Origin of the sequence: Methylobacter marinus A45 (genome assembly GCF_000383855.1) — a bacterium.
Lineage (GTDB): Bacteria > Pseudomonadota > Gammaproteobacteria > Methylococcales > Methylomonadaceae > Methylobacter > Methylobacter marinus.
This window is the reverse complement of the sequence record NZ_KB912877.1, coordinates 1,301,847-1,417,189: the sequence shown is the minus strand read 5'-3', so window position 1 is coordinate 1,417,189 and position 115,343 is coordinate 1,301,847. Positions and strand designations below refer to the sequence as shown.

Genomic DNA, 115,343 nt, shown 5'->3' with positions numbered 1-115,343 from the left:
TCGACGGTCAATCTGCAACTGGCGTCTTTAGAAGTATTGCAGGTGATGCCGGACATGGACGAGGCGGTGAAGGAAGAGTATCTGCAAGCGAGGCGGGAGCGAGCAATCAGCGCCTTAACGCCGGAGTCGCCTCTTAATGAGACAAATCGCCCCGCGGCTCCTGCCGGAGAAAGCGGCGCGGTGACCATAATCTCCGAAGCGCTGCTGGACGACGGCTCAACCGCTATGATAAATGCAATAATAAAAAAAGCGGATGCCGGCCAGCAATTCCCTGGCCAACAGTCCTCACCTTTTCAGATTTTGAAATGGCAGCGCAATTATGCAAGCAATATCTCATTATTTAATGATGAAATGAGCGAATTATTAGTAACAGAATATGCTGAATCTCAATTCGACAATTGATCTGGATTTCAAGAAGTTTTTCCGCTGGTGGGCGCGGGAGCTCGACTTCCTGGTGCCGGAAAAAATCAAGCGGCTCGTTCACGAAAAGCAGGGCGTTATTCTGATCCGGCCAGATAACAACCATCTGGAAATGACTTATATCCTCAACGGAAAGGTGGAGCCAATAGCAACGCTGGAACGGAATGAATCAGACATAGCCGATGTTAAGGCACTGTTGGCCAAGGATGAACGGTTTGCCAAGACGGATGTCGTCCTCAGATTGACCCGGGAGCAGGCCATCCAAAAAACGCTGGTTCTGCCGCTGGCCGCAAGAGAGAATCTGGCTCAGGTCGTCTCGTATGAGTTGGACCGATATACCCCATTCAAGCCTGAACAGGTTTATTTCGCCGTCAAGCCGCTGACGGACCCTCATGAGCCCGGGCAAATGAATGTCATGCTGGTGCTGACTCCCCGGGAAGTGCTTGAGGCGCTCTATACGGATATAAAAGCGCTGGGTCTGTCGCCGAAATTCGCCGATTACGAGGATGCGCCCAACGATCTCGAGCAAAACTATGATTATTACAATCTGCTGCCGGACCGGTTCAGGGAAAAAATCGATAAAAACGCCGCCTTGTTTCATTCGGCGCTGATAGTTTCGGTGTTCGCGTTGCTGCTGGCCGTAATCGCCTTGCCGGTCTGGTTCGAGTATCAAGCGGTCGATGCCTTGAACGAGCAACTCGACGGCATAGAAAAAGAGGCGCGGAAAATTGATGCCCTGCAGTCGGAAATCGATGCGCTGGTGGAAGAGTCGCGCCGGCTGGTCGATGTGAAAAGCTCAGCGCCATCGGTTGTCATCATGCTGAATGCATTAAGTTCCTTAATCAAGGATGATACCTGGCTGACGTATGCCCAGTATTCGGACGGCCACCTGCAGATACAGGGGGAGTCGCCGTCCGCATCCGCCTTGATTGCCGTTCTGGAAGCATCCCCATTATTTGACAATGTCCGGTTCGTATCGCCGGTTACGCAAGATCGAATCAGCGGGCTTGAGCGATTCCAGATTACCGTCGATGTGAATAAGGCAGGAGGCATCAGTGCCGGTCTATAACAAAATGCAGCGCTGGATCGCGATAGGCCTGCTGGTGGCTGTTATAGTGATTTTCAGCATGGTCGTTATTGCGCCTATTGTCAGCAAGGGCATGGAGCTGCATGACACGAAAGAAACACTGGTTTTCAAGCTCCAGAAATATGAGCGGATTCTGGCCAGGAAGGCTGCCGTCACCGAGGGCATGGATAAAATAAAAGCCCAGCATCTGTCTCAAGGCTATTTCAATACCCAGGGGACCGGCGCCCTGGCGTCCGCGGATGTGCAGGAGTTTATTAAAAAAGCGATTGTCGATGCAGGCGGGCAGTTGACCAGTACGCAGGCGCTTCCGGTCAGCAATAAAGACGGCTTCAGCCGCATCATGGTCAAAGTCCGGATGACCGGCAATATTGAAGTGTTGCGCGCGGTATTGTACAAAATGGAAACATCAGTGCCGCTGATCATTGTTGATCAGATCGATATAAGGCCGATGCGCGGTATAAGAAACAGAAAAACCCGCCAGATTGAACCGAGTAATGATCTGAATGTGAATTTTCAGGCCGTTAGTTTCATGAGAATACCACCAGGATGAATGTTAAATTAATCAAATTATTGGCCTCGGTTTGCATCGTTTTATTGTTGATTATTACCGCCGAGTGGTTATATGCGAAGCACGCAAGAAAACAATTGCAGAAAGCGATCACCGCCGTTGAAATCCAACCCTATAAAGTAGATGAATTGCCAAGCCTGGAGCTGACAAAACAGCCGGAAGAAAAGTATGTCGACCTGGTCACCCGGCCATTATTCATAAAAGGCCGCAAGCCAATGGAGACCGTCGATATCACGGAAGATACCGCGGCCGGGGGGAGCGAGACATTTGACTGGCAATTGAACGGGGTTTACACGAAAGGGAAGCAATTATTTGCTTTATTCAGCAGAGCTAAAATATCAGCTACGGAGAAAAATTATTTTAAAATAGCTGAAGGCGATGATATCGACGGCTGGACGCTGGCCGAGATTCACAAAGACAGAGCGCTAATCAAGCAGGGAAGTCATCAGAAAGAACTTATGTTAAGAAAGCCGAAATTGAAAGAATTACCCAAGCAAAAACGCGTGCCCAATGCATCCACTTCCAAAGCCAAGGCAGATACGTCAGGAAATAGCGATAATGAATAACCTAAGAAAAATAACAACAGCTTCCTGTGCTGTCATTTTAGGGTTAACGCTGTCAAGTTGCGAGCTTTTAGGTCCGCAGTTAGCCACTAAACGAGCTCTGCCAACAGTACCTCCAGAGCAACCGGACGAGCAGTCCGATGTCGTCTTTAAAGAATTGCAAAACAAGCCGCATGCGGCAGAAAAAGAGCGGCCAGAGGCGGAACTCTATCCCGGAACAGACCGGTTTGTAGCGGGCGCGGCAACGCGGCCAAGCAGAGGCAAGGCGCGAGGCGAAGGTGCGTACAGCCTGAATTTTGATGAGGCCGACTTAGGTGAAGTCGCAAAAGTGATCCTGAGTGACATACTCGGGCAAAATTATGTGCTGAGCCCCAAGGTGGCCGGCAAGGTGACGCTGCAGACCACCCAAGCCTTGACGAAAGAAGAATTACTGCCGACCCTGGAAATGCTATTGCGCATGAACAATGCGGCGCTGGTCAAGGATGGCCGGGTATATCATATCGAGCCCGCGGCGGATGCATTATACAGCACCGACTTTTCAAGAACAGGCGCTGCCGGTTATCAGGTGAAAGTTATACCGATCAGAAATGTCGCCGTTCAAGACCTCGCCGAGGTGATGAAACCGCTGGTACAGGAGAAAACCATCCTGCAAGTCGATGGCATGCGCAATCTGTTGGTCGTTTCCGGTACGGCCGACGAACTGGCGCGCATCATGGATATGGTCGCGACTTTCGATATCGATCTTCTGAAAGGCCGTTCATTCGGTATTTTTCCATTAGTGCATGCCGAGCCGGCACAAGTGATCGAAGAACTGGAAGCCGTGTTTAATAAGAACGGCAAGGAAGAGAATAGCTTTTTCCGGTTTCTGGAGATCGAACGGCTGAATGCTATCCTGGCCATTACGCATCAGGCTACCTACCTGAGAGATATTGAAAGCTGGGTAATCCGGTTGGACCGGTCGAATACGGCCACCGGCGGCGGCGTCAATGTTTACCGGGCCCAGCATGTCGATGCCGTGGAATTGGCGGCGACGCTGAGTGAAATTTTTACCGGCACCGCAACAAGAAGAGATAAACCCGCAAAGGTTGCGCCGGGGCGGCAGGCCGCTGAAATCAGTAATAGGCAGGAAACGGCCAGGCCGACTGCTAATAACAGATCTTCGGAGGGCGGCAATGTCGCCAATGTGGGTCGTGATGTCAGAATTATTGCCGATGAAATCAATAATTCGGTCGTCATCGTGGCAACGCCGCAGGAATATGAAGCGATCCGCACCGTTATCAATCAGCTCGATGTCATGCCGCTGCAGGTGTTGATCGATGCAACGATCGTCTCGGTTTCCCTGACCGATGACTTAAAATACGGCATTCAATGGTTTTTTAGCCATAACAATGGCGGCGAGAACAATATTAGCGGAGGCGGACAAACTCTAAGCGCATCGAATATTGCCTTAGGAGCGGTCACAGGCGGATTTGGCTATTCGTTTCTCAGTAATTCAGGTGATATCAGGGCCGTATTAAGTGCGGAAGCCCAAAAGGACAATCTCAATGTGATTTCGTCGCCGTCATTGATGGTTCTGAATAATCAGGAAGCCTCGATACAGGTCGGCGATGAAATTCCGTTAAGAACGTCTCAGTCATCCGCTATTCCCACGTCAGGTACTGCCGTCGATGTCGATACACTTCTGCAAACCAGTTCCATTCAACAGCGCAAAACAGGCGTTAAATTGAAGGTCAAGCCCAGGGTCAATGCCAGCGGCCTTGTGATTATGGATATCGAGCAAAGTGTTGAAACGCCAAGACAAACTCAAGACAGTAGTATCGATTCGCCTACGATACAAACCAAGGAAATCACCAGTAATGTGGCTGTGCACAGCGGAGAGACGGTTGTGCTGGGCGGCTTGATCGACGAAAACGATACCTATAATAAAACAGGTGTTCCTTTTTTACATGAGTTGCCCTTAATAGGGCCTTTATTCGGCAGCACCACGAAAAATAAACTTAAGACAGAGCTGGTCGTGCTGATTACGCCGCGCGTCGTCAAAAGCAAGCAGGATGGCCGGTTGATCACTGATGAATTCAGACGCAAATTAACCGGTATTTACATGGATAGTACGGTAGATGCCTCAGAGGTAGAGTAGCGGCCCGCCGTCCATGGCAACGCGGCTTAAACCGAATAATGTGTGATAATAGGCGAAACAGCAAAAATACCTCAGCTAATGGGTAAACATGTCAACAAAATACATAGAAAAAATATTACGCGCCAAAGTTTATGATGTCGCCATAGAAACGCCTTTGGATTTTGCCTCCTCATTATCGGAGCGCCTGAGCAATAACGTCTATTTGAAACGCGAAGACATGCAGCCGGTGTTTTCGTTTAAGCTGCGTGGCGCCTATAACAAAATGTCCATGCTAAATGAGCAGGAAAGAACGCACGGCGTAATTGCCGCCTCTGCCGGCAACCATGCCCAAGGCGTTGCCTTGTCGGCAAAAAGACTGGGTGTCAAGGCCTTGATCGTAATGCCGAAAACCACGCCCGAAATTAAAGTGCAATCGGTAAAGGCCTGGGGCGCCAAGACGGTGCTGTTCGGCGATTCCTATGATGAGGCTTATACACATGCCAGGGAACTGGCCGAGCAAAAGGACATGGTTTTTATCCATCCCTATGACGATCCCGATGTCATCGCCGGACAGGGCACAGTGGCCATGGAAATTCTCCGGCAGCAGACCGACGATCTGGATGCGATCTTTGTGCCGGTCGGTGGCGGCGGTTTGATTGCCGGTGTCGCGGCCTATGTCAAATTCGTTCGCCCCGAGATCAAGATCATTGGTGTTGAGCCCGACGATTCCGACTGCCTGAATCGGGCCTTGAAAGCAAAGCGCCGGGTCGCCATTAAACAGGTGGGATTGTTTGCCGATGGCGTCGCGGTCAAGCAGATCGGGGAGGAGCCTTTCCGTCTGGCGCTGAATTATGTCGATGAAGTCATTACCGTCAATACCGATGAAATCTGCGCGGCGATCAAGGATATTTTCGATGATACGCGCTCGGTTGCCGAGCCGGCCGGTGCATTAGGCATTGCCGGCGTGAAGAAATATGTCGAACGCGAGCAGATAACAGGTAAAACGCTGGTCGCCATCGACAGCGGCGCCAATATGAATTTCGACCGGCTGCGCTATGTGGCGGAGCGCGCCCAGGTCGGCGAGCACCGTGAAATCCTGCTGGCTGTCAGCATCCCTGAAACACCTGGCAGTTTTTTGCGCTTCTGCAGCATGCTCGGCGGGCGCAGCATTACCGAATTCAATTACCGTTATTTTGATCCCCAGCTGGCTCAGGTTTTTGTCGGTATTTCCAGTAGCGGTCTGGAGTCGGATCGGGCCGATTTAATCATGGCGCTGCGGGAGCAGGGCTTTCCGGTCACCGACATGACCACTAATGACCTGGCTAAGGAGCATGTGCGTTATATGGTGGGAGGCCATGCGCCGCGAGAATTGAATGAAGTTATTTACAGCTTGCAGTTTCCGGAAAGGCCCGGCGCGTTATTAAACTTTCTGACGGCATTGGGCGGGCGCTGGAATATCAGCCTGTTTCATTACCGCAATCATGGGGCGGCATTCGGTAAAGTGCTGATGGGCGTGCAGATGCCCAAGGAGGAGCGCAAAGCGTTTCAGCAATGTCTGGAGACGCAGGGTTTTGCCTACCAGGAGGAAACCGAAAATCCGGCTTATTGCCTGTTTTCAGGCGGCAGCGAAATAAAAAATAAGCGCTCTACTGATCGCGTTATCGAGGTCTAGAAGGAAGCGGCGGCTAACTCGCCGTCCTTTGACAATCGCGTTAATCATTCCAGCGACAGGATAAAGTCCCATTGCTGTTTGGAAACCGGCATAATCGATAAGCGATTGCCGCGTCTTACCAGTGCGAGATCGGCCAGTTCTTCCTTTTGTTTTAATTCTTGCAGGGTAATAGTGCGGGACAGTGTTTTGACATGCCTAACGTCAACCATAAACCAGCGTGGCTGGTTCGGATCGCTTTTAGGGTCGAAATGTTTGTCGTCGGGATCGAAGGCGGTAAAGTCCGGATAGCCTTCGCGGACCACTTCCATCGTGCCGACGATGCCGGGTACATCACAATTGGAGTGGTAGAAGAAAACCCGATCGCCGAGTTTCATCTCATCACGCATCATATTTCTGGCCTGATAATTACGCACGCCGTCCCAGTGCTCGGTCCGGTCCGGTTTGTTGTACAGGTCATCGATGCCGAACGCATCCGGTTCGGATTTCATTAGCCAATAGTTCATGGGGATTTTTTTAAGGAAGGGGCACCTCCCACCTGCGCCGTAATGCACTTTCGTCCTTGAACCGAAGGTTCAAGTGGGGACTCGATCGATAAATCAGGCTTCCCGTATAAAACGGGCATGCACACCATTAACGGAATGCGCCCCCGGGGTAAAAATAGGTTCAGGAAACACCCAGTACATCCTCGAACGCTGCAGGAGATGCAGAGTTTTATTTTACCGTGTTTCAGGATTTTCTAAAACGTTTTCTATTTTCTGAGCCATATTAGCCAGACTTTCATTGAGGCTCTGCGTCAGTATGGCATTCTGATTTTTTACCAGGCGCAACTCATGGGCCAGATTAAGCGCCGCCATAACGGCGATCCTGTCCGGACTGCTGACCCGACCGGAGTCTCTGATTTTGCGCATTTTCTGGTCCAGTTCCTCCGCTGAATCGATCAGTTCGTCCCGTTCATCAGGATCACAGGCAATCTTATAGTCTTTGCCCATAATGGTAAGCGATACCGGCTGGGGGTTTTTTTTCATGAGCCTTGCTCCATTGCTTTCAGGCGAGTAATCATGGCTTCAACCCGGGTTCTGGCCAGCGTGGTTTTTTCCAGCAATTTGGCTTTTTCCCGAACCAGGGATTCCTGCTTGGTCTTAAGGGAACTGTTTTCGTTTTTTACAGAATTATATTGTTCGATAAGCTTGTCCAGCTTCTCTTCGAGTTCTTTTAATTCCAAAGATTGAGTTGTTTCTGAATTCGTCATGGTAGTAACTATATGATTGCGAATAATCAGCTGCGTGTTTTTGCAAGGATTGTCCCTAATAGCAGGCGATATGTTCTAATATTGCTCATAGTCAATTGTCCGAGAACCAAGAAGAACAAATATTATCCAAGTCGGGGATCAATGGTAGCATAAGCGGTATTTTTTTTTTAGCGGTAGTTTATTATATGGGCATCATGGTTTATCAGGGAATTAATATAATATTTGAACGCAACAATGCGGATATTTCAGCCGCCGAGGCTCACGGCATGGCGACAGGCATGTTATGCGTCAATGGTCAGGCGGAAAGCGCTCATTGGTTGGAAGAACTGTTTAAGGACTCCGTCGATTTGAGCGATGAAGACAGGGCGGTACTGGTGAAATTGTTCGAGCGGACCAGGGAATTGCTGGCCAGTGAAGCCTTTGAGTTTGACTTGATGCTGCCTGATGATGAAGTCTTGCTGGGCGAACGGGTCCAGGCGTTGAGCCGTTGGTGCGAGGGATTTCTGTTTGGGGTCGGCTCTGTGTATACCTCATCAGGCTGGCCAGGCGATGTCACTGAAATATTGAAGGATATAACAGAATTTACCAAATTGGACGAAGAGGCCGAGGGGGAGGAGGATGAGAGTGCTTTTATGGAAGTCACCGAGTATCTAAGATCCGCTGTTTTACTACTGAGGGATGAGTTGAACATCAATACCGACGGCACGGTTCATTAAACAGCGAAACAAGCAAATGAAACAAAGCGAATTCAAGAAAAGACGTAAGCAATTAATGCAGCGTATCGGTAAAGGCAATATCGCGCTGATAGGCAGTGCCGCGGTTCGGACGCGAAACCGCGATGTCGATTATCCGTTCCGGCAGGATAGCGATTTTTATTATTTAACCGGTTTTAACGAGCCGGAGTCGCTGGCCGTTTTTATCCCCGGCCGCGAGAAAGGCGAATATATTCTGTTCTGCCGCGAATTCGACGAAACCAAGGCTTTGTGGGAAGGCGCCCATGCCGGTCTGGAAGGCGCTACCCAGCACTTTGAGGCCGATGATTCCTTTCCGATTGACGATCTGGATGAGATTTTGCCGGGCATGCTGGAAGACAAGGGCAAGGTCTATTATCCTATGGGCCGGGATTTGGACCTGGACCACCGCTTGCTGGAATGGATCAATCATATCCGCGGTCAGTCGAGATCCGGTGTTACCGCGCCGGGCGAGTTGATTTCGCTGGAGCATATCCTGCATGAGATGCGCCTGTTCAAAAGCCCCGAGGAACTGAAACTGATGCGCCGCGCCGCTGAGGTATCCGCCTTTGCCCATGCTGAAGCCATGCGGAAATGCAAGCCCGGCCTGTATGAATATCAGATAGAAGCCGAGCTCATTTATCATTTCATTCAGGGTGGCCTGCGCGCGGTGGCCTACCCCTCGATCGTCGCCGGCGGCAAAAACGCCTGCGTACTGCACTACACCGAAAACGCGGACAAATTAAGAAGCGGCGATCTGCTGCTGATCGATGCCGGTGCCGAGTGCGATCATTACGCGGCCGATATCACGCGCACGTTTCCGGTCTCGGGGCGCTTCAGCGTGCCGCAGAAGCAGCTTTACGAGTTGGTACTTGATGCGCAGGCGGCCGCTATCGAGCAGATCAAACCGGGCGTACCCTGGCATCTGGCGCACGAAGCCTCGGTCGAGGTGCTGACCAAAGGGCTGGTGTCGCTGGGATTGCTCAAAGGCCGCGTATCCACGCTGATCAAGAAGGAAAAATACAAGCAGTTCTATATGCACCGGATTGGCCACTGGCTGGGCATGGATGTGCATGATGTCGGCGACTATAAGGTCGACAAGGAATGGCGGTTGCTGGAGCCGGGTATGGTATTGACCATCGAGCCGGGCTTGTACATACCGGCGGATTGTGAAACCGTCGATGAAAAATGGCGCGGCATAGGCATACGCATTGAGGACGATCTTGTGGTCACGGAGCAGGGACATGAAATTCTGACAGCCGGCGTGCCGAAAACCATAGCAGAAATTGAAACGTTGATGCAGGCGACCTGATGCAGCGGGATTACGATTTACTTATCGCGGGCGGCGGCCTGGCCGGCAACTGCCTGGCACTGGCGCTGAAAGACACTGGCCTGCGCGTGGCCATAGTCGAAGCCAACACGCGCGAACAGCTGTATGCCTCCCCGGCCGGGGACAGAGCGCTGGCCTTGGCTGGCGGCACGGTAAAAATGCTTGAGGCATTAGGCATCTGGCAGGGCATACGTCAGGCAGCCACCGCGATAAAAAATATCCATATCTCCGATCGCGGCCATTTCGGTAAAACACGGTTGTCCGCGCAAAAGGAAAATGTCGAGGCACTGGGATATGTCATTTCGGCTCGCGACATTGAAGCGCACGTGGCCCGGCTTGCCAGCGACGCCAATATCGAGCTGATTTGCCCCGCCCGCGTCGCCGGTCTGATGTCCGGCGACAATGCCGTCCATGTCAGCTTGAAACGCGGCGATGAACCGTTCGGTCTGTCGGCTCGATTGCTGGTAGGCGCCGATGGCGGCCAGTCATCGGTACGCAAATTATTGGACATCAAGCAGAAGGTCACCGAGTACGGACAGACCGCATTGGTCACTACCGTCAAAACCTCCGTTCCGCATAACAATACCGCCTATGAGCGATTTACGGCTTCAGGGCCCCTTGCCCTGTTGCCTGTCGGTCAGCACGAGTGCGCCGTGGTCTGGACGCGGGCCGATGAGGATGCGAAAGCGTTGATGACGGGCAGCGAGACGGATTTTCTAGGCGCGCTCCAGGACTGTTTCGGTTACAGGCTGGGCGAGCTCAGCTTGGCGGCGCCCAGGCGAGTCTTCCCGTTGTCGCTGATACGCGCCGAGAAAATGGTTTCAGGGCGGGCCGTCATCATCGGCAATGCCTCGCACCAACTGCATCCGGTGGCGGGGCAGGGATTTAATCTGGGCTTGCGTGATGTCGTGGTGCTGGCCGAAATGCTGATCCAGCAATATGAGGACGGCCAAGATATCGGGGCGGCTGATTTTTTAAGCCGCTATGCCAGGGCCAGGCAAAAAGACCATGACCTCGTCGTCGGCTTTACCGACAATGTCGTGCGGATTTTTTCCAATGACTGGCTGGCGCCGGCCCTGGCTCGAAACATCGGCCTGACGCTGCTCGATCATATTCCGGCCGCCAAGGCTCTGCTGACCCGGCAGGCCATGGGGCTGGCCGGGCGCATGCCGCGGCTGGGCAGCAGGAGGTGACTATGACTGAACGCTATGAAGTAATCGTCGTCGGCGGCGGCATGGTGGGCGCGGCGGCAGCCTGTGCCCTGGCGCACGGCGGCGTCAGCGTGGCGCTGCTGGATCGGCATAACCCGGAAAGACAGTGGTCGAGGGAGCCGATCGACAACCGCGTTTCGGCGTTGACGAAGGCTTCGCAAAATATTCTGGAAATGCTCGGCGCCTGGCCGGGCATGGTGCGGCGCGGCGTATGCGCCTACCGCGATATGCGCGTATGGGACGCGCGCGGCGACGGCGAATTGCATTTTGACTGCGCCGATACCGAGTTCAACGAATTGGGTCATCTGGTCGAAAACCGGGTGACGGTCGCGGCTTTATGGGATGTGCTGGATACCTTGTCCTCGGCCCATTGCATAACGCCGGCCAAGGTCGCCGGCATGCAGTTAACCGATCACGGCCGACTGGTCAGCCTGGAAGACGGCCGTTGCCTTGAAGCCGAACTGGTGATTGCCGCTGACGGGCGCGAATCGGCATTGCGGAATATGGCCGGCATAGACGTGACCGGCTGGGATTATGATCAGGACGGCCTGGTTGCCACGGTCACGACCGAAAAGAGCCATCAGGCGACGGCCTGGCAGCGTTTTCTGGAAGAAGGGCCGTTGGCCTTTCTGCCGCTGGATAACGGCCAAAGCTCGATTGTCTGGACCTTGAGCACGAAAACGGCAAAAAGCTACCTGGCCCTGAACGACGTCGATTTCCTCCAGGCGCTGGAGCAGGCCTCGGGCGGCATTTTGGGCAAAATGCTGGCAGTCGGTCCCAGGGCGGCGTTTCCTTTGCGGTTCCAATACGCCAATCGCTATACCGATCGGCATCTGGCGCTGGTCGGCGATGCCGCTCATGCCATGCACCCATTGGCAGGGCAGGGCGCCAATGCCGGCCTGCTGGATGCCGCGGCGATAGCCGAGTTAGTGATAGAAGCGAAAAGGCAAAGGCGGCCATTAGCCGGTTCCGGGTATTTGCGCCGTTACGAGCGCTGGCGTAAAGGCGATAATCTGATGATGATGGCGAGCATGGATGTGCTCAACAAGACGTATGGCGTGTCATTGCAACCTTTTATCAGCCTGCGTTCCGCCGGCATGAACTGGATCAATCACACGGCCATCGTGAAGGCGTATTTTAATCATTACGCCATGGGCTTGCGCGAGGATTTGCCGAGGCTGGCAAAAGCACAGCCGTGCTGGTAGGATTCTCGGATTTGCTGCGAGTACCAAAAAGCCCGCGTTTTGCGCATTTAGTATTTACCCTGCTTGTCGGCTTCTGGTATATTCGGGAACTGGCGATTTAGTATGCCCACTGGCCGGTTGCGCTTGTTTTCAGGGCGATAATAATAAAAATTAATTTTAATGAGGTGGAGAGGTGTTATGACTGAAGGGTTGTTTATATTAACTACTATTTTCGTGGCTTATGTTGTTTATGTGGTCGTAAACGATCAGCGAGCTACGGCTAAAACAGCAATGCCGCAGGTGAAACCTGAAAAACAGGAAGCGGCGGCCGTGCAGTCGCTGACCGAGGCGGCGCCTAAAAAAGAAGCGCCGGCGACGACGGCGAGACGGACAGCGGCCAAACCGACAACCCCCAGAAAAGCAGCCACCCCAACTCCCGCGCCAAAAGTAGAGGAGGCCAGCAAAGGCGAACTGCGCAATCCGGCGACGGGAGAGGTCACTTCGGCCCACAGCAATTACCGGTTTACCAAGCGCTGGGTAAAAGAAGCGCTGGTCGCGGAAGGCCTGCTGGAAAAAATTTACAAGAATAACGAGCTGGATGCGACTGCCGAAGCAAAAATAAAAGAGGCCGTGGCAAAGCTTCAGGCCATGGACAAGTACCGGGCTTAATGTTGATGTTGCAGAAACTAACCGGCAGTGCTCCAGTTGCCGGTTAATTGTCCAGATCGAGTTTTTTCAAGCGGTAGCGCAAGGATCGAAAGGACAGCCCCAGCTGTTTGGCGGCAGCCGTTTTATTCCATTTGTTTTCTTCCAGGGCGATGACGATCGCCTTTCTCTCAATCTGCTCCAGATAATCTTCCAGTGATCCCCGGGCCGGATCGTAGGCCGGCGAGTCGGCGATAGCCTGCGCGCCTACCGGCAGATTCAGGTCATCGATTTCAATACTGGTACCGTCATATAAAGCCAGAGCCCGTTCCAGGATATTTTCAAGTTCACGCACGTTACCGGGGAAATGATACTGTTGCAGTGCCGATAAGGCCGAGGCCGCCAGCGTCGGTTTGTTGAGCCCGCCGGCCTGGGTCAGCTTGGTCAAGATATGGTCGGTGAGATCGGGGATATCCGAGCTTCGTTCCCGTAAAGGCGGCACATACAAGTCGATCACGTTGATGCGGTAATACAAGTCCTGCCTGAACGTGCCTGCCTGGACCATATCGGCCAGATTACGATAGGTAGCGCTGAGCAGGCGGATATCGACCGGGACCTCCTGTTGCTCGCCGACTGGGCGAATTCTTTTTTCCTGAATGGCGCGCAGCAGCTTTACCTGCAGGGACTGAGGCAGTTCCGCGATTTCATCGAGAAACAAAGTGCCGCCTTCGGCAGCCTGGAACAAGCCTTTTTTATCACTGACCGCGCCGGTAAAGCTGCCCTTTTTATGGCCGAAGAACTCGCTTTCCATCAGTTCCTGAGGAATGGCGCCGCAGTTGATGGCGATAAAGGGCTTGTCGCTGCGCGAACTTTGTTGGTGAATGAGGCGGGCGACCAGTTCCTTACCCGAGCCGGATTCGCCGCTGATATAAACCGGTGCCTGGCTGAGCGCCAGTTTGGCTATTTTTCCGCGGATGCTTCGCATGACGGGGGACTCGCCCAGCAGTATATGGCGGGTGCGCCGGTCTTTGGCGGGAAACGTCGCCTTGGAAAGCTTCAGCGCGCCGCTGACCATTTGCCTGAGAGCCGGTAAGTCAACCGGTTTCGAAACAAAATCGAAAGCACCTTTCTTCATTGCCAGAATGGCGGTATCCATATTGCCGTGCGCGGTAATAACGGCAACCGGTATTGAGGCGGAGGCCGATTGAACATAATCCAGCAGTTCCAGGCCATTGCCATCGGGCAGTTTCATATCGGTCAGGCAAAGATTGAACGAATGCTGTTGCAGCAAGGCTTTCGCCTGGCCGATGTTCTCGGCGCAGTGAGTCTGAATATCCATGCGGTTAAGGGTGATTTCCAGTAATTCACGGATATCGGGTTCATCATCGACAATTAATGCCAGTGGTTTTTTCATATTTCAATTAGTTTATTTTCCGCATTGGGCAGGCAGAGTTTGAAGCAACTCCTGTTATCATCCATTAAATAATAGCTCAATTTAGCCTGGTTGAGTTCGGCTAATTCCCTGGAAATATAAAGTCCCAGCCCCGTACCGCTGGGCGAGGTCGTGAAAAAGGGTTCAAAAAGATGGGCGATTTGTTCGGGGCCGATGCCGGAACCATTGTCGATCACTTCTATGCACGGCATCTGTTGGCTGATGCGGGCCTGCAGCGTGATTTTTCCCAGTTCCGGCTTTCCGTATCTGAGGGCATTCTGGCACAGGTTGTCCAGAATTTGCTTTAGATGTCCGGGGTCCATCAGGGCATGCAACGGCTCAACGCATAGCAGGAGCTTGAAGGTGTCGGGGTCGATCGCCTGTTCAAGCATGAAGCTTTCCAGGTAATCGATCAGCCAGATCTTCAATTGGATTTTTTCCCGCCTCGACGCATTTCTTCTGGACAGCTGCAGGATATCCTCAATGATGCGGTTAACGCGGCCGGCGTGGCTTTGAATGATCTCGGTCAGGCGTTTGTCCTGGTCCGATAACTGGGGGTTTTCCGACAGTAATTGTCCGGCATGGCTGATGGCGCCCAGCGGATTGCGAATTTCATGGGCGATGCTGGCGGTAAGACGGCCCAAAGACGCCAGCTTGCTTTGCTGCAGGCGCTGATTATAAAGCGCAATGTCTTCAAGCGTGATCAGGTACAGGCATTCCTGCTGCGTCGGCAGCGCCATGAACCGAATATGAATTTCCGACTGGTTAGGCAACTGCAGTTGTGCCGCCGCCTGATCCGGCTCATTGAGCCAGATCTGAAAAGCCAGCCATAATTGTTCCGAAATATCGACAAGCGTGGCCGGAAGTCTCGGTAAATTGGTCAGCCGCAATACCGCTTCATTGGCCATCTGAATCACCTGTTTCTTGTTGGTGATGATGATGCCCGATTGCAGGTGTTGAATAATGTAATGATTCAGCTCTTCCAGTTGGGTGATGGTCTGTTTTTGCTGATGGGCCAGTTGTACGCTTTGCTCGCTGCGTGTTGCCAGCACGTAGGACAGCAGGGCGATGGTAAAGAATGAAGCGCCCAGCATGCCGGCGGACATGTAGGAGGTCTTGTCAAAAAGGTCGGCCTGATCGGCATAGATCTGTTCGGCCAGGACGGCCAGACTGGCCAGCGCGGCGAAAAACATCGCGCAACGCCCGCCGATCAGCAGTCCGCCGTAGGCGATGGAGACGGCAAGCAATATGCCTATGCCACTGCTAACGCCGCCGCAGGCATGCATCAGCAGCGTAAGAATGACGATGTCGGTAAGAATGAGCCATTGCGCCTGTGGTGTGTAACTGGTCAGCCGCCAGGCGATGCAGATGCCGGATACGATGGACAACAGTAAATAGCCCTGGCTGCTGTAATTATAGAGCTGGCTATCGTAAGACCCCAGTGAGGAGGGGCCTACCTGACCGTGATACAGCCCGATGAATAAACCGGCCAGGATAAAACGATAAGTTAAAAAAACCTTCAGCAGCATCCAGGCCTGGCCGGCGGGAATGCCGTAGCCTCGGGAGAAAGGGCAGGGAAAGATAGTCTCAGGGATATTTTTGGACATGTGTGTTTTTAACAATAGCGTTTTGCCGGGACTTGGTTAGAATAGCTAATTGCCCCCGTTTAACCGGTGGAGCGGATTAAATAATCATAGCATCGATGCAAAGGCTCGGGTAAAACACCCTCCGGCCGTTGCCGGTCGACTCAGGAGCGATAGATGAATATTCACGAATACCAGGCGAAAAGGTTATTTAGGGATTACGGTATTGCCGTCCCGGAAGGCCATCAGGCCGATACGCCCGAGCATGCCGGGCAGGTCGCCAGAGAACTGGGCGGCAACGGCTGGGTGGTCAAGGCGCAGGTGCATGCGGGCGGCCGCGGCAAGGCCGGCGGCGTCAGATTGGCCCATAGCCATCAGGAAGTCTTGGATTTCAGCCGCGATATGCTGGACAAGCGCCTGGTGACCGCGCAGACCGACAGCGCCGGCTTGCCGGTCGAGAAACTGCTCATCGAGAAAATCTATCCGATCCAAAGCGAGTTCTACCTGAGCGTGCTGGTCGACCGCGCCAGCAGCCGCCTCCTGTTTATCGCTTCGGCCGCCGGCGGCATGGACATCGAAGCCGTCGCCAGAGACACGCCGGAATGGATCGTCTCGCTGCAGATTCATCCGGCGGCGGGTCTGCAAAGCTATCAGTGCCGCAAGATCGCCTTCGCCCTCGGGTTAGCCGGCGATCAGATCAAGGCGCTGGAAACGATCATGCGCGGCATGTACCGGCTGCTGCTTGACAAAGACGCCAGCCAGATCGAAATCAATCCCTTGATACTGACCGAGCAGGGCCAGCTGCTGGCGCTGGACGCCAAGATCAATTTCGATGACAACGCCGTCGCCATGCATCCCGATATTCTGGATCTGCGCGATCCGGGCCAGGAAGACCGGAAAGAGAACAAGGCGCAGCAATACGGGCTCAATTACATTACCCTGGACGGCACTATCGGCTGCATGGTCAACGGCGCCGGCCTGGCCATGGCGACGATGGACATGGTGAAGCTGAACGGTGGCGCGCCGGCCAATTTTCTCGATGTCGGCGGCGGCACGACGCCGGAAAAAGTCGCCGAAGCGTTCAAGCTGATCCTGTCCGATGCCAAGGTGAAAGCCGTGTTGATCAATATCTTCGGCGGCATCGTCCAGTGCGATATCATCGCGCGCGGCATTCTGGCGGCCGTCGAGGAAGTGCATGTGACGGTGCCGGTCGTGGTCCGGCTGGAAGGCACCAATGCCGAAGCGGGGCGCCAGCTTTTGGCCGATTCCGGCCTGAATTTGATTGCAGAAACAGATCTGGCGACAGCCGCCGCGCAAGTCGTCGCCTTAGCGGAGGCCGCATGAGCATCTTGATCGACCGTAACACCAAAGTGATTTGCCAGGGCTTTACCGGCAAGCAGGGCACGTTTCATTCCGAACAGACATTGACCTACGGCACGCAGCTGGTCGGCGGCGTGACGCCGGGCCGCGGCGGCGACACACATCTGGGCCTGCCGGTCTTCAATACCGTCGAGGACGCAGTCAGGCAGACCGGCGCCGATGCGACCATGATCTATGTGCCGCCTTTTTACGCGGCGGACGCCATCCTGGAAGCCGTCGATGCCGGCATCAAAATCATCGTCTGCATCACCGAAGGCATTCCGGTGCTGCATATGCTGCGCGTCAAGGCCGCGATGGCCGGCACCGGCTCTTTGCTGATCGGGCCGAACTGCCCGGGCGTGATTACGCCGGGCCAGTGCAAGATCGGCATCATGCCGGGCCATATCCACCTGCCGGGCTCCATCGGCATCGTCTCGCGCTCCGGCACCCTGACCTACGAGGCCGTCAACCAAACCACCCGACAGGGGCTGGGGCAGAGCACCTGCGTCGGCATCGGCGGCGATCCTATCCACGGCATGAACTTTATCGACGTGCTCAGCCGTTTCCAACAGGACGACCAGACCCGCGGCATCGTCATGGTCGGCGAGATCGGCGGCGGCGAGGAAGAGGATGCGGCCGACTATATCAAGGCGCATGTCACCAAGCCGGTGGTGTCCTATATCGCAGGGCAGACGGCCCCGCCCGGCAAGCGCATGGGCCATGCCGGCGCCATCATCACCGGCGGCAAGGGCACGGCGGCAGGCAAAATCGCCGCGCTCAGGGCGGCCGGCATCGAAGTCGTCAATTCGCCGGCCGATATCGGCGTGGCGATGCAGGGGTGTTTGTAGTCCGGGTAGCCAGTCGTTTATATATGTCATCTGTTCATAGAAAATATAATGCCAAAACCCAATCAATCAGAAAAAGTGCCACAGGCAATGCAGCCTGTTTTCAACGCTGTTATTAAATTAACTGATGAATTTTCGGCTGCTTATCTTAACGATGAATATGCCCAACTGATTCGGTATGCAACGGCCGCGCTGTGCAGGAAGCGGCAGTCGCCTTTGTCAACAGGGAAGATAAACACCTGGGCCTGTGGAATTACCTATGCCATAGGCTCCGTTAACTTCCTATTCGATAAAAGTCAGGAGCCGTATATCAGTGCGGCAGATTTGTGCGAGCAATTTGCCGTCAGCAAGAGTGCCGGCGCTGCGAAGGCAAAAGTCGTTAAAGATACATTAAAAATGGGGCCGCTAGATCCGAATTGGTACCTCCCCAGCCGATTAAACGATAACCCGTTGGCCTGGAAGATAATAGTGAACGGCATGATAGTCGATGCGCGTCAGTTGCCAAGAGAAATACAGGAAATAGCCTTCCAGAAAGGGCTTATTCCGTTTATTCCGGAAGCTAAAATTGAAAAATGAGGTATGGGCATTCCATGCTAAAGCGACATCAGGATTTAATGAAGAGTTGGTATAACCGTGAATAAATCAATCCTCATTTTTATCGCTTTATTTTCTATTGTTGCCTCAATTGCGGTTTTTACGCTGGTGCCGAAGATCCCGCAGGACCTGAGTTATCATTACTTTGGCGATCAAAAACAGATCTTAGGCATTCCCAACTTCTGGAATGTCATGACCAACCTGCCTTTTCTGGTTGTCGGTTTCATGGGAATACAGCAAATTATCAACAACCGGCTTGACGGCGGCTTGCCGCAGTTGCGCCCGGCTTATCTGACGTTTTTCATAGGTGTTTTTTTAGTCGGATTGGGATCGGGGTATTACCACTTAGATCCTGACAATGAGTCGCTGATCTGGGATCGGCTGCCGATGACGATAGCCTTTATGGCGCTGTTCTCAGCCGTGGTCGGCGAATTCCTGTCAGTTGAATGGGGCAGACGACTGCTCTATCCGCTGGTTCTGGCCGGTATGCTATCGGTCATTTATTGGCATTGGAGCGAACAGCAAGGGCACGGTGATCTGCGTTTCTATGGCCTGGTTCAGTTCCTGCCCATGGTGCTGATTCCGGTCATGCTGATTTACTGCCAGTCCCGGTTTTCCGGTAACGGCTATCTGTGGGGATTGGTTGGTATCTATGCCGCGGCTAAACTGGCGGAATCGGGCGATGTCGTCATTTACGAACACCTGCGCTTCTTAAGCGGACACTCGCTCAAGCATCTGCTTGCCGCAGGCGGAGCCTGGCTGTATCTGAGCGCATTGCAAAAGCGGGTCCCGGTGCCTCAGTCGATAAACCCGACAAGCGGTGTCGTTCCTGAATAAGGATTTGCTATGATCAGCCTGTAGGTTAGGTTTCGTACCGCACTACAGTTTTTTTGTCGTCCTTGCAGTCAAATCTTCAACATCAGTCATTGTTAATTTACATGTCTCTCAAAATAGCGTTAGCTCAAATCAATTTATTGGTCGGCGGCATCGACGCCAACGCCGCCAGGATTATCGATACCACCCTTCATGCCCGGGACCGGTTGCAGGCCGATCTGATCGTCTTTCCCGAACTGTCCGTGACCGGCTATCCGCCCGAGGATTTGCTGTTGCGGCCGGATTTTATCGCGCATGCGGCACGCGCTGTCGCGCACATCGCCGCACAGGTGTCCGGCATCGATGTGGTACTGGGCTTTCCCGACCGCTATCAGGGCAAACTATACAACAGTGCGGCGCTGCTGCGCGATGGCGCCGTGCTGGCCCGCTACAGAAAGAACGCCCTGCCCAACTACGGCGTATTCGACGAAAAGCGCTACTTCTGCGAAGGCGGGCAGACCTCGCTGTTTACCTTAAAAGGCGTCACGATCGGCATCACGATTTGCGAGGACATCTGGCAGACCGGCATCGTGGCCAGGAACAAGGAGGCGGGTGCAGAGCTGATCCTGACCCTGAACGCCTCGCCTTTCCATGCCGGCAAGATCCATGAACGCGAGGACATCGTCGTCAATCAGGTCAAGGCGTTGCAGCTGCCGCTGGTTTATGTCAACCAGGTCGGCGGTCAGGATGAGCTGATCTTCGACGGCGCCTCGTTTGTGGTCGACCGTGACGGCGAAGTCGTGTTCCGGGCCGAGGAATTCTGCGAGCAGGTCAGCGTGGTCGAATTTGACGGCAACAGGCCGCGGAAAAGCATCTGTGCCCCCTTGTACAACGAGATCTCCAGCGAATACCGGGCTTTGGTGCTGGGCATCAGGGATTATGTCGCCAAGAATGGTTTTCAAGGCGCCATCCTGGGCCTGTCCGGCGGCATCGATTCGGCCCTCGTGCTGGCGCTGGCCGTTGATGCGCTAGGGGCCGACAAAGTGGAAGCCGTGCTGATGCCGTCACGCTATACGCAGCCCATGAGTCTCGAAGATGCGATGCTGGAAGCCGAAGCCCTGGGCGTCAAATACCACACGATACCGATAGAGCCGGCCGTCAACGCTTTCGCGGACATGCTGGCCGGTGTATTCGCCGGCACGGCCAGGGACACGACCGAAGAGAACATCCAGGCGCGCTGCCGCGGCGTGATCCTGATGGCGATATCCAACAAACAGGGCAAGCTGCTGCTGACGACCGGCAACAAAAGCGAGATGAGCGTCGGCTATGCGACGTTATACGGCGACATGGCCGGCGGTTTCGCGCCGATCAAGGATGTGCCGAAACTGCTGGTTTACGCGCTGGCGCACTATCGCAATTCACTGTCACAGGTGATACCGGACCGCGTGCTGGTGAGACCGCCTTCGGCCGAACTGGCGCCCGATCAAGTCGATCAGGACTCTTTGCCGCCGTACAGCGTGCTGGACCCGATACTGGAGCGTTATGTGGAACTGGATCAGTCGGCCGAAGAGATTATCGCAGCCGGCTTCAGGCGCGAGGATGTCGAACGGGCCATACGCCTGGTCGACAGGAATGAGTACAAACGCCGGCAATCGCCGCCCGGCATCCGGATCACGCCCCGGGCCTTCGGCCGCGACCGGCGTTATCCGATCACGTCGGGATATCGCGGGATTTAAACCGAACCTACAGCAAAGATGCCAAGCCACTCGGCGCGGCCATTGATTGGGAGATTGATTTACCGATGGTTTGGCGTCTGTAATGGTTAACTTAGGATTTGGTTAAAAATAATTTCCCGGTTTGTGGATGAAACCGGCGCTTATGTATGGGCGAATTTATTCGCCCATACACAGGTGTTGATTCATATCAAGCCAGGGGAGTTATTAATTGCCGCATCCTTAATTAAGGCCAAATTAAGCCCTATGGCAGGAAAACACCATGAAACTTTCCGAAAACATCAAACCGATCAGCTAGCTTAAAGCTAACGTGGCTGACGTCATTGAAAATTTAAAGACGACTCATCAGCCGATGGTTATCACCCGAAACGGCGAAGCCGCTATGGTGATTCAGTCGGTGGCCGATTATGAGCAAACCTTGGAAACGTTGGCGTTGCTAAAAATATTGGGCAAAGCCAGCAAGCGGTTAGCAATGGCAAAACGGTAACAAGTGCCGAGGCTTGCTCCCGACTTAGGCAACGACGCGGTTTGAAATGAAACGTCCGGTGGTCATTGCCGAACCGGCATTGCTTGATTTACTGGACATCAATGAGTATTACCTGGTTGAAGTGGATAACAAAACAGCGGCAAAAATCATAGATCGCCTGGAAGTCGCCGTGAACAGCCTTGCCGACTTTACTGAGCTCTGCAGTATTCCCACGGAATTATTGACGTTGGGCATTCGGCAATATCGGCAAGTCATCGTCAAACCTTATCGTATTATCTGCGAACAGTTACCGGAAACCACCATTGTTCACGCCATTCTGGACGGGCGATGGGATATGGAAACCTTGTTGACACAACGCCTTGTCAGGTTTGGACTGCAATCACCTTAGACATCGAAGTTAACGCCTTTACAGATTACCTGTTGGGGTCCCATGATATCGGAATATCCATGAAAACCTTGGCGTCATAATGCTATGAGCGTTGAACCTCTTGTGATGGCAATAATATGAAGATAGCAAGAAAGCCGGATGCCGGAAATTGAGTAAGTACGTTATTATCGGCATTATAGGTTTGCCGCTTGCCAGAATTTATTATTTCAAAATTTATGGCTATGAAAATGCATGACGAAGTTCATACGAACCTTGGTTCGCATAATAAGGAGGAATTCTTCTCTTTGATTCTATCCGCCAAGGCGGGCCTCGCTCTCGACCTGGCGGATAGAATCTCGACGCCTTTCTTATTTGCCTGTTCCTCGGCTTTGTAATTTTATCTTTGTAATTCAGAGAAATATCTCGAAAATGATCGATCAACCCTTTATACAGCTACTCTGGCTGCTTGGTTCTTCCGTGGCTGTCGTCGTGGCCTTTCAGAAGCTGCATATTCCGTCTAGCATCGGCTACCTGTTGGTCGGGGTGCTGTTCGGCGCGCATACGCCCGGCCCCGTTATTGACGTTCAACAGATCCGGGAAGTCGCCGAATTCGGCATCGTTTTTCTGCTGTTCACAATTGGCTTGAGTTTTTCACTGCCGCAGATTCATGCGTTGCGAAGCCAGGTATTGGGGTTGGGAACAGGACAGGTTTTGCTGACAACGGCCGTGATCGGCGCGGCTAGCTGGCTGATGGGATTGCCGCCGGCGACGGCTTTTGTCATCGGCGCGGTGTTCGCGCAATCCTCCACGACGATTATCAGCAAACAGCTCGCCGAGCAAGGCGAGGAGCACAGCCATCATGGCCGCTTGGGTGTGGCGATGTCGGTGTTTCAGGATGTGACTGCGGTGCCTTTCGTGGTCATTATCCCGGTGCTGAGTGTCATCGACGACGATGTCGGGGCCTTGTTTGAGGCGCTGGGTTGGGCCTTGGCCAAGGCTGTCCTGGCTTTTCTGCTGGTGTTCGTGCTCGGGCGGTGGCTGTTGCGGCCTTTGTTTCACGCCGTTGCCGCAAGACGTTCCGCCGAACTTTTTACGCTGACTGTGCTCTTTGTTTCATTGTTGGCTGCCTGGACCACCAGTAGCTTGGGGCTTTCGATGGCGTTCGGCGCGTTTTTGGTCGGTATGATGCTTGGCGAAACCGAGTTTCGGCATCAGGTGGAGTCCACGATCAGACCGTTTCGCGATGTGCTGATCGGCTTGTTTTTCGTCAGTATCGGGATGCTGTTCGACCCTTCCGAGATACCGCGGAATTGGCCGTGGGCTTTAGCCGGCGTCGCCGCAATGTTGACGTCGAAAACGCTGCTGGTGGCTTTGATCGTGCGCTTGTCGGGACTCGACGGTCTGACGGCATGGCGTACCGGATTCCTGTTGGCGGTAGGCGGCGAATTCGGTTTCGCCTTGCTGGCCATCGCGCTGGATGTGAATGCGATAACCGATAGGCATGCGCAGATTGTCTTTACCTCGGTGTTGTTTTCCATGATTGTCGCCCCTTTTCTAATTCGTTATAACCATGCCCTGGCCGGACTGTTCGTGCGGCGGGCGGCGCTACAGGCTGATCCTGAAACCTATCCGGTCAGCGCGGATATTGCCAAACATCTGAGCGGCCACACGATTATTTGCGGCTATGGACGCATCGGGCAGAGCGTGGGGCATTTTCTGGAAGAAGAACAGATCCCTTATGTTGCGCTCGATCTGGATTCATCCCGGGTCAAAGAAGCGCACATTGCCGGCGAGCCGGTTTATTACGGCGATTCGGCGGAGCGGGACATTCTCGAGGCGGTGGGGCTTGATGCCGCAAAGCTGATTGTTATCAGCTATGACGATGTTGTATCGGCAAAGAAGGTGCTTCATCATGCGCGCGCTTTACGGCCGGACTTACCGGTTATGGTGCGCACCCGCGACGAAACTCACGCGGACGAACTGCGCCAGGCCGGTGCAACGGAGGTGGTGCCGGAAGCACTGGAGGCGGGCATGATGATCGCTTCTCATGCCTTATTGCTCCTGAATGTGCCGTTTAATCGCGTCGTGCGGCGCATGCAGCAGCAACGCGCCGGCCGTTATCGTTTGCTGCGGGAGCTATACCGTGGCGAGGATGTGTATTCGGACAATTCGGATGCGCTTGCCGCCGATGCGCTGCGGTCAGTATTGATTTCATCGGGCAGTCATGCCGTGGGGAAAAAACTGGCGGAACTGGTGCCGGAAGGCGTCACCGTGGCTTCGCTGGTCAGGCAAGGTAATCGAGCGCCCGAGCCGTTTGACACTTTGATTAAAGAAGATGATGTCGTCGTGCTTTTTGGCGCGGCCGACGATCTGGATCATGCCGAAAGGCGCTTGCTGGGCTAAAGTACCATCCCGGGCATAATCGGAACCTCATGATTATTGCGCCGGCCTAATACAGGAAAAATCCGTTGCGCCTGCAAAACCGCTGCTTTGCCGGTTTGGCTAATGCGTCAGGCTTTCTTCAGTAAAAACACGCTGGCCAGGCCAAGAAAGATAAAAAAGCCCATGGCATCGGTGATAAAGGTCAGCATGACGCTGGTGCCGACTGCCGGGTCCTTGTTGAATTTATGGCGCAGCAAAGGGATGCCTAGACCGACCAGGGCGGCGACTTGTAGGTTGAAAAACATGGCGATGGCCATGACCAGGGCAAGGTCTCGGTCCTGATAAAGCAGCCAGACCAGCAGGCCGACAACGCTGCCCAAGAGCGTCCCGTTCAGGATGGCAAGGCTCAACTCCTTTGTGATCAGGCGGCGGATATTGGCCTTGGTAATCTGTCCCAGCGCCAGCGAGCGGATGATCAGCATGCTGGTCTGATTGCCGGTATTGCCGCCCGTCGACGCGATGATCGGCATGAGCGAAGCCAACGCCACCAGATGCAGGATCGCATCCTCAAACACGCCGATAATGCGGGTCGCGGCAAAGGCCGTGGTGATATTGATCAATAGCCAGCCCCAACGGTTCTGAGCGCTTTTCCAGACGCTGGAAAACAAGTCTTCCTCTTCCTCGACGCCGGCTTGAATCAGCAGGTCTTCGTCTGTTTCGTCGCGGATGAAATCGACGATACTGTCGATGCAAAGCCGGCCCAGCAGCCGGCCGCCATGATCGACAACCGGCGCCGATATAAGATCGTAACGCTCAAAAGCGCGCGAAGCCTCGGTGAGATCCTCGTCGACCGGGAAGACGACAAAATCGGTCACCATGGCTTCCGCCACTTGCCGGGAAGGCGGATGGGTCAACAGCCGTTGCACCGGCAAAACGCCTTTGATTTTGTTGCTGCGGTCCACGACGAACAATTTATCGGTGTGATCGGGTAACTTGCCGCGTTTGCGAATGTAGTCGGATATGGCTTTCAAGGTCAGATCGTCCCTGATCTTGATCATGCCGAAATCCATGCGCGCGCCCACCTGATCTTCGTTGCAAGCCAGAACCGCGGTGAGATCCCGGCGTTTTTTGCGGTTGAGCGATTTGAGAATCCGCTGCATGGCGTTTTTCGGCAGATCGGCCACAAGGTCCGCTATCTCATCAGTGTCCAGTTGGCCGGCAACGCTCGCCAATTCCTCGGTTTCCATGCCTGAAATCAGCGTTTGCCGCACCGCATCGGATACTTCCATCAGCACTTGGCCGTCATGGCCCGTTCTGATCGCGCTCCAGGCGATACGGCGCTGATCCAGCGGCAGCGATTCGAGGATATAGGCGATATCGGCAGGGTGAAGCTGGGCAAATTTTTCCTGCAGGCGGGTTTGCTGCTGCTTGTGCAGGATAGTTTCAACCAATTCCCGATGGGGTGTCGTCCCTTTTTGCACCAGCGATTCTTCCAGCCGCTGTTTTTCCAGCAATGTGATGACCTGCTGCAGGTGTTGCTGCAGGAATTGCTCGGAATGGCGTTTATCGGTGGATTCCATAATTAAAAAACAGTGAATTGGCGTTTATTTCGTAATGTAAAAAGCGGGTTCTTGCCATTATGTCAGCTTTTGATAGAGGCGCTAAGTCCGATTAAAATTCCCTGTTCAATACGAGGCCGCGGAAGGGAAGCGACGCGCCGGCGTGAGCGCATTATGTCAATGCAATACCGTTGCATTATTTAACCGCGATAAAATAATATCTTAATTTAACACCGGTTATAATCGGCGTTTAACCCCTCCATCTGTCTATTAGCGCTATAAATAAATGATGAATAAATTCAGTTTGATAATACGTTTTTTATCAGTTGTATTACTGGCGATGTCGTTGGTCGCCTGTGCGGGAAGTAAAAGGCATGAAAGCACCGGCGAGTATCTTGATGATGCCGTGCTGACAACCAAGGTGAAGACGGCCATATTTAATGATCCGGGCCTTAAAGTACTGCAGATTAACGTGAAAACGTTCAAGGGGATTGTACAGCTGAGCGGTTTCGTCGATTCCGCCAGTGCCGCCGATAAGGCTGTCGAACTGGCGAGAACCGTGGGAGGCGTCAAAATGGTCAATAACAGCCTGATTGTCAAATAACCGGGAAAATCCAGGCCAGGCGGGGTCACTCCAAATGGGTCTGAGAGACTTCCACGCTGCTCCATATGGCGTGGACGAAATTCCTGTCCATTTCCGGCATGCCGTCCTGAAGCCATTGAACCAATAACCTGGCGGTATTGGGATAAGTGACCCGGACGGCATGTTCGTCATGCAGCCAGCATTCGATCACCGCCGGGTCCATATCCGTCATGACATGGCCATAACCCAGTTGCTGTAAGGCGGCGGCATTGGAGATTTGTTCCATTTGGGCATGCAGGGGTTTGGCCAGGATCTTTTTGCCCAGTTGCAGCGATTCGCTGGCAAGTTCAAAACCGGCATTGCTGATAATGCCGGCGCAGTCGTATAAGTTCTTCTGAAAACCTTCGCGGGAGAGCGGATGGCAGAGGATATGTTCGAACTCGGAGCGTACCGTTTCCGGCGCATAGACGTGGAAGCTGAAGTTGTTGAAAGGCGATAACAGCCTGATGACTTCTCGCTGATCCTCGAAAGGCAGGTAAACGATAATTTTATTTTTGATGGTATTCGCGGCGGTTTTGCTCGTGTCGATAATGGGCGGCAGAATCGGCTGGTCGAAATGGTGCCAGTGCAGGCCGATGCCGATATCGGCCGGCGCGAAGTATTTCATGACCCGTCTGGCGACCGGGTCCGAGCCGGCCTTGGGGATGCGATGGTTGAACGCGTATTGATGGCCGATGCCCAAAACGGTTTTTTTCTGTTTCTTTGCCGCCCAGGCCGTCACGGGTTCAAAATCGCTGATGACCAGATCGTAAGGGCTTAAATCCAGCGACGCGACATCTTTGATGAAGGTAAGCGGTCTGGCATCCAAAGCGGTCTTCAGGTAGCTGACCTGGCCTTTGTCGGTGCTGAAAGTCAGGCCGGTGCGTAACTGGTAGCCGTTAAAGACCTCCATATCGAAATATTTATCGACCGGGCGGCCGGTAAACTGAAAGGTAACGTCCAGGCCGGCATCATGGAGTTCTTTCGCCATGACGCGCGCGCGAGTGATGTGGCCGTTACCGGTGCCCTGTACGCCATAAAAAATTCTCATTAAATACTGTATCCCAAACTGAAAAGTGCCGTACTGATGCCCAGTATGACGCCGACTAAGATATCGGTCGGAAAATGCACGCCCAGCACGACGCGCGAGAAGCCGATCATCGCCGCCCAGCCATAAAGCGGAAGCATTAAAACAGGAAAGAAATAACCGATCAGCGTCGCCATCATGAACGCCGCGGAAGTATGGCCGGATGGGAAGCTGAATTGATCGGAGGGTGTGATAACGCTGCGGAAATTTTGCAGCGCCGCCGCCGGCCGGTTGCGTTTCAGGCTGTTTTTCAAAACGAAGTAAATCGGCCTTTCGACCAGAAAGCCCAGCAAAATAGCCTGCAGCAGCGGACTGTGAAGGCCTTGCTGCCAGTACAGCAGACCGATGATCAACAGATACAGCTGGCCGTCGCCGGTTCTTGACACGTATCGGCTAAACTTGGCCAGTGAGCCGTGCATTTTGACATTAAGCAGCCAGATGGTCATGAACACATCGTACTTATGTATCGAATAAAGCAGTTTCATTTTTTGGTCCTCTCGGCAGTTTTGCAAAAGTCGGCCGCGATCGGGTGCAGAGCTGAAAAACGTGGATTTTCCTATTGATTTAATCCCAGCCTTCATGGCAAAGACTAAAACTCTTTTGTGACAAGGAAATGAAGGTTTGTTGAAAGTTTGATGACAAGGGCCTTAGCAGGCCTTGGCTGTGGCTTATAAAACCGCGAGGGGTGATCCAGCCGCGAAGGGCCTCGCGGCTGCCTGTTGCATTGCCGGGCGCATAAGGAGATGCGCCGGCAGGCATCTGTTAAATCTTACGGACGCTTGATTTTGAACAGGCGATCGTTGTAGCTGACGATGAGGCTGTCGGACCGTATTTCCTTGAGCTCCAGCAGGTCCTTGATTCGCTGGCCGGGCGTATATTTAACCATGTCGATCATGACAAAACGTTCGGCAGGCTTCGGCGAATATACAAAGACATTGATAGGCAAGCTTGGCAATTCGCGGCGGAATTCGGCAGGCAGTTCATTGAGGAAAGGCAGGTGATTTTTTGCCGGCAATGAGGCCGGTTGCTCGAGAGCGGTCATGACCGGCCCGGTTTTTTTGCCAGGCAATGATGCCGGTTTGTCAACCGCGTTATCAGCCGGTCCAGAGGCTTCAACCGGTCCGGCTTTTAGGCGAACCGGCTGCGGCGGCGCGGGCGCCGGTTTAACGGGCTCTGTCAGCGGTTTTTTAATGGCAGTTGCGGTTTTGGCCGGTATAACCCGGGCTTCGACGATTTCGGCAATGGACGGGAGTTTCGGTTCCGGCGGTCTTGCCTCGGGCTCAGGCGGCGGCCTTATGTCAACCGGCGGCGCTAACGACGGCTTAACGGCAGACGCGTCGGGCTGCTTGCCGGCTGGCGTCGGAGCGTCGGGCTGGGGCTTTTGGGTAAACCAGAGAAAATAAGCCAGGATAAGCAGGTTGCTGATAATCAATGCGGCAATAAGCCGGGTAGCGCGTTGGGGCTGCCGCGGCTGCTGAGCGAGAATCCTGTTGGTGACCTTGTCAGGCTCGACGGCCTGCCGGTCCTGTTCTGATTTGCGCAGTGCATTTAAAATATAAGACATAACTTAGTCCTTGAATGTTAGGTGCGGCGAGTCTCCGGCGCCTGTGCTGTTGTCCAGGTGAATCAGGGTGCGGGCTCCCGCTATGCCGTCAGCGGTTAAATGATGCCGGCGTTGAAAATTAATCACTTGCGTTTTAAGCGTCTCGTCAAAGAACAGCGGTTCGTTTACGTTGATGCCGGTTCCTGTTATGGCGCTAAGCTGCTGGCGTAGCCAGAGCACGTCGGTCGATGTCTGCCGCGGAATAATTTCCGTCATGTCCGGGCGCGGCGGTTGCCAAAGGATCAGGTAATAACCATCCCATAAATCCAGCACATCGGCTAGCGGGAACGTTAAATCATCGTTGAAACGGATGACGGGGTGCCCGCCTTGAATGCCGGTCAGCAACGCATAGCGCTTTTCCTCGTTGGCTGATGAAAACTCCAAAATAGCGGGACGGTCAAGTTCCAGCATGTCTTTCCAGTTGGTCTTGTCGAACAGACAACGAAGGCCCACCGTTTTCATGTAATTACAGTCGGCCCGGTTATCGGCCGGCAAGGCTTTTTTCCAGGTTTTGAGCGCCTGAAGCATGGCGGTGTTCAGCGTCCGCGCCGGATCGTCAAGCCAGTCGCCAAGGGTTTTGACCGCCTCGGCTTTCGGCGCGGCAACTTCCGGTGCGGGAAGCGGTTGCGGGGAAGTCTCGAGCGGTTTTGCATCTGCTTCCGGAAATTGGCCCGACAATATGAGCTTGGCTTGATGGCCGGCCGGCTGATGCTGGATCAAAAAATAAATGCCGGCGGCGAAGCCGCCGAGCAACATCGCAGCCATCGCTGTGTTAAGTCGGCGGCGGGAACTGTCCAGCCCCAATGTTTCCCGAGCCGCCTGGGTGATGATGCCGGGGGAAATGACGTGGGCATTCGTCGCATAGGCGCCGAGCAAGGCGCGATCGCAAAGAATATTGATGAGTCTGGGGATGCCCAGGGAAAATTGATAAATCTTGCGAATGGCACGGTCATTAAAGAGACCGAGGTTGCCATTACAGACCGTCAGGCGATGGTGAATATAGGCCCGTGTTTCCTCAAGGGACAGCGGCAGCAGATGATAACGGGCGGTTATCCGCTGATTGAGCTGACGCAAGTCCTGACGGTTCAGCAACTGTTTCAGCTCAGGCTGGCCGACCAGAATGATTTGCAGCAGCTTTGCCTTGCTGGTTTCCAGATTGGTCAGCAGCCGGATTTGTTCCAGCACTTCCATGCTCAGGTTCTGGGCTTCATCGATCAGTAGCACGGTGCGCCTGCCGTTGGCATAGGCCGTGAGCAGATATTGGTTTATCCTGTCGATGAACGTCTTCAGCGATTGCTGCTTTCTGTCATAAACAATGCTTAACTCATCACAGAGTGTAGCCAATAATTCGACGGCATTGAGCTTTGGGTTTAATATCAAGGCAATATCGACATTGACGGGCAATTGCTGCAGCAGGCAGCGGCACAGCGTGGTCTTGCCGGTGCCGACTTCGCCGGTCAGGGCAACGAAGCCGCCGCCCACGTTAATGCCGTATAGCAGATGCGCCAAGCCCTCCTGATGGCGGGCACTCATATACATGAAGTGCGGATCAGGCGCTATCGAAAACGGTAATTCGCTGAAATGAAAATATTGCTGATACAAGGTTCTGACTTCTTAGGCAGTATAAAAAATATTTTAAGTTATTCTAACCCACAACTGAAAGAAGGTCTTAAACATGGGGCGATACGAGCAAACTAAAAGTAGAAGTAGCGGCATCATGATTTGGCTGGCGATTGCCTTGCTCATTGCGGCAGCCATGGGCTGGTTTTATTTCGAACTACAGGAAAGTGCTGAGCCCGATGGGCCGCAGCCGTTGGCACTGCCGCCCATTGCCGAGAAAACGGCGGAAACGCAAAGCGCGCCGGCAGATGAGGCGGATACGCCCGCGCCCGGTGCGGAAATCGCACCGGAGATCATCGAGGAGCCTCAGCAGGAAGAAGGGTTTATCCTGCCTGATCTCGCTAATAGCGACGGGCGCATACGCGAGGAAATGATCAGGATTTCGCCGGGGCTTGCCGAATGGCTCAAGACCGACGGGCTGATCAAAAAATACGTCGTGATCGCCAATGATTTTTCGCAAGGCTTGCGGCTCGAGAAGCATATGCGTTTCCTTAAGCCGGCCCAGCGCTTTACCGCCGATGAGAATCTGTTTATGAGCCGGCAAAGTTATCAGCGCTATGACAAACTGGCGGCGGCCATCAATGCCATGGATGTGGAGGCGACACTGGCTGTTTACAAGAAATTCAGACCGCTGTTCGTGCAGGTCTTTACCGAGTTCGGCTATCCTGAAGGATACGACCTGGAAGATGTATTGGCCAAAGCAGGCGCGGAAATCCTGGCGGCGCCGGTCATAGAAGAGCCCATCGCTCTGGTAAAGCCGTCGGTACTTTATAAGTACGCCGATAGTGAGCTGGAAAACGCCAGCCCCGTGCACAAACAAATGCTGCGCATGGGACCGGACAACACGCGCCTGATTCAACAGAAAGTGCGCCAACTGGTCGAGGGGCTGGTTAATCTGAAAGACTGACTGCCACTAATATAGCGCTCAGTTATCCATGGATGATGGCATGGAACGCGGCCCTGCGTACCAGGTTTCACTTTGGTTGTTTTTCGTGGATTTATTCCATGCCTATTACTTAGTCCCGTGCGCGGCGCGGAATTCACTCCATTGCTCCTCATCGGTCGCTAACGGTTCCCGGGAGGTGTCATGATTAGGGGAGATGAGGCTGAGACGTATCGGCTCCGGTTCGTAGTCCTGAAGCCGAAACTGGCCGGTCAAATAATCCAGCGTACCGGCTATTTGCCCGAGTTGGTCGGCCAGCGCCGCGTTTTCCTCGACCAGCGCCGCGTTTTGCTGCAGGGTGCGGTCTATTTCCATGATCGCCCTGGATGATTCCTCGATGCCCTGGGCTTGCTCACCGGCGTTTGACGCAATCTCTTCCACCAGGGTCCCCACCTGTCCGATTTGCCCGCTGATGCGAATCATGGCTTCACCGGTGTGTTCGACTTTGTGCGTGCCTTCCAGAATTTTTAGGGTGCTTTGATCGATCAACAGCTTGATATCGGTGGCAGCCTCGGCGGATTGTTGCGCCAGCGCGCGCACCTCGCTGGCTACGACCGCAAAAGCCCGGCCTTGTTCGCCGGCGCGCGCGGCTTCCACGGCTGCATTCAACGCCAGCAGGTTGGATTGGAAGGCAATGCCATCGATTAAATCGGTAATGCCGGTAATTTGATTGCTGACGTCACGAATGGTGTGCATGGCGGCGATGGCATCCCGCATCGACTCGGCGCCGGCCTGGACCTCGTCACGGGCATCGAGTGTGATGACTTTCGACTGTTCAGCGCGGTCGGCCGCATCGCGCACCTGCGCGGTCAGTTCTTCCATTGCGGCCGTGGTTTGCTCCAGTGCGGAGGCCTGTTCCTGAATGCGTTGCGACAGGTCCTGATTGGCCGCGGCCACTTGTTGCGAGGACAGCGACACATCCGTGGAGCGTTCCTGCACTTGATGAAATGATGCCGACAGAGAGGCCAGCGCATGATTCAACGCATGCTTCAATTTCTCCAGATCACCCTGATGGTTGCCGGTAACCCGTTCGGTCAGGTCGCCAGCCGACAATGCCATCGTACAGTGCATGACATCATCGATGGCGGCATTGAGATTGCTCATGGCGGCATTGATGGCGTCCTTTAATTCCAGATAGATACCGGATACCGATGTTGTTACTCGCAGGTCGAACCGGCCTGCGGAAGCGCCTTGAAGCACCTCGTTGATTTGGGCGAACATGTGCTGCAGTGTCCGCATGGCGTCGGTTGCCTGCTCGACCGCCCGCTGCCATTCGCCCTGGAGTGTATGGGGCCGTATGGTCTGCAGGTCCAGCGATTTGCCTGCCTTCATGGCTTGCACGACTTGCGACAAGGTTTGAACGGACTGTTCGGCCTGCGCGAAAGAGGCATTCAAGCCGGTCGCCAGCTTGCCAATGTCGCCTGGCAAATCGGTCGCCATGCGCTGGCCGAACTGGCCGGCGGCAAAGCAATGCGCGACCCGATGCGTTTCCAGGAAGGTCTTATGCAACTGATCCAGAAAACTGTTCAGCAGGCCGATGGCCTGACTGATCTCATCCCGCCCCTGAGCCTGCGCGCGGCTCGTGAAATCGCCAAACAGCGCATGTTGCAGGGCGGCGGTCATTTGCGCGGTGCTGCGAGTGATGCCGCGGATAATAATGAACGCCAGCAGGCTTGTGGCCAGCAGGCCAAACAGAACAATGGCTATGAACCAGTTACGCATGTTTTGGTAATTCCGCACCATGCTGTCGTAAGTGATTTTTGCCGCATCCAGCTGTGCCTCGATCAATTCGGCATATTTTTCGGTAACGGGATTGATGCTCGGCAGCAGGCGATAGTTGAGAAAGCCGGGTACGGCATCCCTGTCGCCGGTATCCAGGGTAGCCTTGAGCCTGTCCATTTCCTGCTGATTTTTGGCCAGTATCGGTTTGAGTTCGTTTATCAGTCGTTCTTCTTCGGCCACATGCCGCGTGCTTAGATAGGCTTGCCATTTCTCGGCAATGATTTGTTCGGCGTCGCGCACAGCCTGGCTGGCTTCCGGCAAGGATATGGCGCCCTTGCTGGCCTTGCGCGTCGTTTCCAGGATATTGATCGCATACAGATCGGCGATGACTTTCAGGTCACGCAGCGGCACTATGCGGTCGTTGTAGAGGCTGTTCACGATCGCGACATTCCGCGCCATGCCGTGCAAGCCTTTCAGGGCAATAGCGGATGTCAGGATCAGAAAAAGGCTGACCAGCCAAATCAGGCGTGTGCCTATGCGGGCGTTGTTTAGCATGAGGCTGTTGTCTCCAGGGCGTTATTGTTATTTTGGCGGGAGTTTGCGTATGAGGCACGCATGACTGTCGGTTTTTGCGCAAGAAGTAAGTTGGACCGGACTGATCAATCCCGGCCGGATTCCCTGCGGCTCTCCGGACAGAGTAATCCAGTCAAATCAGGGGCGTCCGCCTGCAGGGCAACCTCCGCTGTTCCTCGCAAGTATAAGAGCCTTCTATGACAAAAAGATGATGATTGCGTTACGGTTTTATGACAAAACGGTTTTGCAGCCAGGATAATGCACAGTCTGTGTATAATGTTGGGGATTCCTGATCGGCATAAATTCCCATGTTCATCCTGCACAGTTCCAATAAAACCGAGAATCTGGTCGCGCATCTGACCGCCGTGATCGAAAACGCGCCGTTGGCATCGCCTTTTGCCAGGGAAGTTTTTCTGATTCAAAGCCAGGGCATGGAGCGCTGGCTGTCGCAGCTGCTGGCGACTGAGTTCAAGGTCTGGGGCAATTTCGATTTTTTGTTTCCGAACCGTTTTTTCAGCTCGCTGGCGCAAAAGATCAACCTGTCGCTCAGCGATGCGGTATTCGAGCGTAACGTCATGCTCTGGCGGTTTGAAGCTCTGCTGCGACGGTTGGACGATGAGACTTACGGGCATGAATTCAAGGCGTTAAAACAGTACCTGACTGGGGACAACCTCGCCGTCAAGCGCTATCAGCTGGCGCAGCAGTTGGCGCAGATTTTCGACCAGTACCAGATGATGCGGCCCGATATGCTGGAGCTCTGGCATCAGGGAAAACTGCTTTATCAATCCGAAACGGAGCGCTGGCAACGGGCGCTCTGGCTGCTTGTGACCGAGCAGACCGGCGTCAGGCACCGCGGCTCGCTGTGGCTGGACGTGATCGAGCGTTTGAACAACGCCGGGGAAGGCGCTTTCGGCGATGCCGTACCCGAGCGCGTGTTCGTGTTCGGGGTCAACACCATGCCGCCTTTGTTCCTGAATTATCTGCAGGCATTGTCCAGGCAGTGCGACGTGCATTTTTTCCTGCTGAATCCGGCGCGGGAGTATTGGGCCGATATCGAAAGCAGGCGCCAGCGCGTGACCCTGGAAACATTCACAGGTCACCCGTTATTGTCGGCGATGGGCCAGCAGGGCCGCGAGTTTCAGGACATGATTCTGGAACAGGTGCAGTTCGATTTCGAGCCGGCCAGTTTTGAGCCTAACGAGGCACGCACCAATCTGCAGCAGTTGCAGAACGATATTTTGAACAACGCCCTGGAGAAGCGGGCGCTGCAGAAAGACGATTCGATCCGCATCCATGCCTGCCATTCACGCATGCGCGAGGTCGAGGTCCTGAGAAACGAGCTTTTGCTGGCGCTGGAGCAGGACCCGACGCTGGAACTGCGCGATATCGTGGTCATGGCGCCCGACATTCAAACTTATGAGCCGTTTATCGCGGCCGTCTTCGACGACATCCAGCACGCCATCGCCGACCGCAGCCTGCGCGTAAGCAATAATGCGCTGGAAGCCTTTATCCGCTTCCTGAGTCTCAGCCAGAGCCGTTTCGGCTGGCAAAGCGTGCTGGACCTGCTGGAACAGCCGGTGGTCTATCCGGGCTTCGGCCTGTCCGAGACCGATCTGGAGCTGGTCAAGCATTGGGTGCGCGCCACGGAAGTGCGCTGGGGCAAGTCGGCCGGGCACCGGCGGGAACTGGGGCTGCCCGGGCTGGGCGGCAATACCTGGCAGGCGGCGCTGGACCGGTTGCTGATGGGCTATGCGGTCGGCAGCGATGAAGACTTTATCGATGACGTGCTGCCTTACAGCGATATCGAGGGCTCATCGGCGCAGGCATTGGGCGGCCTGTGCGAATTCATGCAGCTGGCGTTCCAGGCCAGCACCGAACTGAAGCAGGCCAAAACGTTGAAAGCCTGGAGTTCGCAGCTTTATTACTATGCCGACCAGCTGCTGCAGGGCGCCGATCCGCTCGAGCGCCAGCAGCTTAACGAACTGCTGGTCGAATTGTCGGCCGACGCGGCGGCCGTCCACAATGACGATGTCGAGCTGCAAGTCATCATCAGCTGGCTGGAAGGCACGATTTCCGAGCGCAAATCCTCGCACGGTTTTTTGCGCGGCCAGTTGACGTTCTGCTCGATGCTGCCGATGCGCTCGATCCCTTTCAAGGTCATTGCGCTGCTGGGCATGAATGACGGCGAATTCCCCAAAGTCGACCGGGTTCCGACTTTCGACCTGCTCGGCCGGCATTTTCGCAAGGGCGACCGCTCGCGCCGGGCGGACGACCGCTATCAGTTTCTGGAAATCCTGCTGTCGACGCGCCAGCGCCTGATCATGACCTATATCGGCCAGTCGATCAGCCAGAATGATGCCATTCCGCCGTCCGTGATCATCAGCGAGCTGCTCGACGTGCTCGAGGACGGTTACGGCTTGTCCGGGCTGGTAACGAAGCATCCCTTGCAGCCCTTCAGTCCGCGCTATTTCGACGGCGCATCGGGGCTGTTCAGCTTTTCGGCGGCCGACTGCGCGACGGCCAAAGCCTTGTCGGCGACCCGACAGGAGCCGCAATTATGGTGGCAGGGCACTATTGAAGCCGAAGCCGGCGAGGTGATCGATCTAGGCGATCTGTTTGCCTTCTTCCAGCATCCGCAGCGCCATTTCCTGCGGCGGCAGCTGGATCTGCGCTTTGGCGGCATGGAAGCCAAGGCCGAAGAGCGCGAGCCGTTTGAGATCGACAGGATGGACGGCTACACCATCCACCATGACTGGATACAGCAACAGTTAAGCGGCGCTTCCGTGTCGCTGAAAAAACTGCAGGCCCAGGGGCGCTGGCTGGCCGGCAGTCCGGGCGAGCTCGAGTTTGAACGGCAGCAGAAATTGATCGCCGAGTTCGTCAGACGTATCGAGCAGAAAAATCTGGGTCCGACGCTGGACGATCTGCCCGTCGACATCAAAGTCGGCAATTATCGGCTGATCGGCAAGCTGGGCAACCGCTATCAGAACGGCAGCCTGTTCTATCGCTACGCCGATCTGAAAGGCAAGGATTTCATCAACGCCTGGCTGCACCATCTGATTATCAACCGTCTGGAGCCGCAGGCGACCTGTCTGCTCAGTAAAGACGAGGATCTGCTGTTTCTGCCCGGGCACTGCCAGCCCGAATACTTGCCCGAGCTGATAGAGATCTATCGTCTGGGCCAGCAGCAGCCCGATGCGTTCTTTGTCGAGCCGGCCCTGGCTTATGTCAGGCAGGCGCACAAGCTCAATACCGGCAGCCGCTCGGCCAAATCGGCGCTCGATATCGCCATGGAGCAGTTGGCAAGAGCCGTCGAGCAGCCGTATGAGCCGGAACTCAGGCGGCTTTACCGCAATGCCGAGGATATCGCGCAGGCATTGGGCGAGTCGTTCGAGCGGCAATGTCAGGCATTGCTGCAGGATGTCTGGGCATCGACACACGGCAACTGATTATTCAGGACAATGAACATGCATGATTTCAATCCGGTGCAAACCGAACTGCTCAAAGGCGTCAATCTGATAGAAGCCAGCGCCGGGACCGGCAAGACCTATGCCATCGCCATGTTGGTGCTGCGCTTTGTCGTCGAGCGGGACATGAAGATCGAAGAGTTGCTGGTCGTGACTTTTACCAAAGCGGCGACCGAAGAGCTCAAAGCCCGTGTGCGGACCAGGCTGGCCGAAGCCAAACGGGTGCTGGACGGGCGTTTCGATGATGTGGACAGCAATGTGACGGCGTGGCTGGATGCTTTAGACATAGAGCCCGAGCTGGTCAGGCAGCGCCTGGAGCTGGCGCTGCTGAACATCGATCAGGCCGGCATCTTCACGATCCACGGTTTCTGCCAGCGTATCCTGAAAGAGCATGCGCTGGAAAGCGGGCAGTTGTTCGACGCCGAATTGACCAGCGATCTGGCCGACATCAAGCAAGCCTGCGCGGATGATTTCTGGCGCCGGCAGATCTACAACCGTTCCGCCTGGGAAGTCTCGGTACTGACCGCGGACTATAAAACGCCGCATGACCTGCTGGCCAGCGTCGATTTCATTCCGGCCCACGTTGACGTTTATCCGTCAAGCGTTTGTCTGGATAATCAATTGGCCGAATTGAAGCAATTGACCGCGTCGGCCGGGGACGCGCTGGATGCCTGTGCGATATCGCTGAGAAACCGCTTTGCCGACGGCAAGTTCAAACCGAGTTACTGCGATGGCTTTGAACAGCATATCCAGGCGCTCGGCGATTGGCTGTACGGCAGGACGGCGCAGCTGCCCGATGCCGAGGCTCTGACGGTTTTGACCGAGGACGGGCTCATGGAAGGGCTGGACGGCCGCAGGCTAAGGGGTGATAAGAAAGCCGCCTATCTGGCCGAGCTGGCGATCGACACGGCGCCTTTCGATGCGCTGGCCGAGGCGCAGGGCGTCATCACCCTGACCTTGCGCAGGACCCTGCTGGAAACCTTGCACCTGGAACTGGACAAGCGGCTGAAACAGATGAACGTCATGTCCTTCGACGATCTGATTACGCGCCTGTCGGACGCCCTGCACGGCGACAAAGGCGAGCTGCTGATCGCCGAACTTCAGCAGCGCTTTAAAGTCGCGTTGATCGACGAGTTCCAGGATACCGATCAGAGCCAGTGGTTTATCTTCTCGTCGCTGTTCGCGTCACCTGATCATTACCTGTATCTGATCGGTGATCCCAAACAGGCGATTTACAAGTTCCGCGGCGCCGATATTTATTCCTATCTGGCGGCGCAAAAACAGGCCCGGCATCAATTCACGCTGGGCAAGAACTGGCGTTCGCATCCCGAGCTGGTCGACGCCGTGAATACCTTGTTCAGGCGCGAGCGGGCATTTCTGCTCGAAGATCTGGCGTTTAATGCCGTCGAGGCGGCCGTTCCGGCGGCTGAGCGGACGTTATGTCTGGCCGACCACGCGCTCGCGCCGATGGTGTTGTGGCAGTTGCCGCCCAGCGAGGCCAAGTCAGGTTACTGGAGCGCCGGCAAGGCCGCCGACGAGATCAGAATCGCGGTCATCAATGAAATTCTGCAATTGCTGAGCGGCGATTATACGCTGGCCAGAAAGATCAATGACGATGTGGTAGCCGGCAAGCTTGAACCCAGGGATATCGCGATTCTGGTGCGGACCAATACCCAGGCCCGCGACTATCAGACAGCATTGCGTAATGCGGGCGTGCCGTCGGTACTGAACAGCACCGAGTCGGTTTTTGCCTCGCAGGAAGCCCTGGATTTGTATGTGTTGCTGCAGGCCGTGGCGCATCCGGGCGAAATCGGCCTGCTGAAACAGACGCTGGCCCTGAGCTGGTTCGGTCTGGACGGCCGGGTGCTTTACGAGCTGATCAACAGCGAGACGGAGCTGGATGCGCGCATGGCGCGGTTTCTGGGCTATTACCAGGACTGGCAGCAAAAAGGGCTGATGGTCATGATGCAGCACTTGCTGGCGCAGGAGGGCATCCGGACGCATCTGTCCGCCACGGTCATGGCCGAAAGACGCCTGACCAATCTGCATCATCTGATCGAGCTGGTGCAGCAGGCCGCCGTCGACGAGCATCTGGGCATCAATAAAACCCTGGACTGGCTACAGGCGGCCGTTATCAGGGCCGAGCAGGATAAAAGCAGCGCCGACGACCAGCAGTTGCGGCTCGAAAGCGACGAGGAGGCGGTCAAGATCATTACGATGCACCGCTCCAAGGGGCTGGAGTACTCGGTCATTTTCTGCCCCTATCTGTGGCAGCGCAGCGGCCGGTTGAACAGCGAAAAGCAGCTGATCAAATGCCATGACGACGGCCGGGTGATCGTCGATCTGGGCTCGAAGGATTTCGAACGTCGCAGGAAGCTGGCGCAGGCCGAAGAGTTGGCCGAGGATCTGCGCGTATTTTACGTGGCCGTGACGCGGGCCAAATCGCGCTGTTATATCGCCTGGGCCGATGTCAGGAGCGAGAAGGCCGCCAATGATTCGGCCATGGCCTGGCTGCTAGGTTTTGGCGATGCCGATTTTGCCGCGCAGCAAGCGATATTCGAGGCGCTATGCCAATCGGACTCGTTTGAATACCGGTTGCTGGAGTTGCCATGCCTGGTAAGCGGCAGTTATCAGCACCAGCTGGCGCCGCACGATCTGCTCCCCAAAAAGCGCAAACGGTCGCTATACACGAACTGGCAGATGAGCAGCTACACGGCCTTATCCAGCTTAAGCCTGCACGATGCGCCCGAGTTGCCCGAAGACAAGGCCGGCGAGATGCTGCGGCAGGAGCCCGAACAGGAAAAGCTGACGCTGCCGCGCGGCGCGCATACCGGCAATGTCGTACACGAACTGCTGGAGCTTGTGGCGTTTGCCGACCTGGCCCGGGGCAAGGATATCTCGAAACTGCGCAATCAGGCCTGTCAGCGCTATGGTCTCAGGCTGGAAACGCCGGAGCTTATTGACGAGTTGTTACAAACTGTTGTTATGACGCCGCTGTCCGATACGGATCGGTCTTTCCGCCTGATGAACCTGAAAGAAAGCCGCTGCCTGAAGGAGATGCCGTTCTACCTGGCGATGCGGCTGATCGATGCCAGCCAGATCAACAGGATTCTACTCGATACGCCGGTTTTTCAGCCATTGAGCGGCAAGCAGATGTGCGGCTATCTGACCGGTTTTATCGACCTGGTCTGCGAGCATGACGGCCTTTATTACATCATGGATTATAAGACCAACAGCCTTGCCGATTATGAAAATGAAACCCTGGCCCAGGCCATGCGCGAGCATAACTACGGCTTGCAATACTGGATTTATACCGTGGTGTTGCACCGCTATCTGCAAAAACGCCTGCCGGATTACCGCTATGAGCGCCATTTCGGCGGCGTGCGCTACCTGTTCGTGCGTGGCATGCAGCAGGATCTGGCCTTGAGCGGGGTTTACCAGGACCGGCCGGATCTGGCCAAGGTCGAAGCATTGGCCGCGTTATTCGGAGGATAAGATGCAGGATCAGGAAAGAGTCTATAGCCGGCTGGATGTTGCGTTTGCCCGTTTTCTGGGGCAGCGTTGCAATCTCAGCGCCGAGGAAAAGCCGCTGTTTGAAAGCCTGGTCAAGCTGTTGTCCCATGAGCAAAACCAGGGCCACAGCTGCATTCAGCTGGCAGAGAAAGACTGCGCATTGGTGCTGGCTTCGGGGTTGGCGGCTATACCAGGCCAGATTTTCGGGCTGTTGCCTCTGGTGCTTGAGCAGAACCGCCTGTATCTGCACCGTTATTGGGATTATGAGAGTCGTTTGGCGAGGCAGATCCAGGCGATGATACAGGTAAATCCCTCTGTAGAAGGGCTTGAGGCCGCGTTGGACCGTTATTTTCCGCCACTATCCGATGAGATCGACTGGCAACGAGAGGCCGCCAGGATGGCGCTTACGCGGGGATTGAGCATTATTACCGGCGGTCCCGGTACGGGCAAGACGACGACGGTGGTCAGGATTCTGGCATTGATGCAGGAACTGGCCTCAGAGCCGCTGCATATCGCCCTGGCGGCGCCGACCGGCAAGGCGGCCATGCGTCTGCAGGAGTCAATAGGCAGTAACAAAGCATCGCTGCCATGTGCAGATTCCATAAAGCAGCTCATCCCGGAAAAAGTGACAACGCTGCACCGCCTGCTGGGCGCCATGCCGCCGTCGCCGTATTTTCGCCATAATGCCGACAAGCCCTTGGTTCACGATCTGGTCGTGGTCGATGAGGCGTCTATGGTCGATCTGGCGCTGATGAGCAAACTGGTCGATGCTTTGAAACCCGGCGCCGGCCTGATTCTGCTTGGCGACAAGGATCAGCTCGCTTCGGTCGAATCGGGGGCCGTGTTGGCCGATTTGACGACGATTTTGCCGGACTGCACGCTGGAGTTGAAGAAATCGCACCGGTTTGATGAGAATATAAAGAAGCTGGCGGTCGCCGTGAATCGGCAGCAGGCCGATATTGCCTGGCAGATGTTGCTGGGCGGAGATAAAAATATAATGCTGCTGGAGCAGGACCTGATCGATTATGTGGCCGGGCAGCAGGCCGACTATCTGAGGATGATCAGGGCGGCTGCGCCCTTTGACGAGATCTATCGCGCCTTCAGTCGCTTTCAGGTGCTATGCGCCAACCGGCGTGGCAAAAACAGTGTCGCCGATATCAATCATCTGGTTGAGCAAACACTCGTTGCGCAAAAGCTGATCAGTGTGTCCGGGCGTTGGTATGTCGGCCGGCCGGTGATGGTTACGCAAAACAATCCGGCCTTGCAGCTTTACAATGGCGATATCGGCCTCTGTCTGCCCGATAACGATCAGAACGGCAAACTGATGGTATTTTTTCAGCGGGCCGACGGCAGCGTCAAAAAATATCTGCCTGCACGTGTGCCGCATTGCGAAACCGTATTTGCGATGACGATACATAAAAGCCAGGGTTCGGAATTCGAGGAGGTGCTGATTGCCTTGCCCGATGCGGTTAATCCGGTGCTGACAAAGGAATTGCTTTACACGGCCATAACCCGGGCCAGAAAAACCGTCAAGCTGGTCGCTGATGAGGCCGTGTTTGTTGCGACGGTCGGGCGGCGGGTCGAGCGCATTACCGGTCTGGCCGATAAATTCAAACCAGAGGTATAAAGCTGGAAAAAACGCAGGCGCTTGATCTGTGAGGGTGATCAGGCGCAGCTCAGCGAATATCTGTAAATTTAGTAATTCCGTTGAACGGAAAATTTAGCCAACTGGGTCAATGCGTCTTTGTACTCGGAATCGGGCAGAACATTTAACGCATCGATGGCTTTTTGCGCCTCTTCATCAGCGCGCCGCTCGGTATAGTCAATCGCTTTAGTGCTCTGCACGACGGCATAGACTTCATTGAAAGCATCGCGATCGCCATTTTTAACGGCATTGATCACGATGCCGGCTTCTTCGTCATTGCCGTGCTGAATGGCGTAAATCAACGGTAAAGTCGGCTTGCCTTCGGCCAGGTCGTCGCCGAGATTTTTGCCTAATTCTTCCTGATTGGCTTTGTAATCCAAGGCGTCGTCGATGAGCTGGAAAGCAATGCCGAGATGCTGGCCGTACAGTGCCAGGCCTTCCTCCACTTCCGTGGAAGCGTTGGAGAGGACGGCGCCCAGGCGGGTTGCGGCACTGAACAGAATCGCTGTTTTCCTGGCGATGACTTCAAGGTATTTTTCTTCCGTGGTTTCCGGATTGTTGCAGTTCAAGAGTTGCAGAACCTCGCCTTCGGCAATGGCGGTCGTGGTTTTGGACAGAATTTCCATGACTCGCATGTTGCCGGTGCGCACCATCATTTCGAATGCGCTGGAGTAGAGATAATCGCCGACCAGTACGCTGGCGGCATTGCCCCAGACCGCATTGGCGGATTCCTTGCCGCGCCTGCGGTCCGAATCATCAACCACGTCATCATGTAGTAAGGTGGCGGTATGGATGAATTCAATGACGGCGGCGAGCACCAGATGATTGTTATTGGCGCCGCCCAAGGCTTTGGCGGCAAGCAGCAAGAGCATCGGACGCAATCTTTTGCCGCCGTTGCCGATAATATAATGGCCGACCTGGTTGATCAGGATAACATCGGAACTTAACTCGTTAATGATGAGTTGATCCACCGCCTTGGCTTCAGTGATGGTTAAATTCTTGATCGAATTAAAATCAATGGGCGCGGATGCGTTCGCTGTCGATTGTGATGCCATTATTAGTGCTGCGTGTCTAGGATTAGGTTATCTTTCATGATGTTAGCTATGAAATACAAAGCCGTTGGATTATTATAGCTTAATAAAGAGTTAATCATCCATGCTATTGAATAAACTATATTGGTGTCAATAGCTTTCTTGTGTTATTTTATTCGGATGTGTATGGGTCGGTCGATTTAAATTTGACTTGACTTGGTTTTAAAAATAAAATTGTCTGTTCACTTTAAACAGATTAATGCTTGATGGAGCTTGCGCAGATGTATGCGGTAATTCAAACAGGTGGTAAACAGTACCGAGTCGAAGAAGGTACGACCTTAAAAATAGAAAAACTTGAGCTTGGAACAGGCGACAGCATTGAATTCGATAAAGTGCTGATGGTTCAGTCGGGCGGTGATGTTAAAGTCGGCCTGCCTTTCATCGAAGGCGGCAAGGTGACTGCGACCGTTTTATCTCAAGGTCGGCATAAAAAAGTCAAAATTATTAAATTCAGAAGACGCAAGCACCATATGAAACAAATGGGGCATCGTCAATACTATACAGAAGTCCAGATTACTGGTATTTCTGCTTAATAATAGGGGTTACAGATGGCTCATAAGAAAGCTGGTGGTAGTACGCGTAACGGACGCGACTCTAATGCGAAAAGATTGGGTGTTAAGCGTTTCGGCGGACAGGTTGTGACAGCGGGAAATATTATCGTTCGTCAACGTGGAACACATTTTCATGCAGGTGACAATGTTGGTTGCGGAAAAGATCATACATTGTTTGCAACAGCTGACGGCAAAGTGGTTTTTCAGGTTAAAGGTCCTAAAGGCCGTAAATTTGTCAGTGTAGTTGCTGCGTAAAACTTACGGACCGCTTATGGCGGTAGTATGGTTGTCTAAAAAAAGCTCCGCTCGTTAATAGTGGGGCTTTTTTTGTTTTTATCGGTAGGCTTTAAGTGCGGCGGCATATGATTTATGAGATTTGTTGATGAAGCGGAGATTCGCGTAGAAGCGGGTGATGGCGGTAATGGTGTGGTCGGTTTCCGTCGCGAGAAGTACATTCCTATGGGTGGTCCTGATGGGGGTGATGGCGGTGATGGCGGCAGCGTTTATCTGATCGCTGCCGAAAATGTAAACACCCTGGTTGATTTTCGCTATCACTCGGTGCATAGGGCGCAACGCGGGCAGAACGGCATGGCTCGTAATTGTACCGGTAAAAAAGGCGAGGACTGCTATGTGCCGGTGCCTTTGGGTACGCGTGTCTCCGATGCGGAAACGGGCGAGGAGATGGGTGATCTGACTGAGGTCGGTGAGACGCTGTTGGTGGCCAAGGGTGGTTTTCACGGTTTGGGCAACACGCGTTTCAAGAGCAGTGTCAACAGGGCTCCGCAGTATGCCAGCAAAGGCACGGAGGGTGAGCACCGCAGGCTGCATCTGGAGCTGACGCTGATTGCCGATGTCGGCTTGCTCGGTATGCCTAATGCAGGCAAGTCCAGTCTGATACGCGCGGTATCTTCAGCCCGGCCGAAAGTTGCTGATTATCCGTTTACCACGTTACATCCTAACCTCGGCGTAGTCAGGATCGATGATCTACGCAGTTTTGTTATTGCCGATATTCCGGGTGTGATTGAAGGGGCGGCTGAAGGCGCGGGGCTGGGGCTGCAGTTTCTCAAGCACTTGTCGCGCACTGGCCTGTTATTGCATCTGGTTGATGTTGAGCCTTATGAAAGCATGGATTCGCCGGTTGAGGCGGCGCGTAAAATTATTCGCGAGGTCGAGAAGTGGAGTGATGATCTCGCCAATAAGCCGCGCTGGTTGGTGCTGAATAAAGTGGATAGATTGCCTGGTGAGGAAGTGGATGAGCGTTGCAAGGCTATTGTTGACGAACTCGGCTGGTCGGGTCCGGTCTTCAGGGTCTCGGCAATCAATGGGGATGGTACTAGAGAATTGATGTTTGCCATCATGGATTTTTTGGATCGGCGGCGGGAAGAAAGTGAGCAGGACTGATTTTGCGAAAGCCAAACGAATTGTTGTAAAAATAGGCAGTTCTTTATTGACGGATGGCGGTCGGGGGCTTAATAAGTCGGCTATTGCGGCCTGGGTCGGGCAAATGGCCGCGGTAAGGCGTCAGTCAATTGAAGTGCTGCTGGTTTCTTCGGGGTCGGTGGCTGAAGGTATGTGTCGTTTGGGCTGGAGGGTAAGGCCTAAGACGCTGCATGAGTTGCAGGCGGCGGCATCGGTGGGTCAGATGGGATTGGTGCGCGTCTTTGATGATAATTTTCAGCAGCACGGTTTGCATGCGGCGCAGGTATTGCTGACTCATGATGATTTATCGGATCGGCAGCGCTACCTGAATGCCAGAAGTACATTATTGACGTTGATGAAAATGGGGGTGGTGCCGGTCATTAATGAAAATGACGCGGTGGCAACCGAAGAGATTCGTTTTGGTGATAACGATACGCTGGGTGCCTTGGTGGCGAATCTGGTGGAGGCGGATCTGTTGATTATTCTGACCGATCAGCAGGGGTTGTTTACGGCCGATCCAGGCTTGTATCCTGACGCGGAGTTGATTTCCGAGATTAGCGTCAATGATGGCCGGCTGGATGTGGTGGCTGGTGAAAGCCGTAGCGGCCTGGGTCGGGGGGGTATGTATACCAAGGTGCGTGCGGCGCGTCTGGCGTCCCGGTCGGGGGCGGCCACGGTGATTGCGGCCGGCGCCGTTGAGGATGTGATTACGGCTGTGCTTGCCGGTGCTGATCTGGGGACGCATTTGTTGCCGGATATCGAGCCTTTGGTGGCGAGAAAGCGCTGGCTGGCTGGGCAGTTGCAGGTGAAAGGGCGATTGGTTCTGGACGCGGGGGCGGTCAAGGTGTTAACAAGTGACGGCAAAAGCCTGCTGGCGGTCGGTGTTAAATCGGTATCGGGCAGGTTTGAGCGTGGCGAGCTGGTTTCATGTGTCGATGAAAATGGCATGGAAATCGCTCGGGGTCTTGTTAATTACGGCAGGGCGGATGCGGAATTAATAGCGGGCAAGAGTAGTTCTGAATTTGAGCGTATCCTGGGTTATGCCGATGATTCGGAAATGATACACCGGGATAATATGGTGCTGCTGTAAAAAAAACAGGCAAATAAAAAGGCCGGACTCTAGGAGTTGCGGCCTTTTTAGGTAAGACTAAAGCTTGGGGTTAAGCGATAGATTTTACTTTTGAATTCAGTCTGCTTTTGCTGCGTGCGGCTTTATTTTTATGAATAAGGCCTTTGTTTACTGCTGAATCGATAATGGGCACGGCAGTGTTATAGGCGGCTTGCGCTTTTTCCTTATCGCCGGCGTTAACCGCGGCAATGACTTTTTTTACGAATGTGCGTAAATTGCTGCGTTGTCCTGCGTTGCGAATACGGCTTTTTTCCGCTTGTCGCGCACGCTTTTTAGCTTGTGCTGTATTAGCCATAATTTCTCGATTCTTGCTATGTGAGTTAATAAGACCGCATATTATCTTTTTAAATGTTATTATTGTCAAATTTTTAGCGCAGCAAATAATAAGGAGAGATATTGAGCAGGCAGCTTTTTAAATCAACTGCCATAGTCGGCAGTATGACCCTGACTTCACGCTTGCTGGGATTTGTTCGGGATATGCTGATAGCGAGGCTTTTTGGTGTCGATTTGGCAACCGATGCGTTCTTTGTCGCATTTAAGATCCCCAATTTTTTGCGCCGCCTGTTTACCGAAGGAGCTTTCGCGCAAGCTTTTGTGCCTGTGCTGGCGGACTGCAAGGCCCATGGCAGTCAGGCGGCGCTAAAACAATTTGTCGACAGAACGGCTGGAACCCTGACGCTGGTTTTAATGCTGATCACGATTCTCGGCATGATCGTCGCGCCTGTGCTTATTACCTTGTTCGCCCCAGGGTTTATATGGAAAGGGACTCAGTATGAATTGGCAGTGCAAATGCTACGAATTACTTTTCCGTATTTGTTTTTTATCTCGTCAGTGGCGTTTGCTGGAGGTATCTTAAACGCGCATGGCAAGTTCGCCATTCCGGCCCTGACGCCGGCCTTGCTGAATATCAGTATGATTGCCGCTGCCATATGGCTGGCGCCATTAATGGCCGAGCCAGTGGTTGCATTGGCCTGGGGCGTCTTTATAGCGGGCATTGTGCAGGTGTTGTTTCAGATACCGGCCTTAATGCAGTTAGGCTTGGTTCCGCGATTAAGACTCGATTTTAATGATGCCGATGTCAAACGCATGATGGGACTCATGCTTCCGGCGATTTTGGCGGTTTCGGTCACCCAGATCAATTTGCTGCTGGATACGCTGATGGCATCGTTTCTACCCGCCGGCAGCGTCTCCTGGCTGTATTATTCGGATCGTCTGGTGGAGTTTCCGCTGGGCATTTTCGGGATTGCACTGGCAACAGTCATTTTGCCGAGCTTATCCAGGAATCATGCGGCTCAGGATGCGAAAGCATTTTCAAATTCACTGGATTGGGGGCTGCGCCTGGTTTTATTGATTGGCATGCCGGCTACGATTGGGTTACTGGTGCTGGCCGAGCCTATCTTGTCGACGCTGTTTCAGTATAAGGAATTCGGTGCTGACGATGTGCATTTGGCCGGACAGAGCCTCATGGCTTATTCGCTCGGGTTATTGGGATTTATCCTGATTAAAGTGCTGGCGCCTGGTTTCACATCGCGACAAGAAATGAAGACGCCGGTTCGATATGGGTTATATGCCATTGTCGCCAATATTGTTTTAAATGTAGTATTGATGCTTTCCATGGCGCATGCGGGTTTGGCTTTGGCGACCTCGTTAAGCGCTTTTTTAAATGCATATTTGCTGCTTGGCAAATTGCTGAAGGAAAAGGTCTATCAACCGGCACCGGGCTGGTCATTGCTTTTTCTGAGAATTTTGTTGGCAAGTGGCGTAATGGCGGCCGGGCTGTATTATTTTGTCGATGCCGGTCGATGGACGCAGTGGAGCGTGCTGGATCGAACCGTTAATCTGTTGATGTGGGTTGTCATCGGCTGTGTTGCTTATGCGCTGGTATTAGCGTTAACCGGCTTAAGGATCAAACATTTAGCCAATGAACATGGCGGTAACGTACTTGAATAGAAACTTGACGAATTTATAAGTTTTACAGGCGATTCATTCGCTGCGCCCGACTTATGTTTTGGGCTCAAGCGAAATTACACGTGATAGAATAAAGAATTTTGATTTGTCATATTCATGCGTTTAATTAGAGGTTTATCCCATTTAGAACCGTTTGAAAATGGTTGTGTTCTGACTATCGGGAATTTTGACGGTTTGCATTTGGGCCATAGAGCCGTGATCAATAAGCTGGCTGCGCGGGGCAGGGATCTAGGTCTGCCGGTTGTTGTGATGATTTTTGAGCCGCAGCCGCTGGAATACTTTCTGGGAAAAAACGCCCCATCCAGGTTGATGCGTTTGCGGGAGAAAGTGATGCAGTTTTTAACGCTGCCCGTTGATGATTTACTGATATTGCGATTTAATCAATACCTTGCCAATTGGGATGCCGAACAGTTTGTTGTCGACATCTTAATAAAGAAACTGAATGTCAGGCATCTGGTCGTCGGGGATGATTTTCATTTCGGCAAGGCCCGTCGCGGTAATTTTGCCATGCTTAAGGAAAAAGGCGAGGCGTTCGGTTTTCAAGTCGAAGACACGGGGTCGTACCAGTTGGATGGCTTACGCGTCAGCAGCACGCTGATCAGGGATGCATTGGGCGTCGGTGACCTGGACGAGGCCGAGAGATTGCTGGGGCGGTGTTATTCCGTTTGCGGACGGGTCGCACATGGTGACCAGCGGGGAAGAACTATGGGTTATCCAACGGCCAATATACGCATGTTTAGAAAAAACACTCCGGTTGTCGGCGTCTATGCCGTTACCATGACCGGCATAGACGACCGGGAGTTCGAAGGGGTTGCGAATGTTGGGACCCGGCCTACGTTCGATGGTGGCTCAAAAGTGATACTGGAAACGCATTTGTTTGATTTTGATAAGGAAATCTACGGGCGTTACGTGGAAGTGCATTTCAAGCGAAAGATCAGGGATGAAATATGCTTCCGCTCATTGGAAGAACTTAAGGCTCAGATCGTAAAAGATGTGGCTGATACTAAAAAGATTTTTGCGGATTTAAAAAACGTATGACGATGGATTATAAAAAAACACTCAATTTACCTAAAACCGCTTTCCCGATGAAGGCCAATCTGGCGCAGCGCGAGCCGGAACGTTTAAAAAAATGGAATGAAGCCAGCCTGTATCGCAAAATCAGGGCGCAATTTGCCGGTCGCCCCAAGTTTATTTTGCATGACGGCCCCCCTTATGCCAATGGCGAGATTCATATCGGTCATGCCGTCAATAAAGTTCTGAAAGATATTATTATCAAATCGAAAACACTGAGCGGTTTTGATGCGCCTTACGTGCCGGGTTGGGATTGTCATGGGCTGCCGATTGAATTGATGGTGGAAAAGAAAGTCGGCAAGGCGGGAGTTAAAGTGTCTCCGGCTGTGTTCCGCAAGGCTTGCCGCGAGTATGCGGGCAAGCAGGTCAATATTCAAAAAGAGGCTTTCGTCAGGCTCGGCATTTTAGGCGATTGGGATAAGCCGTATTTAACGATGGATTATGCCTTTGAAGCCGACATCGTGCGCTCATTGGGAAAAATCAGCACGAAAGGCCATTTGAGCAAAGGCGCCAAGCCTGTGCACTGGTGCACCGATTGCGGATCGGCGCTGGCTGAAGCGGAAGTCGAGTATGAAGACAAGCATTCGCCGGCCATCGATGTACGTTTTCAGGTCATTGATGAAGGCGCGTTTATGGAGCGCTGTCATCACGTTCCCGAGCATGAAGGCGCCGGTCCTTTATCGGTTGTCATCTGGACCACGACGCCGTGGACACTGCCGGCCAACCAGGGAGTCGCCTTAAATCCGGAGCTCGAATATGCCGTGGTTCAGTGTGAGAAGGACGGCCAAAATGAGCGTCTGGTTATCGCCGAAGTTCTGCTTAAGGATGCGATGCTGCGCTATGACATCGAAAACTATCACGTGATTGCCTACTGCAAAGGCGCGGCACTGGAAAACCAATTGCTGCAACATCCTTTCTACGCTCGCCAGGTGCCGATTGTCCTCGGTGACCATGTTACGACCGACGCCGGTACGGGCGCCGTCCACACCGCGCCGGGGCATGGTCAGGACGATTATGTCGTGGGTCTGAAATACGGCTTGCCGGTCGATAATCCGGTCGGCAATAACGGTGTTTTTCTGCCTAATACAGAATTGTTTGCCGGCGAGCATGTCTTCAGTGCCAATGATCATGTGCTGACTGTGCTCGAAGAAAAAGGCAGATTGGTGCATCAGGAAGCCATTCTGCACAGTTATCCGCATTGCTGGCGCCATAAAACGCCGATTATCTTCCGGGCTACGCCGCAATGGTTTATCTCGATGGATAAAAACGGGCTGCGGGAGCAGGCGCTTAATGAAGTCAAGCGGGTTGCCTGGATTCCGGAATGGGGGCAGGCACGTATTGAAAGCATGATGGAAAACCGCCCTGACTGGTGCATTTCCCGTCAGCGTACCTGGGGCGTGCCGATCGCCTTTTTTGTCCATAAGGAAACCGGCGAACTGCATCCGCGCGCACCGGATCTGATCGAGCAAGTAGCCCAGCGCATCGAACAAAAAGGCATAGAAGCCTGGTTTGAACTGGAGAAGGAAGAATTGCTGGGCGAGGAAGCGGCGCTATACGAAAAGATGACCGATACATTGGATGTCTGGTTCGATTCCGGCGTCACGCATGCCTGTGTTCTCAATAAGCGTGAACAGTTGAGGTTTCCGGCCGATTTGTATCTGGAAGGTTCCGATCAGCATCGCGGCTGGTTTCAGTCATCCTTGCTGGCCTCGACAGCCATGAATGACGTCGCGCCCTACAAAGCCGTTTTGACGCACGGCTTCACCGTGGATGCGGAAGGTAAAAAGATGTCCAAATCCAGAGGCAACGTGGTCGCGCCTCAGTCGGTCATGAAAGAGTTGGGCGCCGATGTCCTGCGCTTGTGGGTGGCATCGACCGATTATCGCGGCGAAATGTCCGTGTCCGATGAAATCCTTAACCGGACCTCGGACGGTTACCGGCGCTTGAGAAATACGGCCCGGTTTCTGCTGTCGAATCTGGACGGTTTCGAGCCGGCCCAACATCTGGTCGAGGCAAAGGATCTGCTGGCGCTGGACCGCTGGGTCGTGGACAGGGCCTATGCGCTACAGGAAGAAGTCAAAGCCGCTTACGAAAGCTATCAGTTTCAATCTATTTATCAGAAAGTACATCATTTTTGCGTGATCGATCTGGGCGGTTTTTATCTGGATATCATTAAGGACCGTCAATATACGGCCAAGGAAGATTGCCTGGCCAGGCGTTCGGCCCAGACGGCGATGTATCACGTACTGGAAGCTCTGGTACGCTGGCTGGCGCCGATCATCAGCTACACGGCTGATGAAATATGGGATTATATGCCCGGTGAGCGCAGCGAATCGGTATTCATGGAAACCTGGTACCCAGGATTGTTTAAGCTGGACGATGATGCATTGATGAGCCGTGAATTCTGGCAGAAAATCATGACAGTTCGGACCGCAGTCAGCAAGGAATTGGAGAAAAGTCGAGCTCGGGGAGAGATTGGCGCTTCGCTGAATGCCGAGATCGAGCTGTATTGTGATGCAGATTATTTCGAGGCTTTAAACCGCCTGGGCGATGAATTGCATTTTGTCTTTATCACATCGAATGCTTCGGTCCTGACTAATCAGGCTTGTCCTGATGATACCATTCAAACCGAAATTGACGGTGTCAAGTTAAAAGTTCTTGTATCCGGATACAAAAAATGCGTGCGTTGCTGGCATCAGCGCCATGACGTGGGGGAGCATGGCGACCATCCCGAACTGTGCGGCCGTTGTGTTGAAAACGTAGCCGGTTCCGGCGAGAATCGGCAATTTGCGTGAGTACTATGTTGAAGTGGTTATGGTTGTCTTTATTGGCAATAATTCTGGATCAGGGCAGCAAGATTGCCGTGGATAGTTCGATGCAGCTTTACGAGTCCATTCCTGTCATGCCCGGTTTTAATCTGACTTATGTGCATAATACCGGTGCCGCTTTCAGCTTCCTGAGCGAAGCGGGCGGTTGGCAGCGCTGGTTTTTTGCCGGACTGGCTCTGGTGATCAGTGTGGGCATCACGATTTGGCTGGCCAGGCTGAAAAAACATGAGACAATGCTGGCCGTTGCGCTGGCGCTGGTTTTGGGCGGCGCAGTCGGCAATTTAATTGACCGGCTGTTGTATGGTTATGTTATCGATTTTCTCGATGTGTATTATCAGTCCTGGCATTGGCCGGCATTTAATATTGCCGATTCCGCCATTACGCTGGGCGTGGTCCTGATGCTGGCTGAATCGTTCGGTTTCGGGCATCCCAAGCAAGTCGGTCATGCCTAGAAAGCCCGGCATCATTGAACTATCAGGCTTGTAATAAACTGAACAGTTTTTGCCAATCAAACGAGGCGCCCGGATCGGTTTTTCGTCCGGGCGCAATATCACTATGTCCTGTAATGCGGTCCGACGATAATTGAGGATACGCTTCGAATAACAGGCGGATTACCGCTGCGAGTTGCAGATATTGCTCCTCCGTATACGCAAGCCGTTCGGTTCCTTCAAGTTCTATGCCGATCGAAAAATCATTACACCGCTCCCGTCCTTGGTACTCGGATTTCCCAGCGTGCCAGGCACGCTTGTCAAAAGGCACATATTGAACGATTTCACCTGTTCGTCTAATCAATAAATGCGAAGATACTGTCAGTTGACAAATATCTTTAAAATAAGGGTGCTTGTCCGGGGGGAGTTGATTGCAAAAGAACTGGTCGATATAGGGCGTACCAAATTCACTCGGCGGCAGGCTGATGCAGTGTATAACCAATAAGGAAATATCGGCAGGCTCGGTTCTTTCGTCAAAGTTTGGCGAGGGAATCCGGATAATGTCGGTCAGCCAGTGGCAGTCTATTTTCATAGGACTAATCGGAAAAAGAAAAAAGCGGAAGTGGATCACAGTTTTCACAGTGGAAAGGCTTATTATTTATCAAAATCATAGTTCAGGTATAGTCTTTGATTGACAAGGACTGGCAATTTATTTAAGGGAAAACGCATGGCAATGAACATACGGCAACAGATAGGCATGGGGAGCAGCGCGTCAAATAATGTCGAAGTCCTAGCTAGATTCAAGTCGGCTTTTTATCACTACTTCGAGCAATTGGTTGATGATTGCTGCATGCGAATTGATCTTGAGTTCGGTCTGCAGTCGAATAAAGATCGCGAGAAAGCGAATTATAAAGAACATCTGGAGCATATACATTCGGTACGCAGAAAAATTAAGCAAAATTATTTGCTTAAAGTAGGAGAGGCTTTTCATGTTAGTCATCGAAAGACTTTAAATAATCCGGACCAGAAAATAAATGTGGCCACGGCTTCACTGGCAAACGATGCCTTGGTAGAGGAAAACCATGCGGTCGCTACGATTATCCAGGGCTGTGAGCACGCTTTTCATGACCAATTGCACCATCTGAACAGGCAAATCTCAATGCAGATGGGAAAACAGGCCTTTTCCGACCGCCATAATCCTGTTTCACCGCGACGCCTGGTTCATGCTTTGATTGAGGTCATCAAGCCCTTGAAATTAAATACGAAGTTTCGAATCATCGTTTATAGATCCTTTGAAGATTATGTATTCAGTCAGCTGGGTTTCATTTACAGTGAGTTGACTAAGCAACTGGAAGCGGAAAGCGCGGCGCTATCATATGATGTAAGCGAAATCAAGGAGGCGTCTGAACCGACTATCGCAAATAGTGAATCGATCAGTCAAGAATTTCAAGCGTTACAAAAAAAACTGGATCAATGGCGTTTGGTGAGGACTCCTTCAGTTTACGATTTAATTCCAAAGCCCGAGAATGATGTCACTTATGATACATTTGAAATAGTTCATGCATTGGAAATTCTCAGCCAGTTTTATGCATTTGATCATGCCGACAGTGGGCACGAGAAGCCATTGAAATGGCGAGTTATTAAAAAACTCGAAGAGCTGAATTTCAGCGGTTATCTTAAGAGTTTGGCCAAATGCGATGAAGATATACTCGATTTGGTGAGTTTGATTTTTAAGGAAATTAGCAGCGATAACTCACTAACAGACACTGTAAAATCCATCCTGCTACGATTGGAAATGCCCATGGCCGCGGTTACGCTAGGGCAGTATAGTGTTTTTATCGACTCAGACAACCCCATCAGGCGATTACTGAATGATTTATTTATAGCCGGACTGTTTTTAAATCAGACTGACCATGGTGACCGCTTAATTTACGAGCGTATTGTCGGCGTTGTAAAAACAATGACTAAGGAAGGAGGGTTTGAGCAACCCAACTGGGAACATGAGGCTAGCGAATTTGCCCGTTACCTGGAAAAACATAAGCAGCGGGTTCAGATTCTTGAGGACCGTTCCCGGCAGTTAATGCAAAATAAAGAATCGCTGGAAATGAGCAAAAAAGCCGTAACCAAGGCTATAGATGACAGCGTGCGGGGAAAGGCCGTGCCGGCGGTCATTGACGAGTTTCTGCGTGATGTCTGGCAGCATGTTTTGCTGGTTGATCACGTCCGCAGAAATGAAGAGCCTAAACTTTGGGAAAAATCGGTACGGGTGATGGAAGAACTGACCGTCAGCGTACTGCCGCCGGCGGATGAAAGTGCAAAAAAACAGATATTAAAATTTTTGCCTGGCATGATCAAGGAGTTGAGAAGCGGCTTGGATCGTATTTCATATGATAAAAACGCGCAGTCACGTTTCTTTAAGGATCTTGCCGTGCGGCACATTATCCTAATGGATAAGAAAGACAAGGCGACAGAGAACAATAGTGTTAATAAAGTTAGCCCGGCTGTGGAGCAGAGCAAGGATATTGAGCGCGAAGCCATTATGGATAAACATGCCGAACAGGTGAATAATATGGCCGAGCATACTTGGGTGGCCTTCGAATCGGAGACGATCCCACAATGGGGAAAGCTGATATGGAAAAGCGTGGAAACGGAAAACATGCTGTTTGTCGGCAAGAATGGCGCAAAAGTGCTGGAAATTAAGGTTCAGGAGTTGGCTGAAAAATTTAGACAAGGGCGCGCAGCTATTGTAACCTTGGGCGATGAATCCATCGTAGAGCGAGCGCTCTCAGTATTAAACAACTTATGATAGAACAATCAAAAATTGCAGAAATAAAACGTTTTCTTGCTGAAGATATCGGCTCTGGAGATGTAACGGCAGAAATTATTCCAGAAACCATGCATGCCGAAGCCGAGGTTATTACACGGGAAACCATGGTTCTTTGTGGCCGGGATTGGTTTGATGCGGTCTTTATGCAGTTAAACGCCAACATTAGCATTAACTGGCTGGTGGATGAAGGTGAGACAGTCAACAAAGATACGCTCCTTTGCAGACTCAGCGGTCCAGCCAGAAGCCTGCTAACCGGAGAGCGTACCGCCTTAAATTTATTGCAGCTTTTATCGGCTACGGCAACTGTCTCTCGGCAGTATGCGGAGGCTGTCGCTGGCACTGGTTGTAAAGTGCTGGATACCCGTAAAACCATTCCAGGGCTCAGGAAGGCGCAAAAATACGCGGTAGCCTGTGGCGGTTGCTATAACCATAGGATCGGCTTGTATGATGGCGTGTTAATCAAGGAAAATCATATTATTGCGGCCGGCTCCATTGCCAGGGCTATTGAGGCGGCGCGAGCAAAGTCGTCGGTTCCAGTCGAAGTAGAGGTCGAATCCATGCAGGAATTGGAGCAGGCTATCTCGGCAAAGCCCGATCGCATCATGCTGGACAATTTTACTCTTGAAGACATGCAGGCCGCGGTAAAGCTGAATGTCGGCGCCATAGAACTGGAGGCTTCGGGTAACATCGACCTGAACAATATCCGTTCGATTGCCGAAACGGGCGTCGATTATATTTCTATCGGGGCATTGACTAAAAATGTCCGAGCCGTTGATTTGTCGATGCGTATAAAACTGGTGGCGGAGCGTGATTGAAAATCCCGACAGTTTGTTTAAGCTGATCAGCCATGGGATTTATGTCATAGGCGTCAGTGACGGTATTCATCAAAATGCCTTTACTGCCGCTTGGGTCATGCAGGCCTCTTTTGATCCGTTGTTGCTGGCATTGAGTATTAATCCCCAGCACTACTCTTATAAATTGCTGCAAGCGGGCGGTATTTGTACCGTTAATGTCCTGGGGCAACACCAACAGGCCATTGCCGAGCATTTTGGCCGTCCCGGGCTCAGAGATAAGATGGCCGGTTTCCAATGGCAGATAAGCCAAACAGGCGCGCCGATATTATCCGAAAGTCTTGCGTATTTCGACTGTGAAGTCAGTCATTATGCCGACGCTGGCGATCATAAAATCGCAATCTGTACAGTCACTGACGCGGCAATGCTCAACCTGGGGTTGCCATTATTGTATGTTCAGACCGGGGATATGGACGGCAGCAGCGAATTGTATGCGAAATAGCACTCATTGAGGCTTGTAGCGCGCATTAGCGCGGGCTCAGTCGAGATATTCATACTTCGTGACGATTTTCCTTACTCCGGCAGTTCTTCTGGCGGCTTCTATAGCCGCCGCCCCTTCATTTTTGTGCACCAGTCCCATCAGATAAACCACGCCGTTTTCAGTGATTACTTTTATTTCAGTGCCATTAAATCCGGGAATGGTATTGATGCCAGCCAGTTCTGTTTTCAAGCTATCGGTGATTAATGCATCATTGGCACGCGATTCTTCTGCACTGGGCTCTGCGATAAGCAAGGCGTTATGCACCTGTTTTATGTCAGAGATAGTGCGGACTATGGAAATGATTTTATTGCGCAAGCGGGGGGTGGGCGCTTCGCCTGTAACCAAGGCTATTCCGTTATATGCCGCCACATTCACATGGCAATCATTTTCTATCTCATCATCCGCTTTTAATTTACGGGACGCATCGGATTCTATGCGCTTATCGGTCAATACAGCATTGCCGTGGCGACGCTCATTGACCGTTTTTCCGGTTATTGCGCAACCGTTTATTGACTGGCTGATTACGATCAGAAGGGGCAATAATAGATGGTTTCTCATGGGCTTAGCCGCCAAAAAGCTGATGGTCAATCAGGTCGCACATGCAATGCGTGATCAGTAAATGCACTTCCTGTATGCGTGCGATTGAGCTTGATGGTACGCGAATTTCTATATCGGTTTCATTCAATAACGGTGCAATCATTCCGCCATCATGACCGGTCAAGGCGATAACCGAGATATCTTTATCGTGCGCGGTAGTAATGGCTTTGGCGAGATTGGCCGCATTACTGTCGTCGGTATACGCCATTAAGATATCGCCGCTTTGTCCGAGCGCCCGGATCTGTTTCGCAAAAATATCATCGAAATGGTAGTCATTGGCTATGGCCGTGAGAGTTGCTGTGTCTGTAGTCAAGGCAATGGCCGGCAATGAGGGGCGTTCGCGTTCAAACTGGTTGAGCATGGCCGAGGACAGAAACTGGGCATTGGCTGCCGAGCCGCCGTTACCGCAGGATAATATCTTTTTGTCATTCAGTAAGGTGGCGACCAAACGTTGTGAGGCGAATTCGATCAGTTCGCAAAGGCTGACCATGGCATCCTGCTTGGTCTGGATGCTGTCAGAAAAATGATTGATGATGCGATCTTGCAGGCTCATGGAAGTTTTAAATTTAAAAGGCGTTTTGTATCCAATCTATAGTACCGTTGCCGGAAATAGCGACAACGTCAAAACGGATAGGTCTGTCTGTTTTATTGGATGATAAATAAAGGTGTGTTGCCGCTATTATACGAGATTGTTTCTTATGTGTAACGCTCTCAAGCGCGCTGCCGTATTTGTCGGTTTTTCGAAATCTGACTTCAATGATAACCAGTGTTTCCTTATCAAGCATGATCAAATCGAGTTCGCCCTGTTTGCAGCGGAAATTACGGCAAACCGGTTTGAGACCTTTAGTAAGCAGAAAATTATGAGCCTGTTCTTCGGCATTTTCGCCGCGGGTCAGGTGGGACGCTTTCGCTTTGAGTTTAGTCAGCATATTCAATTATCGGTAGCGCTTCCTGTGTTGGCCGGTCTTCATGCGTGAAGGAAGTATTGGGTGAATTTTTGGAGATATCGATTATTTCAGGCCGGCCTTCTGTAAATCTGGCGCAAACCAGTTCACGTTTGATACGGCCGTCAAACATCAGCGATAAGGTTCCGGTGGCGCCGGTATACGGTATAACATCGATTTTATCCAATTGAGCAATCAAATTGTAGGCATCGATACCCATGGCAATCAGGCGCAAATAAGAGTTGGGAAATTGTCTCCAGATATCTTGCAGGGCACTCATGCTGAGCTTGCCTTGGTCGGAGTCAAGCAGCCAGGGTGTATCGCAAAACGTTATTTTATTGAGGTCCTGGTCCAGCGATGGATTTGGTTGGCCGGTATAAATAGCCGGCAGCGCATAAACAGGCAGGTTGGCGGCTTGATAATAATGCAGTTGGGGATTGATCAGGCGTGCTTCATTACCATAAGCGCTTAACAGAATCACATCCGCATCCTGGCGTCTTCGAGGCGTGAACTTTACCGACGGTATCAGTTGGCGAAGCCTGTTGTAACGGTTTTCGCTTTCATCGAAATTGAGCAGTTTCTTAATGGCTGAGGAGAAATCGGTGTCCTTACGGTTGTAGGTTTGCGATTCGAGAATCGAGTGATCGAACTCCTGCCAGTATTCCGTAAAATAATCGGCAATACGTTTCCCCTGAGTGGATTCCGGTAGCAGCAATAACGCTTTTTGATGGCCATCATGCAAGGCTTTGCGGGTGATTTGGTCGACATCATCCATAGGGCTCAGGCTGAACTGATAGAGATTATTTTTTTGCAAACCTTCGATATGGTTTAAAGCCAGCACGGGTATATCGAATACAACTGAATCGGCAAGACTTTGAATGCGGTCTTTACGAAGCGGACCGATGATCAATTCAGCTCCGTCTGAGACCGCTTGATTATACAAAGCGACTGCGGTTGAGTATTCGGTATCGTAAAAGCGGATGGCGGGTTTTGCAGCGTTGCTGTCCTGATGGGTATAGGCCGCCATAATGCCGGCGCGGATGGCTTTGGAGGCTTGAGCGAAAGGTCCTGATTCAGGCAGCAAAACGGCAATCGACCCCGGATGATTGGTCATGTTGTCCGCCATATTTTTCAGTAAGTAAGAGTTAGCCGGGTGGCCTGGAAAAGTTTCGCGCCATTTGGCTAATTCGAGATCAAAACTGACGGGGTCGCGCTCTTTCAGTTTCAACAGGCCGGCCAGGGATAGCCAGCCGGCCAGCACATCCGTTGCCGTATGCGATTGGTCGTTCAGCGCTGATTCGGGCATCAGGCTTAATGTTTCAAGAATAGTGGCCTGGTTTTCGTCGCGCTCGTCGGGAGAGCTTAATAGCTTGCTCAGCTCAATTCTGGATCTGACGCTGTTCAGCAGGTGGCCAGTTAATGAAAATGCAAAGGCCTGTGATTGAAAATATTTGATTTTATTATCCGGGCTTAGCTGCTGGGCTTGGATCAATTCCAGTCTGTTTAGGGCCTGTTCAGCCTCTCCAGCGCTAAGCATAATCTGAGCATAAAACAGATTCAGTTGATCGCGCTGTTGGGCGGACATGGTGGCCGGATCAAGGGTTTCGGCGAACTTTTGTGCTGCATTATTATTGCCGGCTTGAATCAAGGCCGCGATAGCCTGCAATTGAAGCTGGATTTGTTCGGGAGGCAATTTTTGGGCGGGCTGCTGATACAATGGCGGCGCCGGATTGATCAGGGGGTCTTGTATAATGGGAACGGTTTGTCCTTGAAATCGATCGCTATTAACAGATTGCATGGCGCAACCGGAAAAAATCGGAAAGGCCGGAAGCAAGGTACATAACAACAGCGGCTTATATTGTAGCCGAATCTTAAAATTAGAAGTTTTCAAGTGAGAATGTCCAATGTCAAGTCCATGCGGCAAATTATATGTTGTTGCTACTCCAATAGGTAATTTAGCAGATATTAGCTTCAGAGCGGTGGAAATATTAAAACAAGTCGATTTGATTGCCGCGGAAGACACCCGGCATGTCAGAATGTTGCTGCAGCACTATGGTATCAGCAATAAAGTGGTTTCATTACATCAGCATAATGAAGAAACGGTTTCTGTAGGCTTACTGGAAAAACTGAAGATGGGGCGGTCTATTGCACTGGTTTCAGATGCCGGTACGCCCTTGCTAAGTGATCCAGGCATGCCGCTGGTGCGCATGGTGAAAGATGCGGGACTGGATGTCTCGCCCGTGCCGGGCGCTTGTGCGTTGATTGCTGCATTATCGGCGGCAGGATTACCGGTTACGCGGTTTTCTTTCGAAGGCTTTTTGCCTCGGACTTCATCGGCGAGGCAGACGTTTTTTCGTGAAAAGCTGATGTGCCCGATCACTTGGGTATTCTATGAATCCAGTCATCGGATTCTGGCAACGCTAAGGGATATGGTTGAAGTGTTGCCGCTGGATCGTCAGATAGTCATTGCCAGAGAATTAACCAAGCTGCACGAAACCATTGTAAAAACCAATTTGGGCAGTGCGCTGGAATTAGTCGAGAGCGACGACAATATGAGAAAAGGCGAGTTTGTCGTGATTGTCGATGGTGCGATTATCGATAAAAATGAACAGGTTATAACCCAGGAGCAGCGCAAAGTACTGAGTGTGCTATTGCGTGAATGTTCTATTAAAACGGCGGTTGCCATGGCTGTAGAAATTACCGGTGTAAGGAAGAAACTGTTATACCAAGCGGCCTTGGATATGCAATAAGTAAAAACGCTTAGCCTGAACGTTAATATAACGCGTCAAGACGCTTGTTTAATAAATGTGATAGACTATGCATTGAAAGAGTCGGCTGAGCAGTCGCTGTTTTATCGTCAAGATAAGATGGAGGAAAGTCCGGGCTCCATTGGGCAGGGTGCCAGGTAACGCCTGGGGGGCGTAAGCCTACGGAAAGTGCCGCAGAAAATATACCGCCAGTCCTTTGGATTGGTAAGGGTGAAAAGGTGCGGTAAGAGCGCACCGCGCAACTGGTAACAGGAGTGGCAGGGTAAACCCCACCCGGAGCAAGATCAAATAGAGGAACAGACGCGTGGCCCGCGCGGTTCCTGGGTAGATTGCTTGAGCTGCAGGGTGACTTGCAGCCTAGATGAATGACTGTTCTAGACAGAACCCGGCTTACAGGCCGGCTCTTTCTTTCGTTTGCGCTTTAAAAAATACCCTCGAGGCGCAATCCAATAAACATTTTTGAAGTTAGAGTTGTCTGAAAATGTTCGGTAAATATTGCCGCAATTCCTTCCTCCTTATTCCTTTCTTTATTGGTAAAGTCTGCTGGTTTTAAGACGCTTTTCCTTAAAGTACTACTGCCATAATATCAATTAACTTTCTGATAAAGCATAAGATTTATTTCAAGGGGTTTTATGCGCTTCAACCTGTGCTTTAAGGTTACGTAAGTCATTGTCAAAAAAGAAAGATTAGAAATGAAATCGTCCTTGACTCAGGCAGGTTTGAAATCTATAGTGAATTATAGTGGCGAAAAGTGGAAAAAAATGGTTTTTTGGGGAATTTGAGGTAAATCTTGTTTCGCGGTATCAGCTCAATCAATCTTGATGACAAAGGGCGTTTCGCTATTCCAACGCGTTATCGCGAGGAATTGCAGGAGTGCTGCGAGCGTCAAATGGTTGTGACGGTTGCCGTGGATGAGCGGTGTGTTGGAGAAAGCGGTTGTTTGTGGCTTTATCCTCTACCTGAATGGGAAAAACTCGAACAGACAATCAGTAAATTGCCTACCTTGAATAAGATGGCAGGCAAGTTAAGGCGTTTCGTTATCGGCAATGCTTCTGAATGCGAAATGGATGGGCAGGGGCGATTGCTGCTGCCGGAAAAACTCAGAAAATTTGCGCAAATGGAAAAGAAAATTGTTCTGGTTGGTCAGCTTAATAAGTTTGAAATCTGGAATGAAGAGGCATGGACGGCAAAAGAAAATGAATGGCTTAATGGCGATGATAATGAAGGATTGGAAGATCTCGGATCTTTATCCTTTTAAGACGGGAGATTTGTTAGTGATACATTTGCCCGTTATGTTTGCAGAAGCCCTGCAGCAGTTAGCGGTAAAAAAAGAAGGCATCTATCTGGATTGTACATTCGGTCGAGGAGGCCACAGTCGAGGGATTCTGGATCAGTTAGGGCCATCTGGACGGTTGCTGGCTTTCGATCGTGATGCCGATGCAATTAATTCCGGTTATGCACAAGAAATGCTTAAGGATGAGCGTTTTAAATTAATACATAATTGTTTTTCGGAACTGGAAAATATAGTGGCCAGGGAAGGGCTGACCGGATGCATTGATGGGATTTTGATCGATCTGGGCGTGTCGTCTCCTCAGCTGGACAATCCTGAGCGAGGGTTTAGTTTTTTGCGTGACGGACTGTTGGACATGCGCATGGATGGTAATGCCGGCGTATCGGCGGCGCAGTGGCTGGCTACTGTTGATGAGCAGGCGCTTGTTAAGGTTCTGTTTGAATATGGTGAAGAGCGCTTTGCCCGACGCATAGCCCGTGCGGTTGTCGAAAGAAGAGTTCAAGCGCCTATCGCAACAACTCGACAATTGGCTGAATTGATTGAAGAGGTCGTGCCGGTTAGAGAGAAACACAAGCACCCGGCAACACGGACTTTTCAAGCGATACGCATTGAAATCAACAGGGAACTGGAGGAATTAAAAAATGTGTTACAGCAGTCGGCCCGAGTCCTGAAACCGGGCGGCCGGTTGGTTGTCATTTCTTTTCATTCCTTGGAAGACAGGATCGTAAAGCGTTTTATCAGGGATGAGTCAGGGGCCAGATACAATCCGGGCAAGCTACCTATCAAGGAGATTGATATTGATAAGGGCTTTTTTAAAAAAATAAGTAAGGCAATAAAAGCCAGTAAGCAAGAGCTTGCCCAAAACCCAAGGGCACGAAGCGCGGTAATGCGGGTGGCAGAGAGAATTTAAGTGGCGACAGATCGAATTTTGGTTGTGGGAGCACTGCTGATGGTGCTTCTGATATCGGCACTGGCAGTGATTTACAGCAAATACTATTCGCGGCTGATTTTTATCGAGATCCAGAAACAGGAAAGGGCTTTGGATCAGTATGAAGTGGAGTGGGGGCAGTTGCAATTGGAACTGACTACTTTAACGGAACAGAATCGGGTTGAACTGGTAGCACGGGAGCAATTGAAACTGGTTATGCCCTTACGGGAAAAAATTATTTATATAAAACCGTAAATGATAGATTTTCAAGGCGAAAAGAAAGCAAGTCCGCAAGCCGAGGATTTTTCCGGCAGAAGGAGATTCGTCATGATTTTCATGATGAGTTGCATGGCGATATTGGTTGGGCGCGCGGTCGATTTACAGGTATTGAATAAGCAGTTTCTGAAGGATCAGGGCGATATGAGACAAGTGGATGACGTGTCGGTGTCCGCTTATAGAGGCATGATTAAAGATAGGAATGGAGAGCCGCTGGCTATCAGTACCCCGGTGCAATCTATTTGGGTGAATCCCCGAGAGCTTAAATCAGCTCCGAAAGACCGAGTCAGGCAAATGGAAAAACTGCTGGGCCTGTCGGATGGGAAAATCACTGGGCTGCTTAAAGAGGATAGCAACCGGCAATTTGCTTATATCGCTCGGCGGGTTAATCCAGGGTATGCCGATCAGGTAAAAGAATTAAAGTTGCCTGGTGTTTTTTTTGAGCGCGAGTTTAAGCGGTTTTACCCTACGGGCGGAGTGTCGGCACATTTAGTCGGGTTTACCAATGTGGATGATATCGGGCAGGAAGGGCTTGAGGCAGGGTATGAAAAAGTCTTGAAAGGTATTCCGGGCAGTAAACGGGTTATCAGAGATGGGCGGCGCCGTATTATTGACGATATTGAAAGTATTAAAGAGCCTGTTTCAGGGAAAAATCTCGATTTAAGTATTGATCAGCGCATCCAGTATTTGGCGTATCGGGAATTGCAGCTGGCCGTTGAAAAACATAAGGCCAAGTCAGGCACTTTAGTGGTGTTGGATGCAAAAAACGGAGAAGTTCTGGCGGCAGTGAGTCAGCCGTCTTTTAATCCGAATACCCGAAAAAATTTAAAAGAAAGTTTATACAGGAACCGGGCGATGATGGACGTATTTGAGCCGGGGTCGACGGTCAAGCCCTTTGTGGTCGCGGCGGCTTTAGATGGCGGGTATGTTCATCCAGGCGAGGTTTTTGAAACCAATGGCATGCTTCGGGTCGGGCGCCGCCTGGTCAGGGATGTACATAATTACGGCACAATGACTTTGACAGAAGTGCTGAAGAAGTCCAGCAATGTGGCCGTCAGCCAGATGGCATTGAAAATGCCGCCCAAATATTTTTGGGGGCTGTACGACAAGCTTGGATTTGGAAAAGTGACGGGTGCCGGTTTTCCTGGCGAAGTCAGCGGAAGTTTGCTTGATTATGATAAATGGCATGTTTTTGAGCAGGCGACCCTGTCATTCGGCTACGGTTTGAATGTGACTGCCTTGCAATTGGCTAGAGCCTATACGGCTTTGGCCGATGACGGCATTCTGCATTCGGTTAGCCTGTTGAAGCGGGACGAAGATGAGGATATGCGCCGGGTGTTTTCAACCAAGACGGCCAGGCGTGTCAGGATGATGATGGAAAGCGTGATTATGAAAGACGGCACAGCCTATGAAGCCCGAGTCGATGGTTACAGAGTCGCAGGTAAAACCGGAACGGCTAAAAAGGCCGGCCCCGGTGGCTATCTCGATAAAACCTATCAGGCTGTTTTTGCAGGCATGGCGCCAGCCAGCGATCCACGGCTGGTTATTGTGGTCATGATTGACGAACCTTCCGCGGGCCAATACTACGGCGGTGTGGTTTCCGCTCCCGTGTTTTCCAAAGTCATGGCTGGCGCATTAAGAGTGCTGGGTGTTGCGCCCGATAAGGAAGATACCATGCCGATATTGCTGACGCAGAAACCATCATAACAAGGCCATGAAACTGGAAGATTTATTAAGCGGGCTAGCGGTGGTCGGCGATAAAGTGACCATCACTGGTTTGGCCTTGGACAGCCGTGCGGTAGTCGCCGGCAATACATTCATTGCCTTGAACGGTGCCTTGCAACACGGATTGATGCATGTTGAGCAGGCTATCGCCAATGGCGCCCGCGCCGTGATTTTTGATCCAGCCGGGCAAGGTAAACGACTGGCGGAGCGGGTTGGCTCCATTCCGGTTGTCGCGGTAGAAAATCTGGGATTTTCATTAGGTGAGATTGCGGCGCGCTTTTACGGCGACCCCTCTCGGCGAATTGATGTTATCGGTATTACAGGCACGAATGGAAAAACCTCGTGCAGTCAATTTTTAAGCCAGCTTATGGATGATTGCGGCGTTATCGGTACGCTCGGCTGGGGAACGTGGGGCAAACTCAGCAATACACTGAACACGACGCCCGACGCCCTGGCTGTTCAGCATATGCTGGGTGAACTCGTCAAGGCTAAAAAACAAATGGTCGCGATGGAAGTTTCCTCGCACGGTCTGGAGCAGGGCCGCGTTAACGGCGTGTGTTTTAAAGGCGCCGTATTTACCAATATCAGCCGCGATCACCTTGATTACCATGGCTCAATGGACGCTTATACTAAGGCTAAGCTGGCTTTATTGCAGACGCCCGGCCTGGTTTTTGCGGTAGTGAATCTGGATGATGATTATAGCGGGCAAATCATGGCGGCAGTGCCTGAATCGGTAGCCGTATGGGGATTTAGCCGCAAGGGAAAAAAAGCGGCGATAACCGAGATCGTAGTGGCAGAACATGTTTTGCATAAAGCCGATGGCATTGAATTTGACATACGCTGGCGACACGAGCAGCAGCGGGTGAAAGTGCCGTTATACGGCGATTTTAATATAGAGAACGTCCTGGCTGTGTTGACTGTTATGCTGGCAATGGGGACTACGTTGAAGCAAGCCACTGACCGGTTGACGCGCATGGAGCCGGTGCCCGGCCGCATGGAGCGCTTGGGTGGTGGAGATTCTGGGCCTCTGGTTTTTGTTGATTATGCCCATACGCCGGATGCGCTGGATAAAGTTTTATCCAGCGTCAGGAAGCATTGTAAAGAAGCGTTATGGCTCGTTTTCGGCTGCGGTGGCAACAGGGATGCCGGCAAACGTCCGCAAATGGGAGCTTGTGCTGAGCGCTGGTCGGATCATGTGATCGTGACAGATGACAATCCGCGCTTTGAAAATGGACGCGATATAGTGAATGACATTTTGGCTGGTTGCAGTTCGGGTAAGGTTGAAGTGATACAAAACAGAGAGCAGGCGATACAAAAAGCATTAGCAAGCGCGGGCAAAAACGACTGTATCGTGATTGCCGGTAAAGGCCATGAGCAATATCAGGAGATCAATGGCGTAAAAATACCGTTTAGCGATAGGCAAGTCGTGATTGACGCATTAAAAGCGAGAGCGGCGCAATGATGGAGATGATGCTAAGCGATATCGCCCGCTGTGTGCAGGGACGGTTGGTCGGGCGGGATATGGCTATCTCCTCGGTCAGCATCGATACCAGGGCCATTAAGCCCGGGCAGTTGTATGTGGCAATCAAGGGGCACAATTTCGACGGTAATGACTTCGTCGATTTGGCCGAGCGGGCAGGCGCCTCCGCGGCCATCGTACATACAGGGGTTACGGCCGCAATGCCTCATATAATTGTCGATGATACCCACTTAGCGCTGGCTGAACTGGCCGGCGCATGGCGCCGAAAAGCACCGGTTTCAATGGTCGGCATGACCGGCAGTAACGGCAAGACCACGGTCAAGGAAATGGTGGCGGCCATATTAGCTGTCAATGATCCGGTATTGTTTACTCAAGGCAACCTGAATAATGATATCGGCGTGCCTTTGACTTTACTGCGGCTCGAGGATCGGCATCGTTATGCCGTGGTTGAGATGGGGGCGAACCATCCAGGAGAAATTGCCTATACCAGTACTTATGTGCAGGCTGATGTTGTGATTATCACGAACGTAGGGGCGGCGCATATAGAAGGTTTTGGCAGTTTGGACGGTGTTGCCAGGGCGAAAGGAGAAATCATCGAGACGCTCAAAGATGATGGCATTGCCGTGTTAAATCGCGATGATGCTTATTTCAATTACTGGAAAGCCATAGCCGGAGTCCGTAAGAGCCTGTCTTTCGGTTTAAATGACGACGCTGATGTGACTGCCCGGTCAATCAAAACGGAAATTCACACTAACGGTGTCTATGCCGGAGGCATAGCCTGCCCCGAATTTGCTACCGGATTTGAGTTGGTCACCGCTCAGGGAGATCTGGCGGTAGAGTTAAAACTGGCAGGACGGCACAATGTCGTTAATGCCCTTGCCGCCGCCACTGCGTGTCTGGCTTTGGGGATAGACTTGACCCAGATTAAACAGGGACTGGAAAGCGTCAAGCCGGTAACAGGGCGTTTGCAGCCACTGGTAAGCCGGCAGGGCAATATCATTATTGACGATACCTATAACGCTAATATTGCCTCGCTGAAAGCGGGACTCGCCGTGCTGGAAGACATGCCGGGCAGCCCTTGGGTGGTTTTGGGGGCTTTCGGCGAGCTGGGGCCGGAGAGTAAAAAAATACATGAGGAAATGGGCGAATTGCTTAAGTCCAGCGGTGTCGTGCGCTTGTTGGCTATGGGCGCCGATGCCAAAAATACAGTACGGGTCTTTGGTCAGGGCGCTACTTTTTTTGAGGCCCAGAATGAGTTGATCGATGTATTAAAACAAGAACTAAAAGGCAACGAATCGATTTTAATCAAAGGGTCTAGAGCACGGCACATGGAAAATGTAGCGGCGGCTCTGGTTGAAAATTTCAGGATTTAAAAAATGTTACTTTATTTGGCGGATTATTTAATGACATTCGAGGGCGGGTTTCGGGTTTTTCACTACCTGACTTTTCGCGCCATACTTGGAGCATTAACTGCATTAATGATTTCGTTCATCGTCGGGCCGGTGATGATCAGGAAATTAAGCCGTAACAAGATTGGGCAAAGTGTCCGCGAATGCGGCCCGCAAACGCATTATGAAAAATCGGGTACCCCTACCATGGGCGGAACCCTGATTCTGGTTGCGATTGCCATCAGTACCCTGCTGTGGGCCGATCTCGGCAATCGTTATATCTGGGTCATTATGCTGGTCACCATGGGCTATGGTGTTATCGGCTTTGTCGATGACTATCGAAAAGTGATTCGCCGCAACAGTGACGGCTTGTCGGCTAAAGCGAAATATTTCTGGCAATCGGCTATCGGCTTAATCGCCGCTGTTTTCCTGTATAAAACGGCGGTGCTGCCGGCGGAAACGCAGTTTATCGTGCCTTTTTTCAAAAGCGTCATGGTGGACATGGGCTGGATGTATGTGGTGCTGGCCTATTTCGTCATCGTCGGCAGCAGCAATGCCGTCAACTTGACCGACGGTCTGGATGGCCTGGCCATTATGCCGACTGTCATGGTGGCTTCCGGCCTGGGTATTTTCGCCTATCTGTCAGGGCACGTGACATTTGCCGAATATCTGGCTATTCCTTATTTGCCCAATGCCGGGGAATTGATCGTATTTTGCGCCGCTTTAATCGGCGCCGGCTTAGGATTTTTATGGTTTAACGCCTATCCCGCAATGGTATTCATGGGCGATGTCGGCGCGCTGGCATTGGGCGGAGCTTTAGGTGTACTAGCAATACTGGTTAGGCAAGAAGTTGTGCTGATGATTATGGGCGGTGTTTTCGTCATGGAGACGGTATCCGTGATTATCCAGGTTGCCTCTTTCAAGACAACAGGAAAACGCGTTTTCCGCATGGCGCCTATTCATCATCATTTTGAGTTGAAAGGTTGGCCCGAGCCTCGGGTTATCGTACGTTTCTGGATCATCACCGTTATTTTGGTGCTGATCGGTCTGGCAACTTTGAAATTGAGATAAGAAAATGGATAAGACAGCGATTACAGAATTGTTAAAAAAGAATTTTGCGCTGGACCCGCAGACTGCCAAGGTTTTAGTGGTCGGCCTTGGCATAACAGGAATCTCAGCGGCACGTTACTTACAAGATTTGGGAATTAAGTTCGCTATTATCGATAGTCGAGCCAAGCCGCCGTTAATGGAAATGCTCTCTCAGCAAATGCCGGATGCGGCGGTTTTTACCGGCGGATTCGATGAGGCGGCTTTTAATGTTGCCACGCATCTGGTCGTCAGTCCCGGTGTGTCGCTTAATGAAAAAGCCATTGTCAAAGCCATTGCCAATGGCACGAAAATCGTCAGCGATATTGATTTGTTTGCCTGTTCCATTGATGTGCCGGTGATTGCGATTACCGGTTCCAACGGTAAAAGCACCGTGACAACCATGCTGGGGGAAATGGCAAAAGAGGCGGGTAAACGCGTGGGGGTAGGCGGGAATCTCGGAACCCCGGCCCTGGATTTGCTGGGACAGGATGCGGATCTGTATGTGTTGGAGCTTTCCAGCTTTCAACTGGAAAGGACGACCGTTTTTAATGCGGCGGCTGCGACCGTGCTCAATGTGACGGTCGATCATCTGGATCGGCATGCCGATATGGCCGAATACGCCGAGGAAAAACGCCGGGTATTTAATGGCAATGGCGTCATGGTAATCAATGCTGATGATCCTATAGTCGAATCGATGAAGGATGCGGATAGAAAAGTGCTGACATTCTCTATCAACCGCAAGCATGCGGATTTTTACCTTGCAGCAAACGCTAATACAGAATATCTGATGCACGACGACACTCTGTTGATGCCGCTGGCCGAATTGCCGCTTGAAGGCCGGCATAACGCGGCCAATGCACTGGCCGCGTTGGCTTTAGGAGCCGCTGTAGGACTGGACGAGCCGTCCATGTGCAGGGCACTGCGAAAATTTAAAGGACTGGCGCATCGCATGCAGCGGGTCGCCGAAATACGCGGCGTTACCTGGGTTAACGATTCAAAGGCGACTAATATCGGTGCCTGCGTCGCGGCTTTGCAGGGCTATGACCGCAAAGTGATCCTTATCGCCGGCGGCGATGCCAAGGGCGCCGATATGAACGAATTGAGGCCCGTAATCAAGGAAAAAGCCAAAAGTGTCGTGTTAATGGGCAAAGATGCGGGGTTGATAGAGCAGGCGCTGAATGGCTGTGTGCCTATCTATGCCGCTGAAAATATCGTTCAGGCGGTACAGATCGCCGCCAATCTGGCTGATGCCGGTGAAAGCGTATTGCTTTCACCGGCCTGTGCCAGCCTTGATCAATTTAAAAGTTATCAGGATCGCGGCGAAAAATTTACCAAGGCAGTGCTGGAGCTGGTGGCATGAATGATCGCGCCAAAATGCCGCGGGCCTGGCGATTTCATTTTGATCCGCTGTTGCTGGCAACATGCATGGGGTTGTTGCTGATCGGTTTTGTCATGGTGACCTCATCATCATTGCATTTGGGCGTAAAAATGGCGGATGACAGCTTGTATTATCCGATCAGACAGCTCATGCACATCGGGCTGGGACTGTTCCTGGGCACCTGTGTGATGGCGGTCCCCATGCATGTGTGGGAAAAATGGGGACCAGGACTGTTTATAGCAGGTCTGTTATTGCTGGTCATGGTGCTGGTACCCGGTCTGGGGGTAAAGGTTAACGGCAGTGTGCGCTGGTTGTCTGTAGGCGGTTTGCGCATACAGGTGTCGGAAGTGGTTAAATTCTTCGCCGTCATTTATATAGCGGGTTATGTTACCCGGCATCAGCAGGCCGTGCGCGAATCGGCCTACGGTATCGTCAAACCTTTGGCATTGTTTTCGTTGGCCTGCATATTGCTGTTGCTGGAGCCGGATTTTGGTTCGGCCGTAGTGATTTTATGCATTGCCATGGGCATTATGTTTCTGGCCGGCGCCCGATTGTCGCAATTCTTCGTTTTGCTGGCGGTGGTCGCCGTGCTGGCAATGCTGCTGGTTTATTTTTCGCCCTATCGCCTGGTGCGCGTGACGAGTTTCATGAATCCCTGGGCCGATCCGCTGAATACGGGATTTCAGCTGGTTCAGGCACTGATTTCGTTCGGGCGCGGTGAATGGCTGGGCGTGGGGCTGGGCAGCGGCATACAGAAATTATTTTATCTGCCGGAAGCGCACACCGATTTTCTGTTTTCAGTGATTGGCGAAGAGCTGGGCTTGCTGGGCGTGGTGACCGTTATCGGTTTATTTTCATTATTAGTATGGCGCACTTTCCAAGTGGCCGCGGCGGCAGAAAGGGCGGGACAACGGTTCTCCGCTTTTATCGCTTATGGACTGGGCATCTGGTTTGGTTTCCAGTCGTTCGTCAATATGGGCGTCAACATGGGGATTTTGCCCACGAAAGGGCTGACTTTACCCCTGATGAGCTACGGCGGCGGCAGTATGATGACTATGTGCTGCGCGATGGCGCTGCTGTTTCGCGTGCAGAGCGAGGTCTATGCAATAAATGCCAACCGACCTAAAGGAAACTCCGAATGGGCAAGCGCATAGTCATCATGGCCGGTGGAACCGGCGGCCATGTCTTTCCTGCCCTGGCTGTTGCCCAGTCGCTGGTGGAAAAAGGCTGGCAAGTCAGTTGGCTGGGGACGCATAAAGGGCTTGAAAGCCGGGTTGTTCCGGAAAACGGAATAGAGATTGACTGGCTGTCGGTTTCAGGTGTGCGCGGCAAAGGCATTATGACGAAAATAAAAGCCGGATTGATGCTGGTAAGGGCATGTGCTCAGGCTTTTAATATTTTACGGCGCCGCGATCCCGATGTGGTTCTGGGCATGGGGGGCTTCGTTGCGGGGCCTGGCGGACTGATGGCAAAACTGCTGGGTATACCCTTGGTCATTCATGAGCAGAACCGGGTACCCGGTACGACTAACCGGTTATTGGCAACAATAGCAAACCGGATTCTGGAGGCTTTTCCCGACAGTTTCAACAAGGATGTAAAGGCAACATGCACTGGAAACCCGTTAAGAAAACAGTTTTTAAGCAGACTCGACATTAACGGCAGGCGGAAGGACAGTCAGGCAATCCGCATTTTGGTCGTCGGCGGCAGTCAGGGGGCACAGGTATTGAACGAGGTCGTTCCGGAAGCCGTTACGCAATTTAAAAACGTACAGATAAAGCACCAGACCGGTACGGCTATGTTCGAGCAGGTCAGGAACCGCTATCAGGCTCTGGGCGTTAATGCGGACGTAAGCGCTTTCATTGATGATATGGTGTCAGCCTATCAGTGGGCGGATATGGTAATTTGCCGGTCCGGCGCGATGACCGTCAGTGAAGTCGCGGCCTTGGGCGTGCCGGCAATTTTTATTCCGTTGCCGCATGCCATTGATGATCATCAAACAGCGAATGCCCGCTATTTAACCGATGCCGGTGCCGGGATGTGTTTGATGCAGAAAGACTTGAATGCCGCAACGTTGGCGGAACAGATAACAAAAATGCTGAAACAATTAGATGTTATGAGTAATACCGCAAAACAATGCGCTCGTCTGGATGCAACTGAAGTCGTTGCCGGTTATTGCATAGCCGAGGCCGGTTTATGAACTCTCCCAATATCCAGATGCAGGCACAGGTATTAGGCAAAATCGACCGGATACATTTTGTCGGCATAGGCGGGACCGGCATGAGCGGTATCGCGGAAGTCTTGTCCAATTTGGGGTATCAGGTCTCTGGCTCCGACATTAAAGAGAGTTCGGTAACACAACGGCTCGCCGAGTTGGGTGTGGCGATCAATATCGGCCATAAGCGCGAAAATGTCATGAAAGTTGATGTGGTGGTTGCGTCCAGCGCCATAGACCGCAGCAATGAAGAAATCGATGAAGCATATCTGAATAGAATACCGGTTATTCCGCGTGCGGAAATGCTGGCCGAGTTGATGCGTTTCAGGTTTGGCATTGCCGTGGCCGGGACACACGGTAAGACCACTACGACCAGCTTGACGGCCAGCATGCTGGCTGAAGGCGGGCTTGACCCGACTTTCGTCATCGGCGGCCGGCTGAACAGCGCCGGCAGCAACGCCAAACTGGGCCTGGGACATTATCTGGTGGCCGAGGCCGATGAAAGCGATGCTTCTTTTTTATATTTACAGCCTATGATGGCGGTGGTCACCAATATCGACCAGGATCATATGGCGACGTATCAAGGCTGCTATCAGCGCCTGAAAGAAACGTTTATCGAGTTCCTGCACCATTTGCCTTTTTATGGCTTGGCGGTCATGTGTCTGGATGATGAAGGGGTCAGAGACGTTCTGCCCCAGATCTCCAAGCCGGTGACTACCTATGGCGTTCATCCCGATGCTGACGTTCGTGCGATCAATATCAAGCAGCAAGGCATGCATACCTCGTTTAAAGTGATTCGCCGGGGCGACTATCCGCCGCTGCAGGTTACGTTGAACATGCCGGGTTGGCACAACATGCTCAATGCGCTGGCGGCTATCAGTATCGCAACTAACCTGAATGTTGATGATGAGGCGATCGTAAAAAGCCTGGGCGCATTCAAGGGCGTCGGCAGACGGTTTCAAATTCAGGGCGATCTGGAAATAGACGGCGGTAAACTAACCTTGGTCGATGACTACGGGCACCATCCCCGCGAGATTGCCGCAACGCTTGAGGCACTGCGGCAGGCCTGGCCAGATAGACGCGCGGTCGTTATCTTTCAACCGCACAGATATACGCGTACGCGGGATTTATTTGAGGATTTTGTAAAGGTCCTGTCCACCGTCGATGTGCTGATTCTGATGGATGTCTATGCGGCAGGGGAAACGCTCATTCCGGGGGCGGATGGAAGGGCATTAAGCCGGACTATTCGCATGCGCGGCCAGGTCGATCCTGTATTCGTCGAAGACTGGAAAGACTTGCCGCAAATACTGGCCGGCATTGTAAAAGCCGATGACGTGATTCTGACTTTGGGCGCTGGTAATGTCGGGCAAATCGCCACGCAATTGCCGCAATTAATATCAGAGGCTTTGGCGGGTTAATAACTGGGTCGGATCATATGAAAAAAAATTGGCCATTACGATGAAAGGTTGCCTGTTGAACCATGAAAAGCTGGCGAAATACACCAGTTGGCGAGTCGGCGGGCCGGCCGATCGGTTATACATACCTGATGACCGGCAGGACTTGATCGATTTTATAACTGCGCTATCCGGTTCAAGCGGGGCTCCTGCCGAGCCGATATTCTGGATGGGGCTGGGCAGTAATTTATTAATCAGGGATGGCGGCATACGCGGTACGGTCATTAATACCAAAAGCCGGCTAAAAGAAATGAAACTGGCTCTGGACGGGACGGTTTATGTGGAAGCCGGCGTTCCGTGCGCGCATGTGGCGCGCTTTTGTGCGGAGCACGGACTCATCGGTGCGGAGTTTCTGGCGGGTATACCGGGGACGATGGGCGGTGCTTTGAAAATGAACGCCGGCGCTTTTGGCGGCGAAACCTGGGCGATCGTAAAAAATGTTGACATGCTAAATGCGTCGGGTCAGGTCAATGTCCGAGTTCCTCGGGATTTCGAGATTAAATACAGGTCCGTCAAAGGCTTTGACGACGAATGGTTTCTGGCGGCGCAATTGACATTGCGGCAAGGCGATACGGCAGAGAGCCTGCAGCGGATAAAAGGTTTGTTGGAAAAACGGGCCAAATCGCAGCCGACCAACCAGCCGAGCTGCGGGTCGGTGTTTAAAAATCCGGAAGGCGATCATGCGGCAAGGCTGATAGAGCAGGCAGGTTTGAAAGGATATGCCATCGGCGGCGCTCGGGTATCGGAAAAACATGCGAATTTTATTATAAATCTCGGCACGGCGACGGCTGCCGACATCGAAGAACTAATTAATTATATTCAGATTAAGGTAAAGGAAAGTCAGGGGGTTGAATTGCAGACTGAAGTTTGTATGGTAGGCGTGGCACTATGAAGCCTGTGAGGATTACAGATCCGCAAGAATTCGGGCGGGTTGCCGTATTGATGGGCGGGTCGGCCGCTGAAAGGGAGGTCTCGCTGAAAAGCGGCGCCGCTGTATACGAAGCATTAAAGCGCAAAGGTGTTGATGCCGTCGCCATCGATGTTACGGGCAGTCCTATAGAAGCCCTGGGCGGGCGGAAGATTGACAGGGTATTCAATATTATTCATGGCCGGGGCGGTGAAGACGGCGTGCTTCAGGCTGTTCTGGAAGTGATGGGGATTCCCTATACCGGCAGCGGTGTTATGGCCTCCGCATTGAGCATGGATAAGCTCCGAACCAAACTATGCTGGCAGGGTTATGGATTAGCCACGCCTGAATGGTTTTTGTTGAAAGATGAAAATGACCTGGATAACTGTGCGGCAAAGCTGGGCTTCCCGGTTATCGTCAAGCCGGCCCAGGAAGGCTCCAGTATAGGCATGAGCAAGGCGGCCAATCCTGATGAACTGCGGAGGGCATTAAAAACCGCGGCGGATTTTCGCTGCGATGTCTACGCAGAGTCCTGGGTAACGGGCCGGGAATATACGGTTGGCGTATTGAATGGCGAAGCGCTGCCGGTGATTCGCCTGGAAACACCGCATGTATTTTATGATTACGAAGCAAAATACCAGGCGACAACGACGCAGTATCATTGTCCATGCGGCCTGAATGAGGCCGAAGAGTTGCAATTGCGGAATCTGGCGGTAAAAGCCAGTGAAGTGCTGGGCGTTAAGGGGTGGGCGAGACTCGATGTATTTGTTGATGACAACGGCCAGTATCAATTAATTGAGATTAATACCGTGCCGGGCATGACGGATCATAGTCTGGTGCCAATGGCGGCCAAACAGGCCGGTATTGATTTCGATGAATTGGTCTGGCGGATATTGGAAACCAGTATCGGCTAATGGACAGGCAGGCAGTAAAAATCCTGGGCGCCATATTATTAATCGGATTGATCTGGCTGTGTGGGCAGGGAGTTAAAAGCTATGGCTCCGGCGCGATGCCCATCAAATATGTCAGGATCGAGGGCGTATTTCAATACCTTGGCAAGGATGAAATAAAAACAGCGCTGCGGCCGCTGGTCATGACCAGTTTCTTTGCGGCGGATATGCAGGCGATACATGAAGCCGTCGCGCAACTGCCGTGGGTGCAATCCGCGGCAGTCAAACGGGTCTGGCCTGATGCGATTGATATAAAGGTGCATGAGAAAAAACCTTATGTACGTTGGGGACAGCAAAGCCTGTTGACTGAGAGAGGCGAGTTATTTGCCCCGAAAAATATAGATCAATTCCAGACGTTGCCTCTGCTTGTAGGTCCAGATCAGCAGCATGGGAAAGTCTTGGAAATAATGAAGGGCGTTAAAACAGCTTTAGCGGACCAATCCATGGAATTGGCGGAGTTCAGCATTGATGACCGGTGGTCATGGAAAATCAAGCTGGCGACGGGTATGGAAATACTGCTGGGACGCAACGAGCCGTTAGAAAAATTACAGCGTTTCTTGAAGACGCTGACGGTATTAGGACAAGAACAGATTGATGCGATGGCTATAGTCGATTTGAGATATCCCAATGGCTACGGGGTTTCATGGAAGCCCGGAACTGCTGAAATTGACTGGAAAAAATTGCAAACCCCGAAAATTAAACAGATGGGCAATTAGAGAAGGCGACACAGAGTAAACAAAAATGGCGAAAAAAACAGAGCGTAATTTAATAGTCGGACTGGACATCGGAACTTCAAAAGTCGCGGCTATTGTAGGTGAGCTTACGAGTGAGAACAAAATAGAAGTCATAGGCATCGGCTCAACAGCATCGCGTGGACTTAAAAAAGGTGTGGTCGTTAATCTGGAATCAACCGTGCAATCAATTCAGAGAGCCGTGGAAGAGGCTGAATTAATGGCGGGATGTCAGATCCGGTCGGTTTTTGCAGGTATTGCCGGCAGCCATATCAGAAGCCTTAACTCTCACGGCATCGTAGCGATCAAGGATAAGGAGGTGACTCAGTATGATATAGATCGGGTCATTGATTCTGCTCGTGCAGTCGCTATTCCGGCTGATCAGAAGATCTTGCATATTCTGCCGCAGGAATTCGTTATCGATCTTCAGGAAGGTATAAAAGAGCCTATCGGCATGTCGGGTATACGCCTGGAGGCAAAAGTCCATATGGTGACGGGCAGTGTCAGCGCCGCGCAGAATATAATCAAATGTATTCGTCGCTGTGGGCTTGATGTCGATGATATTGTGCTTGAGCAGTTGGCGTCATGCAATTCGGTACTGACCGAAGACGAAAAGGAACTGGGCGTCTGCTTGATTGATATCGGTGGCGGGACCACGGATATTGCCATTTTTGTCGATGGCGCGATCAAACATACGTCTGTCATTCCAATCGCCGGCGATCAGGTCACCAATGATATAGCTGTTGCCTTGCGTACACCGACGTTGAATGCGGAAGAAATCAAACAAAAATATGCCTGTGCATTAACGCAATTGGCCAGCGTTGACGGCGTCATTGAAGTGCCGAGTATCGGCGATAGGGCGCCACGCAAGATTTCGACGCAAAATCTGGCCGAGATTATAGAGCCGCGCTATGAAGAGCTGATATTGCTGGTGCAGGCGGAGCTAAGGCGCAGCGGCTATGAAGAATTGATTGCGGCCGGGATCGTAGTGACTGGTGGCAGTTCAAAAGTGATGGGACTGATCGAATTGGCTGAAGAAATTTTCCATATGCCGGTTCGCATGGGTATTCCGCAGAATGTGACCGGGTTAACCGAAGTTGTGAAAAATCCAATTCATTCTACGGGGGTTGGCTTATTAATGTATGGAAAAGAACACCAGGGCGGCGACAGAATCATTGATTCTGAAGGGGCCGGATTGTTTTTAAAAATGAAAAATTGGTTTCAAGGTAATTTTTAATAATTCGTAGGGTTATATTTAAGGGGCAGCGAAAATGAAATATGAATTAATGGACATGTGTACCGAAACAGCCGTCATTAAGGTTATTGGTGTCGGTGGCGGCGGCGGTAATGCGGTTAATCATATGGTCGACAGCCATATTGACGGTGTAGAGTTTATCTGTGCAAATACCGATGCGCAGGCTTTGCGAAGATTAAATATCGGTACGATTATTCAATTAGGTGTTGAACTGACCAAGGGGCTGGGCGCTGGCACCAATCCTGAAATCGGAAAACAAGCGGCGGAGGAAAATAAAGAACGCATTAAAGAGGTGATAGAAGGTGCGGACATGCTGTTTCTGACTGCCGGCATGGGGGGCGGTACTGGTACGGGTGCGATTCCTGTTATTGCGGAAATTGCCAGGGAAATGGGTATTCTGACCGTGGCGGTAGTGACCAAGCCGTTTTTGTTTGAAGGCAAGAAAAAACTGGCTGTGGCAGAAAAAGGCATTGCCGAGCTTGAGCAATATGTCGATTCGCTGATAACCATTCCTAATCAGAAATTATTACGGGTGCTGGGCAGCAGCGTTTCATTAGTGAATGCATTTAAAGCGGCTAATGGCGTATTATTGGATGCGGTGCAAGGCATTACCGAACTCATTGTGCATCCCGGCATGATTAACGTGGACTTTGCCGATGTCAGAACCGTCATGGCGGGAATGGGAGCGGCGATCATGGGCACCGGGTCGGCAACAGGAGAGCATCGCGCCCGCGAAGCGGCCGAAAAAGCGATCGCTTGCCCCTTGCTGGAAGATATCAACTTACAAGGCGCTCGTGGTATTCTGGTCAATATTTCCGCTGCCGATATGGGCATTGCAGAGTTTGATGAAGTTGGTAATATTGTTCATGAATTTGCCTCGGAAGATGCGATTATCAAGATTGGTACCGCTATTGACCCTGAGTTAGGCGATGAAATTAAAGTCACTGTTGTTGCCACAGGCATGGGAATGGCGATGCCAGCGACTAAGTCACCGGTTAAACTTGTACAGAAGGCAGCGGCTGGTGAAGTTGATTACGGCGTGCTCGATAAACCGACGGTAATGCGCCAAAACAGACCTGAAAACAGGGAAACCCGATTCGGAGCACAGCCTAAAAAAGATATTGATCTGGATTATCTGGATATCCCGGCTTTTCTAAGACGTCAGGCCGACTAGTGCACTGGTAATTTTGTTTTAATGAGTAAAATTAAGTGTGGTACGGATTTACTTATGTCCATGAGGGTATACGCGCGCAGTGCAAGTGAATTCGCACCTACAGTTTACCCGTCATGATTATAATGACCGACTACTGGTTTAGAGGAAGACGACTTGATCTCTTTTTTTGGCTCTGATTGTGTTAGAATTCCTGTTTTTTTGCCTCTCAATTCGGCGTTCTTTATTTTATGATTAAACAGCGAACTTTAAAAAATACAATCAGGGCTACAGGCGTAGGGCTGCATACGGGCGATAAAGTGTATTTGACTTTACGCCCTGCTGAACCGAATACGGGTATTAAATTTCGCCGCGTTGATTTAGACGAACCGATTGTCATCGATGCGTCACCTGAAAATGTTGGCGAAACCATGCTTTCGACAACGCTGGTTGCAGGTAATGTAAAGATTTCAACCATAGAACATCTGCTATCGGCATTTGCCGGGTTGGGCATTGACAATGCGATCGTCGATGTCAGTGCTGCTGAAGTTCCCATTATGGACGGAAGTGCCGGTCCTTTTGTGTTTTTGCTGCAGTCAGCCGGAGTTGATGAGCAGGATAGCCCTAAGCAATATATTCGCATTAAACGTGCAATCAGGGTCGAAGATGGTGATAAATGGGCTGCTTTTGAACCATTTGAAGGCTTCAAGGTGACATTTACCATTGATTTCGAGCACCCGGCTTTTGCAGACCATGTCAAAACCGCGACCATGGATTTTTCGTCGACTACTTTTGTGAAGGAAGTAAGCCGGGCTAGAACATTCGGTTTCATGAAGGATATCGACATGCTCCGGCAAAATAATCTGGCTCTGGGAGGCAGTCTTGATAATGCAATCGTGGTGGATGACGATAAGGTACTCAATGAAGATGGTCTGCGTTATGCAGATGAGTTTGTCAAACATAAAATTCTTGATGCCATAGGCGACCTGTATCTCCTGGGGCATAGTTTGATCGGCGCCTTTACCGGTTATAAATCCGGGCACGGACTGAACAATAAATTACTGCGTACTTTATTAAATGATAAGGATGCGTGGGAAATGGTTACGTTTGACGAAGAGGAAGACGCGCCGATTTCCTTTATGCGTTCCGCGCAATCGCCGCGATCTGCCGCGTAAAACCGCTTTCTGACTATCCGGCATCGCCGGAGAGTCGCCGCAACGTTGCGCTCAACTTTAGCAACGCTTGTTTCAAATGATCATCCGGAGCATTAAGACCCTGCTTCCGGATGATTTCTATCTTTTCCGGTGATGGAATATTCACTTTCCTTACAGGTTGCTTGTCAGGGCTTTTTTGCTCGGTAAAGATTTTAACCTGCATAATTGTGACAGATTCACGTGCTATTGGCGCGATAGCGGCAAGGATAGCCTTGCTATAAAAGCGTAATTGTGATGCCCAAGCAGCGGAATCCGTATAAATCAGTAATTTTTTATCGTTTATTACACAGTAGCGCGCCTGTTTTGCCAGCGCTTCCGGTAACACCGCCCGGATATATTGCAGGATCTGGCGTTGCTGTTCAATCCGGCTGTAAAAATGAGCAATAGCCCGGTTCGGAAATGCTAGGGTTGATTTAAATGTGACGGGTTTTTTTGCCATGGCGACTCGAACGGGTATTTTTACCGAATGGTTGGATTATTTAAAAGATTGGCATATAGTGCGTACGCAAAGGAGTTCATTCTTTCCACACGTAAAGACCCAGCCAGGCGGATAAAATGAAACAATTCATTCAGGATCTCGCGGAAAAGAACAATCATCAAGCAAAGCAGTTGCTCCAAATTCTGCGAGAGATCCAATCCTGCTACCATTATATCCCGGAACAGGCAATAGAACAGTTGTCCGGGCTTTTGGCTATTCCCCGGACCAGAATTATCAGCGTGGTCGAATTCTACAGCTTTTTGCATTTGACGCCCAAGGGGCAATACGAGCTGCTGATCAGCGATTGCATTACCGATAACATGCATGACAAGAAAAATCTTACGGATTATCTTGCCGCCAGACTGAATGTGGCGGTCGGGGCGGTTCGGGAGGACGGCTTGGTCAGTCTCGACAATACCTCATGCACCGGCATGTGCGACCAAGGTCCCGCCGGCCTGGTTAATGGTTATGCCTTAACCCGTCTGGATCGGGCTCGTATTGACCTGATTGCCGATTTGATCGAACGGCGAGAGCCTCTGGCGGCATGGCCGGCTGACTTGTTCCAAGTGGAGGATAATATAGTCAGGCCGGGACTGTTGTTGAAGCAGTCCATGGTGCCTGGAGAGGCCCTCAGGTCGGCCTTTAAGCGGGGGCTGAAGGCGACGCTGACGGAAATTGAGCGATCGGGGCTAAGAGGCCGAGGCGGGGCGGGTTTCAAGACCGCCATGAAATGGGGATTTTGCGCCGACGAAGCACAGAACGAGCGTTATGTCGTTTGCAATGCCGATGAAGGTGAGCCTGGCACATTCAAGGACAGGGTGCTGTTAAATTCGTTTGCCCATCAGGTTTTCGAGGGCATGACCTTGTGCGCGGCCATTATAGGCGCCAAGCGGGGCTTCCTGTATTTGCGCGGCGAGTATCTGCATCTTTATGAGCAGTTGCAAGGCATCCTGGATCAACGCAGACAAGCCGGTTTACTCGGTGTCAATATTCTCAGGGAAGGGCTGGATTTCGATATTGACATCTACCTCGGCGCCGGCGCCTATATTTGCGGCGAAGAATCGGCGTTGATCGAATCGCTGGAAGGCAAGGCGGGAATTCCGCGCAACCGCCCGCCTTATCCCGTGACGCAGGGATATCTTGGCAAGCCGACTGTGGTCAACAATGTCGAGACATTTCTTGCTGCGAGCGCGATTGCTGTCAATGGTGCCGACTGGTTTGCAAAGGTTGGAACGGAAAAATCATCGGGCACTAAAATACTCAGCATCAGCGGCGACTGTGCCAGGCCCGGGATCTACGAATACGCGTTCGGCACCACTGTACAGACACTGTTAAATGATTGCGGCGCAACGGATGTGTTGGGCGTGCAAATGGGCGGGCCTTCCGGCACGTTCATTTCCAGTCAGGAATTCGACCGCAAGCTGGCATTCGAGGATCTGGCGACCGGCGGATCGGTGATTGTCTTTAACGAAAACCGCAATATTTTCGATATCGTCCATAACTTCACGCACTTCTTCGCGCACGAAAGCTGCGGGTTCTGTACGCCTTGCCGGGTCGGCACTTCGTTGTTAAGGAAGCAGGTCGATAAAATTTACGAGGGGCACGGCTCGGCTGGTGATGTCGCGGCGCTTGAGGAACTGTGTCAGTTGATCAAAAACTACAGCCATTGCGGCTTGGGACAAACGGCCGCCAATCCGGTGTTAACGACGTTGGAACGCTATCCCGAATTGTACCAAGGCAAATTGAAGAAAATCAGTTATGAACCGGGATTTGATCTGGATGGTGCACTCGATATAGCCAGGCGTCTGGCGCAACGCGACGATGCCGGTGCGCATTTATCTCAGGTGGGTGATCATGAGTAAAACAATTACGATTGACGGCGATTCAATCCCCTTCGAGGATGGTCAGACCATCATGGAAGCCGCGGCCGCCGCGGGCATCTATATTCCGCATTTATGCCATCATCCCGAATTTGCGCCACACGGCAGTTGCAAATTGTGCACAGTCATTGTGAACGGCCGGGCTTGTTCGGCTTGCACATTCCCGGCCATGGACGGACAGGAGATCCTCAATAATAGCAAGGAGCTGAATGACGACCGGCGCAGAATCACGCAAATGCTGTTCGTGGAAGGCAATCATTTATGTCCGGGCTGCGAAAAAAGCGGCAATTGCCAATTACAGGCAATCGGATATTATCTGAACATGCTCGACAACCATTTCCTGCATTTTTTTGCCCCGCGCGAACTCGATGCGTCGCATCCCGATGTGTTGGTCGATCAAAACCGGTGTATTTTCTGCACACTGTGCGTGCGCGCCAGCCATAAAGACGGCAAGGACGTGTTTGCCATCAGCGGCCGCGGCATCAACAAGCGGCTGATTTTCAATGCTGATAGCGGGCTGTTAAAAGATACCGATCTGGATGTCAGCGATCAGGCCGCGCATATCTGTCCAACCGGGGCTATTTTGATCAAGCGTACCGGCTTTACCCAGCCTATCGGCGAGCGGTTGTTTGATCACAAGGATATCTCCGAAACCAGCCTGGAACAGGAGCAGGGCGATCATGACCGATAAAATCAGAGTGGCAACCGTGTCGCTGGCGGGCTGTTTCGGCTGCCATATGTCGCTGCTCGATATCGATGAGCGATTGTTGCAGTTGGCCGATCGGGTTGCGTTCGACCGGTCGCCGATCACCGACATAAAGCACTGCGAGGCATGTGACATTGGCCTGATAGAAGGCGGGGTCTGCAATTCGGAAAACGTTCATACCCTGCGTGAATTCCGCAAGCACTGCAAATTTCTGGTGGCCGTCGGGGCTTGCGCCATTAACGGCGGCCTGCCCGGATACAGGAACTATATTCCGCTGGAGGAATGTCTGGGCGAGTCTTATCTGGACGGGATCGGCATTGAAAATCCGCAGATCCCCAGCGATCCTGAATTGCCGCTATTATTGGATAAGGTATATCCCGTGCATGAAGTGGTCAAGATAGACTATTTTTTGCCGGGCTGCCCGCCGGTGGCTGATGTATTCTGGACATTTCTGACCGATTTGCTGGAAGGGCGCGAGCCGGCGCTGCCTTATGAGCTGATTCATTACGATTAGTTACTTGCGAGAAGTCTATGTACGACTATTTAGAAACGGCTGAAACTACGGAAAATTTGAGGCGCGTCGCCGTTGATCCTATCTCGCGCGTCGAAGGGCACGGCAAAATCACGTTATTGCTGGATCAGGACAATCAAGTCAGACAGGCGCGGCTGCACATCGTTGAATTCCGTGGTTTTGAACGCTTCATACAGGGGCGGCCTTACTGGGAATTGCCGGTTATCGTGCAGCGACTGTGTGGCATTTGCCCGGTCAGCCATCATCTAGCCGCCGGCAAGGCAATTGATCAGTTAGTCGGCATAGAGCCGGAAAATCTACCGTCCGCCGCAAACAAGCTGAGACGTCTGCTGCATTTCGGACAGGTTCTGCAATCCCATGCCTTGCATTTTTTTCATCTGTCCAGTCCGGATCTGCTGTTCGGTTTCGAGAGCGACATCAATAAACGCAATATCATAGCCGTGTTGAATGATTATCCTGACATCGGCCTTCAGGGCGTCAAGCTGCGCAAATACGGTCAGGAAGTCATCCGCATGATTTGCGGCAAGCGCATACATGGTACGGGAGCTGTCGCCGGCGGCATGAACAAGGCGCTGACTCAGTCAGAACGCGACTATTTGCTGTCGGATGTCGATCAAATCATCGCCTGGGCGGCCGGCGCCGTGGAACTGGTTAAGAAAATACATGGCTCCAACCTGCCGTATTATGATGAATTTGCCACTATACGCAGTAATTATCTCGGCCTGACCAGTGCTGATGGGGCGCTGGAGTTGTACCACGGCGGCCTGCGGGCCAAAAATGATCAAGGTGAAACTATCGTGGATCATGTCGATTATTGCCGATACAACGACTATATCCATGAAGAAGTACGTTCATGGAGTTATATGAAGTTTCCCTACCTGCTGTCGCTGGGCAAGGAGACGGGCTGGTATCGCGTCGGCCCCCTGGCGCGTATCAATAATTGCGATTATATCGCTACGCCGATGGCGGAAGTCGAGCGCCTGGAATTCAAGGCGCATGGCGGTGAAGCCATGGTGCATAGCACATTGGCTTTTCATTGGGCGCGTTTGATCGAGGCCCTGCATTGCGCCGAAAGTATCAAGGAACTGCTCAACGATCCTGAAGTCATGGGTCATGATCTGGTCGCGCAGGGCGAGAAGCGCTATGAAGGTGTCGGCGTGATCGAGGCGCCGCGCGGTACCTTATTTCATCATTATCAGGTTGATGAAAACGACATTGTTACGAAAGCGAATTTGATCGTCTCGACGACCAGCAATAACATGGCGATGAATGAGTCCGTGCGGCAGGTTGCGGCGGAGTACTTGTCGGGGCGGGAGTTGACCGAGCCGCTATTGAACAACCTGGAAGTCGCCATCCGCGCTTATGATCCCTGTTTGTCCTGCGCGACACATGCCGTGGGAAAAATGCCGTTGCAGCTTGAATTGGTCGACGTGGAAGGCAGGCTGATCGATAGACTCATTAAACACGGCGATGGTGCGATTGAGCATGACCTCGGAGGTTAATTCCATACTGCTGTTTGGCTATGGCAATCTCAGTCGCGGTGATGATGCCTTAGGGCCATTGCTACTAGAGTTCGTGGAATCTCACTTGAACTTAGGCAATATCGACCTGTTGTCCGATTTTCAGCTGCAGATTGAACATGCGCTGGACCTTGAGGGCAGGGCCTTGGTTTTATTTGTCGATGCGTCCGTATCCTGTGCGGGACCGTTCGATTTTGCCGAGTTAAGTCCCGGCAGAGATAAAAGCTATAGCACGCACGCGATGAGTCCGTCCGCGGTTTTGGCTGTTTATCAGACGGTAAAGAAACAAACACCGCCACCGTGTTTTCTGTTGAGTATCAAAGCGGAGCAGTTTGAGCTCGGCTCCGGATTGAGTGCGAAAGCCGAGAGTCGTTTAATGCAGGCCTGTCAGTTTGCTGCTCAGTTACTGCATAATCCGGCGCCCGATTTTTGGCGGCAGGCAGCGCAATGTCGGGTAAACCTGCAGGAATACGAAGAAGATGCGGCAGAGGGCTGACTGGCGGCTTGCTTGCGAGGCATGGTTATCGCAAGGGCTTATTCAGAAAAATGCTGTTTTGTCGTCATCGGCATTGGCATTAACGGAAATGCCAGGTTTATTAGATTGACATGTCCAGAATGCCAATATAGAATGACACCCAGCTCGAAATACGATTTACCGCATGCTTATCTTCACGAAGTTCTTTGTAATTGCTCGTCCTGTTTATCATTAAGTAATTCTTCATTTCCCAGCTCCATTGGCCTTAACAGGCTTTAAAATTACTCATTATTTTTATAGGATTGCAATATGGCTTCCATGACTACCGGTACCGTTAAGTGGTTTAACTCCGAGAAAGGCTTCGGCTTTATTCAACAAGAAAACGGTCCTGATGTGTTTGTTCACTTCCGTAACATTAACGGCTCCGGCTTTAAATCCCTTGATGAAGGTCAAAAGGTACAGTTTACTGTTACTCAAGGCCAAAAAGGTCCGCAAGCGGAAGAAGTATCCGTCATCTAATTGCAAAAGCCGTAGCAGTCAAAAACTGCTACGGCTTTTTTCATGTCTTGCCTATTCAAGCGAGGCAAGCTAATCATACCTCCTGCCGTCATAGATTAGCCATCCATGCTCATGCTGTCCTTGCGGATCATGATGCGTCCAGTGTATGACGCCTCCCTTGCTGTTCCACTCATATTCGCCATGAAAACTGATGGTCGATCCTTCTTTTATGCCCTCGACTCTGGGCGCTAGATCGATATTGTGCGCGATCAACACGGACTGGCCGGAATTCAACCGTACGATGAAACGCTGGTGCCGGGAACCGTTGGTATCGTCAGGCAGTATTTTTATAATCGTGCCGGTCTGCCTGACTTGAATGTTGCTGTATTGATGATCGAAAGCCTCAGACAAGACGGCTAAGTCAGTAAGGCTTTGGGCGTTAATTGATCCACTCTCGGTATTATCATCCAGGGCTTGTGATTTAATAAACGCGTCTTTTTCTGTCAAGACCGATCCATTTTCACAGCCGGGCAGTATTAGGCCAGCGTAGCCGGTAATCAGAAAAGCCAGGGTGATATTTCCGATCAATGTTTTACCTGGCGGCATCATAAAGTTCCTTCAATGATATTCTTGAGCGTTTCCAAATAGAGATCTCCCTCCGTGGCTTGTACTCTTGCTCGTAAGGATGCGATCGTGTCGTCGGGGAAAACCGGCACATGACTCTGGTTGAGGACGGGGCCTTCGTCATAGCGGTCATTGATGAGGTGTACGGAGGCGCCGGAAACCTTATCGCCCGATTTCAGTACCGCTTCGTGAACGCGGTCGCCATAAAGGCCTTGGCCACCGTGTTTCGGCAACAGGGCAGGGTGTATGTTCAGGATATGGCCGTTGAAACGTGTCAGTGTATGTGGGCCGATTTTTTTCATATAACCCGATAGCACGACAAGATCGGTTTGCGCCTCAAGCAGTGCATGCATGATCGCCCGGTCCTCACTTTCCGGATCGGGATGGGTTTTGGCATTGATCAGATGTACGGGGATTTGTTGTTCCTGGCACCAGCGCAATATTTCCGAATTGGAATTGTTGGTGATGACCACACCCAATTCAGCGGCAAGTACTTTTTGCTTCATGGCGGCGATGATGTGTTTGGCAGAAGATCCGCCATGTGAGGCGATAAAGCTGATTTTCATAGGTATTGGTGCAAATAAAATAATCGAAAGAGTGTGTTCAGTCTGGACTTAAATGATTGACAGCTTAACAAGTCCAGAACATGGCTGGTATTTCCGTTTGGTTTTTCAGGCTAATGGGATCAGATTATGTGTGTATTTTACCTGATTTATACGGTAAGTCTGTTGATCTGATAGACGTGGATGCACGTCTCCGGCGTTTTTCTGTCTGCGCTTTGGTTACAAGGGGTGAGGGCTATCGGTAAAATTGATTTGTAAATGATCCCTATTGATATTCAAGCGTTTCATCCCATAGTTAAAGGTGTTTTATCTGTAACTAATGAAATAGACAGTATATAATCTCACATTTTGATTCAATTTTTACTAAATTCACCGGAAAGAAAATATGCTCGGTAAGCTGGTTAGATTAGTTGTAGGAAGCCGTAATGACAGGCTTGTAAACAAGAAAAGGAAGTTGGTCAAAAAGATCAATGCATTAGCTTCCGAATACGAAAAATTATCTGATGAAGCCTTAAAGGCAAAAACGCAGGAGTTTCGTGATCGTCTGGCGCAGGATGAAAAACTCGATAGCCTGATTCCGGAAGCTTTCGCAACGGTCAGAGAAGCGTCTACACGCGTCTTTGGCATGCGTCATTTTGACGTGCAACTGATCGGCGGTATGATTCTGCATGACGGCAAAATCGCTGAAATGAAAACCGGCGAGGGGAAAACCCTGATGGCGACTCTGGCGGCTTATTTGAATGCATTGCCGGGGCGCGGTGTGCATGTCGTGACCGTCAATGATTATCTGGCCAAGCGCGACTCGGACTGGATGGGGCGGCTGTACGGTTTTTTGGGTTTGACGACCGGTGTTATCGTCAGCCAGATGGATAGCCATCAACGGCGGCAGGCATATGCATCTGATATTACCTATGGCACCAATAACGAGTTCGGTTTCGACTATCTGCGCGATAATATGGCTTTCAGCCTGGAACAAAAAGTTCAGCGTGATCTGCATTTTGCCATTATCGACGAGGTAGATTCGATTTTGATCGATGAGGCAAGAACGCCGCTGATCATTTCCGGGCCTACCGAGGAAAGTACCGAATTTTATATTAAAGCCAATGAGATCGTCCCTTTCCTGACCAAGCAGGAAAAAGACGGCCAGAAAGGCGATTATACGGTCGATGAAAAAGTGCGCCAGATCTATTTGACCGAAGAAGGTCATGAAAGAGTGGAGCGCTTGATGGTCGAGCATGGTTTGATGGCCGAGGGCAGCAGCCTTTACGATGCGGCCAACATCCGCCTGATGCATTATCTGAATGCGTCGTTGCGCGCGCATGTGTTGTTTCAAAAAGATGTCGATTACATTGTCGCTAACAATGAAGTCATCATCGTTGATGAGTTCACTGGCCGTATCATGCCGGGCCGGCGCTGGTCTGAAGGTCTGCATCAAGCGATTGAGGCGAAAGAGCATGTCACGATCCAGAATGAAAACCAGACGCTGGCCTCGATTACATTCCAGAATTATTTCCGCTTGTACCATAAGCTTTCAGGTATGACCGGTACGGCCGATACCGAAGCGTTCGAGCTGAATAAGATTTACGGCCTTGAAGTGGTCGTGGTACCAACCCATAGGCCAATGATTCGTAAAGATTTAGGTGATTTGGTTTATCTGACGGCGCGTGAGAAATATATCGCTGTGGCGCAGGATATTAAATCTTGTGTCGAGCGCGGCCAGCCGGTCTTGGTCGGTACGACTTCGATTGAGAATTCGGAGCGGCTGTCGGCATTGCTGAAGCAGCAGGGTATCAAGCATGAAGTGCTGAATGCCAAACAGCATGAACGCGAAGCGCACATCGTCGCGCAGGCCGGCCTTCCCAGAGCTGTCACGATTGCAACTAACATGGCTGGCCGCGGAACCGACATCGTGCTAGGCGGTAACTTGGAGGCGGAATTGGCCGCTTTGGGTGAAGATGCGGCTGAGGAAGAGAAAGAGAAAGTACGAGGTGCCTGGCTGGATCGGCATGAACAAGTCATTGCCAGCGGCGGCTTGCATGTAATCGGTTCAGAGCGTCATGAGTCACGGCGTATCGACAATCAGCTAAGAGGTCGTTCCGGTCGTCAAGGCGATCCGGGATCAACGCGTTTTTATCTGTCGCTGGAAGATGATCTGATGCGTATTTTTGCTTCCGAACGCGTAGCAAGTCTGATGCAGAAACTGGGCATGGGCGACGGAGAAGCGATTGAGCACCCGTGGGTAACACGCTCGATCGAAAACGCCCAGCGCAAGGTTGAAGGACGCAACTTCGATATCCGTAAGGAAATCCTTGCTTATGACGATGTCGCCAATGATCAGCGTAAGGTGATCTATGAGCAACGTAATGAATTGATGGCGGCGGAAAATGTTTCGGACATTATTTCTGCGATACGCAGAGATGTCGTTAACAATGTCATTACGCAGTATATCCCGCCCAAAACCATGGAAGAGCAATGGGACATAGAAGGTCTGGAAGATCATTTGCGCCAGGAGTTCAATGTTGAAATTCCGGTAGGCAAAATGCTCGATGAGGATCATTCGCTACAAGAGGAAGGTCTGCGTAATCGTATTGTTGAAATTCTGGAACAAAACCATAAGGATAAGGAACAACAGATCTCCAAGGAAGTCTTACAGCATTTTGAAAAATCAGTCATGCTGCAGGTTCTGGATAACAGCTGGAAAGAACATTTGGCTGCCATGGACTATTTGCGTCAGGGTATCCATTTCAGGGGATATGCGCAAAAAGATCCCAAGCAGGAATACAAGCGTGAAGCTTTTCAGATGTTTACCGATTTACTGGACCATATCAAGTACGAAGTTATTACGATTTTGGCGAAAGTTCAGGTGCGGCAGGAAGAAGATGTACAGGCAATCGATGAGCAAATGCAGGCGCCCAAGGAAATGCATTTTGAACATGCCGAGGCTTCGGCCCTGGAAAATAAGGAGCAGCCAGAAGCGGCTCCCGCAGAAGAACAGACCGCGCAGCCTTTTATCCGTGCTGGCAATAAAGTCGGGCGCAATGACCCTTGCCCTTGCGGGTCAGGCAAGAAGTATAAGCAATGCCATGGTAAATTAAGTTAATCAGGTGGATAAAATCACCTGCCATCAGTTAAAAAAGGCTGAAGAAACCGAATGACATGTTAGTTATTTCTTCAGCCTTTTTTCTTAAATAAAGCATCGGGACATTATTAATCTGGAAATATCTGAGGTAACCATGCCCTGGGGGCTGGGGCTTGATCATGATGTGTTTAATAGGTAACATCAATTTCATATAAACTCTTCCATTATTAAATATTATGCCGCATAGCAGTTTCAAAAAAAGTAAACCCAACTCCGCAATTACTACACTTCCAGGTTTAGGAATGGATGAAGAACACTTAGTGGCCGATTTTAAACATTATTATGGACACCGACTCGGTCGAGACGAAAATTGCAGGTCACCGCATTATGCCTATGAAGCGCTGGCCATGGTCGTCAGTGACCGGCTCATCGAACGCTGGAAGAAGACTTATAACGCTTATAGGGAAGAGGATTGCAAAAGAGCGTTCTATTTGTCTATGGAATTCCTAATGGGGCGGACATTAAGCAATGCCATGCTGAATCTGGGCATCAACGATGTCATAGAGCAATCCATGCATGAGTTGGGGCTGGAACTCGAGGAGTTAATTGATAGCGAGCCTGATGCGGGTCTCGGCAATGGTGGCCTGGGACGACTTGCGGCCTGTTTTATCGATAGTTGTGCAACTTTGCAATTGCCTGTGACCGGATATGGTTTGCGTTATGAATATGGCATGTTCTCCCAAGACATCGTTAATGGTGAACAGGTGGAAAAACCGGATCATTGGTTGCGTAACGGCAATGTCTGGGAGATTGAGCGTCCAGAATATACGCATCGCATCAAATTTGGCGGCCGCACGGAGACGCATATTGATGAGCATGGAAATAAAAAAGTCTCTTGGGTCGACACGCACGATATATTGGCTGTTCCGTTCGACACGCCGATACCGGGATATCGCAATGGCACAGTGAATACATTGCGTTTATGGAAGGCAACCGCAACGGAAGAGTTTGATTTGCAGGAATTTAATGCCGGTGATTATGCCGAGTCAGTTGCTGCCAAGAACACCGCTGAAAATATAACCATGGTGCTGTATCCGAACGATGCCAATGAAAACGGCAAGGCTTTGCGCTTGCGGCAGCAATACCTGCTGGCTTCGGCAAGTTTACAGGATGTGATTGCCAATTGGGTTGGGCGGCACGGCAATGATTTTTCCGAATTCGCAGCGAAAAACTGTTTTCAGTTAAACGATACGCATCCGAGTATATCGGTCGCCGAATTGATGCGCCTACTGATAGATATGTATGGGTTGAACTGGAACGATGCCTGGAATATTACCCGCAATACCATGGCCTATACTAATCACACGCTGCTGCCGGAAGCCCTGGAACGATGGCCGGTCAGTCTGTTCAAGCAGTTGTTGCCCAGATTAATGGAGATCATTTTTGATATCAATGCCCATTTTCTGGCGGAAGTATCGGCTCACTGGCCCGGCGATAAAGACCGCTTGGCGCGTATGTCTTTGATTGAAGAAGGTCCAGAACAACAGGTCAGGATGGCCTATCTGGCGATAGTTGGCAGTTATTCAGTCAACGGCGTTGCCGAGTTGCACTCAAAGTTGTTGCAACAAGGTCTGTTTCGAGACTTTTATGAACTTTGGCCGGGGAAATTCAATAATAAAACCAATGGCGTAACCCCTCGCCGTTGGTTGGCGGCGTGCAATCCGGAACTGGCGCAATTGATCACTGAAGCCATAGGCGATGGCTGGTTGACCGATTTGTCTTTATTGAAAAATCTCAAGCCACTCGCCGACGATAAGGCTTTCCGCGAGCGTTGGTATCAAATGCGGCAAAATGCCAAGAAAAGGCTCATCGAATACAAGAAACAGGAACATGATGTGGATCTGGAGCAGGATCTGGACCTGGATGCAGATGCCTTATTTGATGTGCAGGTAAAGCGCATTCATGAATATAAGCGCCAATTGCTGAATGTGCTTCATGTTATACATCTGTATGACCGCATTAAACGCGGCGACACGGCAGACTGGACCAACCGCTGTGTGCTGATTGGCGGTAAAGCCGCGCCGGGTTATTATATGGCGAAAAAAATTATTAAGCTGATCAACAATGTCGCGCATGTCATCAATAGCGATCCCGATATCGGCAATAAATTGAAACTGATCTTCATGCCTAATTACCGGGTCTCGGCCATGGAAAAAATTTGCCCGGGCGCGGACCTTTCAGAACAGATTTCAACAGCCGGCAAGGAAGCTTCCGGCACCGGAAATATGAAGTTCATGATGAACGGTGCTTTAACGATTGGTACGCTGGATGGGGCCAATATCGAAATTAGGGAAGAGGTCGGGCATGATAACTTCTTTTTATGTCGGGCATGATAACTTCTTTTTATTTGGCTTGACAGAGGAACAGGTTGAAGAATTGAGCCGCCATTATGATCCTGTTTCGATCATCCATCAGGATGAGGATCTGCAACGAGTCATGAACCTGCTGGAGTCTGGGCATTTTAATCAGTTCGAGCCGAATATCTTTGACGATATTATTGCGTCGGTAAAAAGCCCTCACGATCCCTGGATGACCATTGCCGATTTCCGCAGCTATGTTAATGCACAGAATCATGTGGAAGAGGCTTATCGCGATAAAGATCATTGGACCCGCATGAGCATCCTGAACTGCGCAGCCAGTGGTAAGTTTTCCACCGATAGGACGATCGCCGATTACAATAACGATATTTGGAAGCTGACGCCGGTCAATATCAATAATCAAGATTAACATGTTCCATATCGTTCTGTATGAACCGGAAATTCCTGCGAATACCGGTAACATTATTCGCTTATGCGCGAATACCGGTGTTCAACTGCATTTGATTGAGCCCCTGGGCTTTGAGTTGAGCGACAAGAAATTGCGGCGGGCAGGACTTGATTACCACGAATGGGTTGATGTCAAAGTGCACGTTTCATTAGCTGCCTTTATGGATAGCGTCGAGCCTCAGCGATTATTTGCGCTGACAACCAAAGGGCGGAAACAGTACAGTGAAGTGGCTTTTCAGCCTCATGATGCTTTTTTGTTCGGCCCTGAGACAAGAGGATTGCCTGATGCTGTTTTAACTGAGCTTGTTCCCGACAGACGTTTGTGTTTGCCTATGAAAGCGGAGAGCCGGAGTCTGAATTTGTCCAACACTGTTTCAATTGTCCTGTACGAGGCCTGGAGACAGTTATCTTTTTCAGGGGCACTAATAAAATAGCAGGGTGTGGGGTTCTGGTAAGGTCTCCGCATCACGAAGAGTATTATCAGATAAACGCCACATAAGGCGCGGTGATTTCAAATCGTTGAAATGGCGATGATTTGTATAGGGTTTTCAGGGCTTATACATGTCCATGGAGGCAGATTTACCAACATAGCGCACCTACTTCCTTGTAGGGCTTTCTCATTTCCTAATGTTTTCAATACGATATTAGGATTCGGGTTTCTGTTCGCGTGCCAGCAGGTTTTGTACAGCGGTCAAGGGTGCCAAGCCCTCATATAAAACCTTATAGGTCTGTTCCGTAATAGGCATCTCTATGCCATATTTTTGAGCCAGCAGGAAGGTTTCCTTGGCGGCTGAAACCCCCTCGATTTCTTGGCCGATTTCCTGAGTTGCCGCCGTTCTGTCCTTACCCTGGCCTAACGCTAAGCCAAAACGCCGGTTTCTGGACTGGTTGTCGGTGCTGGTTAGAATAAGATCCCCCAGGCCAGCCAGTCCCATGAAGGTTTCCTGTTTTCCCCCAAGTTTGATTCCTAGGCGAATTACTTCGGTAAGGCCTCTTGTAATCAAGGCCGCCCGTGTGTTGGCGCCGAAGCCGAGTCCATCAGCAATGCCGGTGGCAATAGCCAAGACATTTTTCACTGCACCGCCTACTTCGACGCCGATCAGATCGGAACTGGTATAGGCCCGGAAGCGCCCGCTATGCAGGATATCCGCTAATTGACTGGCAAAATCCGGCTGAGATGAGGCGATCGTGATTGCTGTAGGCAATTCGGCTGCAACTTCACGAGCAAAGGATGGGCCTGAAATGGCGGCCGCGGGTGTTTGGGTAGAAAAGACTTCGGCTACTATCTCGTGAAGCAAGGCGCCAGTTTGAGGGTTAAATCCTTTCGTTGCCCAGGCAATTTTTACCTCATCGGAAACATAAGGCTTGAGTTTTATCAGCGTATCTTTAAAGGCGTGGCTCGGTACGGCAACCAGTATCAAATTGCTGAATGCAGCAACTTCCGCCAAATCTGATGTCACGGCAAGGCTTTCAGGAAAAGCTGCATCAGGCAGATAGCGTCTATTTTGTCGGTCTCGTGCCAGAGTCGCGATATGGTCTGGATTGTGTCCCCATAGCAATGTTGGACAGCCGTTTCTGGCGGCCAGGATCGCGAGCGCGGTTCCCCAGGAGCCTGCGCCCAGAACAGATATTTTTTTATTCATATTCGGTTTAATTGACGGCTTCAGAGCTAGGTGCTTGATTTTGTGCGTGTTGCAGATGTTGTGCGTATAAAGCGTCAAAGTTTACCGGTGCTAGAAGCAGCTGCGGAAAGCCACCTTTTGTAACGAGGTCGGAAACGACTTCCCGGGCATAAGGAAAAAGAATGTTGGGGCAGAAGCTGCCAACCATCGGTCCCATTTCCTGATCGTCAAAACCGTTTAAAGCGAAAATGCCAGCCTGATTGACTTCAACAAGATACGCTGTTGTGTCACCGCTTTTGACAGTGATTGTAATGGTAAGCGCTACTTCATAAAGTGAATTTTCTAAAGGTTCAACATGGGTGCTCAGGTTGAAGTCGACGGAAGGTTCCCATTTTTCGATAAAGACTTTAGGGGAATTTGGGGTCTCGAAGGAAATATCCTTGGTGTAAATTTTTTGAATGGAGAATTGTTTTTCTACGGTTTTGTTTTCTTCGGCCATGAGAAATTATAAATTTAAGTTGGTAAGGATAGTCGTGGAATTTATAGGACTGTTAAGCGACCGCCGCGAAATCATGCGGTAGCTTTATTCTTGCCGGATGCTTTTATCGGTAGCTTATAGTCATCTTCCCAGGATTGCATGCCTCCGGTGATAACGAAGATTTGTTCAAATCCTGCCTTGGTTAATATTTTAGCGGCAGAGGCTGCTCGCGTACCGGTCTGGCAGGCTATCAGTACAGGTTTTTTCTTGTAAGGTTCCAGTTTTCCCAGTTGTTCCGGTAATTTACTTAAAGGTGAGTTGATAGCGTTTTCTATATGGCTTTGATTAAATTCATTCGGTTCACGCACGTCAATGATGACAGTCTCGCTACCATTCATTTTAGCAACCGCTAATAAAGGCGAAATGGGCTTGAACTTTTTGAATGCCGTATCAAGCAGTTCTTGTATCAATAAAAATGTCACCACTGCCAGGGCGAGGGATAAGATGTAATGATTTAAAATGAATTCTAAGATGCGGTCCATGGATTGAGGTGTGTTGAGTATATTAATGATAAGTAAATCAGTTTATGAAGAACAGAAGACGTCCTGCATCATTTTGATAAGTTGCAGCATTCGCTCATCGTCAATGTAGTAATAAACGCGATTAGCTTCCTTTTTATGGCCGAGAATGTTTTTTTCCCGAAGAATTGCCAGATGTTGGGAAATATTACTCTGGCTTGTCCCTACCTGTTCTACAATATCCTGAACACTGACCGAGTTCGTACCAAGCACGCATAATATTTTTAGACGCAATGGATGCGACATCGCCTTAAGGCAACGTGCCGCTTTGATTATGTCGGGGTCATTATATAAAATGTACTCGTCTTTAGTTTCCATAGGACTGCTTAAAGTTACCGGGTTGCTGAGTCTAATTCTAAAAAAAGAACCCACGAAGAATTATTTATACACAACTATTGTTAACGTGTATTACTATAATAACGACTTGCTTACGATTTTTTGCTTCGTTGTCAAATACAAAAAGCCAGTAAATCTAACAAAATGATACCTTATTTTCAATCATTTTGGGTAATGAAGAATTAAAACAACCTATTTGCGAATGTCTGCTCTAAGCGTGATTAATCGATGTGAGTTTTGCTTTAATGTACGGAGATAAACAGAGAATGTTAAATCGGCCAAAGCCTTTGGTGTTGCTGATCCTTGACGGGTTCGGCTACTCGCAGGACAAAGAATATAATGCGATTGCAATGGCTAATACGCCTTGTTGGGATGCTTTGCAGCGCGATTATCCTATGACGTTGTTGAATTGCTCCGGCAATGTAGTGGGGTTGCCTGACGGTCAAATGGGAAATTCGGAGGTCGGTCATCTTCATATAGGAAGCGGTCGGTATGTTCCACAGGATTTATCTTTAGTCAATAATGCCATAAAAGACGGTAGTTTTTTTTCAAATTCTGTACTTTGTCGAGCCGTTGATAAGGCCAAAGAGTCAAACAAGGCTTTGCATATTCTGGGGTTGTTATCGCCTGGCGGCGTACACAGCCATGAAGAGCAGATTGTAGCGATGGTTGAATTGGCTGCCAGACGCGGCTTGAGCAAAATCTATATGCATGCATTCCTGGATGGACGGGATGTTCCGCCTAAGAGTGCCATGTCATCGCTGCAATTACTGGAATCGAAATTTGCTGAAGTAGGTGTGGGCCGTATAGCTTCAATTACCGGGCGATTTTATGCCATGGACAGAGACAATCGGTGGGAACGCATAAAATGTGCTTATGATTTAATCGCGAAAGGAGAAGCAAGCTTTTATGCTGATTCGGCAATGGAAGGCTTGGAGGCCGCTTATAACAGAGAGGAAACTGATGAGTTTGTGTCTCCGACCGCTATTTGGGATGCCGAACATCAAGCCGTGGTTCTGGATCCCGAGGATTCGATTGTTTTTATGAATTTTCGTGCGGATCGCGCACGTGAGATCTGTCGGGCATTAACGGAAACACATTTCGAAGCCTTTGACAGAGCTCAAGAGCCCCACAAAGGGTATTTTGCCACTTTAACCGAATATCATCAGGACTTTGATTATGATGTGGCTTTTCCCGCGCTTGATATAAAAAATGGTTTGGGAGAAGTGTTGTCCAATCTGGGCATGACTCAGTTAAGGCTGGCAGAAACCGAAAAATATGCCCATGTTACTTTTTTCATAAACGGCGGCATAGACACGCCTTTTCCCGGCGAAGACAGAATATTGGTCCCTTCTCCTAAAGTCAGAACATATAACCTGCAGCCTGAAATGAGTGCTGGGGCGGTGACCGACCATTTAGTCGATGCCATCACTGGCGGGAAATACGATGTTATTATCTGTAACTATGCGAATTGCGATATGGTGGGTCACACCGGTGTGATTGATGCCGCCGTCAGGGCAGTGGAGGCAGTGGATGCCTCATTGCAGCGAATAGTCGATGCGTTGCTGAAAGTGGACGGACGTCTGTTGTTGACCGCCGATCATGGCAATATTGAGCAGATGATTGATAAAGAAACAGGGCAGCCTCATACCGCGCATACCACAAATCCGGTGCCCCTGGTTTATGTCGGCGGCGACAAACCATTAGCTTCGGGTGGCGGATTGTCTGATCTGGCACCAACCATGTTGGCGATTTTAGGTATTGAACAACCGATTGAAATGACCGGTAGATCGCTTATTGGATCTGTTTAGTCTTTGAATGAGAAAAAAGATAGTTTTTTGTTTTTTGCTGGGTGCATTTATAAATCAGGGTATTGCTGGTGTCTCGCAAAAAAGTAAGGAGCTGGGAGAAATTCGGTCGGATATTAAATCCGTTGAACAAAATATGGAGCGTATCCAGCAGAAAAAAGATGCGTTAACTGCTCAGTTGGCAGGCATTGAAAAAAAATATGGCAAAACTGTTGCTCTATTGAAAGATTTGCAAGAACAAATTAACCAGAAGCGGCAGAATCTAAGCAAGACTCAAACGGAAATACAGCACTATCAAGATGAGGTGAGAAAACATAATCAAGAATTGGCTAGCCAGATAAAAGCGGCTTATGCAATGGGGCGAAAGGAAAAGTTGAAGCTAATGCTCAATCAGCAAGATCCCGCCTTATCAAGTCGGATGATGGTATATTACAATTATCTTAATAAGGCACGCTTAAGGAGACTGGCTGATATTGAAGATGCTATGAGCCATTTGGGGCAATTAGATAAACAAAAACTGCAAGAAACTGAACTTTTAGAGCAAAACCTGGAACAAAAGAAGGCAGAGCAATTAGCATTGGCTAGTGTCAGAAAGCAGAGAAGCGAAGTGCTGGCACAATTAGATCGGGACTTTTCCTCAAATGAACAGCGATTGAGTAGCTTAAAAGACAGCGAAAATGAGCTAATGGCTCTGATTGCCTCATTGCAGAATGGAAGTTCCGGTAATTTTGCTTTTGAAACCGAGTCGGCAGAGTCGGTCACGGATAAAGACGGTCTTCGGACTCTTGGTAAAGACAAGGATGATGACAAAACTAAGGCGGATTTTTCTACGCTTAAAGGCCGATTGCCTTGGCCTGTTGAGGGAAGACTGGCGCAGAAGTTTGGTAGTCCACGTTCGGAAGCCCTTTGGGATGGTGTATTGATTGATGCTCAAGAAGGAGCCGAAATACATGCTGTTACTAGAGGCGAAGTGGTCTATGCGGAATGGCTCCGAGGTTATGGTTTGTTGACGATTATTGATCATGGTAAGGGATATATGTCCCTGTATGCCTTTAATCAGAGTCTTTACAAGCGAGTTGGTGAATGGGTAGAGGCAGGGGAAGTTATTGCTTCCGTAGGACAAAGTGGCGGGCGTAGCCAGCCTGGGTTATATTTTGGAATACGCAGGCAAGGCAAGCCGGTCGATCCTCTTGAGTGGTGCCGGAAAGTAAGCCAGGATCATGTTGGTTAGTCATTAGACAATATTTTAGGAAATCGTATTCGGGGTTTTAAGATACATGCTAAAAAAGAAAAGTATTTTTATTTTGTTCCTGGGCATTATGCTGGGTGTTTTTGTAGGCACCTGTGGCAGTGTCTTTGCTGATCGGGACAATGGAGAGGTCATAACTGATTCAGAAACGCTGCCCTTTGAAGATTTGCGGACATTTACAGAAATTTTTGGCCGGATCAAGCGGGATTATGTAGAGCCTGTTTCAGATAAAAAATTACTGGAAGATGCTATTAGAGGTATGCTGACAGGACTTGACCCCCATTCTGCTTATTTAATTGCAGAAGAGTATCAGGAATTAAAGGAAGGTACTACGGGGCAGTTTGGTGGCCTGGGCATAGAAGTAACCATGGAAAACGGTTTTGTTAAAGTAGTTTCGCCGATTGATGATACGCCTGCGCAAAGAGCGGGCATAAAGAGCGGGGACCTAATTGTCCGGCTTGACGATCAGCCTGTAAAAGGCATGTCTTTAAATGATGCGGTTAAAATCATGCGGGGCGAACCGGGTAGCAAAATTTTGCTCACAGTTGTGCGAGAAGGAGAAGAAGCTCCTCTGAAATTAACCATAGTCAGAGACATAATAAAAGTTAAAAGCGTAAAAAGCCGTATACTGGAAAAAGATTATGGCTATGTGCGCATCAGTAGTTTTCAGTCCAGAACCGGAGAAAGTCTCAAGGAAGCTATTGCCGAGTTGAAAAAGGAAAATGCGGGTAATTTAAAAGGACTGGTGCTGGATTTAAGAAATAACCCCGGTGGTGTATTAAATGCGGCAGTGGAAGTGAGTGATGCATTCATTAAAAGCGGGCTTATTGTTTATACCGAAGGGCGCATTGAAAATTCTGAAATGCGATTCAACGCGTCTCCGGATGATGTGGTTGATGGTGCGCCGATTGTTGTCCTGATTAATGCCGGCTCGGCATCGGCTTCGGAAATTGTGGCTGGGGCATTGCAGGACCAAAAACGAGCCGTGATTATAGGCGAGAAATCGTTTGGCAAGGGATCGGTTCAGACTATATTGCCGACAAGTAATGGTGCAGCGGTTAAGTTAACTACTGCCCGGTATTACACGCCTTCAGGGAGATCCATACAAGCCGAGGGCATTGAGCCGGACATCACCTTAGCTCGTGTCAAGCTGGAATCATTGGATAAATCGGAATTCACACCTGTTAAGGAGTCAGATTTGTCACATCATTTGTCGAATGGCAATAAGCGAGATGATGCAAAAAAAGACGCCCAGCAGATGGATAAAGATAAAGATGCCCTGGACCTCAAGGATTATGCGTTGCACGAGGCGCTAACACTATTGAAAGGCATCAGTATCATGCATAAATAATCGTTATATCTCGGTTCTTTATTCAGAAACCCGCTCTTCAGGCAGAATGTGCCTGGAGAGCGGGTTTTTTATGTGATGAGTCAGAGGTAGAGTCTATCAATCTATTACAGGTTTTATTGAGCGCAAGCCTTGCCCCTTCGCTTTCTCAGGCTATCCGGTTCCGGCAGTGCCTGGCGGTCGACTTGAAAACCCTTGTAGCTGGCGCGCGGGTAGTCCAGCCACAGTTCGCTGTAAGCGATGAACAGCGATTATGGATGCTTAAAAATGTTCGGATTGTGCCGGGCGCTCAGTTAAATACTGAAGTTCTGGATTGATAATACCTGTAGAGAGGCCGTGTCCTAAGTATTCTGACGAATAGAGAACAAGGTGTGCGATGAAACACACCTTGACTGTATGATTTAATTAATGGATTTTTGATAACTAACTGTAAAGTCATCAAGTGTAGAGAGCGCAACAGGCAGTTCTTCAGATTTTTCAAATTTGAATGCATTGATGCCAACACGCGATAAATAAAATAATTGGTCTAGCATATAGTGTCCTGTTGCTCTGATCTCGCCAGTATAATGGTGGCGAGATCTAAGCAGCCATGCATGAGAAAATGCTCGTCCGTCAGTAAAGGCAGGAAAATTCAGTTCAATTAATTCAATTTCTTTCAGGTCTTCTGCAATTTCGTCAATCGAATCGGAAGGCTCAAGTCTAACGCCTAATTTTCCGTCGTGATGCAGTAATTGCTGTTTGTCTTTTTTCCAACGAGCGAGTGAAACGCTGATGTTTCCGGCTCTTAATTCTTCATCATCAGAAACATAACTCCAGTTATCATCGATGATCTGCTTGTCTTTAATTATCTGCATAGACTTCTTCTCTGAATGGGGTGATTCCAACCCGTTTTACCGTGTCCAGGAATGATTCGTCGTCCAGACGCTGTTTGATATAAACGTCAAGAATAGTCGTCACTGCCTTGGTTACTTGATCTTTGGCAACAGCCGGCCCTAATCGTTCGCCAATCGCGGCTTCGTTTTCCGAGGAGCCGCCGAGTGTCAGTTGATACCATTCAGCGCCTTTTTTATCAACACCCAGTATGCCAATATGGCCGACGCTTTGGTGGGCGCAGCCGTTCATGCATCCCGACATATTGATTTTTACGTCCCCTATGTCATGAATATAGTCCATGTTGTCAAGGGCTTCGTTAATTTCCTTAGCAATACCGATAGAGCCGGCATTGGCCAGCGAGCAAAAGTCAAGGCCAGGGCAGCAAATCATGTCAGTTACGGTACCAATATTGGGCGTGGCCAGCTTTAATGTCTCCAGTTTTTGCCATAGTGAGAACAGATCGGCTTGTTTGACATCGGCGAAGACCAGATTCTGTCTATGGGTGCTTCTGATCTGCCCGTAACTGTATTGATCGGCCAGGTCGGCAACCGCATCGAGCTGCGTGTCGGTCATGTCGCCAGGAGGGGAGTCCTGCGCCTTAAGTGATAGAAAGACGATACGATATCCTGGTACTCTATGATCAACAGTATTATGTTTAACCCAGGTGGCAAACGCTTGGTTTTCCAGTTGGCGCTGTGCAAAGCTAGTATCTTCCGCGGAAGTCGAATCGTAGGCGGGAGGGGTAAACTGGGCTTTTATCGCATTAATGCGATCGGGGCTGAGCTCAAGGTTATCTTTGATCAGTTGCCATTCGTTTTCAACCAGTCGGGTAAATTCTTCCAGTCCGGTTTCTTTAACCAGAATCTTGATCCGTGCTTTATATTTATTGTCACGGCGTCCGTACAGGTTGTAAATGCGTACTATAGCTTCCAAGTAAGACAGCAAGTGCTTCTTTTCCAGATAGGGTCTTATTATCTGGCCGATAATGGGGGTGCGGCCCAGACCGCCGCCGACCAGTACTTGAAAGCCTGTTTCACCGGCATCGTTTTTGACTAAATGCAAGCCTATGTCATGAAATTGAGTGGCGGCCCGGTCAAGCAAGGCACCGCTGACCGCAATCTTGAATTTGCGCGGCAAATAGGCGAACTCTGGATGCAAGGTGGTCCATTGCCGGATAATTTCACAGTAAGGGCGAGGATCTTCAATCTCATCTTTACAGACACCGGCCAGATGATCCGAAGTTGTGTTTCTCAGGCAATTGCCGCTGGTCTGGATGGCATGCATTTGAACACTGGCCAATTCTTCAAGAATATCGGGGATTTTCTCCAGCTGTGGCCAGTTAAACTGGATGTTCTGCCGAGTTGTAAAATGACAATAGCCTTTGTCATACTTACGGGCAATATGGGCCAGTTTGCGAAATTGCCTGGAGGCAAGCAAGCCATACGGTCCGGCTATTCGTAGCATCGGGGCGTGAGTTTGAATGTAAACGCCATTCATTAACCTCAACGCACGAAACTGATCATCCGATATTTCGCCTTTTAAAAAACGCTCGGTCTGCCGTCTGAATTGGGCTACGCGTTCTTCAATAAGTGTTTGGTCGTCTTCGTTATACTGATACATAGATGTTGTACTGGTTATGCCTGTCAGGCGAGTATTCACGGCTAATAATCATATACCGCAAGTCTTAAAATGACAAAGATTATTATATAGTGATACTATTGCCGGTTAAAATTTGGTCAGTGATTGTTTAGTTAAACACAAGAAAAATTAGGGGGTTATTTTGTTGCGGTTTTTATTTGTTCTATTGTCGTTGTCGGTGTTGCCTGAAATGGCGATGGCGGCCGATTTTCAAACGCTTGGGCTGACAGGAACAGAGCGCGGTATTTATACTGTTCTGATCTTTATTATTGCCTACGGCTTTGTTATGGCGGAGGAATTTACCCATTTGCGTAAATCCAAGCCAGTTATTTTGGCGGCTGGCATTATTTGGGCGCATGCCGCGGTGTTGGCATCTGAAGCAGGTGTTTCGGCCAAAGATATGCATGAGGCTTTCGAATATAATTTGAAAGAGTACGGCGCATTGATGCTGTTTCTTTTAGTTGCGATGACTTATATCAACGCAATGACTGAGAGGAATGTGTTTGAGGCCTTAAGATCGTGGTTGGTAAGAAAGCAGTTCGGGTACCGTCAGCTGTTTATAATTACCGGTGTGATCACTTTCTTTTTATCCGCTGTCGCCGATAACCTTACCGCTGCGTTGCTGGTTGGGGCGGTAGTCATGGCGGTAGGGGCTGATAATCCGAAGTTTGTCAGTCTCGGCTTCATAAATATTGTTGTTGCGGCCAATGCTGGCGGTGCTTTCAGTCCTTTTGGCGATATTACTACCTTGATGGTCTGGCAGGCGGAATATGTTCAGTTCTTTGATTTCTTCAAACTGTTCATACCTTCGGCGGTAAATTATGGCGTTCCGGCTGCAATAATGTATTTTGCCGTACCGGATGAGCAGCCGAAAGCCTCTAGCGAGGAGGCGGTGTTTTTAAAACCGGGGGCGGTACAGGTTTGTGGTTTATTCCTGTTAACTATCGTTACCGCGGTAAGCTTTCATCAGATTCTGCATTTGCCGCCTTTTATGGGCATGATGGTGGGACTTTCTGCATTGATGATATATGGATACCGCATCAATGTGCTGTATTCGTCTCAAGGTCAAGCTTTTGATATTTTCGATAAAGTGCGTGAAGCTGAATGGGATACATTGTTCTTCTTCTTTGGTGTCGTATTTGCTGTTGGCGGATTGGGCTATATTGGATATCTTGAGTTGCTGTCTGGTGCTTTATATGACGGTTTGGGGCAGACAACCGCTAATATATTAGTGGGGATAATCTCGGCGATTGTTGACAATATTCCTGTTATGTTTGCAGTACTGAACATGAATCTGGATATGGATCTGTATCAGTGGTTATTGGTTACCTTAACTGCTGGTGTGGGGGGGTCTATGTTGTCAGTTGGATCTGCCGCCGGTGTGGCATTAATGGGGCAGTCTAATCATAAATACACCTTTTTCACTCATTTGAAGTGGACACCTGCTATCGCTGCGGGTTATGTTGGAAGTATCTTCGTTCATTACTTGATTAATGGTTGATGTTCTTAATAGGCACCGCATTTCTAATGCGGTGCTCACTCTCTGGTGAGGCCGATGGCAGCTGAAAAAAGTTGGCGTTCGGCCTTTTTGATTTATGCCCAGCCTCGCGTGCTGGGCATGTTATTCCTCGGTTTCTCTGCTGGGCTGCCTTTTCTATTGGTCTTTTCTACGTTATCAGCCTGGTTAAGAGATGAAGGAGTGACTCGTTCTGTTATCGGATTTTTTAGTTGGGTAGGTCTGACCTATTCAATAAAAGTATTTTGGGCGCCTGTTATTGACAGGCTGTCGTTGCCTTTTTTTACCCGGGTATTAGGCAAAAGACGTAGCTGGATGTTTCTTGCTCAAGTGGGGATTATGATCGGCCTGATTGGAATGGCCAGTTCGGATTCGCACACACAGCTGCAGCAGATTGCTTTATTTGCCGTATGGGTGGCGTTTTGCTCGGCCACGCAGGATGTGGTGATTGATGCCTATCGCATTGAGGCTGTCAAGCCTGAATATCAAGGCGCAATGGCGGCAACTTATGTTTTGGGTTATCGGATTGCGCTGTTGATATCTGGTGCAGGGGCTTTTTATATCGCGGCTTATACCAGTTGGAGATCGGCTTACTTTGCCATGGCAGGCTCCATGATTGTGGGGGTCGTAGCGACACTCTGTCTCAGTGAGCCTGAGCATAAAAAGATAAAAACCGAAAAGTTGTTAGAAACTAAGCCTGAGTCGGTGCCGGCCGTAAAAAAACGCCTGAATATCAGGCAGCGTTTACTTTCGAATATCTCTGATGCTGTTTTGAGTCCTTTTGTGGAGTTTTTTAGTCGTAACGGTGCAGTCGGATTGTTGATTCTGATGCTCATTGCTGTTTATAAAATGAGCGATATCACGATGGGGGTTATGGCGAATCCGTTTTATCTCGATTTGGGCTTTAGCAAAAAAGAGATTGCGGAAATCAGTAAGATTTTCGGTTTTTTTATGACCATTGCCGGTGCGACCCTGGGTGGCGTATTGGTGGCGAGATACGGCATTATGCGGCCTTTGTTATTAGGGGCGGTGATAGTGGCCGGTACGAATTTGTTGTTTGCGTTTTTAGCGATCAGTGAGCCTGATTTATTGTTATTGGCAGGCGTAATAAGTGCTGATAATTTAAGTGGCGGTATAGCAACATCGGTATTCATTGCTTATCTTTCCAGTTTGACGAATACTTCATACACTGCCACTCAATACGCGCTATTCAGTTCCTTGATGACCTTGCCGGCACAGCTTTTAGGCGGCTTATCTGGCATCATTGTTGACGCTTATGGGTATTATGTTTTTTTTATTTATGCGTCGGTCGTAGGGTTGCCGGCTATAGTTCTGGTGCTTTTATTGATGCGTCATCAACGCTTGACTCAAGCTCGTAGTCATAGTCCATGATAAGCGGCGCATGATCGGAAAAGCGTTCATTTTTATAGATTGATACTGCGTTCACTCTGTCTTTGAGTGAGGCGCTAATGATCTGGTAATCAATGCGCCAACCTACATTTTTTTTCCAGGCTTGTCCTCTGTTGGACCACCAAGTGTATTGCTCGGCTTCCTGGTTAATCAGTCTGAAGGCATCCAGCCAGTGGTTGGTGGCGAATAATTGAGTCAGCCAAGCCCTTTCTTCCGGTAAAAAGCCTGAGTTTTTCTGGTTACCCCGCCAGTTTTTCAAGTCAATTTCTTTGTGTGCAATGTTCCAGTCGCCGCAGATAATATAATCCCGGCCGCTTTGTGCGCATTCATGTAAATAAGGCAGGAAGCGGTCCATGAATTTAAACTTGATGGCTTGTCGGTCTTCACCGGATGTGCCCGATGGCAGGTAAAGTGATATAACGCTGAGCTTGCCAAATTGTGCTTCAATAAAGCGGCCTTCTGCGTCGATATCCGGCCAGCCTATCCCTCTTATAATTTTATCGGGCTGCTTTTTGCTATATAGCGCTACGCCGCTATAGCCTTTTTTTTGAGCATCATGATAGAAGCAATGATAGCCTGTAGGACAAAAAAGCTCGGGGTTTAATTGATAAAACTGGGCTTTTGTTTCTTGTATACAAACAAATTCGGCATTTTGTTGTTGAAGCCATTGAAAAAAACCTTTGCGTTCGGCCGAGCGAATGCCGTTAGCATTTAATGTGATAATGCGCATGTTTATAAATTGAGTTGCGGATTTGGAATGAAAAACGTATTATACGGGGTTCTTCAATAAGTATGTAGCCCATCCATGGGTAATGTGAAAGTGATATGAAACCAGAAATTCATCCTGAATATAAACAAATTACCGTAACATGTGGTTGTGGTAATACATTTGTAACCGGTTCTGTATTAAAAGGCGACTTGCAAATAGAGGTTTGCTCCTCATGCCACCCTTTTTATACAGGTAAACAACGTGTCGTCGATACAGCGGGTCGTGTCGATAAATTCCGTAAAAAATACGGAAAATAAATTTTCAGATTTTTTGTTTTTGCCAGTTATATTAAGTCCAATAGTTTTTGGAACGTCGGATTATTTCTGAGCGTTATCAATGAAGGACTTCTCAATAGCTGGGGGCGGCGGTAATACGGCTAATCCGTGCGGGCAAGCATGGCCGCAACGATTGGTAATAATGCATTAAAAGACTGGGGTTATTTTTATGGCCCCAGTTTCAGTTTGCAGGCTTTTGCGCGTCTATTTTTTATAGGTTTAAAATAAAATTTCAATTGGTTTCTCATTAGACTCTCCGTATTCGGCAGGGAAATTGTCAAACAATGATGAGGATTTGCTGGGGGCTTGCTCAGCCTGGAAGAATTCCCATACTCCATTTTGACTCGCCTCAGACACTAGCAGTCCTGTTTGAGGGTTGATAAATGCCTTAACTATTCCCTCTGGTGCGTCAAAGGGAGCTTCGGGCGTATTTTTCAGCGCTGTCTGCATAAATTCTATCCACATCGGCAAAGCCGTAGTGCCGCCCGTCTCACGATTTCCTAAGGGCGAGTAGTTGTCAAATCCGACCCATGCTGTCGCCACGATGGATGGTGTGTAACCGTTAAACCAGGCATCCCTATGGTCATTTGTTGTGCCAGTTTTGCCGGCAAGATCCTGCCGGTTCAGAACTTTTGCACGTGTCGCAGTACCGCGTTGAACAACGTCTCTGAGCAATGAATTCATAAGAAAATTGATTCGGGGTGAAATAATTCGCGGGGCGTAGGCTTTATCGAGTTCCTGATTGCTATCGCATGAAGAGCAGGCAATTTTAGGTTTTGCCTGATAAATGACTTTGCCTTCGTGGGATTCGATGCGTTCAATAAAATAGGGCTTGATAAGAAAACCGCCATTAGCAAATGCGGCATAAGCTCTTGCCATCTGTAAAGGCGAGGCATAGCCGCTGCCTAAGGCCAGGGACAGGGTTCTAGGCAACTGTTCTTGCGTAAAGCCGAAGCGCAAGGCTGTTGAAATGGCTTTTTCAATGCCTATTGTTTTTAAAAGACGAATGGAAATAATGTTTCTTGACTGTGTCAAGGCTGTTCTCAGGCTGGTGAGCCCAAAAAACTTCCGATTGTAATTCTCAGGTCTCCATTGGTCGTTATCCTGGCTTGAGTCATCAACAATAATGGGAGCGTCATTAATAAAGCTGGCCGGGGTGTAGCCTTCTTCCAATGCCGTGGTATAAATGATGGGCTTAAAACCTGATCCTGGTTGTCTTTTGGCCTGGGTTGCGCGATTGTATTTGTTACGAAAGAAATCGAAACCGCCAGACAATGCCAAAATTGCGCCATTGGCCGGATTAATGGAAACGAAAGCCCCTTCTGCTGTCGGTATTTGCGTCAACGCCCAAGAATCGTTTGGTAATCGACGAACACGAATAATGTCGCCGGGTTCTAAAAAGCGCTTTATTGGGCTTGTGCCGGCGTTTATAGGCTTTCTGCTATTTTGAGCCCATTTTATATTTTCCCAAGGTATTTCGATGATGGCGTTATTCTGAAGCTTGGCGGTAGCCGTGCTGTTAGTGGTGCTTATAATGCAGGCAGGTAATGTATCGCCGATAATGAGGGCGTCTCTGAAACTACTTGTGCTAATGTTGGCATGAGGCAATGAATGGTATCCATGACGTTCATCATACGCATGCAATGTATTTCTAAGCGCTTGATCGGCAGACGCTTGCAATGACGCATCTATCGTTGTATAGACTTTGAAACCCGATGTATAGACCTTTTCGCCATATTTATCGAAAAGTTTTTGCCTGACCATTTCAGCTAAATAGGGGGCTGAAATGTCAGGCGAGATGTATTGCAATTTTGCAGTTGACGGTTGCTTGGCTGCGTTGTCAAACTCTTGTTGCGTTATGTGGTTCAGCTCAAGCAGTCGCCGCAAGACATAATTGCGCCTTTGCAGTGCACGCGCCTCATTAGTGATTGGATTGTAGGCTGACGGGGCTTTTGGCAGGCCGGCGATCATCGCGTATTCAGCAAGCGTAAGCTCATTCAACGTCTTGCCATAATAAGTCTGGGCAGCTGCGGCTATGCCGTAAGCTCTATGGCCCATATAGATTTGGTTCAAATAAAGTTCAAGGATTTTGCTTTTCGGATATTCGTTTTCTATTTTTAGCGCCAGAATAATTTCTTTTAATTTCCGAATATAGGTTTTTTCTCTGCTGAGCAGAAAATTGCGCGTCACCTGCATAGTGATAGTGCTGCCGCCTTGGCTTTTTTTGCCAGTCAAGGCAAGTTGTATGGCGGCTCGCAATAAGCCTTTATAGTCGATACCTGGATGCTCGAAAAAGCGTTCATCCTCGGCAGCCAGGAAAGCATTAATAACCCGTTGAGGCACCTTATTGAGGCTAATCGGGGTGCGCTTTTTTTCACCGAATTGAGCAATCAGGAAATTGTCTTTGCTGTAAATGCTTAAAGGAATTTGATATTGAACATTATGTAATGCTTTTATATCCGGCAGTTCTGTTGATAATCTTTGATACAGCAAGTAACCGGCAATTGCCACACATGCGCTGGCTGTTATGGAAAGAACAATCAGCCCCTTCAAAATTTTTCTGCACACCATTTTTATAGTCACAAGTAATCCTGAATACAATTTACGGTTAATTGAACTATAGCTTCTGAAAATACAACATCTTCTGGTTAGCTGCCGACTGTAGCATTCTTGGCCCGAGTATAGTGCAACCTATCACACATCACACAAATAATTTGGGCATTTTTAATATCAAAATAAAAAACACTACTATACTTTTTTGGTAATTAGTTTTTCGACAGCTATAGATACAAGAGACGGGCATTTCAATTTATGCAACATATTCATTATCAAGTTTTTCAAGAGTTAATACATGAGCTGGTTTAATCAAAAACAGAATGCTGTCCTTGGTATTGATATAAGTACAGCGGCAGTAAAATTACTGGAATTGAGCAGGGTTGGGGCTCGTTACCGAGTTGAGAACTACGCGGTAGCGTCGTTACCACAAGACGCCGTCATCGATAAAAACATCGCGAATGTTGATGTTATATCCGATGCGATTAAAGTTGCCTTAAAGTTATCCGGATCAAAACTCAAGCAAGCATCTGTGGCGGTTGCGGGTTCTGCTGTTATGACGAAAATTATAACAATGCCCGCTTCATTAACCAGTGATGAAATGGAAGAGCAGATCATGGTTGAAGCCGACCAGTATATCCCCTATTCACTCGATGAAGTGAATCTCGACTTCGAAGTGCAGGGTGAAAATGAAAATAATCCGGAAATGGTCGATGTGCTGCTGGCCGCCTCAAGGAAAGAAAATGTGGATGATCGAGTGGAGGCATTAGCAAAAGCGGGATTAAAAGCCAAAGTGGTCGATGTTGAAGCATTTGCAATGGAAAACGCATTTACGTTGCTCGCCGATCAATTGCCCGATTCAATAGAGGGGCAGACCATTGCTATCGCCGACATGGGGGCAACGATGGCTACTTTGAATGTTCTCCATGACTGCCGCACCGTTTATACAAGAGAACAAGGATTCGGTGGGCGGCAGTTGACTGAAGAAATCCAGCGCAGATATGGCTTGTCTTATGAAGAGGCGGGCTTGGCCAAAAAGCATGGCGGACTGCCGGATAATTATACCACTGATGTACTTGACCCCTTCAAAAGAGCTATGGTGCAACAAATTGCTCGATCACTGCAGTTTTTTGTTTCATCAAGTGCGAACAGGGGGATTGATAGCATTATTCTTGCTGGCGGTTGCGCTTCAATACCCGGCGTGGAAAAGCTGGTTGAGCAAAGTCTAGGTGTGCCAACGTATATCGCTAATCCTTTCATTAACATGGCCTTGTCAAATAGGGTAAAGCCGCAGGCGCTAAGCAATGATGCACCTGCAATGATGATCGCCTGTGGATTGGCATTAAGGAGTTTTGACTAATGACAAAGATTAATCTACTCCCTTGGCGCGAAGAGCTGCGCAGACAGAAAAAACAGGATTTCATCACGGCAATTGGTTTATCGGTTTTGGCTACGATTGCTATTCTCGGGATGGTTCATTTCTATATTGAAGGTCTGAAAGACTATCAAGAGCGAAGAAATAAAATGCTGCAGGATGAAATAGCATTGCTGGATAAAAAAATTAAGGAAATCAAGGATATTGAAGAGAAAAAACATAAACTGCTGGCCAAAATCGATGTGATTCAGAAATTACAGGAAAGCCGTCCGGAAATTGTGCATTTGTTTGATGAAGTCGCACGAACGACACCTGAGGGCGTTTTTCTTACCAAATTCACACAGGCTGCATCAAGCCTGACTTTTAACGGTAAATCGCAATCAAACGCGAGAGTTTCCGCCTTCATGCGAGCCATAGACAAGTCTCCCTGGCTGCAAATACCTAAACTTGATGTGATTCAGTCAAAGAACAAATCTAATTCTGAGCAGTTAAGCGATTTCACCATGCGTGCAAAACAGGGTAAACAAAAGGCCGAAGCGGAAAATGGGGAGGTAGGCAATGAATCTGTCGGAAATTAATTGGGATTTTAATGCGGCAGGAACATGGCCATTGCCCGTCAAGGCGGCAATAACTTTGCTGGTATGCATTGTGGTCGCAGGTGGAGGTGTTTACTACGATACCGTTGATCAGTTAACTGAGCTTGAAAATATTGAGCAGAAAGAGCAGGAATTAAGAGCCACATTTGAAACAAAACAAAAAAAAGCCATAAACCTTCAGGATTATCGAGATCAACTGGCTCAAATTGAAGTTTCGTTGCAAGGAATGCTTAGACAAATGCCTACTAAGGAAGAAGTCGCAAGCTTGCTGATCGATATTTCACAAACAGGATTGGCAAGCGGTCTGGAGTTTAGACTGTTTAAACCGGCAGGAGCCGTGAATAAGGATTTTTACTCAGAGCTGCCGATTAATATTGAGGTAATAGGAAAATACGAAGAATTGGGATTGTTTGTAAGCGGTTTGGCTGCTTTGCCTAGAATCGTTACCGTGCATGATGTCAACATTAATCCTGTCGATAAAGATAAATCTGGTGCTATGTTGATGAAAGCAACGATAAAAACCTATAACGAAAATGTTAATCAAGCGCCCTCAACGGGTAAGGTTAAGAAAAGACGGGGGAAAAAGTAATGGAGCGCAAAAGTTTACCGTTATTGACTAGCGGGCGGGCTGGGCTATACCTAGGCTGCGCAGTTTTTATCGCTCTGTTAACAGGTTGCGGAAATGAGGATTTTTCAGATTTAAGCCGCTATATCTCCGATGTTAAGGCCAGGCCTAAAGGCCCTATAGAGCCATTGCCCGAGATTAAGGTTGTGGAACCTTTCATCTTTAAGCCGGAGGGATTGCGGGATCCGTTCAAGCCGCTTGAGCAGACGGAGCAGGTAGAAGGGCCTGATGTTGGAACGGGGAGTGGTATAAGGCCTGATACTTCCCGTCGAAAAGAAGAGCTGGAAGCATTCTCTCTCGACAGTTTAAGAATGGTGGGTACTGTGGTTATGAAGTCAAATTTGTGGGGGTTGATAAAAGCGAGTGACGGAACAATTCATCGCGTTCAGGTTGGAAATCATGTAGGTAAGAATTACGGAAAAATTATAAGGATAGTTGAAGATAAAATTGAATTGATGGAAATCGTTCCGGATAAACCGGGCTCGTGGCGCGAACAAGCTGCTACCTTAGCATTGTCAGAATGATTTCGAGGATAAAAAATGAATAATAAACAGAGCGGCATTATGTTGAATAAAATGGGACTATCGCTATGGGCGCATATTGGCTTGGGCTTATTGTTATTTATGTTCCAAATTGCATGTGCGAGAGCCGGTAATGTGTCCATTCAGGGAATAGACATCGCTACTTTGGCCGGGGATAAGTTACAGATACAACTGGAGATGAGCGGCACAGCGATTGAGCCTAAAGTATTTCACACGGATAACCCCGCGAGAATCGCCTTGGATTTTCCGGGCGTAAAAAATGCACTGGATAAAAAATCGTATCCAATCAATCAGGGAGCGGCACGTAACGTTTATATAGCGGAAGCGGCTGATAGAGTGCGTGTGGTTGTCAATCTGGCAGAGCCTGTACCGTTTGATACCCAAATCGTCGGCAATAAGATGCTGCTTACCTTAACCAATGCAAAAGCGGTAGTTCCAGATCGATCCGGTCCTATTGTAAAAAAACCGACAACATCCGTGATTTCCAGTTTAATGCCCGAGCAGGCTATCAGCGGCTTGGATTTCAAGCGGGGAGATAAAGGTGAAGGACGTATACTGGTTTCCTTGGCCAATCCTAATACTATTGTTAACAGCAAAGAGGAAGGCGGAAAAGTTGTCATCAGTTTTCTAAATACACGGCTACCCGGCAATTTGGCGAAAAAGCTTGATGTCTCTGATTTTGCAACACCGGTTAAATCTATCAATGCGGTTTCATCGAATAATGAATCGACCATTACAGTGTCGCTGCAAAATAGTCTTTATGATTATTCACTTTTTCAGTCTGAAGGATTACTGACGGTGGAATTCAGACCGTTAACCGCTCAGGAAAAAGAGGTAATTGATAACAAAAGAGCCAAGTACACAGGTGACAGGTTGTCCTTGAATTTCCAGGAAATTGATGTGCGCAGTGTCATTGCTGTTCTGGCCGAGTTTACCGGGCAGAATGTAGTTGCCGGTGACGATGTCACTGGAACTGTTACTGTAAAATTGGATGATGTGCCTTGGGATGAGGCGTTGGACTTTATCATGATGACCAGGGATCTGGAAAAGTACGAGACGGGCAATGTCACCCTGATAGCGCCCGTGGGCAAGATCAAGAAATATAAGGAAGAGCAACAGAAGACGGAGACTGTGGTTGAGCAGTTAGAGCCTCTCGTGACTGAATATCTTAAAATCAATTATGCTAAGGCAGAAAGTTTTAGAAATCTGTTAAACGGTTTTGATTCAATGGCTTTTGGCAGCTGTGTAATGGCTAATGGTAATTCATCAGGATCTTCATCTTCATCTTCATCTTCATCTGGCGGACAATTCGGTCAAAACCGAAATCAAAATCCATATCAGAACCAAAACCAAGGCGGCATAGGAAATAATTTAAATCTTAACAATGAAAAGCTTATATTGCTTTCAGCTCGAGGCTCTGCAGTTGTTGATTCAAGAACCAACACCCTGATTGTGCGCGAAACAGC

At 50.5% G+C, this 115,343-nt stretch carries 101 protein-coding genes, 2 other RNA genes and 1 pseudogene (2 of these 104 cut by a window edge); 74 read left to right on the top strand and 30 right to left on the bottom strand.

Translation table 11 applies throughout. The features are described 5' to 3' along the window. The 6 genes from METMA_RS0106445 to ilvA form a co-directional block, all read left to right on the top strand. Positions 1-402, top strand: the 3' portion of a protein-coding gene (locus tag METMA_RS0106445; protein WP_027147093.1) for a type II secretion system minor pseudopilin. 594 nt of this gene lie to the left of the window's left edge; the window shows 402 of its 996 coding nt (coding positions 595-996); its start codon lies beyond the left edge, outside the window; the stop codon is at positions 400-402. Beyond that, positions 377-1,489 (top strand): PilN domain-containing protein, encoded by a 1,113-nt coding sequence (locus tag METMA_RS0106440; protein ID WP_020158253.1) that lies wholly within the window; start codon positions 377-379, stop codon positions 1,487-1,489. The genes METMA_RS0106445 and METMA_RS0106440 overlap by 26 nt, the downstream gene beginning before the upstream one ends. Beyond that, on the top strand, positions 1,476-2,057 hold the full coding sequence (gene gspM / locus METMA_RS0106435; RefSeq protein ID WP_020158252.1) for a type II secretion system protein GspM: 582 nt from the start codon (positions 1,476-1,478) through the stop codon (positions 2,055-2,057). Before METMA_RS0106440 ends, gspM begins: the two co-directional genes overlap by 14 nt. A gap of 44 nt (positions 2,058-2,101) precedes the next feature. Beyond that, the gene (locus METMA_RS0106430; protein WP_152564993.1) at positions 2,102-2,641 is read left to right on the top strand and encodes a hypothetical protein; all 540 of its coding nucleotides are present in this window, start codon (positions 2,102-2,104) and stop codon (positions 2,639-2,641) included. Further along, positions 2,634-4,775 carry a type II secretion system secretin GspD gene (gene gspD, locus METMA_RS0106425; protein ID WP_036296904.1) on the top strand — a complete coding sequence of 714 codons (2,142 nt, stop codon included), beginning with the start codon at positions 2,634-2,636 and terminating at the stop codon, positions 4,773-4,775. The genes METMA_RS0106430 and gspD overlap by 8 nt, the downstream gene beginning before the upstream one ends. Before the next feature lie 88 nt (positions 4,776-4,863). Beyond that, the gene (gene ilvA, locus METMA_RS0106420; RefSeq protein WP_020158249.1) at positions 4,864-6,426 is read left to right on the top strand and encodes a threonine ammonia-lyase, biosynthetic; all 1,563 of its coding nucleotides are present in this window, start codon (positions 4,864-4,866) and stop codon (positions 6,424-6,426) included. A gap of 44 nt (positions 6,427-6,470) precedes the next feature. Here the strand turns inward: ilvA and METMA_RS0106415 are convergent, their stop codons facing one another. The 4 genes from METMA_RS0106415 to METMA_RS0106405 form a co-directional block, all read right to left on the bottom strand. Then, positions 6,471-6,929: an EVE domain-containing protein gene (locus METMA_RS0106415; RefSeq protein WP_020158248.1), complete on the bottom strand. Its 459-nt coding sequence runs from the start codon at positions 6,927-6,929 to the stop codon at positions 6,471-6,473. 21 nt (positions 6,930-6,950) lie between these two features. Further along, positions 6,951-7,130: non-coding RNA, 6S RNA (gene ssrS, locus METMA_RS26300), on the bottom strand. A gap of 12 nt (positions 7,131-7,142) precedes the next feature. Beyond that, a complete protein-coding gene (locus tag METMA_RS0106410; RefSeq protein WP_020158247.1) occupies positions 7,143-7,451 on the bottom strand; it encodes a cell division protein ZapA in 309 nt (102 codons plus the stop codon). Continuing rightward, positions 7,448-7,675: a TIGR02449 family protein gene (locus METMA_RS0106405; protein ID WP_020158246.1), complete on the bottom strand. Its 228-nt coding sequence runs from the start codon at positions 7,673-7,675 to the stop codon at positions 7,448-7,450. The genes METMA_RS0106410 and METMA_RS0106405 overlap by 4 nt, the downstream gene beginning before the upstream one ends. Before the next feature lie 185 nt (positions 7,676-7,860). On the opposite strand from METMA_RS0106405, the gene METMA_RS0106400 reads away from it, so the two are divergent. The 5 genes from METMA_RS0106400 (at position 7,861) to METMA_RS0106380 (ending at position 12,800) form a co-directional block, all read left to right on the top strand. Then, positions 7,861-8,391, top strand: a complete 531-nt coding sequence (locus tag METMA_RS0106400; RefSeq protein WP_332248856.1) for a UPF0149 family protein — start codon at positions 7,861-7,863, stop codon at positions 8,389-8,391. 16 nt (positions 8,392-8,407) lie between these two features. After that, positions 8,408-9,718, top strand: a complete 1,311-nt coding sequence (pepP, locus tag METMA_RS0106395) for a Xaa-Pro aminopeptidase (protein ID WP_020158244.1) — start codon at positions 8,408-8,410, stop codon at positions 9,716-9,718. Then, positions 9,718-10,929: a 2-octaprenyl-6-methoxyphenyl hydroxylase gene (gene ubiH, locus METMA_RS0106390; RefSeq protein ID WP_020158243.1), complete on the top strand. Its 1,212-nt coding sequence runs from the start codon at positions 9,718-9,720 to the stop codon at positions 10,927-10,929. Before pepP ends, ubiH begins: the two co-directional genes overlap by 1 nt. A 2-nt stretch (positions 10,930-10,931) precedes the next feature. Next, positions 10,932-12,152: a UbiH/UbiF/VisC/COQ6 family ubiquinone biosynthesis hydroxylase gene (locus METMA_RS0106385; protein WP_020158242.1), complete on the top strand. Its 1,221-nt coding sequence runs from the start codon at positions 10,932-10,934 to the stop codon at positions 12,150-12,152. 177 nt (positions 12,153-12,329) lie between these two features. Beyond that, positions 12,330-12,800, top strand: a complete 471-nt coding sequence (locus tag METMA_RS0106380; protein ID WP_027147091.1) for a hypothetical protein — start codon at positions 12,330-12,332, stop codon at positions 12,798-12,800. A gap of 43 nt (positions 12,801-12,843) precedes the next feature. Here the strand turns inward: METMA_RS0106380 and METMA_RS0106375 are convergent, their stop codons facing one another. Both METMA_RS0106375 and METMA_RS0106370 read right to left on the bottom strand, forming a co-directional pair. Continuing rightward, positions 12,844-14,190: a sigma-54-dependent transcriptional regulator gene (locus METMA_RS0106375; protein ID WP_020158240.1), complete on the bottom strand. Its 1,347-nt coding sequence runs from the start codon at positions 14,188-14,190 to the stop codon at positions 12,844-12,846. Further along, the gene (locus METMA_RS0106370; protein ID WP_020158239.1) at positions 14,187-15,815 is read right to left on the bottom strand and encodes a sensor histidine kinase; all 1,629 of its coding nucleotides are present in this window, start codon (positions 15,813-15,815) and stop codon (positions 14,187-14,189) included. The genes METMA_RS0106375 and METMA_RS0106370 overlap by 4 nt, the downstream gene beginning before the upstream one ends. A 153-nt stretch (positions 15,816-15,968) precedes the next feature. Between METMA_RS0106370 and sucC the strand changes: the two genes are divergently transcribed. The 8 genes from sucC to METMA_RS0106320 all read left to right on the top strand — a co-directional run bounded on the left by sucC (position 15,969) and on the right by METMA_RS0106320 (position 24,392). After that, positions 15,969-17,135 (top strand): ADP-forming succinate--CoA ligase subunit beta, encoded by a 1,167-nt coding sequence (sucC, locus tag METMA_RS0106365; RefSeq protein WP_020158238.1) that lies wholly within the window; start codon positions 15,969-15,971, stop codon positions 17,133-17,135. Beyond that, positions 17,132-17,998, top strand: coding sequence for a succinate--CoA ligase subunit alpha (sucD, locus tag METMA_RS0106360; protein WP_020158237.1), 867 nt, complete (start codon positions 17,132-17,134; stop codon positions 17,996-17,998). Before sucC ends, sucD begins: the two co-directional genes overlap by 4 nt. A gap of 48 nt (positions 17,999-18,046) precedes the next feature. Then, positions 18,047-18,571 (top strand): DUF6398 domain-containing protein, encoded by a 525-nt coding sequence (locus METMA_RS0106355; RefSeq protein ID WP_027147090.1) that lies wholly within the window; start codon positions 18,047-18,049, stop codon positions 18,569-18,571. 57 nt (positions 18,572-18,628) lie between these two features. Beyond that, positions 18,629-19,426, top strand: coding sequence for a ceramidase domain-containing protein (locus tag METMA_RS0106350; protein WP_020158235.1), 798 nt, complete (start codon positions 18,629-18,631; stop codon positions 19,424-19,426). A gap of 101 nt (positions 19,427-19,527) precedes the next feature. Then, the gene (locus METMA_RS0106345; protein WP_027147089.1) at positions 19,528-21,138 is read left to right on the top strand and encodes an NAD+ synthase; all 1,611 of its coding nucleotides are present in this window, start codon (positions 19,528-19,530) and stop codon (positions 21,136-21,138) included. A gap of 307 nt (positions 21,139-21,445) precedes the next feature. After that, positions 21,446-21,622: a type II toxin-antitoxin system Phd/YefM family antitoxin gene (locus METMA_RS24080; protein WP_020158233.1), complete on the top strand. Its 177-nt coding sequence runs from the start codon at positions 21,446-21,448 to the stop codon at positions 21,620-21,622. Positions 21,623-21,668: 46 nt separating this feature from the next. Then, positions 21,669-22,010, top strand: coding sequence for a type II toxin-antitoxin system RelE/ParE family toxin (locus METMA_RS0106335; RefSeq protein ID WP_020158232.1), 342 nt, complete (start codon positions 21,669-21,671; stop codon positions 22,008-22,010). 408 nt (positions 22,011-22,418) lie between these two features. Beyond that, positions 22,419-24,392, top strand: coding sequence for a cation:proton antiporter domain-containing protein (locus METMA_RS0106320; RefSeq protein WP_020158231.1), 1,974 nt, complete (start codon positions 22,419-22,421; stop codon positions 24,390-24,392). A 107-nt stretch (positions 24,393-24,499) separates the two neighbouring features. On the opposite strand, the gene mgtE is transcribed toward METMA_RS0106320, so the two are convergent. Beyond that, entirely contained in the window at positions 24,500-25,951 is a 1,452-nt protein-coding gene (gene mgtE / locus METMA_RS0106315; protein ID WP_020158230.1) for a magnesium transporter, read from the bottom strand. A gap of 265 nt (positions 25,952-26,216) precedes the next feature. Between mgtE and METMA_RS0106310 the strand changes: the two genes are divergently transcribed. Continuing rightward, on the top strand, positions 26,217-26,534 hold the full coding sequence (locus tag METMA_RS0106310) for a BON domain-containing protein (protein ID WP_020158229.1): 318 nt from the start codon (positions 26,217-26,219) through the stop codon (positions 26,532-26,534). Positions 26,535-26,559: 25 nt separating this feature from the next. On the opposite strand, the gene METMA_RS0106305 is transcribed toward METMA_RS0106310, so the two are convergent. From METMA_RS0106305 to METMA_RS0106290, 4 genes are all read right to left on the bottom strand, one after another. Continuing rightward, positions 26,560-27,603 (bottom strand): MJ1255/VC2487 family glycosyltransferase, encoded by a 1,044-nt coding sequence (locus METMA_RS0106305; RefSeq protein ID WP_020158228.1) that lies wholly within the window; start codon positions 27,601-27,603, stop codon positions 26,560-26,562. Beyond that, positions 27,603-28,124, bottom strand: a complete 522-nt coding sequence (locus METMA_RS0106300) for a phosphatase PAP2 family protein (protein WP_020158227.1) — start codon at positions 28,122-28,124, stop codon at positions 27,603-27,605. Before METMA_RS0106300 ends, METMA_RS0106305 begins: the two co-directional genes overlap by 1 nt. Positions 28,125-28,408: 284 nt before the next feature. Further along, complete coding sequence (locus tag METMA_RS0106295) at positions 28,409-29,203, bottom strand: general secretion pathway protein GspB (RefSeq protein WP_020158226.1); 795 nt, start codon at positions 29,201-29,203, stop codon at positions 28,409-28,411. Between the two features lie 3 nt (positions 29,204-29,206). Next, the gene (locus METMA_RS0106290) at positions 29,207-30,844 is read right to left on the bottom strand and encodes an ExeA family protein (RefSeq protein WP_020158225.1); all 1,638 of its coding nucleotides are present in this window, start codon (positions 30,842-30,844) and stop codon (positions 29,207-29,209) included. A gap of 115 nt (positions 30,845-30,959) precedes the next feature. On the opposite strand from METMA_RS0106290, the gene METMA_RS0106285 reads away from it, so the two are divergent. Next, positions 30,960-31,769: a DUF3014 domain-containing protein gene (locus tag METMA_RS0106285; RefSeq protein ID WP_020158224.1), complete on the top strand. Its 810-nt coding sequence runs from the start codon at positions 30,960-30,962 to the stop codon at positions 31,767-31,769. A gap of 105 nt (positions 31,770-31,874) precedes the next feature. Here the strand turns inward: METMA_RS0106285 and METMA_RS0106280 are convergent, their stop codons facing one another. Continuing rightward, positions 31,875-34,082, bottom strand: a complete 2,208-nt coding sequence (locus METMA_RS0106280; RefSeq protein ID WP_020158223.1) for a HAMP domain-containing methyl-accepting chemotaxis protein — start codon at positions 34,080-34,082, stop codon at positions 31,875-31,877. A gap of 326 nt (positions 34,083-34,408) precedes the next feature. On the opposite strand from METMA_RS0106280, the gene recC reads away from it, so the two are divergent. Genes recC through recD form a run of 3 tightly spaced genes read left to right on the top strand, consistent with a single transcriptional unit; the run spans position 34,409 to position 42,707 of the window. Then, positions 34,409-37,549, top strand: a complete 3,141-nt coding sequence (gene recC, locus METMA_RS0106275) for an exodeoxyribonuclease V subunit gamma (RefSeq protein WP_020158222.1) — start codon at positions 34,409-34,411, stop codon at positions 37,547-37,549. Positions 37,550-37,567: 18 nt separating this feature from the next. Continuing rightward, positions 37,568-41,062: an exodeoxyribonuclease V subunit beta gene (gene recB, locus METMA_RS0106270; protein ID WP_020158221.1), complete on the top strand. Its 3,495-nt coding sequence runs from the start codon at positions 37,568-37,570 to the stop codon at positions 41,060-41,062. A gap of 1 nt (position 41,063) precedes the next feature. Then, positions 41,064-42,707, top strand: a complete 1,644-nt coding sequence (gene recD / locus METMA_RS0106265) for an exodeoxyribonuclease V subunit alpha (protein ID WP_020158220.1) — start codon at positions 41,064-41,066, stop codon at positions 42,705-42,707. A 68-nt stretch (positions 42,708-42,775) separates the two neighbouring features. Here recD and ispB read toward each other — a convergent pair whose 3' ends face one another. Continuing rightward, positions 42,776-43,780 (bottom strand): octaprenyl diphosphate synthase, encoded by a 1,005-nt coding sequence (gene ispB, locus METMA_RS0106260; RefSeq protein ID WP_020158219.1) that lies wholly within the window; start codon positions 43,778-43,780, stop codon positions 42,776-42,778. A 257-nt stretch (positions 43,781-44,037) separates the two neighbouring features. Here ispB and rplU point away from each other — a divergent pair, with 257 nt between their 5' ends. From rplU to proB, 4 genes are all read left to right on the top strand, one after another. Beyond that, positions 44,038-44,349 carry a 50S ribosomal protein L21 gene (rplU, locus tag METMA_RS0106255; RefSeq protein WP_027147086.1) on the top strand — a complete coding sequence of 104 codons (312 nt, stop codon included), beginning with the start codon at positions 44,038-44,040 and terminating at the stop codon, positions 44,347-44,349. Positions 44,350-44,364: 15 nt separating this feature from the next. Next, a complete protein-coding gene (gene rpmA / locus METMA_RS26295) occupies positions 44,365-44,622 on the top strand; it encodes a 50S ribosomal protein L27 (RefSeq protein ID WP_081917739.1) in 258 nt (85 codons plus the stop codon). 114 nt (positions 44,623-44,736) lie between these two features. Continuing rightward, entirely contained in the window at positions 44,737-45,768 is a 1,032-nt protein-coding gene (gene cgtA, locus METMA_RS0106250) for an Obg family GTPase CgtA (RefSeq protein ID WP_020158217.1), read from the top strand. Then, the gene (gene proB / locus METMA_RS0106245; RefSeq protein WP_020158216.1) at positions 45,755-46,876 is read left to right on the top strand and encodes a glutamate 5-kinase; all 1,122 of its coding nucleotides are present in this window, start codon (positions 45,755-45,757) and stop codon (positions 46,874-46,876) included. The genes cgtA and proB overlap by 14 nt, the downstream gene beginning before the upstream one ends. Before the next feature lie 70 nt (positions 46,877-46,946). Here proB and rpsT read toward each other — a convergent pair whose 3' ends face one another. After that, positions 46,947-47,210 carry a 30S ribosomal protein S20 gene (gene rpsT, locus METMA_RS0106240; protein ID WP_020158215.1) on the bottom strand — a complete coding sequence of 88 codons (264 nt, stop codon included), beginning with the start codon at positions 47,208-47,210 and terminating at the stop codon, positions 46,947-46,949. 101 nt (positions 47,211-47,311) lie between these two features. Here rpsT and murJ point away from each other — a divergent pair, with 101 nt between their 5' ends. From murJ to lspA, 4 genes are all read left to right on the top strand, one after another. Then, positions 47,312-48,865 (top strand): murein biosynthesis integral membrane protein MurJ, encoded by a 1,554-nt coding sequence (gene murJ / locus METMA_RS0106235; RefSeq protein WP_198014470.1) that lies wholly within the window; start codon positions 47,312-47,314, stop codon positions 48,863-48,865. Positions 48,866-48,979: 114 nt separating this feature from the next. Further along, positions 48,980-49,921, top strand: a complete 942-nt coding sequence (ribF, locus tag METMA_RS0106230; protein WP_027147085.1) for a bifunctional riboflavin kinase/FAD synthetase — start codon at positions 48,980-48,982, stop codon at positions 49,919-49,921. After that, positions 49,918-52,749: an isoleucine--tRNA ligase gene (gene ileS, locus METMA_RS0106225; RefSeq protein ID WP_020158212.1), complete on the top strand. Its 2,832-nt coding sequence runs from the start codon at positions 49,918-49,920 to the stop codon at positions 52,747-52,749. The genes ribF and ileS overlap by 4 nt, the downstream gene beginning before the upstream one ends. Positions 52,750-52,754: 5 nt before the next feature. Then, positions 52,755-53,234: a signal peptidase II gene (lspA, locus tag METMA_RS0106220; RefSeq protein ID WP_020158211.1), complete on the top strand. Its 480-nt coding sequence runs from the start codon at positions 52,755-52,757 to the stop codon at positions 53,232-53,234. A gap of 22 nt (positions 53,235-53,256) precedes the next feature. Here lspA and ampD read toward each other — a convergent pair whose 3' ends face one another. Continuing rightward, a complete protein-coding gene (gene ampD, locus METMA_RS0106215) occupies positions 53,257-53,802 on the bottom strand; it encodes a 1,6-anhydro-N-acetylmuramyl-L-alanine amidase AmpD (RefSeq protein ID WP_020158210.1) in 546 nt (181 codons plus the stop codon). 135 nt (positions 53,803-53,937) lie between these two features. On the opposite strand from ampD, the gene METMA_RS0106210 reads away from it, so the two are divergent. Genes METMA_RS0106210 through METMA_RS0106200 form a run of 3 tightly spaced genes read left to right on the top strand, consistent with a single transcriptional unit; the run spans position 53,938 to position 57,330 of the window. Next, complete coding sequence (locus METMA_RS0106210; RefSeq protein ID WP_084254091.1) at positions 53,938-56,016, top strand: DUF1631 family protein; 2,079 nt, start codon at positions 53,938-53,940, stop codon at positions 56,014-56,016. Beyond that, complete coding sequence (gene nadC, locus METMA_RS0106205; RefSeq protein ID WP_020158208.1) at positions 56,013-56,852, top strand: carboxylating nicotinate-nucleotide diphosphorylase; 840 nt, start codon at positions 56,013-56,015, stop codon at positions 56,850-56,852. Before METMA_RS0106210 ends, nadC begins: the two co-directional genes overlap by 4 nt. After that, positions 56,845-57,330: a flavin reductase family protein gene (locus METMA_RS0106200; protein WP_020158207.1), complete on the top strand. Its 486-nt coding sequence runs from the start codon at positions 56,845-56,847 to the stop codon at positions 57,328-57,330. The genes nadC and METMA_RS0106200 overlap by 8 nt, the downstream gene beginning before the upstream one ends. A gap of 36 nt (positions 57,331-57,366) precedes the next feature. On the opposite strand, the gene METMA_RS0106195 is transcribed toward METMA_RS0106200, so the two are convergent. From METMA_RS0106195 to METMA_RS24075, 4 genes are read right to left on the bottom strand one after another with little or no spacing between them, the layout of a single operon-like run. Beyond that, entirely contained in the window at positions 57,367-57,927 is a 561-nt protein-coding gene (locus tag METMA_RS0106195) for a BON domain-containing protein (RefSeq protein WP_020158206.1), read from the bottom strand. 4 nt (positions 57,928-57,931) lie between these two features. Continuing rightward, positions 57,932-58,519: a phosphoheptose isomerase gene (locus METMA_RS0106190; protein WP_020158205.1), complete on the bottom strand. Its 588-nt coding sequence runs from the start codon at positions 58,517-58,519 to the stop codon at positions 57,932-57,934. Positions 58,520-58,532: 13 nt separating this feature from the next. Continuing rightward, positions 58,533-58,895, bottom strand: a complete 363-nt coding sequence (locus METMA_RS0106185) for a YraN family protein (protein WP_020158204.1) — start codon at positions 58,893-58,895, stop codon at positions 58,533-58,535. Continuing rightward, entirely contained in the window at positions 58,885-60,708 is a 1,824-nt protein-coding gene (locus tag METMA_RS24075; RefSeq protein WP_020158203.1) for a penicillin-binding protein activator, read from the bottom strand. Before METMA_RS24075 ends, METMA_RS0106185 begins: the two co-directional genes overlap by 11 nt. A 106-nt stretch (positions 60,709-60,814) precedes the next feature. Between METMA_RS24075 and rsmI the strand changes: the two genes are divergently transcribed. The 19 genes from rsmI to lpxC all read left to right on the top strand — a co-directional run bounded on the left by rsmI (position 60,815) and on the right by lpxC (position 81,067). Then, positions 60,815-61,660, top strand: a complete 846-nt coding sequence (rsmI, locus tag METMA_RS0106175; protein ID WP_027147083.1) for a 16S rRNA (cytidine(1402)-2'-O)-methyltransferase — start codon at positions 60,815-60,817, stop codon at positions 61,658-61,660. A gap of 77 nt (positions 61,661-61,737) precedes the next feature. Continuing rightward, positions 61,738-62,087, top strand: an RNA gene (rnpB, locus tag METMA_RS26060) — RNase P RNA component class A. Positions 62,088-62,468: 381 nt separating this feature from the next. Continuing rightward, positions 62,469-62,936, top strand: a complete 468-nt coding sequence (mraZ, locus tag METMA_RS0106170; RefSeq protein ID WP_020158201.1) for a division/cell wall cluster transcriptional repressor MraZ — start codon at positions 62,469-62,471, stop codon at positions 62,934-62,936. Further along, complete coding sequence (gene rsmH, locus METMA_RS0106165) at positions 62,899-63,879, top strand: 16S rRNA (cytosine(1402)-N(4))-methyltransferase RsmH (RefSeq protein WP_020158200.1); 981 nt, start codon at positions 62,899-62,901, stop codon at positions 63,877-63,879. The genes mraZ and rsmH overlap by 38 nt, the downstream gene beginning before the upstream one ends. Next, positions 63,880-64,152, top strand: a complete 273-nt coding sequence (gene ftsL / locus METMA_RS0106160) for a cell division protein FtsL (protein WP_027147081.1) — start codon at positions 63,880-63,882, stop codon at positions 64,150-64,152. After that, positions 64,153-65,880 (top strand): peptidoglycan D,D-transpeptidase FtsI family protein, encoded by a 1,728-nt coding sequence (locus METMA_RS0106155; RefSeq protein ID WP_020158198.1) that lies wholly within the window; start codon positions 64,153-64,155, stop codon positions 65,878-65,880. Positions 65,881-65,887: 7 nt separating this feature from the next. Further along, entirely contained in the window at positions 65,888-67,360 is a 1,473-nt protein-coding gene (locus METMA_RS0106150) for a UDP-N-acetylmuramoyl-L-alanyl-D-glutamate--2,6-diaminopimelate ligase (protein ID WP_020158197.1), read from the top strand. Beyond that, entirely contained in the window at positions 67,360-68,751 is a 1,392-nt protein-coding gene (locus tag METMA_RS0106145; protein ID WP_020158196.1) for a UDP-N-acetylmuramoyl-tripeptide--D-alanyl-D-alanine ligase, read from the top strand. Before METMA_RS0106150 ends, METMA_RS0106145 begins: the two co-directional genes overlap by 1 nt. A 3-nt stretch (positions 68,752-68,754) precedes the next feature. Then, positions 68,755-69,837 carry a phospho-N-acetylmuramoyl-pentapeptide-transferase gene (gene mraY / locus METMA_RS0106140; protein ID WP_020158195.1) on the top strand — a complete coding sequence of 361 codons (1,083 nt, stop codon included), beginning with the start codon at positions 68,755-68,757 and terminating at the stop codon, positions 69,835-69,837. A gap of 4 nt (positions 69,838-69,841) precedes the next feature. After that, positions 69,842-71,215 carry a UDP-N-acetylmuramoyl-L-alanine--D-glutamate ligase gene (murD, locus tag METMA_RS0106135; protein ID WP_020158194.1) on the top strand — a complete coding sequence of 458 codons (1,374 nt, stop codon included), beginning with the start codon at positions 69,842-69,844 and terminating at the stop codon, positions 71,213-71,215. Beyond that, the gene (gene ftsW / locus METMA_RS0106130; RefSeq protein WP_020158193.1) at positions 71,212-72,387 is read left to right on the top strand and encodes a putative lipid II flippase FtsW; all 1,176 of its coding nucleotides are present in this window, start codon (positions 71,212-71,214) and stop codon (positions 72,385-72,387) included. Before murD ends, ftsW begins: the two co-directional genes overlap by 4 nt. After that, positions 72,372-73,430: an undecaprenyldiphospho-muramoylpentapeptide beta-N-acetylglucosaminyltransferase gene (murG, locus tag METMA_RS0106125; protein ID WP_020158192.1), complete on the top strand. Its 1,059-nt coding sequence runs from the start codon at positions 72,372-72,374 to the stop codon at positions 73,428-73,430. Before ftsW ends, murG begins: the two co-directional genes overlap by 16 nt. Before the next feature lie 11 nt (positions 73,431-73,441). After that, a complete protein-coding gene (murC, locus tag METMA_RS0106120; RefSeq protein ID WP_173424773.1) occupies positions 73,442-74,863 on the top strand; it encodes a UDP-N-acetylmuramate--L-alanine ligase in 1,422 nt (473 codons plus the stop codon). 40 nt (positions 74,864-74,903) lie between these two features. After that, positions 74,904-75,791 (top strand): UDP-N-acetylmuramate dehydrogenase, encoded by an 888-nt coding sequence (gene murB, locus METMA_RS0106115; protein WP_020158190.1) that lies wholly within the window; start codon positions 74,904-74,906, stop codon positions 75,789-75,791. Continuing rightward, positions 75,788-76,720, top strand: coding sequence for a D-alanine--D-alanine ligase (locus METMA_RS0106110; RefSeq protein WP_020158189.1), 933 nt, complete (start codon positions 75,788-75,790; stop codon positions 76,718-76,720). The genes murB and METMA_RS0106110 overlap by 4 nt, the downstream gene beginning before the upstream one ends. Further along, the gene (locus METMA_RS0106105; RefSeq protein ID WP_020158188.1) at positions 76,720-77,472 is read left to right on the top strand and encodes a cell division protein FtsQ/DivIB; all 753 of its coding nucleotides are present in this window, start codon (positions 76,720-76,722) and stop codon (positions 77,470-77,472) included. The genes METMA_RS0106110 and METMA_RS0106105 overlap by 1 nt, the downstream gene beginning before the upstream one ends. Positions 77,473-77,497: 25 nt before the next feature. Further along, a complete protein-coding gene (gene ftsA, locus METMA_RS0106100; RefSeq protein WP_020158187.1) occupies positions 77,498-78,724 on the top strand; it encodes a cell division protein FtsA in 1,227 nt (408 codons plus the stop codon). A gap of 34 nt (positions 78,725-78,758) precedes the next feature. Further along, complete coding sequence (ftsZ, locus tag METMA_RS0106095) at positions 78,759-79,916, top strand: cell division protein FtsZ (protein WP_020158186.1); 1,158 nt, start codon at positions 78,759-78,761, stop codon at positions 79,914-79,916. A gap of 227 nt (positions 79,917-80,143) precedes the next feature. Next, positions 80,144-81,067: a UDP-3-O-acyl-N-acetylglucosamine deacetylase gene (gene lpxC / locus METMA_RS0106090; protein ID WP_020158185.1), complete on the top strand. Its 924-nt coding sequence runs from the start codon at positions 80,144-80,146 to the stop codon at positions 81,065-81,067. A 13-nt stretch (positions 81,068-81,080) separates the two neighbouring features. Here lpxC and METMA_RS0106085 read toward each other — a convergent pair whose 3' ends face one another. Then, complete coding sequence (locus METMA_RS0106085) at positions 81,081-81,545, bottom strand: DciA family protein (protein WP_020158184.1); 465 nt, start codon at positions 81,543-81,545, stop codon at positions 81,081-81,083. 116 nt (positions 81,546-81,661) lie between these two features. Between METMA_RS0106085 and METMA_RS0106080 the strand changes: the two genes are divergently transcribed. From METMA_RS0106080 to METMA_RS0106055, 6 genes are all read left to right on the top strand, one after another. After that, positions 81,662-83,446 (top strand): NAD(P)H-dependent oxidoreductase subunit E, encoded by a 1,785-nt coding sequence (locus METMA_RS0106080; protein ID WP_020158183.1) that lies wholly within the window; start codon positions 81,662-81,664, stop codon positions 83,444-83,446. After that, the gene (locus METMA_RS0106075; protein WP_020158182.1) at positions 83,439-84,155 is read left to right on the top strand and encodes a 2Fe-2S iron-sulfur cluster-binding protein; all 717 of its coding nucleotides are present in this window, start codon (positions 83,439-83,441) and stop codon (positions 84,153-84,155) included. Before METMA_RS0106080 ends, METMA_RS0106075 begins: the two co-directional genes overlap by 8 nt. Further along, the gene (locus METMA_RS0106070; RefSeq protein ID WP_020158181.1) at positions 84,145-84,684 is read left to right on the top strand and encodes an NADH-quinone oxidoreductase subunit B family protein; all 540 of its coding nucleotides are present in this window, start codon (positions 84,145-84,147) and stop codon (positions 84,682-84,684) included. The genes METMA_RS0106075 and METMA_RS0106070 overlap by 11 nt, the downstream gene beginning before the upstream one ends. Positions 84,685-84,701: 17 nt before the next feature. After that, a complete protein-coding gene (locus tag METMA_RS0106065; protein ID WP_020158180.1) occupies positions 84,702-86,204 on the top strand; it encodes a Ni/Fe hydrogenase subunit alpha in 1,503 nt (500 codons plus the stop codon). Beyond that, positions 86,188-86,718, top strand: coding sequence for a hydrogenase maturation protease (locus METMA_RS0106060; protein ID WP_020158179.1), 531 nt, complete (start codon positions 86,188-86,190; stop codon positions 86,716-86,718). Before METMA_RS0106065 ends, METMA_RS0106060 begins: the two co-directional genes overlap by 17 nt. 297 nt (positions 86,719-87,015) lie before the next feature. Next, positions 87,016-87,216 carry a cold-shock protein gene (locus METMA_RS0106055; RefSeq protein WP_027147079.1) on the top strand — a complete coding sequence of 67 codons (201 nt, stop codon included), beginning with the start codon at positions 87,016-87,018 and terminating at the stop codon, positions 87,214-87,216. A gap of 69 nt (positions 87,217-87,285) precedes the next feature. Here METMA_RS0106055 and METMA_RS24070 read toward each other — a convergent pair whose 3' ends face one another. Together METMA_RS24070 and purN are read right to left on the bottom strand one after the other, a co-directional pair. Next, complete coding sequence (locus METMA_RS24070) at positions 87,286-87,783, bottom strand: DUF3465 domain-containing protein (protein WP_232216329.1); 498 nt, start codon at positions 87,781-87,783, stop codon at positions 87,286-87,288. Positions 87,784-87,800: 17 nt separating this feature from the next. After that, positions 87,801-88,385, bottom strand: a complete 585-nt coding sequence (gene purN, locus METMA_RS0106045) for a phosphoribosylglycinamide formyltransferase (RefSeq protein WP_020158176.1) — start codon at positions 88,383-88,385, stop codon at positions 87,801-87,803. Between the two features lie 382 nt (positions 88,386-88,767). On the opposite strand from purN, the gene secA reads away from it, so the two are divergent. From secA to trmL, 3 genes and pseudogenes are all read left to right on the top strand, one after another. Further along, on the top strand, positions 88,768-91,482 hold the full coding sequence (secA, locus tag METMA_RS0106040) for a preprotein translocase subunit SecA (protein ID WP_027147077.1): 2,715 nt from the start codon (positions 88,768-88,770) through the stop codon (positions 91,480-91,482). Between the two features lie 215 nt (positions 91,483-91,697). Beyond that, positions 91,698-94,248: pseudogene (locus METMA_RS24065) on the top strand (glycogen/starch/alpha-glucan phosphorylase). Between the two features lies 1 nt (position 94,249). Further along, the gene (gene trmL / locus METMA_RS0106025) at positions 94,250-94,720 is read left to right on the top strand and encodes a tRNA (uridine(34)/cytosine(34)/5-carboxymethylaminomethyluridine(34)-2'-O)-methyltransferase TrmL (RefSeq protein WP_020158173.1); all 471 of its coding nucleotides are present in this window, start codon (positions 94,250-94,252) and stop codon (positions 94,718-94,720) included. 210 nt (positions 94,721-94,930) lie between these two features. Here the strand turns inward: trmL and METMA_RS0106020 are convergent, their stop codons facing one another. The 4 genes from METMA_RS0106020 to METMA_RS0106005 form a co-directional block, all read right to left on the bottom strand. Next, positions 94,931-95,929, bottom strand: a complete 999-nt coding sequence (locus METMA_RS0106020) for an NAD(P)H-dependent glycerol-3-phosphate dehydrogenase (protein WP_020158172.1) — start codon at positions 95,927-95,929, stop codon at positions 94,931-94,933. Positions 95,930-95,936: 7 nt separating this feature from the next. Beyond that, positions 95,937-96,407 carry a protein-export chaperone SecB gene (gene secB / locus METMA_RS0106015; protein WP_020158171.1) on the bottom strand — a complete coding sequence of 157 codons (471 nt, stop codon included), beginning with the start codon at positions 96,405-96,407 and terminating at the stop codon, positions 95,937-95,939. 71 nt (positions 96,408-96,478) lie between these two features. Then, positions 96,479-96,928, bottom strand: coding sequence for a rhodanese-like domain-containing protein (locus METMA_RS0106010; protein WP_020158170.1), 450 nt, complete (start codon positions 96,926-96,928; stop codon positions 96,479-96,481). A 42-nt stretch (positions 96,929-96,970) separates the two neighbouring features. Further along, positions 96,971-97,282 (bottom strand): ArsR/SmtB family transcription factor, encoded by a 312-nt coding sequence (locus METMA_RS0106005; RefSeq protein ID WP_020158169.1) that lies wholly within the window; start codon positions 97,280-97,282, stop codon positions 96,971-96,973. Positions 97,283-97,566: 284 nt separating this feature from the next. Here METMA_RS0106005 and gpmI point away from each other — a divergent pair, with 284 nt between their 5' ends. Genes gpmI through METMA_RS0105990 form a run of 3 tightly spaced genes read left to right on the top strand, consistent with a single transcriptional unit; the run spans position 97,567 to position 101,708 of the window. Beyond that, positions 97,567-99,111 (top strand): 2,3-bisphosphoglycerate-independent phosphoglycerate mutase, encoded by a 1,545-nt coding sequence (gpmI, locus tag METMA_RS0106000; RefSeq protein ID WP_020158168.1) that lies wholly within the window; start codon positions 97,567-97,569, stop codon positions 99,109-99,111. Between the two features lie 7 nt (positions 99,112-99,118). Next, on the top strand, positions 99,119-100,339 hold the full coding sequence (locus tag METMA_RS0105995; RefSeq protein ID WP_020158167.1) for a murein hydrolase activator EnvC family protein: 1,221 nt from the start codon (positions 99,119-99,121) through the stop codon (positions 100,337-100,339). 46 nt (positions 100,340-100,385) lie between these two features. Next, positions 100,386-101,708, top strand: a complete 1,323-nt coding sequence (locus METMA_RS0105990) for a S41 family peptidase (RefSeq protein ID WP_020158166.1) — start codon at positions 100,386-100,388, stop codon at positions 101,706-101,708. A gap of 398 nt (positions 101,709-102,106) precedes the next feature. Here METMA_RS0105990 and METMA_RS0105985 read toward each other — a convergent pair whose 3' ends face one another. After that, positions 102,107-102,559 carry a DUF934 domain-containing protein gene (locus tag METMA_RS0105985; protein ID WP_020158165.1) on the bottom strand — a complete coding sequence of 151 codons (453 nt, stop codon included), beginning with the start codon at positions 102,557-102,559 and terminating at the stop codon, positions 102,107-102,109. Next, a complete protein-coding gene (locus METMA_RS0105980) occupies positions 102,546-104,198 on the bottom strand; it encodes a nitrite/sulfite reductase (protein ID WP_020158164.1) in 1,653 nt (550 codons plus the stop codon). Before METMA_RS0105980 ends, METMA_RS0105985 begins: the two co-directional genes overlap by 14 nt. 214 nt (positions 104,199-104,412) lie before the next feature. Between METMA_RS0105980 and nhaD the strand changes: the two genes are divergently transcribed. Together nhaD and METMA_RS0105970 are read left to right on the top strand one after the other, a co-directional pair. Next, positions 104,413-105,717: a sodium:proton antiporter NhaD gene (nhaD, locus tag METMA_RS0105975; protein WP_020158163.1), complete on the top strand. Its 1,305-nt coding sequence runs from the start codon at positions 104,413-104,415 to the stop codon at positions 105,715-105,717. Positions 105,718-105,771: 54 nt separating this feature from the next. Continuing rightward, a complete protein-coding gene (locus METMA_RS0105970; protein WP_020158162.1) occupies positions 105,772-107,124 on the top strand; it encodes an AmpG family muropeptide MFS transporter in 1,353 nt (450 codons plus the stop codon). Here the strand turns inward: METMA_RS0105970 and METMA_RS24060 are convergent. Then, positions 107,057-107,872 carry an exodeoxyribonuclease III gene (locus tag METMA_RS24060; RefSeq protein WP_020158161.1) on the bottom strand — a complete coding sequence of 272 codons (816 nt, stop codon included), beginning with the start codon at positions 107,870-107,872 and terminating at the stop codon, positions 107,057-107,059. The two genes, METMA_RS0105970 and METMA_RS24060, sit on opposite strands and share 68 nt — an antisense overlap. Before the next feature lie 95 nt (positions 107,873-107,967). On the opposite strand from METMA_RS24060, the gene rpmE reads away from it, so the two are divergent. Continuing rightward, on the top strand, positions 107,968-108,168 hold the full coding sequence (rpmE, locus tag METMA_RS26290; protein ID WP_081917738.1) for a 50S ribosomal protein L31: 201 nt from the start codon (positions 107,968-107,970) through the stop codon (positions 108,166-108,168). A gap of 237 nt (positions 108,169-108,405) precedes the next feature. Here the strand turns inward: rpmE and METMA_RS0105960 are convergent, their stop codons facing one another. Further along, on the bottom strand, positions 108,406-110,757 hold the full coding sequence (locus METMA_RS0105960) for a penicillin-binding protein 1A (protein ID WP_020158160.1): 2,352 nt from the start codon (positions 110,755-110,757) through the stop codon (positions 108,406-108,408). Between the two features lie 280 nt (positions 110,758-111,037). On the opposite strand from METMA_RS0105960, the gene METMA_RS0105955 reads away from it, so the two are divergent. The 5 genes in view from METMA_RS0105955 to pilQ are tightly spaced (at most 15 nt apart) and all read left to right on the top strand, a layout consistent with a single transcriptional unit that may run on beyond the window. Next, the gene (locus METMA_RS0105955) at positions 111,038-112,099 is read left to right on the top strand and encodes a pilus assembly protein PilM (RefSeq protein ID WP_020158159.1); all 1,062 of its coding nucleotides are present in this window, start codon (positions 111,038-111,040) and stop codon (positions 112,097-112,099) included. Then, the gene (locus METMA_RS0105950; RefSeq protein ID WP_020158158.1) at positions 112,099-112,692 is read left to right on the top strand and encodes a PilN domain-containing protein; all 594 of its coding nucleotides are present in this window, start codon (positions 112,099-112,101) and stop codon (positions 112,690-112,692) included. The genes METMA_RS0105955 and METMA_RS0105950 overlap by 1 nt, the downstream gene beginning before the upstream one ends. Beyond that, complete coding sequence (locus METMA_RS0105945; protein WP_020158157.1) at positions 112,673-113,299, top strand: type IV pilus inner membrane component PilO; 627 nt, start codon at positions 112,673-112,675, stop codon at positions 113,297-113,299. Before METMA_RS0105950 ends, METMA_RS0105945 begins: the two co-directional genes overlap by 20 nt. Next, on the top strand, positions 113,299-113,859 hold the full coding sequence (locus tag METMA_RS0105940) for a pilus assembly protein PilP (RefSeq protein WP_020158156.1): 561 nt from the start codon (positions 113,299-113,301) through the stop codon (positions 113,857-113,859). The genes METMA_RS0105945 and METMA_RS0105940 overlap by 1 nt, the downstream gene beginning before the upstream one ends. A gap of 15 nt (positions 113,860-113,874) precedes the next feature. Then, on the top strand, positions 113,875-115,343 hold the 5' portion of the coding sequence (pilQ, locus tag METMA_RS0105935) for a type IV pilus secretin family protein (RefSeq protein ID WP_020158155.1). The gene runs 832 nt beyond the window's last position; the window shows 1,469 of its 2,301 coding nt (coding positions 1-1,469); its start codon is at positions 113,875-113,877; its stop codon lies off the right edge, out of view.

Coding starts and splice junctions, on each gene's coding strand:
- METMA_RS0106070 (WP_020158181.1), top strand. CDS start 84,145: ATGACCGATAAAATCAGAGTGGCAACCGTGTCGCTGGCGGGCTGTTTC.
- METMA_RS0106060 (WP_020158179.1), top strand. CDS start 86,188: ATGACCTCGGAGGTTAATTCCATACTGCTGTTTGGCTATGGCAATCTC.
- METMA_RS0106385 (WP_020158242.1), top strand. CDS start 10,932: ATGACTGAACGCTATGAAGTAATCGTCGTCGGCGGCGGCATGGTGGGC.
- METMA_RS0106195 (WP_020158206.1), bottom strand. CDS start 57,927: ATGAGAAACCATCTATTATTGCCCCTTCTGATCGTAATCAGCCAGTCA.
- rplU (WP_027147086.1), top strand. CDS start 44,038: ATGTATGCGGTAATTCAAACAGGTGGTAAACAGTACCGAGTCGAAGAA.
- METMA_RS0105960 (WP_020158160.1), bottom strand. CDS start 110,757: ATGGTGTGCAGAAAAATTTTGAAGGGGCTGATTGTTCTTTCCATAACA.
- ispB (WP_020158219.1), bottom strand. CDS start 43,780: ATGGCATCACAATCGACAGCGAACGCATCCGCGCCCATTGATTTTAAT.
- METMA_RS0105990 (WP_020158166.1), top strand. CDS start 100,386: ATGCTAAAAAAGAAAAGTATTTTTATTTTGTTCCTGGGCATTATGCTG.
- pepP (WP_020158244.1), top strand. CDS start 8,408: ATGAAACAAAGCGAATTCAAGAAAAGACGTAAGCAATTAATGCAGCGT.
- METMA_RS0106335 (WP_020158232.1), top strand. CDS start 21,669: ATGAAACGTCCGGTGGTCATTGCCGAACCGGCATTGCTTGATTTACTG.
- METMA_RS0106415 (WP_020158248.1), bottom strand. CDS start 6,929: ATGAACTATTGGCTAATGAAATCCGAACCGGATGCGTTCGGCATCGAT.
- METMA_RS0106410 (WP_020158247.1), bottom strand. CDS start 7,451: ATGAAAAAAAACCCCCAGCCGGTATCGCTTACCATTATGGGCAAAGAC.
- ftsZ (WP_020158186.1), top strand. CDS start 78,759: ATGAAATATGAATTAATGGACATGTGTACCGAAACAGCCGTCATTAAG.
- cgtA (WP_020158217.1), top strand. CDS start 44,737: ATGAGATTTGTTGATGAAGCGGAGATTCGCGTAGAAGCGGGTGATGGC.
- METMA_RS0106355 (WP_027147090.1), top strand. CDS start 18,047: ATGCCAAAACCCAATCAATCAGAAAAAGTGCCACAGGCAATGCAGCCT.
- METMA_RS0106065 (WP_020158180.1), top strand. CDS start 84,702: ATGTACGACTATTTAGAAACGGCTGAAACTACGGAAAATTTGAGGCGC.
- recB (WP_020158221.1), top strand. CDS start 37,568: ATGCATGATTTCAATCCGGTGCAAACCGAACTGCTCAAAGGCGTCAAT.
- METMA_RS0106080 (WP_020158183.1), top strand. CDS start 81,662: ATGAAACAATTCATTCAGGATCTCGCGGAAAAGAACAATCATCAAGCA.
- METMA_RS0105995 (WP_020158167.1), top strand. CDS start 99,119: ATGAGAAAAAAGATAGTTTTTTGTTTTTTGCTGGGTGCATTTATAAAT.
- murB (WP_020158190.1), top strand. CDS start 74,904: ATGAAAGGTTGCCTGTTGAACCATGAAAAGCTGGCGAAATACACCAGT.
- ftsA (WP_020158187.1), top strand. CDS start 77,498: ATGGCGAAAAAAACAGAGCGTAATTTAATAGTCGGACTGGACATCGGA.
- ftsW (WP_020158193.1), top strand. CDS start 71,212: ATGAATGATCGCGCCAAAATGCCGCGGGCCTGGCGATTTCATTTTGAT.
- METMA_RS0106305 (WP_020158228.1), bottom strand. CDS start 27,603: ATGAGAATTTTTTATGGCGTACAGGGCACCGGTAACGGCCACATCACT.
- sucC (WP_020158238.1), top strand. CDS start 15,969: ATGAATATTCACGAATACCAGGCGAAAAGGTTATTTAGGGATTACGGT.
- rpsT (WP_020158215.1), bottom strand. CDS start 47,210: ATGGCTAATACAGCACAAGCTAAAAAGCGTGCGCGACAAGCGGAAAAA.
- METMA_RS0106345 (WP_027147089.1), top strand. CDS start 19,528: ATGTCTCTCAAAATAGCGTTAGCTCAAATCAATTTATTGGTCGGCGGC.
- gpmI (WP_020158168.1), top strand. CDS start 97,567: ATGTTAAATCGGCCAAAGCCTTTGGTGTTGCTGATCCTTGACGGGTTC.
- METMA_RS0106005 (WP_020158169.1), bottom strand. CDS start 97,282: ATGGAAACTAAAGACGAGTACATTTTATATAATGACCCCGACATAATC.
- METMA_RS0106300 (WP_020158227.1), bottom strand. CDS start 28,124: ATGAAACTGCTTTATTCGATACATAAGTACGATGTGTTCATGACCATC.
- lspA (WP_020158211.1), top strand. CDS start 52,755: ATGTTGAAGTGGTTATGGTTGTCTTTATTGGCAATAATTCTGGATCAG.
- METMA_RS0105945 (WP_020158157.1), top strand. CDS start 112,673: ATGAATCTGTCGGAAATTAATTGGGATTTTAATGCGGCAGGAACATGG.
- METMA_RS0106020 (WP_020158172.1), bottom strand. CDS start 95,929: ATGAATAAAAAAATATCTGTTCTGGGCGCAGGCTCCTGGGGAACCGCG.
- ubiH (WP_020158243.1), top strand. CDS start 9,718: ATGCAGCGGGATTACGATTTACTTATCGCGGGCGGCGGCCTGGCCGGC.
- secA (WP_027147077.1), top strand. CDS start 88,768: ATGCTCGGTAAGCTGGTTAGATTAGTTGTAGGAAGCCGTAATGACAGG.
- recC (WP_020158222.1), top strand. CDS start 34,409: ATGTTCATCCTGCACAGTTCCAATAAAACCGAGAATCTGGTCGCGCAT.
- recD (WP_020158220.1), top strand. CDS start 41,064: ATGCAGGATCAGGAAAGAGTCTATAGCCGGCTGGATGTTGCGTTTGCC.
- rsmI (WP_027147083.1), top strand. CDS start 60,815: ATGTCAAGTCCATGCGGCAAATTATATGTTGTTGCTACTCCAATAGGT.
- METMA_RS0106150 (WP_020158197.1), top strand. CDS start 65,888: ATGAAACTGGAAGATTTATTAAGCGGGCTAGCGGTGGTCGGCGATAAA.
- METMA_RS0105940 (WP_020158156.1), top strand. CDS start 113,299: ATGGAGCGCAAAAGTTTACCGTTATTGACTAGCGGGCGGGCTGGGCTA.
- purN (WP_020158176.1), bottom strand. CDS start 88,385: ATGAAAATCAGCTTTATCGCCTCACATGGCGGATCTTCTGCCAAACAC.
- sucD (WP_020158237.1), top strand. CDS start 17,132: ATGAGCATCTTGATCGACCGTAACACCAAAGTGATTTGCCAGGGCTTT.
- METMA_RS0106380 (WP_027147091.1), top strand. CDS start 12,330: ATGACTGAAGGGTTGTTTATATTAACTACTATTTTCGTGGCTTATGTT.
- murD (WP_020158194.1), top strand. CDS start 69,842: ATGGATAAGACAGCGATTACAGAATTGTTAAAAAAGAATTTTGCGCTG.
- METMA_RS0105980 (WP_020158164.1), bottom strand. CDS start 104,198: ATGTATCAGTATAACGAAGACGACCAAACACTTATTGAAGAACGCGTA.
- ribF (WP_027147085.1), top strand. CDS start 48,980: ATGCGTTTAATTAGAGGTTTATCCCATTTAGAACCGTTTGAAAATGGT.
- nadC (WP_020158208.1), top strand. CDS start 56,013: ATGATAGAACAATCAAAAATTGCAGAAATAAAACGTTTTCTTGCTGAA.
- METMA_RS0106010 (WP_020158170.1), bottom strand. CDS start 96,928: ATGGACCGCATCTTAGAATTCATTTTAAATCATTACATCTTATCCCTC.
- rsmH (WP_020158200.1), top strand. CDS start 62,899: ATGAAGGATTGGAAGATCTCGGATCTTTATCCTTTTAAGACGGGAGAT.
- METMA_RS0106075 (WP_020158182.1), top strand. CDS start 83,439: ATGAGTAAAACAATTACGATTGACGGCGATTCAATCCCCTTCGAGGAT.
- METMA_RS0106055 (WP_027147079.1), top strand. CDS start 87,016: ATGACTACCGGTACCGTTAAGTGGTTTAACTCCGAGAAAGGCTTCGGC.
- METMA_RS0106280 (WP_020158223.1), bottom strand. CDS start 34,082: ATGCTAAACAACGCCCGCATAGGCACACGCCTGATTTGGCTGGTCAGC.
- METMA_RS0106210 (WP_084254091.1), top strand. CDS start 53,938: ATGGCAATGAACATACGGCAACAGATAGGCATGGGGAGCAGCGCGTCA.
- METMA_RS0106110 (WP_020158189.1), top strand. CDS start 75,788: ATGAAGCCTGTGAGGATTACAGATCCGCAAGAATTCGGGCGGGTTGCC.
- ileS (WP_020158212.1), top strand. CDS start 49,918: ATGACGATGGATTATAAAAAAACACTCAATTTACCTAAAACCGCTTTC.
- METMA_RS0106405 (WP_020158246.1), bottom strand. CDS start 7,675: ATGACGAATTCAGAAACAACTCAATCTTTGGAATTAAAAGAACTCGAA.
- lpxC (WP_020158185.1), top strand. CDS start 80,144: ATGATTAAACAGCGAACTTTAAAAAATACAATCAGGGCTACAGGCGTA.
- METMA_RS0106400 (WP_332248856.1), top strand. CDS start 7,861: ATGGGCATCATGGTTTATCAGGGAATTAATATAATATTTGAACGCAAC.
- METMA_RS0105955 (WP_020158159.1), top strand. CDS start 111,038: ATGAGCTGGTTTAATCAAAAACAGAATGCTGTCCTTGGTATTGATATA.
- METMA_RS0106440 (WP_020158253.1), top strand. CDS start 377: ATGCTGAATCTCAATTCGACAATTGATCTGGATTTCAAGAAGTTTTTC.
- METMA_RS0105950 (WP_020158158.1), top strand. CDS start 112,099: ATGACAAAGATTAATCTACTCCCTTGGCGCGAAGAGCTGCGCAGACAG.
- secB (WP_020158171.1), bottom strand. CDS start 96,407: ATGGCCGAAGAAAACAAAACCGTAGAAAAACAATTCTCCATTCAAAAA.
- gspD (WP_036296904.1), top strand. CDS start 2,634: ATGAATAACCTAAGAAAAATAACAACAGCTTCCTGTGCTGTCATTTTA.
- METMA_RS0106375 (WP_020158240.1), bottom strand. CDS start 14,190: ATGAAAAAACCACTGGCATTAATTGTCGATGATGAACCCGATATCCGT.
- rpmA (WP_081917739.1), top strand. CDS start 44,365: ATGGCTCATAAGAAAGCTGGTGGTAGTACGCGTAACGGACGCGACTCT.
- ilvA (WP_020158249.1), top strand. CDS start 4,864: ATGTCAACAAAATACATAGAAAAAATATTACGCGCCAAAGTTTATGAT.
- METMA_RS0106105 (WP_020158188.1), top strand. CDS start 76,720: ATGGACAGGCAGGCAGTAAAAATCCTGGGCGCCATATTATTAATCGGA.
- trmL (WP_020158173.1), top strand. CDS start 94,250: ATGTTCCATATCGTTCTGTATGAACCGGAAATTCCTGCGAATACCGGT.
- mraY (WP_020158195.1), top strand. CDS start 68,755: ATGTTACTTTATTTGGCGGATTATTTAATGACATTCGAGGGCGGGTTT.
- METMA_RS0106370 (WP_020158239.1), bottom strand. CDS start 15,815: ATGTCCAAAAATATCCCTGAGACTATCTTTCCCTGCCCTTTCTCCCGA.
- METMA_RS0105970 (WP_020158162.1), top strand. CDS start 105,772: ATGGCAGCTGAAAAAAGTTGGCGTTCGGCCTTTTTGATTTATGCCCAG.
- METMA_RS0106085 (WP_020158184.1), bottom strand. CDS start 81,545: ATGGCAAAAAAACCCGTCACATTTAAATCAACCCTAGCATTTCCGAAC.
- ampD (WP_020158210.1), bottom strand. CDS start 53,802: ATGAAAATAGACTGCCACTGGCTGACCGACATTATCCGGATTCCCTCG.
- METMA_RS0106190 (WP_020158205.1), bottom strand. CDS start 58,519: ATGAGCCTGCAAGATCGCATCATCAATCATTTTTCTGACAGCATCCAG.
- METMA_RS0106185 (WP_020158204.1), bottom strand. CDS start 58,895: ATGCTGACTAAACTCAAAGCGAAAGCGTCCCACCTGACCCGCGGCGAA.
- METMA_RS0106145 (WP_020158196.1), top strand. CDS start 67,360: ATGGAGATGATGCTAAGCGATATCGCCCGCTGTGTGCAGGGACGGTTG.
- METMA_RS0106295 (WP_020158226.1), bottom strand. CDS start 29,203: ATGTCTTATATTTTAAATGCACTGCGCAAATCAGAACAGGACCGGCAG.
- METMA_RS0105985 (WP_020158165.1), bottom strand. CDS start 102,559: ATGCAGATAATTAAAGACAAGCAGATCATCGATGATAACTGGAGTTAT.
- rpmE (WP_081917738.1), top strand. CDS start 107,968: ATGAAACCAGAAATTCATCCTGAATATAAACAAATTACCGTAACATGT.
- METMA_RS0106285 (WP_020158224.1), top strand. CDS start 30,960: ATGATTTGGCTGGCGATTGCCTTGCTCATTGCGGCAGCCATGGGCTGG.
- mgtE (WP_020158230.1), bottom strand. CDS start 25,951: ATGGAATCCACCGATAAACGCCATTCCGAGCAATTCCTGCAGCAACAC.
- METMA_RS24060 (WP_020158161.1), bottom strand. CDS start 107,872: ATGCGCATTATCACATTAAATGCTAACGGCATTCGCTCGGCCGAACGC.
- METMA_RS24075 (WP_020158203.1), bottom strand. CDS start 60,708: ATGCAATCTGTTAATAGCGATCGATTTCAAGGACAAACCGTTCCCATT.
- METMA_RS0106155 (WP_020158198.1), top strand. CDS start 64,153: ATGATAGATTTTCAAGGCGAAAAGAAAGCAAGTCCGCAAGCCGAGGAT.
- METMA_RS0106310 (WP_020158229.1), top strand. CDS start 26,217: ATGATGAATAAATTCAGTTTGATAATACGTTTTTTATCAGTTGTATTA.
- METMA_RS0106320 (WP_020158231.1), top strand. CDS start 22,419: ATGATCGATCAACCCTTTATACAGCTACTCTGGCTGCTTGGTTCTTCC.
- murG (WP_020158192.1), top strand. CDS start 72,372: ATGGGCAAGCGCATAGTCATCATGGCCGGTGGAACCGGCGGCCATGTC.
- nhaD (WP_020158163.1), top strand. CDS start 104,413: ATGGCGGCCGATTTTCAAACGCTTGGGCTGACAGGAACAGAGCGCGGT.